General features: G+C 63.3%; 97 protein-coding genes and 2 pseudogenes (1 of these 99 only partly in view). 32 read left to right on the top strand and 67 right to left on the bottom strand.

Annotated features, from left to right (window positions below):
- Nucleotides 1-858: the 3' portion of a LacI family DNA-binding transcriptional regulator gene (locus AC3G7M_RS07155; RefSeq protein WP_489215154.1), read on the top strand. It extends 168 nt beyond the left edge of the window; only the last 858 of its 1,026 coding nucleotides appear in the window; the start codon falls outside the window, past its left edge; its stop codon occupies nucleotides 856-858.
- A gap of 133 nt (nucleotides 859-991) precedes the next feature.
- On the opposite strand, the gene AC3G7M_RS07150 is transcribed toward AC3G7M_RS07155, so the two are convergent.
- Complete coding sequence (locus AC3G7M_RS07150; RefSeq protein WP_489215152.1) at nucleotides 992-2,401, bottom strand: amidase; 1,410 nt, start codon at nucleotides 2,399-2,401, stop codon at nucleotides 992-994.
- Complete coding sequence (locus tag AC3G7M_RS07145; RefSeq protein WP_489215150.1) at nucleotides 2,398-2,664, bottom strand: hypothetical protein; 267 nt, start codon at nucleotides 2,662-2,664, stop codon at nucleotides 2,398-2,400. Before AC3G7M_RS07145 ends, AC3G7M_RS07150 begins: the two co-directional genes overlap by 4 nt.
- Nucleotides 2,665-3,055: 391 nt before the next feature.
- Here AC3G7M_RS07145 and AC3G7M_RS07140 point away from each other — a divergent pair, with 391 nt between their 5' ends.
- The 5 genes from AC3G7M_RS07140 (at nucleotide 3,056) to AC3G7M_RS07120 (ending at nucleotide 8,635) form a co-directional block, all read left to right on the top strand.
- Nucleotides 3,056-4,645: an ABC transporter substrate-binding protein gene (locus AC3G7M_RS07140; protein WP_489215148.1), complete on the top strand. Its 1,590-nt coding sequence runs from the start codon at nucleotides 3,056-3,058 to the stop codon at nucleotides 4,643-4,645.
- A 142-nt stretch (nucleotides 4,646-4,787) separates the two neighbouring features.
- Nucleotides 4,788-5,720, top strand: coding sequence for an ABC transporter permease (locus tag AC3G7M_RS07135; protein ID WP_489215146.1), 933 nt, complete (start codon nucleotides 4,788-4,790; stop codon nucleotides 5,718-5,720).
- A gap of 10 nt (nucleotides 5,721-5,730) precedes the next feature.
- Nucleotides 5,731-6,597 carry an ABC transporter permease gene (locus AC3G7M_RS07130; RefSeq protein WP_489215144.1) on the top strand — a complete coding sequence of 289 codons (867 nt, stop codon included), beginning with the start codon at nucleotides 5,731-5,733 and terminating at the stop codon, nucleotides 6,595-6,597.
- The gene (locus AC3G7M_RS07125; protein ID WP_489215142.1) at nucleotides 6,594-7,580 is read left to right on the top strand and encodes an ABC transporter ATP-binding protein; all 987 of its coding nucleotides are present in this window, start codon (nucleotides 6,594-6,596) and stop codon (nucleotides 7,578-7,580) included. The genes AC3G7M_RS07130 and AC3G7M_RS07125 overlap by 4 nt, the downstream gene beginning before the upstream one ends.
- Before the next feature lie 38 nt (nucleotides 7,581-7,618).
- A complete protein-coding gene (locus AC3G7M_RS07120; protein WP_489215140.1) occupies nucleotides 7,619-8,635 on the top strand; it encodes an ABC transporter ATP-binding protein in 1,017 nt (338 codons plus the stop codon).
- 25 nt (nucleotides 8,636-8,660) lie between these two features.
- Here the strand turns inward: AC3G7M_RS07120 and AC3G7M_RS07115 are convergent, their stop codons facing one another.
- The gene (locus AC3G7M_RS07115; RefSeq protein WP_489215138.1) at nucleotides 8,661-8,972 is read right to left on the bottom strand and encodes a substrate-binding domain-containing protein; all 312 of its coding nucleotides are present in this window, start codon (nucleotides 8,970-8,972) and stop codon (nucleotides 8,661-8,663) included.
- Between the two features lie 898 nt (nucleotides 8,973-9,870).
- Nucleotides 9,871-10,248: a helix-turn-helix domain-containing protein gene (locus AC3G7M_RS07110; RefSeq protein ID WP_489215137.1), complete on the bottom strand. Its 378-nt coding sequence runs from the start codon at nucleotides 10,246-10,248 to the stop codon at nucleotides 9,871-9,873.
- A 694-nt stretch (nucleotides 10,249-10,942) separates the two neighbouring features.
- Here AC3G7M_RS07110 and AC3G7M_RS07105 point away from each other — a divergent pair.
- Nucleotides 10,943-11,176 (top strand): DUF8778 family protein, encoded by a 234-nt coding sequence (locus tag AC3G7M_RS07105; RefSeq protein ID WP_489215135.1) that lies wholly within the window; start codon nucleotides 10,943-10,945, stop codon nucleotides 11,174-11,176.
- Nucleotides 11,177-11,204: 28 nt separating this feature from the next.
- Nucleotides 11,205-11,504 (top strand): type II toxin-antitoxin system PemK/MazF family toxin, encoded by a 300-nt coding sequence (locus AC3G7M_RS07100; protein ID WP_489215133.1) that lies wholly within the window; start codon nucleotides 11,205-11,207, stop codon nucleotides 11,502-11,504.
- A gap of 106 nt (nucleotides 11,505-11,610) precedes the next feature.
- On the opposite strand, the gene AC3G7M_RS07095 is transcribed toward AC3G7M_RS07100, so the two are convergent.
- The 4 genes from AC3G7M_RS07095 to AC3G7M_RS07080 are packed head-to-tail and all read right to left on the bottom strand — an operon-like array spanning nucleotide 11,611 to nucleotide 15,456.
- A complete protein-coding gene (locus AC3G7M_RS07095; RefSeq protein WP_489215131.1) occupies nucleotides 11,611-12,990 on the bottom strand; it encodes a dipeptidase in 1,380 nt (459 codons plus the stop codon).
- Entirely contained in the window at nucleotides 12,987-13,730 is a 744-nt protein-coding gene (locus AC3G7M_RS07090) for an SDR family NAD(P)-dependent oxidoreductase (protein WP_489215129.1), read from the bottom strand. Before AC3G7M_RS07090 ends, AC3G7M_RS07095 begins: the two co-directional genes overlap by 4 nt.
- The gene (locus tag AC3G7M_RS07085) at nucleotides 13,730-14,758 is read right to left on the bottom strand and encodes a ketopantoate reductase family protein (protein WP_489215128.1); all 1,029 of its coding nucleotides are present in this window, start codon (nucleotides 14,756-14,758) and stop codon (nucleotides 13,730-13,732) included. Before AC3G7M_RS07085 ends, AC3G7M_RS07090 begins: the two co-directional genes overlap by 1 nt.
- Nucleotides 14,755-15,456 (bottom strand): creatininase family protein, encoded by a 702-nt coding sequence (locus tag AC3G7M_RS07080; RefSeq protein WP_489215126.1) that lies wholly within the window; start codon nucleotides 15,454-15,456, stop codon nucleotides 14,755-14,757. Before AC3G7M_RS07080 ends, AC3G7M_RS07085 begins: the two co-directional genes overlap by 4 nt.
- A gap of 632 nt (nucleotides 15,457-16,088) precedes the next feature.
- Here AC3G7M_RS07080 and AC3G7M_RS07075 point away from each other — a divergent pair.
- Nucleotides 16,089-17,498 carry an amidase gene (locus tag AC3G7M_RS07075; RefSeq protein WP_489215124.1) on the top strand — a complete coding sequence of 470 codons (1,410 nt, stop codon included), beginning with the start codon at nucleotides 16,089-16,091 and terminating at the stop codon, nucleotides 17,496-17,498.
- Here AC3G7M_RS07075 and AC3G7M_RS07070 read toward each other — a convergent pair.
- The 5 genes and pseudogenes from AC3G7M_RS07070 to AC3G7M_RS07050 all read right to left on the bottom strand — a co-directional run bounded on the left by AC3G7M_RS07070 (nucleotide 17,495) and on the right by AC3G7M_RS07050 (nucleotide 20,562).
- The gene (locus tag AC3G7M_RS07070; protein WP_489215122.1) at nucleotides 17,495-17,788 is read right to left on the bottom strand and encodes a GNAT family N-acetyltransferase; all 294 of its coding nucleotides are present in this window, start codon (nucleotides 17,786-17,788) and stop codon (nucleotides 17,495-17,497) included. The two genes, AC3G7M_RS07075 and AC3G7M_RS07070, sit on opposite strands and share 4 nt — an antisense overlap.
- A 249-nt stretch (nucleotides 17,789-18,037) precedes the next feature.
- Nucleotides 18,038-18,289: pseudogene (locus AC3G7M_RS07065) on the bottom strand (hypothetical protein); the annotation flags it as partial.
- A gap of 195 nt (nucleotides 18,290-18,484) precedes the next feature.
- Nucleotides 18,485-18,624 (bottom strand): annotated as a pseudogene (locus tag AC3G7M_RS07060) (ISKra4 family transposase); the annotation flags it as partial.
- A gap of 763 nt (nucleotides 18,625-19,387) precedes the next feature.
- Nucleotides 19,388-19,954: a pyridoxamine 5'-phosphate oxidase family protein gene (locus tag AC3G7M_RS07055; protein WP_489215121.1), complete on the bottom strand. Its 567-nt coding sequence runs from the start codon at nucleotides 19,952-19,954 to the stop codon at nucleotides 19,388-19,390.
- Nucleotides 19,955-20,016: 62 nt separating this feature from the next.
- Entirely contained in the window at nucleotides 20,017-20,562 is a 546-nt protein-coding gene (locus tag AC3G7M_RS07050) for a carboxymuconolactone decarboxylase family protein (RefSeq protein ID WP_489215119.1), read from the bottom strand.
- 119 nt (nucleotides 20,563-20,681) lie between these two features.
- On the opposite strand from AC3G7M_RS07050, the gene AC3G7M_RS07045 reads away from it, so the two are divergent.
- Nucleotides 20,682-21,605, top strand: coding sequence for a LysR substrate-binding domain-containing protein (locus AC3G7M_RS07045; RefSeq protein WP_489215118.1), 924 nt, complete (start codon nucleotides 20,682-20,684; stop codon nucleotides 21,603-21,605).
- 107 nt (nucleotides 21,606-21,712) lie between these two features.
- Here AC3G7M_RS07045 and AC3G7M_RS07040 read toward each other — a convergent pair whose 3' ends face one another.
- From AC3G7M_RS07040 to bchF, 29 genes are all read right to left on the bottom strand, one after another.
- On the bottom strand, nucleotides 21,713-23,203 hold the full coding sequence (locus tag AC3G7M_RS07040; protein WP_489215116.1) for a BLUF domain-containing protein: 1,491 nt from the start codon (nucleotides 23,201-23,203) through the stop codon (nucleotides 21,713-21,715).
- Between the two features lie 247 nt (nucleotides 23,204-23,450).
- Nucleotides 23,451-25,607, bottom strand: coding sequence for a GAF domain-containing protein (locus tag AC3G7M_RS07035; RefSeq protein ID WP_489215115.1), 2,157 nt, complete (start codon nucleotides 25,605-25,607; stop codon nucleotides 23,451-23,453).
- 27 nt (nucleotides 25,608-25,634) lie between these two features.
- Nucleotides 25,635-26,951 carry a transcriptional regulator PpsR gene (ppsR, locus tag AC3G7M_RS07030; protein ID WP_489215981.1) on the bottom strand — a complete coding sequence of 439 codons (1,317 nt, stop codon included), beginning with the start codon at nucleotides 26,949-26,951 and terminating at the stop codon, nucleotides 25,635-25,637.
- A 222-nt stretch (nucleotides 26,952-27,173) separates the two neighbouring features.
- Nucleotides 27,174-27,809 carry a c-type cytochrome biogenesis protein CcmI gene (gene ccmI, locus AC3G7M_RS07025; RefSeq protein ID WP_489215113.1) on the bottom strand — a complete coding sequence of 212 codons (636 nt, stop codon included), beginning with the start codon at nucleotides 27,807-27,809 and terminating at the stop codon, nucleotides 27,174-27,176.
- Nucleotides 27,806-28,261: a cytochrome c-type biogenesis protein gene (locus AC3G7M_RS07020; protein WP_489215111.1), complete on the bottom strand. Its 456-nt coding sequence runs from the start codon at nucleotides 28,259-28,261 to the stop codon at nucleotides 27,806-27,808. The genes ccmI and AC3G7M_RS07020 overlap by 4 nt, the downstream gene beginning before the upstream one ends.
- 50 nt (nucleotides 28,262-28,311) lie before the next feature.
- Nucleotides 28,312-28,911 carry a DsbE family thiol:disulfide interchange protein gene (locus AC3G7M_RS07015; protein ID WP_489215110.1) on the bottom strand — a complete coding sequence of 200 codons (600 nt, stop codon included), beginning with the start codon at nucleotides 28,909-28,911 and terminating at the stop codon, nucleotides 28,312-28,314.
- Entirely contained in the window at nucleotides 28,908-30,893 is a 1,986-nt protein-coding gene (locus tag AC3G7M_RS07010; protein WP_489215108.1) for a heme lyase CcmF/NrfE family subunit, read from the bottom strand. Before AC3G7M_RS07010 ends, AC3G7M_RS07015 begins: the two co-directional genes overlap by 4 nt.
- A 21-nt stretch (nucleotides 30,894-30,914) precedes the next feature.
- A complete protein-coding gene (gene ccmE, locus AC3G7M_RS07005; protein ID WP_489215979.1) occupies nucleotides 30,915-31,433 on the bottom strand; it encodes a cytochrome c maturation protein CcmE in 519 nt (172 codons plus the stop codon).
- A gap of 2 nt (nucleotides 31,434-31,435) precedes the next feature.
- Complete coding sequence (locus AC3G7M_RS07000) at nucleotides 31,436-31,591, bottom strand: hypothetical protein (protein WP_489215106.1); 156 nt, start codon at nucleotides 31,589-31,591, stop codon at nucleotides 31,436-31,438.
- Entirely contained in the window at nucleotides 31,588-32,379 is a 792-nt protein-coding gene (locus AC3G7M_RS06995; protein WP_489215104.1) for a heme ABC transporter permease, read from the bottom strand. The genes AC3G7M_RS07000 and AC3G7M_RS06995 overlap by 4 nt, the downstream gene beginning before the upstream one ends.
- Nucleotides 32,333-33,376, bottom strand: a complete 1,044-nt coding sequence (locus AC3G7M_RS06990) for a phytoene/squalene synthase family protein (RefSeq protein ID WP_489215102.1) — start codon at nucleotides 33,374-33,376, stop codon at nucleotides 32,333-32,335. Before AC3G7M_RS06990 ends, AC3G7M_RS06995 begins: the two co-directional genes overlap by 47 nt.
- Nucleotides 33,373-33,639 carry a hypothetical protein gene (locus AC3G7M_RS06985; protein WP_489215100.1) on the bottom strand — a complete coding sequence of 89 codons (267 nt, stop codon included), beginning with the start codon at nucleotides 33,637-33,639 and terminating at the stop codon, nucleotides 33,373-33,375. The genes AC3G7M_RS06990 and AC3G7M_RS06985 overlap by 4 nt, the downstream gene beginning before the upstream one ends.
- Nucleotides 33,636-34,559 carry an alpha/beta fold hydrolase BchO gene (bchO, locus tag AC3G7M_RS06980; RefSeq protein ID WP_489215099.1) on the bottom strand — a complete coding sequence of 308 codons (924 nt, stop codon included), beginning with the start codon at nucleotides 34,557-34,559 and terminating at the stop codon, nucleotides 33,636-33,638. Before bchO ends, AC3G7M_RS06985 begins: the two co-directional genes overlap by 4 nt.
- Nucleotides 34,556-36,310 carry a magnesium chelatase subunit D gene (locus tag AC3G7M_RS06975; RefSeq protein ID WP_489215097.1) on the bottom strand — a complete coding sequence of 585 codons (1,755 nt, stop codon included), beginning with the start codon at nucleotides 36,308-36,310 and terminating at the stop codon, nucleotides 34,556-34,558. The genes bchO and AC3G7M_RS06975 overlap by 4 nt, the downstream gene beginning before the upstream one ends.
- Nucleotides 36,307-37,395 (bottom strand): magnesium chelatase ATPase subunit I, encoded by a 1,089-nt coding sequence (gene bchI, locus AC3G7M_RS06970; protein ID WP_489215095.1) that lies wholly within the window; start codon nucleotides 37,393-37,395, stop codon nucleotides 36,307-36,309. Before bchI ends, AC3G7M_RS06975 begins: the two co-directional genes overlap by 4 nt.
- Nucleotides 37,392-38,594 (bottom strand): 5-aminolevulinate synthase, encoded by a 1,203-nt coding sequence (gene hemA, locus AC3G7M_RS06965; protein ID WP_489215093.1) that lies wholly within the window; start codon nucleotides 38,592-38,594, stop codon nucleotides 37,392-37,394. The genes bchI and hemA overlap by 4 nt, the downstream gene beginning before the upstream one ends.
- Nucleotides 38,595-38,621: 27 nt before the next feature.
- Nucleotides 38,622-40,439: a putative photosynthetic complex assembly protein PuhE gene (puhE, locus tag AC3G7M_RS06960; protein ID WP_489215091.1), complete on the bottom strand. Its 1,818-nt coding sequence runs from the start codon at nucleotides 40,437-40,439 to the stop codon at nucleotides 38,622-38,624.
- 22 nt (nucleotides 40,440-40,461) lie between these two features.
- Nucleotides 40,462-41,532, bottom strand: a complete 1,071-nt coding sequence (gene acsF, locus AC3G7M_RS06955) for a magnesium-protoporphyrin IX monomethyl ester (oxidative) cyclase (protein WP_489215089.1) — start codon at nucleotides 41,530-41,532, stop codon at nucleotides 40,462-40,464.
- Nucleotides 41,529-41,807: a hypothetical protein gene (locus AC3G7M_RS06950; protein WP_489215087.1), complete on the bottom strand. Its 279-nt coding sequence runs from the start codon at nucleotides 41,805-41,807 to the stop codon at nucleotides 41,529-41,531. The genes acsF and AC3G7M_RS06950 overlap by 4 nt, the downstream gene beginning before the upstream one ends.
- Nucleotides 41,804-42,328: a photosynthetic complex assembly protein PuhC gene (gene puhC / locus AC3G7M_RS06945; protein ID WP_489215084.1), complete on the bottom strand. Its 525-nt coding sequence runs from the start codon at nucleotides 42,326-42,328 to the stop codon at nucleotides 41,804-41,806. Before puhC ends, AC3G7M_RS06950 begins: the two co-directional genes overlap by 4 nt.
- Nucleotides 42,329-42,334: 6 nt before the next feature.
- On the bottom strand, nucleotides 42,335-43,036 hold the full coding sequence (gene puhB / locus AC3G7M_RS06940; RefSeq protein ID WP_489215082.1) for a photosynthetic complex putative assembly protein PuhB: 702 nt from the start codon (nucleotides 43,034-43,036) through the stop codon (nucleotides 42,335-42,337).
- Entirely contained in the window at nucleotides 43,033-43,818 is a 786-nt protein-coding gene (puhA, locus tag AC3G7M_RS06935) for a photosynthetic reaction center subunit H (RefSeq protein WP_489215080.1), read from the bottom strand. Before puhA ends, puhB begins: the two co-directional genes overlap by 4 nt.
- Nucleotides 43,815-45,284: a BCD family MFS transporter gene (locus AC3G7M_RS06930; protein WP_489215078.1), complete on the bottom strand. Its 1,470-nt coding sequence runs from the start codon at nucleotides 45,282-45,284 to the stop codon at nucleotides 43,815-43,817. Before AC3G7M_RS06930 ends, puhA begins: the two co-directional genes overlap by 4 nt.
- Complete coding sequence (bchM, locus tag AC3G7M_RS06925) at nucleotides 45,281-45,979, bottom strand: magnesium protoporphyrin IX methyltransferase (protein WP_489215076.1); 699 nt, start codon at nucleotides 45,977-45,979, stop codon at nucleotides 45,281-45,283. Before bchM ends, AC3G7M_RS06930 begins: the two co-directional genes overlap by 4 nt.
- On the bottom strand, nucleotides 45,979-46,899 hold the full coding sequence (bchL, locus tag AC3G7M_RS06920) for a ferredoxin:protochlorophyllide reductase (ATP-dependent) iron-sulfur ATP-binding protein (protein ID WP_489215074.1): 921 nt from the start codon (nucleotides 46,897-46,899) through the stop codon (nucleotides 45,979-45,981). Before bchL ends, bchM begins: the two co-directional genes overlap by 1 nt.
- Nucleotides 46,896-50,486, bottom strand: a complete 3,591-nt coding sequence (locus AC3G7M_RS06915; RefSeq protein ID WP_489215072.1) for a magnesium chelatase subunit H — start codon at nucleotides 50,484-50,486, stop codon at nucleotides 46,896-46,898. Before AC3G7M_RS06915 ends, bchL begins: the two co-directional genes overlap by 4 nt.
- A complete protein-coding gene (bchB, locus tag AC3G7M_RS06910; protein ID WP_489215070.1) occupies nucleotides 50,476-52,014 on the bottom strand; it encodes a ferredoxin:protochlorophyllide reductase (ATP-dependent) subunit B in 1,539 nt (512 codons plus the stop codon). The genes AC3G7M_RS06915 and bchB overlap by 11 nt, the downstream gene beginning before the upstream one ends.
- Nucleotides 52,015-52,019: 5 nt before the next feature.
- Nucleotides 52,020-53,282, bottom strand: a complete 1,263-nt coding sequence (locus tag AC3G7M_RS06905; RefSeq protein ID WP_489215068.1) for a ferredoxin:protochlorophyllide reductase (ATP-dependent) subunit N — start codon at nucleotides 53,280-53,282, stop codon at nucleotides 52,020-52,022.
- An 8-nt stretch (nucleotides 53,283-53,290) separates the two neighbouring features.
- Entirely contained in the window at nucleotides 53,291-53,860 is a 570-nt protein-coding gene (gene bchF, locus AC3G7M_RS06900; protein WP_489215066.1) for a 2-vinyl bacteriochlorophyllide hydratase, read from the bottom strand.
- A gap of 211 nt (nucleotides 53,861-54,071) precedes the next feature.
- On the opposite strand from bchF, the gene AC3G7M_RS06895 reads away from it, so the two are divergent.
- The 6 genes from AC3G7M_RS06895 to hemC are packed head-to-tail and all read left to right on the top strand — an operon-like array spanning nucleotide 54,072 to nucleotide 60,289.
- Complete coding sequence (locus tag AC3G7M_RS06895; RefSeq protein ID WP_489215064.1) at nucleotides 54,072-55,025, top strand: cobalamin B12-binding domain-containing protein; 954 nt, start codon at nucleotides 54,072-54,074, stop codon at nucleotides 55,023-55,025.
- A gap of 52 nt (nucleotides 55,026-55,077) precedes the next feature.
- Complete coding sequence (gene ppsR / locus AC3G7M_RS06890) at nucleotides 55,078-56,592, top strand: transcriptional regulator PpsR (protein ID WP_489215062.1); 1,515 nt, start codon at nucleotides 55,078-55,080, stop codon at nucleotides 56,590-56,592.
- Nucleotides 56,589-57,518 (top strand): chlorophyll synthase ChlG, encoded by a 930-nt coding sequence (gene chlG, locus AC3G7M_RS06885; protein WP_489215060.1) that lies wholly within the window; start codon nucleotides 56,589-56,591, stop codon nucleotides 57,516-57,518. Before ppsR (AC3G7M_RS06890) ends, chlG begins: the two co-directional genes overlap by 4 nt.
- 34 nt (nucleotides 57,519-57,552) lie before the next feature.
- Nucleotides 57,553-58,743, top strand: a complete 1,191-nt coding sequence (locus tag AC3G7M_RS06880) for a geranylgeranyl diphosphate reductase (protein ID WP_489215059.1) — start codon at nucleotides 57,553-57,555, stop codon at nucleotides 58,741-58,743.
- Complete coding sequence (locus AC3G7M_RS06875; RefSeq protein ID WP_489215057.1) at nucleotides 58,740-59,246, top strand: TspO/MBR family protein; 507 nt, start codon at nucleotides 58,740-58,742, stop codon at nucleotides 59,244-59,246. The genes AC3G7M_RS06880 and AC3G7M_RS06875 overlap by 4 nt, the downstream gene beginning before the upstream one ends.
- Nucleotides 59,246-60,289, top strand: coding sequence for a hydroxymethylbilane synthase (gene hemC / locus AC3G7M_RS06870; RefSeq protein WP_489215056.1), 1,044 nt, complete (start codon nucleotides 59,246-59,248; stop codon nucleotides 60,287-60,289). The genes AC3G7M_RS06875 and hemC overlap by 1 nt, the downstream gene beginning before the upstream one ends.
- 25 nt (nucleotides 60,290-60,314) lie before the next feature.
- On the opposite strand, the gene AC3G7M_RS06865 is transcribed toward hemC, so the two are convergent.
- A complete protein-coding gene (locus tag AC3G7M_RS06865; RefSeq protein WP_489215054.1) occupies nucleotides 60,315-60,638 on the bottom strand; it encodes a hypothetical protein in 324 nt (107 codons plus the stop codon).
- A gap of 206 nt (nucleotides 60,639-60,844) precedes the next feature.
- Here AC3G7M_RS06865 and crtI point away from each other — a divergent pair, with 206 nt between their 5' ends.
- Nucleotides 60,845-62,284 (top strand): phytoene desaturase family protein, encoded by a 1,440-nt coding sequence (gene crtI, locus AC3G7M_RS06860; protein ID WP_489215053.1) that lies wholly within the window; start codon nucleotides 60,845-60,847, stop codon nucleotides 62,282-62,284.
- A 93-nt stretch (nucleotides 62,285-62,377) separates the two neighbouring features.
- On the opposite strand, the gene AC3G7M_RS06855 is transcribed toward crtI, so the two are convergent.
- The 13 genes from AC3G7M_RS06855 to AC3G7M_RS06795 form a co-directional block, all read right to left on the bottom strand.
- Nucleotides 62,378-62,581 (bottom strand): hypothetical protein, encoded by a 204-nt coding sequence (locus AC3G7M_RS06855; protein WP_489215052.1) that lies wholly within the window; start codon nucleotides 62,579-62,581, stop codon nucleotides 62,378-62,380.
- A gap of 2 nt (nucleotides 62,582-62,583) precedes the next feature.
- Complete coding sequence (locus AC3G7M_RS06850) at nucleotides 62,584-64,176, bottom strand: c-type cytochrome (RefSeq protein ID WP_489215050.1); 1,593 nt, start codon at nucleotides 64,174-64,176, stop codon at nucleotides 62,584-62,586.
- Nucleotides 64,173-65,426, bottom strand: coding sequence for a photosynthetic reaction center cytochrome PufC (gene pufC, locus AC3G7M_RS06845; RefSeq protein ID WP_489215049.1), 1,254 nt, complete (start codon nucleotides 65,424-65,426; stop codon nucleotides 64,173-64,175). The genes AC3G7M_RS06850 and pufC overlap by 4 nt, the downstream gene beginning before the upstream one ends.
- Nucleotides 65,423-66,430 carry a photosynthetic reaction center subunit M gene (gene pufM, locus AC3G7M_RS06840; RefSeq protein WP_489215047.1) on the bottom strand — a complete coding sequence of 336 codons (1,008 nt, stop codon included), beginning with the start codon at nucleotides 66,428-66,430 and terminating at the stop codon, nucleotides 65,423-65,425. The genes pufC and pufM overlap by 4 nt, the downstream gene beginning before the upstream one ends.
- A 4-nt stretch (nucleotides 66,431-66,434) precedes the next feature.
- Nucleotides 66,435-67,253: a photosynthetic reaction center subunit L gene (pufL, locus tag AC3G7M_RS06835; RefSeq protein WP_489215045.1), complete on the bottom strand. Its 819-nt coding sequence runs from the start codon at nucleotides 67,251-67,253 to the stop codon at nucleotides 66,435-66,437.
- 66 nt (nucleotides 67,254-67,319) lie between these two features.
- On the bottom strand, nucleotides 67,320-67,523 hold the full coding sequence (gene pufA, locus AC3G7M_RS06830) for a light-harvesting antenna LH1, alpha subunit (RefSeq protein ID WP_489215043.1): 204 nt from the start codon (nucleotides 67,521-67,523) through the stop codon (nucleotides 67,320-67,322).
- Between the two features lie 10 nt (nucleotides 67,524-67,533).
- Nucleotides 67,534-67,788 carry a light-harvesting antenna LH1, beta subunit gene (gene pufB / locus AC3G7M_RS06825; protein ID WP_489215041.1) on the bottom strand — a complete coding sequence of 85 codons (255 nt, stop codon included), beginning with the start codon at nucleotides 67,786-67,788 and terminating at the stop codon, nucleotides 67,534-67,536.
- A 37-nt stretch (nucleotides 67,789-67,825) separates the two neighbouring features.
- The gene (gene bchZ / locus AC3G7M_RS06820) at nucleotides 67,826-69,307 is read right to left on the bottom strand and encodes a chlorophyllide a reductase subunit Z (RefSeq protein ID WP_489215039.1); all 1,482 of its coding nucleotides are present in this window, start codon (nucleotides 69,305-69,307) and stop codon (nucleotides 67,826-67,828) included.
- Between the two features lie 4 nt (nucleotides 69,308-69,311).
- Nucleotides 69,312-70,778 (bottom strand): chlorophyllide a reductase subunit Y, encoded by a 1,467-nt coding sequence (gene bchY, locus AC3G7M_RS06815; RefSeq protein WP_489215037.1) that lies wholly within the window; start codon nucleotides 70,776-70,778, stop codon nucleotides 69,312-69,314.
- Between the two features lie 2 nt (nucleotides 70,779-70,780).
- Nucleotides 70,781-71,692, bottom strand: coding sequence for a chlorophyllide a reductase iron protein subunit X (locus AC3G7M_RS06810; RefSeq protein ID WP_489215035.1), 912 nt, complete (start codon nucleotides 71,690-71,692; stop codon nucleotides 70,781-70,783).
- Complete coding sequence (gene bchC / locus AC3G7M_RS06805; protein ID WP_489215033.1) at nucleotides 71,689-72,594, bottom strand: chlorophyll synthesis pathway protein BchC; 906 nt, start codon at nucleotides 72,592-72,594, stop codon at nucleotides 71,689-71,691. The genes AC3G7M_RS06810 and bchC overlap by 4 nt, the downstream gene beginning before the upstream one ends.
- 143 nt (nucleotides 72,595-72,737) lie before the next feature.
- On the bottom strand, nucleotides 72,738-73,856 hold the full coding sequence (locus AC3G7M_RS06800) for a methyltransferase (RefSeq protein WP_489215032.1): 1,119 nt from the start codon (nucleotides 73,854-73,856) through the stop codon (nucleotides 72,738-72,740).
- Nucleotides 73,857-73,873: 17 nt separating this feature from the next.
- Complete coding sequence (locus tag AC3G7M_RS06795; protein ID WP_489215030.1) at nucleotides 73,874-74,740, bottom strand: polyprenyl synthetase family protein; 867 nt, start codon at nucleotides 74,738-74,740, stop codon at nucleotides 73,874-73,876.
- A gap of 93 nt (nucleotides 74,741-74,833) precedes the next feature.
- On the opposite strand from AC3G7M_RS06795, the gene crtD reads away from it, so the two are divergent.
- The 5 genes from crtD (at nucleotide 74,834) to pgm (ending at nucleotide 82,609) form a co-directional block, all read left to right on the top strand.
- Nucleotides 74,834-76,324 (top strand): 1-hydroxycarotenoid 3,4-desaturase CrtD, encoded by a 1,491-nt coding sequence (gene crtD, locus AC3G7M_RS06790; protein ID WP_489215028.1) that lies wholly within the window; start codon nucleotides 74,834-74,836, stop codon nucleotides 76,322-76,324.
- Nucleotides 76,321-77,223, top strand: a complete 903-nt coding sequence (locus tag AC3G7M_RS06785; RefSeq protein ID WP_489215978.1) for a carotenoid 1,2-hydratase — start codon at nucleotides 76,321-76,323, stop codon at nucleotides 77,221-77,223. The genes crtD and AC3G7M_RS06785 overlap by 4 nt, the downstream gene beginning before the upstream one ends.
- Nucleotides 77,224-77,607: 384 nt before the next feature.
- The gene (locus AC3G7M_RS06780) at nucleotides 77,608-79,851 is read left to right on the top strand and encodes an HAD-IC family P-type ATPase (RefSeq protein WP_489215026.1); all 2,244 of its coding nucleotides are present in this window, start codon (nucleotides 77,608-77,610) and stop codon (nucleotides 79,849-79,851) included.
- A gap of 134 nt (nucleotides 79,852-79,985) precedes the next feature.
- Nucleotides 79,986-80,855 (top strand): ADP-polyphosphate phosphotransferase, encoded by an 870-nt coding sequence (locus AC3G7M_RS06775; RefSeq protein WP_489215024.1) that lies wholly within the window; start codon nucleotides 79,986-79,988, stop codon nucleotides 80,853-80,855.
- Nucleotides 80,856-80,956: 101 nt separating this feature from the next.
- A complete protein-coding gene (gene pgm / locus AC3G7M_RS06770) occupies nucleotides 80,957-82,609 on the top strand; it encodes a phosphoglucomutase (alpha-D-glucose-1,6-bisphosphate-dependent) (protein ID WP_489215022.1) in 1,653 nt (550 codons plus the stop codon).
- Between the two features lie 60 nt (nucleotides 82,610-82,669).
- Here pgm and AC3G7M_RS06765 read toward each other — a convergent pair whose 3' ends face one another.
- The 3 genes from AC3G7M_RS06765 to AC3G7M_RS06755 are packed head-to-tail and all read right to left on the bottom strand — an operon-like array spanning nucleotide 82,670 to nucleotide 86,211.
- Complete coding sequence (locus AC3G7M_RS06765; RefSeq protein WP_489215020.1) at nucleotides 82,670-83,989, bottom strand: tetratricopeptide repeat protein; 1,320 nt, start codon at nucleotides 83,987-83,989, stop codon at nucleotides 82,670-82,672.
- Between the two features lie 28 nt (nucleotides 83,990-84,017).
- Nucleotides 84,018-84,827, bottom strand: coding sequence for an alpha/beta fold hydrolase (locus tag AC3G7M_RS06760; protein WP_489215019.1), 810 nt, complete (start codon nucleotides 84,825-84,827; stop codon nucleotides 84,018-84,020).
- Complete coding sequence (locus AC3G7M_RS06755; RefSeq protein WP_489215016.1) at nucleotides 84,820-86,211, bottom strand: APC family permease; 1,392 nt, start codon at nucleotides 86,209-86,211, stop codon at nucleotides 84,820-84,822. Before AC3G7M_RS06755 ends, AC3G7M_RS06760 begins: the two co-directional genes overlap by 8 nt.
- Nucleotides 86,212-86,706: 495 nt before the next feature.
- Here AC3G7M_RS06755 and AC3G7M_RS06750 point away from each other — a divergent pair, with 495 nt between their 5' ends.
- The 6 genes from AC3G7M_RS06750 to AC3G7M_RS06725 are packed head-to-tail and all read left to right on the top strand — an operon-like array spanning nucleotide 86,707 to nucleotide 93,821.
- On the top strand, nucleotides 86,707-87,645 hold the full coding sequence (locus AC3G7M_RS06750) for an ABC transporter permease (protein ID WP_489215014.1): 939 nt from the start codon (nucleotides 86,707-86,709) through the stop codon (nucleotides 87,643-87,645).
- Nucleotides 87,646-87,670: 25 nt separating this feature from the next.
- A complete protein-coding gene (locus tag AC3G7M_RS06745; protein WP_489215012.1) occupies nucleotides 87,671-88,675 on the top strand; it encodes a sugar ABC transporter substrate-binding protein in 1,005 nt (334 codons plus the stop codon).
- 56 nt (nucleotides 88,676-88,731) lie between these two features.
- Entirely contained in the window at nucleotides 88,732-90,855 is a 2,124-nt protein-coding gene (locus AC3G7M_RS06740) for an ABC transporter permease (RefSeq protein WP_489215010.1), read from the top strand.
- Nucleotides 90,852-91,892 (top strand): SMP-30/gluconolactonase/LRE family protein, encoded by a 1,041-nt coding sequence (locus AC3G7M_RS06735; protein ID WP_489215009.1) that lies wholly within the window; start codon nucleotides 90,852-90,854, stop codon nucleotides 91,890-91,892. Before AC3G7M_RS06740 ends, AC3G7M_RS06735 begins: the two co-directional genes overlap by 4 nt.
- On the top strand, nucleotides 91,889-93,388 hold the full coding sequence (locus tag AC3G7M_RS06730) for a sugar ABC transporter ATP-binding protein (protein WP_489215007.1): 1,500 nt from the start codon (nucleotides 91,889-91,891) through the stop codon (nucleotides 93,386-93,388). Before AC3G7M_RS06735 ends, AC3G7M_RS06730 begins: the two co-directional genes overlap by 4 nt.
- A gap of 22 nt (nucleotides 93,389-93,410) precedes the next feature.
- A complete protein-coding gene (locus tag AC3G7M_RS06725) occupies nucleotides 93,411-93,821 on the top strand; it encodes a carboxymuconolactone decarboxylase family protein (RefSeq protein WP_489215005.1) in 411 nt (136 codons plus the stop codon).
- A 76-nt stretch (nucleotides 93,822-93,897) separates the two neighbouring features.
- Here AC3G7M_RS06725 and AC3G7M_RS06720 read toward each other — a convergent pair whose 3' ends face one another.
- Nucleotides 93,898-95,313 (bottom strand): LLM class flavin-dependent oxidoreductase, encoded by a 1,416-nt coding sequence (locus AC3G7M_RS06720; RefSeq protein WP_489215003.1) that lies wholly within the window; start codon nucleotides 95,311-95,313, stop codon nucleotides 93,898-93,900.
- A 442-nt stretch (nucleotides 95,314-95,755) separates the two neighbouring features.
- Between AC3G7M_RS06720 and AC3G7M_RS06715 the strand changes: the two genes are divergently transcribed.
- From AC3G7M_RS06715 to dnaK, 4 genes are all read left to right on the top strand, one after another.
- Nucleotides 95,756-96,568, top strand: a complete 813-nt coding sequence (locus tag AC3G7M_RS06715; RefSeq protein ID WP_489215002.1) for an SDR family NAD(P)-dependent oxidoreductase — start codon at nucleotides 95,756-95,758, stop codon at nucleotides 96,566-96,568.
- Nucleotides 96,569-96,744: 176 nt separating this feature from the next.
- Nucleotides 96,745-97,848 carry an alkene reductase gene (locus tag AC3G7M_RS06710; RefSeq protein ID WP_489215000.1) on the top strand — a complete coding sequence of 368 codons (1,104 nt, stop codon included), beginning with the start codon at nucleotides 96,745-96,747 and terminating at the stop codon, nucleotides 97,846-97,848.
- The gene (locus AC3G7M_RS06705) at nucleotides 97,845-98,351 is read left to right on the top strand and encodes a nucleotide exchange factor GrpE (RefSeq protein ID WP_489214998.1); all 507 of its coding nucleotides are present in this window, start codon (nucleotides 97,845-97,847) and stop codon (nucleotides 98,349-98,351) included. Before AC3G7M_RS06710 ends, AC3G7M_RS06705 begins: the two co-directional genes overlap by 4 nt.
- Nucleotides 98,352-98,401: 50 nt before the next feature.
- Nucleotides 98,402-100,318: a molecular chaperone DnaK gene (gene dnaK / locus AC3G7M_RS06700; protein ID WP_489214996.1), complete on the top strand. Its 1,917-nt coding sequence runs from the start codon at nucleotides 98,402-98,404 to the stop codon at nucleotides 100,316-100,318.
- A gap of 65 nt (nucleotides 100,319-100,383) precedes the next feature.
- On the opposite strand, the gene AC3G7M_RS06695 is transcribed toward dnaK, so the two are convergent.
- From AC3G7M_RS06695 to AC3G7M_RS06665, 7 genes are all read right to left on the bottom strand, one after another.
- The gene (locus AC3G7M_RS06695; RefSeq protein ID WP_489214994.1) at nucleotides 100,384-102,009 is read right to left on the bottom strand and encodes a bifunctional aspartate transaminase/aspartate 4-decarboxylase; all 1,626 of its coding nucleotides are present in this window, start codon (nucleotides 102,007-102,009) and stop codon (nucleotides 100,384-100,386) included.
- A 48-nt stretch (nucleotides 102,010-102,057) separates the two neighbouring features.
- The gene (aspT, locus tag AC3G7M_RS06690) at nucleotides 102,058-103,767 is read right to left on the bottom strand and encodes an aspartate-alanine antiporter (RefSeq protein ID WP_489214992.1); all 1,710 of its coding nucleotides are present in this window, start codon (nucleotides 103,765-103,767) and stop codon (nucleotides 102,058-102,060) included.
- Between the two features lie 216 nt (nucleotides 103,768-103,983).
- Nucleotides 103,984-112,467 (bottom strand): glycoside hydrolase family 94 protein, encoded by an 8,484-nt coding sequence (locus tag AC3G7M_RS06685; protein ID WP_489214990.1) that lies wholly within the window; start codon nucleotides 112,465-112,467, stop codon nucleotides 103,984-103,986.
- 282 nt (nucleotides 112,468-112,749) lie between these two features.
- Nucleotides 112,750-112,941, bottom strand: coding sequence for a hypothetical protein (locus AC3G7M_RS06680; RefSeq protein WP_489214989.1), 192 nt, complete (start codon nucleotides 112,939-112,941; stop codon nucleotides 112,750-112,752).
- A gap of 199 nt (nucleotides 112,942-113,140) precedes the next feature.
- On the bottom strand, nucleotides 113,141-113,647 hold the full coding sequence (locus AC3G7M_RS06675; protein WP_489214987.1) for a hypothetical protein: 507 nt from the start codon (nucleotides 113,645-113,647) through the stop codon (nucleotides 113,141-113,143).
- 73 nt (nucleotides 113,648-113,720) lie between these two features.
- Nucleotides 113,721-114,329 carry a histidine phosphatase family protein gene (locus AC3G7M_RS06670; RefSeq protein WP_489214985.1) on the bottom strand — a complete coding sequence of 203 codons (609 nt, stop codon included), beginning with the start codon at nucleotides 114,327-114,329 and terminating at the stop codon, nucleotides 113,721-113,723.
- A gap of 2 nt (nucleotides 114,330-114,331) precedes the next feature.
- Nucleotides 114,332-114,466: a hypothetical protein gene (locus tag AC3G7M_RS06665; RefSeq protein ID WP_489214983.1), complete on the bottom strand. Its 135-nt coding sequence runs from the start codon at nucleotides 114,464-114,466 to the stop codon at nucleotides 114,332-114,334.
- Nucleotides 114,467-115,343: the final 877 nt, after the last annotated feature.

The raw sequence follows: 115,343 nt of genomic DNA, 5'->3' as shown, positions 1-115,343 counted from the left end.
GGACGCACTCAGCTGATCGCGCTGGCCGTCTCCGACCTCGCCAATCCCTTCTTCAGCCGCATCGTCTGGGCGGCGGAGGCGGCCGTCGCCGCCTGGGGCTATTCCCTGGTCGTCTTCAACAGCGACGAAAAGCCGGAAAACGAACGCCGCATCCTGGAGCGCGTCCGCGCACTATCCTGCGATGGCGTGGTGCTTGTGCCGGTCAGCAGCAGCCTGCGCGGCGAACAGCGCGACTTCAAGGGTCATGCCACGCCGATGGTGATGTTCGGCCGGGTGGTGTCGGACGCGCCTTGCGATTCCGTGCGGCTCGACAATGTCGCGGCCGCCCAACAGGTCACGGATTATCTGCTGGACCTGGGTCATCGGCGCATCGGCTCCATCACCGGACCTTTGCATCTTTCAACCGGCCGTGGCCGGCTGGACGGCATGCTGCAGGCCATGCAGGCACGCGGCCTACGGCCCGCATCGGCGCATGTGCGATCGGGCGAATTCCGCGAGGACGTTGCCTATTCAATCGCGCGAGAACTTCTGGAATCACCGCAGCGGCCGACAGCCCTTTACGTCGCCAATGGCGTCATGGCGCTTGGCGTCATGCGTGCACTCGCGGATCTCGGCCTGCGCTGCCCAGAGGATATCTCCATCGCCTCCACGGATACGATCCCCGGGGTAGGCGGCTTGCGCCCACGCCTGACGCGAACCGAGCATCCCGCGGTGGAGATGACGAATGAAGCCCTGCGCCTGCTGGTGGACAGAATAGAGCGCGGCGGCCAGGCCAAGCCGCCCCGTCATGTCGTCTTTCAGCCGACCATGGTACTGGGCGACAGTTGCCGCCCGACCATGGTGATGGCGGTGGAGTAAATCCCGCCCGTGCGGAACAGGCGGTGGCTGGTCTGCCTGATTAGAGCCAGGATTTTCTGACCACGGTGCCCAAGACAGAAGATCCCCGTGCCAAGCACGGGGATGACGTCACTTTCCTGAAAACCTCACAAATTTAGGCGGCAAAATTGGGCGGCCGATGGGAGGCCCAATCCGTCATGCCCTCAAGCGCGGAGGCCGCATCGAGGATGACGTTCTCCGCCAAGGGCGCGCCGGCAAACTGGATGCCCGTGGGCAACCCTCCTTCGCCGAAGCCGTTGATGACGGAAATGGTCGGTGATCCGGTTAGGACGCCGGCCAGGTTCAACGGTCGCTTCCCAAGCGCGCGCGGCAGGCCAAGCTCGAAGTCGTCATGCAGACCGGTGGCGACGACGCCCAGGCTGGGCGCGAGCAGCGCGTCGTAGCTTGCGGCGAGATCAGTGAACCGGCTTGCCAGGATGTAGCGGATGCGTTGGGCGCGGATGTAGTCATGCGCGGGCAGAACCGAGGCGGCGAGGCGATGCCCGGCAGAGAGCGGCGAGGTGAGTTCCGCCAGGCCGCCCGTGGCGATGAACTCATCAAAGGCGGCATAAGCCTCGGCGGCGACGATCGTGCTGATGAGCGCGCCATAGGGGAAATCTGGCAGTTCGACGGTTTCGAGCGTGCCGACCTGCCGCAACAGGTCGAGAGAGGCGTTGAAATTTGCCTCCACCTCGGGTGAGATGCCGTCACACGCACCGTCGATCACGCCGAAGCGGAAGCCGCGCTTGCGCCGCGGGCGATCGCGATAGCGATAGGGGTCGTGGAGGCTCGCATGATCAGCAGGGTCGTGACCGGCGATGGCTTCCAGTACGAGGCCGCAATCCTCGGCCGTGCGGCACATGGGACCGAGCCGATCGAGCGTCCAGCACAGGGTCATCGCGCCATGACGGCTGACGCGGCCATAAGTCGCGCGCAGCCCGGCTATACCGGTGAAAGCAGCAGGGTAAAGGATGGAACCGCTGGTATCGCTGCCGATCGCGAAGGGCACGGCGCCGGCGGCGACCGCCGCCCCCGGACCGCTGGAGGAGCCGCTGGTCCAACGCCGCTCGTCCCAGGGGTTGGCAGTCGGGCCGGTGAAGGCGGCGTTGGGATTTTTGTAGCCCATGCCCCCGGCAATCTCGACCGTCGCCAGCTTGGCCACCAGCACCGCTCCGGCATCGCGCAGCTTCCGCGCCACCGTTGCTTCCTGCGTGAAGGTCTGGTCACGAAACGGCGCGGCCCCCCAGGTCGTGGGAGCGCCGACAACGGCCACGATGTCCTTCATGCCATAGGGAATGCCATGCAGCGGGCCGCGATCGAGGCCGCCGCGCAGCTCATCATCCGCGAGCGCCGCTTCGCGCAGCGCGATGTCAGGTGTGAGGGTTACGACTGCGTTGAGACGTCGACCGTCGCTGTCCAGCCTTGCCAGGCACGCCTGCGCCAGTTCCACGGCAGAGACCTGGCCCGCACGCAGCTTCGCACCGAGTTCGGGGATGGTGCGGAAGGCGATGCTGCTGGCAGTCATCGGGCGCCCCCCAGAGGCGCGCGGATAAAGGCAGGTTCATCCGCGTTGCTCAGCGGAAAGCGATGCAGGGTCTCGAGATGGCGGGTTTGCAGCTCCATGGCGGCCGTGAGGTCAGCCAGCTGGGCGGCCGTAAGCTTGCCAGAGTGGCGTAGCGCTGAAATCGCAACCAAGTGTTGGTTGGTAGACGCGATTTGAGCCGCATCCAGCTCAGGATAGGCGTCAGCTTGCACCGGGTGAGGCACGTCCACCTTTGCCTGCGTCATTCCTCGGGATCTCTATTGCCATTGTTATAAGCTGAAACGCTTTCACGCGCCTTCACGCACGTCAAGGGCCGCCGTGCGGCACGGTGCTTGCTTTGAAATGCCGCTGTAGCCCTATGTCGGGAGTTTGAGCGGTTAGGCCGAGGAGGAATGGCCGCGTCAATCCTGTAGCCTTCTCGCCCGGCGCCGGCAGCCGGTGTTGCCAAAGCAAAGGACTAAACAGTGGAATGACTGGTTTTTAGACATATACTTCGTTCTTGGGCAGTGACGGTACCCAAGCCGAAGGATCTTTAGAAAACAGCCGCGCTTATGGTTTGACCCGCTTTCACCGTCCTCCTACCGTTGCAGTTGAAATTCGGGCCGCGAGCCCGCCATGATCAAGCAGGAAACCTCTATGAAGTCGGTGCTTTTACGAACCGCTTTGGCGGTGGGAACGCTCTTTGCCGCCCATGCGGCTGCCTATGCAGACCCTGTCATGGGCGGCACGCTGCGCTTTGCGCGCAACACGGATTCCGAGATCCTTGACCCAGTGCTGAACAACGCGAATGCAGATATCTGGATTCTCACCAATCTCTATAGCACATTGATCCTGCCTTCGCCCGATGGCGAAGGGCTGCTTCCGGGCCTCGCCACGAAGTGGGAAAGTTCGGCCGATGGCAAAACCTATACGCTGACGCTGCGTCAGGGCGCCAAGTTCTCCGACGGCAGCCCCGTAACCACGGATGACGTGCTGTGGTCGCTCAATCGGGCGCGCGACCCCAAGGCCGGCATCTGGAATTTCCTTCTGATTTCGATTGCCAATGTCGCGGCCCCGGATGACCATACCATCGTCATCACCTTGAAGAATCCCGATCCGTCTATTCCGGCCGCACTCGCCACTTTCAATGCCGCCATCATGCCCCATAAGCTGTTTGAAGCGGAGAAAGGGGCCAACGACACCGAGAAGGCGAACAACTTCGCACTCCACCCCGTCACCAGCGGACCTTTCGTGCTGAGCTCCTGGCAGCGAGGCAGTAAGATGGTGTTGAAGCGCAACCCCTACTACTTCGGCACAGACGCTGCCGGGCGACATCTTCCCTATCTCGACGAGGTCGACCTGACCATCGTACCCGATGACGCAACGCGCATCCTGCAGCTCAGGGCAGGGCAGATCGACGCGACCGAATTCATCCCCTATGAGCGCGTCAAGGAATTGCAGAAGGATGCCAACCTGACGATGGAGCTGTTCCCATCGACGCAGGTGACCTACGCGCAGGTCAACGCATTCCCGAAACTCAATGACGGGACGCCGAACCCGCTGTCGAACCTGAAGGTGCGGCAGGCCCTTAACTACGCCATCAGCAAAGAGGCGATCATCAAAGTCGTCACGCACGACCTCGGCACGCCGATGCATTCGTACCTGTCCTCCGCCACGCCGGACTATTACGGCGGCGATGGTCCCGCCTATCCGTTCAATATGGCGAAGGCGAAGGCGCTGCTGAAAGAGGCCGGCTATGACAAGGGTATGACCCTCACGGCTTTTGTACAGGCAGGCAAGGCGAACGATACCGCCACATTGACGCTGATTCAGCAGATGTGGTCGGCCCTTGGCGTGACGCTGAAGATCCAGCAGATGGATGAGACGACGCTCGACAATCATCGCAACAATAGCGACTTCCAAATCCTGCTCGGATATTGGACGAATGACATTGCCGATCCGAACGAGCTGACCGACTACGCGGCCTATTATCCGAACATCAAAAGCCAGTATAGCGGATGGAAAAACGATACGGTCGATACGCTGTTCGAGCAGAGCCAGACTGAAACCGACCCTGTGAAACGCACAGCGCAATACAAGCAGATCCAGCAGATCTACGCATCCGAGGCGCCGATCCTGTTCCTGTACGAGACGCCGTTTGCCGCAGCCACGCGGAAAAATGTCATCGGGTTCCGCCAGAGCCCGCTCGGCAATGACCACTTCGAAAGCGCCTATATCGAGAAGTGATAGTGGTAACCAGAAACAATGTCGCCCTTCGGCCTGTCCCGAGGGCCTATCCGAGACGGCGTCCAGACATAGGTCTGGCCGCCGAGCGGATAGAGGCGCGGCCCAATGCTGCGCAGGATACATCCTTTGAGGGAGTGCCCTGATGCTTGCACGGCTACCAGGTCGCCTGCTTCAGATGATCCCGACCTTCATCCTGATCGGTGTCGTCGTCTTCGTGCTGATCCGCTTGCTGCCGGGTGACCCGGCAGCAGCACTTCTTGGGGTGCATGCGACCCCGGAAGCCCTCGCCCGTATCGATGCCCAGCTTGGGTTCAATCGGCCGGTCTGGATGCAGTTTCTGCTTTTCGTCAATCGTCTGCTGCATGGCGATCTTGGCATTTCGGTCAGTCAGCGTATCCCGGTCACCGAGGTCATTGCGCAGCGGCTGCCGGTGACGCTCGGCCTTGTCGTGATCGCCGCCATCATGGCTCTGGTATTGGCGCTGCCGCTCGCTTTCATCGCGGCACTGCGCCAGAACCGGCCGACCGACGTGGCGCTGCGCGGCCTTTTTCAGATCGGACTATCCACGCCGATCTTCTATCTGGGACTGCTCATGCTCGGCTTCCTCGGCGCGCAGCTGCATTGGTTTCCCGTGGGCGGCATCGGCTCCGGCTTCTGGGGCATCCTCTATCACCTGTTCTTGCCGGCACTCACCTTGGGTGTCGGACTTGCCGCCATTCTCATGCGCAGCCTGCGCAGCACGGTGATCGGCGTGCTCCGCGCCGAATACGTCGAATTTGCACGCGCCAAGGGCATCTCCCCCTGGCGCGTGATCACCGGGCATGTCTTGCGCAATTCGCTCATCACCACACTGGCGCTGTTCGGGCTCAATATCGGCACGCTGCTGGGCAATACCGTGATCGTGGAAAACGTCTTTGCCGTGCCAGGCATCGGAGGCTTGCTGGTGGATGCCATCTTCGGCCGCGACTACCCGGTGGTGCAGGGCGTGACGCTGGTGCTCGCTGTCCTGGTCTCGATCGTCTTCCTGCTCACCGATATCGCCGAAAGCTGGCTCGACCCTCGGCTTAACTCATGAGGCTAAACGGATGAGCGGCGCCGCCCCCACCCTGTCCGACCTGCCCGAGGAGACCACGCGCCGCCGCAGACGCTTCAGGGTCTCGATCCCGCTCGCGCTTGGCATTCTCATCACGCTGTTCTTCCTGGCCTGCGCCGTGGTGCCCGGCCTCGTCGCGCCCTACGACCCGCTGACCTTCGACTACAGCAACCTTCAGGTGGGGCCGAGCTGGACGCATCTGCTGGGCACCGACAATTTTGGCCGCGACATGCTGTCGCGCATCATCTGGGCGGCACAGATCGACATCCAGATCGCGCTGTTCTGCACCGTTCCGTCCTTGATCATCGGCAGTATTGTGGGCGCGTTGGTGGGCTATTACGGCGGTATCGCGGATACGCTGTTCGGGCGCATCGTGGATCTCGTCATCACCTTTCCCTTCATGGTGCTGGTGATCGCGATCGTCGCGGTACTCGGCCCCGGGCTTCACAATGTTTATATCGCGGTCACCGCCGTCAGCTGGGTCTTCTATGCGCGCCTCGTGCGCTCGGAGGTGATGGTGCTGCGTCAGGCGGATTTCGCGGCCGCCGGGCGGGTGATGGGCTATAGCGATCTACGCATCATCTTCCGCCATCTGCTGCCCAATGCGATGATCGCTGTCCTCGTCTATTGGATGACGGATATGGCACTCGACATCCTGCTGGGATCGAGCCTCGGCTATCTGGGCCTCGGCGCGCAGCCGCCGACTGCCGAATGGGGCGTGCTCGTCTCCGATGGCAAGAACTTCATGGACACCGCCTGGTGGATGTCAGTTTTCCCCGGCATCGCCATCGTGCTCTGCGGCACCGGTCTCAGCCTGCTCGGCGATGGCGTCGCCGACCTGCTGGCGGTGAAGCGATGAGCGCGCTGCTCTCCATCCGCGGGCTGCGGACGACGCTGGCGACCGACCGCGGCCGGATCACCGTCGTCGATGGCGTTGACCTCGACGTGCAACCCGGGGAGATCCTCGGGCTGGTGGGCGAATCCGGCTCCGGCAAAAGCATGACCTTGCGCTCCATCCTGCGCCTCATCCGTCCGCCGGGGCAGGTGACCGGACAGGTGCTGTGGCGCGGACGCGATCTGGTGCCGCTGCGGGAGGCCGAGATGCGGGCGGTCCGCGGCCGGGAGATTGGGATGATATTCCAGGAACCGATGACGGCGCTCAATCCGGTACTCAGCGTCGGCGCACAGATACTGGAAAATCTGGCGGCTCATACCGATCTGGGCCGCGCTGGCCGGCGAGCACGAGCAGTGGAGCTGCTCGACCTCGTCGGCATTCCGGCGCCTGCGCAGCGGGTTGCCGACTATCCGCACCAATTCTCCGGCGGCATGCGCCAGCGCGCGATGATCGCCATCGCGCTCGCCTCCAACCCTAGCCTGCTGCTGGCGGATGAGCCGACGACGGCGCTGGATGTTACCATCCAGGACCAGATCCTCAAGCTGCTGCAACGCCTGCGGGAGACACTGGGCATGGCGGTGATCCTGGTGACCCACGATCTGGGCGTAGTGGCCCAAAGCTGCGACCGCGTCGCCGTGCTCTATGCCGGGCGGGTAGCGGAATACGGCGCGGTCGGCCCGGTCTTCGCGGCACCGCGCCACGCTTATACGCTCGGCCTGCTGCGCTCGGTGCCGGATGCGCGGCATGCGCGCCAGCCGCTGCGTCCCATCAGCGGCGCGCCACCCCCGCCGGATACGGTGGGCGCGGCCTGCGCCTTCATGCCGCGCTGCGCGACCGCCACAACCGCCTGCGCGGAAGGGCGGCCGCCGCTCGCGGTGATGGAGGATGGGCGCCTCTCGGCCTGCATTCACTGGAACCGGCTGGAGCCTGTCGAATGGGCAGCGTGAGCATGGACACGCGCGTGATAGCCAGAGCCGCAGCGCCCATGACGCGCCCGGCCCCGGGCGAACCCATCCTGACCGTGCAGGCGCTGACCAAAACCTTCGGCCGCCGCCGCAGCCTGACCGAGATGCTGCATCGCGATCCGGTGCGCCGCGTCCACGCGCTCACGGACGTCGATCTTTCTGTGCTGCGCGGCGAGACGATGGGTATTGTCGGCGAAAGCGGCTGCGGCAAATCGACCCTCGCCCGCTGTCTGGTGCGCCTGCACAGGATGGATAGCGGCAGCATCACCTATGACGGGATGGATGTGGGGTCGCTGCGGGGCGCCGCACTGCGTCAGTTTAACCGCCGAGTGCAGATGGTCTTCCAGGACCCCTATGGCTCGCTCAACCCGCGCATGACCGTGCGAGCGACATTGGCCGAAGCGCTGTCCGTGCATCGCATTTGTTCGCGCCGCGAGATGCCGGCGCGGATCGCGGCCCTGATGGATCTCGTCAATCTGCCGCGCAGCGCGGCCGGGCGCAGGCCGCATGAGTTCAGCGGCGGGCAGCGCCAGCGGATCGGCATTGCCCGCGCTCTGGCGCTCGAGCCGGATTGCCTCATCGCCGACGAGCTGGTCTCGGCCCTGGATGTCTCGGTGCAAGCGCAGATGGTCAACCTGCTGCTGGAGCTGCAGGAGCGGCTGCATCTGACGGTGCTGTTCATCGCCCATGATCTGCGGCTGGTACGCCACCTCTCGCATCGCGTCGCGGTGATGTATCTCGGCCGCGTCGTCGAGCTGGCGGAGACCGAGGCGCTGTTTGCGCGCCCCCGCCACCCGTACACGCGCGCCTTGCTGGAGGCAGCACCGGAACTGGACCCGGCACGGCGTGGACGGGCGGAGGCTGCCCTGAAAGGCGAGCTGCCGAGCCCCGTCAATCCGCCGCCGGGATGCGCCTTCCATCCCCGCTGCCCAGCAGCCATCGCCCGCTGCCGCACGGAGCGGCCGATGCTGATGCCGCTGCGGGACGGCCGGCTGACCGCATGCCATGTGGCGGCTGCGGAAGATGGCTTAGTCTAGCGCGACCGGTAGACCCTGAACCGCTCTAGTCAGGCAGGTTTTCCCGAAAGATCGCATGCACGCGCATGGGCCGGGCCACGGGCCTTTCGGTCCCCTGCGCGGCCTGCACCAGCAGATCGATCGCCTCCCGCGCTTCGACCCGCGGGTTCTGGTCGATCAGGGCATCGATGGTGCCGGCGACCAGCAGGCGACGCGTGCCTTCGGTCAGTTCATGGCCGATGAGAACGACTTCCTGGCCGCGCCCGGCTTCCTCCAGCGCACGTGCGATACCTTCCACCCCGCCGCCGATGCTGTAGATGCCGGCGAGGTCCGGATATGGCAGGGCTCGCTTTGTCATCGAGGCAAGTTCAGATGCGATACTTAGATCCCATACGGAATAGCTAATTGCTATGTCTTCGTCTGCAATCTCTTCGCCTCGAATAGACTGTCTCGTGTTGACTTTGATGGCCTCGAACGCTTGCCGGAGACGATAAGATTTCTCTCTAAAAAAGTATCTCTTCTCGGAAATTGTATCGCCCGTGCAACTGCCATCAATGAATGGCAATCTTGTTATTCGTTGATTTGCCTACTGATGGCTAGAATTTCTAGCCACCTCCGACGAGTGTGAGAGATCTTTGGTTGAACCACGTGCTCAGACGCTGGTTGGGAGGCATTACGATCACCAATCTCGGAGCCGATGGGATTTGAACAGATACTCAAGCTCCCTTTGAGCTGCTCTGACACCATCGTTGAAGCTTAGCCGGGAGGCTTCCTCACGATACAAGCGCGACTCTGCGGAGAGTTGGCATTGGCCAATCTTTTCCATCGCCTCGGTCAGGATGGCATCCTGCTGCTCAATAAGATATTGAGCTATTGCGTCCCAAACACTGGCAGGATCGCGTCTCAGCTTCTCTCGCAACGTATGCGGACTAAGCCGGAGGGCGCCAGAAGTATGCTTGGGTGGAACCCGCAATGGCCTATAGACAGAGGACATGTTCACCGTCGCTGGAAGCCTGCTTCGTAGGGCTGTCTTCGCGTTGGAGGTCCATCGCTACCTAGCGCCTAGCTTGTTAGGTGAAACATTCCCACATTAATGTCAATTGCACAATGTGCATAAGGCTCACATTTCTAGCCTGTCTCTTGCTTCGGGCTCGGCGCGACTTCATTTACGTCGCGATACAAATGGCCAAAGACACGCTGAGTCTAAGGCTCAGCCGCTTCCCAGTAGCCGTTTCCAGTTGCGCCAACTGAACCAATTAGTTTGCGGGTGGCTTTACCCGACTCAGCAGCATCTGGAGTAGCGGTTTTGACTCACTCTCGGGCAGAGCCCTCCAAGCATATAACAGGAGCGCTTCATCTGGGGTTTGTGCAAGCGCGCCCGGACCTTTCGCATCCCCTTGACCCGTCGCTAGCCAGTCCAAGGAGACCTCGTAATACGCTGCCAACGCCATTAACACGTCTCTCCCCGGATTATCGTAGGCGGTCTCCAGCTTGGACAAGTAGCTCCGGTCAATGCCCACAGCGACGGCGACATCGATCTGGTTAAGCTTGCGCTGTTTGCGTAGCCGCCGCAAACGTTCAGCCAAAGTTAGCAATAAAATTGCCCCTCGATGCTTTAAGATCCGCGGCACCATGAGCGGATTCAAAAAAGGATGTGTGGATTTTTCTCACTATTTCCTTGACATGAAATGTGGCTTTAATTCACAATTTTGCCGTTTTTTCGGTGATCATGGCCGTAGCCAGATTGTAGTGAAGATTGGCTCACGCAGATTGGGGAACCGATCGACTGAAACGTTTCGTGCCGCGCGTCAACGCAGTTTTGACTATAGATTATACTACCTCTCCCCGTGATCGTATGCGTCAGCATTCAGCATATTGGGCGCTTGCGCAGCGAGCTGCAGAGCCCGCTTTGCTCTGGTGGCTCGGGTCCTATTCTGTTTGGACATAGCGGGGGCGCCGATCCGCATCGACTCGGGCCAGCGAGGGGAGGCGGGCGTCGATCTCCGGGTCGCCGGCAGGTGTTTGCCGGTGTCGATATTCCTTAAAAGGGGCCTGCCTCACATTGTGTGAGGCGAGCTGTTGGCGGTTCCCGGCTTGGCGCGGTGGCGGTAGGGTTCAGCATGAACAAAACCCTCGTTGTCGCGCCGATAGCGTGCCCTTCCCTGCGGTCAGGTCGCCATGTCGGGCTTCGCCCCAAGCCCCAGCGGGTCTCGGCCCTTCGGGCTTCCCGCGCTCACGCCTCCAGGCCTCGCGGCCTTGCGCGCTTTGGTCGCCTCACGTTGCAGCGAACGGCGCTAAGTCGTATAAGAATACGTATTGGAGCGGACGATGCTGAAAAAATTGACCATCACAGTCGATGCCGAGGTTTACGAAGGATTGCATAGTGTCATCGGGGCACGGCGCATTAGCCGCTTCCTGAATGAGCTGGCACGGCCTCATGTCGTCGGCCAAAATCTCGCTGCCGGATACGCTGCTATGGCGGCCGACATAGACCGCGAAGCGGAAGCTGACGATTGGATCGAGGGACTGTTGTCCGATAACACCCCTTCCCGTCATGGCTGAGAGTGCCCCTCACCGTGGTGAGGTCTGGATGGTCTCATTCGACCCGTCCCTTGGCGGTGAGACGCAAAAAACGCGCCCTGCCGTCATCATCAGCAATGATACCGCGAATAGCCTGCTGAACAGAGTGCAGCTTGTGCCAATCACAAGCCAGGTTGCCAAGCTCTATCCGGCAGAAGCCTATATCTCCCTCAATGGGGAGCGCCGCAAAGCGATGGCCGACCAGCTCACAACCGCTAGTAAACAGCGGCTGCTCCGCCATCTTGGAACACTGAACGTCGAGGATTTAGCCAGCGTTATCCGTGCTGTGTGTGTTCAGCTCGGAATCTGAACGCTGATCTTGCCGGATGGTCTACGTTTTTCATACCGTAAGGATTAGCCCATGAGCGCTGATCAACCTTAATGGGGGTGCGGCAGCGCCGCGTCTCGCTCGTGCGTTAGACTGCTTGGCCGAGCAAGAAAAAGTAACGAATCCAGGCACGCACGCCGTCGCGCAACCTTTCGAGCCGGAAGAATTCGTTTGGTGCGTGATAATCCTCATCGACAGTCGCGAAGGAGAAGAACACGGTGTCGAGGCCGAGGCGATGCTTGAAAATGCCGCCGATGGGTATCGTCGCTCCCATGCGCACCGGCAGCGCCGGACGGCCGTAGGTCTCTTCCAGCACCTGCATCGCCAGCCGCAAGCCAGGATGGTCAGCGGGAACCGCAACCGGCAAGGCGCCCCCCGGCTCCCGCACTACCGTCAGCGTCACGCCCGGCGGACAATAGCGATGCAAATGGCGCTCGATACAATCGAGAATGGGCCCAGGCTCCTGATCCGGCACCAGGCGACAGGTGATTTTGGCGTGGGCTTCCGCCGGGATCACGGTCTTTGAACCCGGCCCGCTATAGCCACCCCAAATGCCGTTGAGTTCCAACGTTGGGCGCAACCAGTTGCGCTCCAGCATCGTCCAGCCCGCCTCGCCGACACTCTTCCGCGCGCCCACCGACTCCAGATAGTCCCCCTCGTCGAAGGGGATTTCGGTCAGCGCCCGACGCTCATCGGCCGACGGGATCTGCACCGCGTCATAGAAGCCCGCGACCGCCACCGCCCCCGTATCATCATGCAGCCCCGCAAGCAGGCGGCTGATCGCGGCAAGCGGATTGACGACCGAGCCGCCATGGCGCCCGGAATGCAGATCCTTCGCCGCCCCGGCCACCGTGAGTTCCAGCGCGCAAAGCCCGCGGCTCGCGATCGCCACGGTGGGCAGATCAATCCGCCATGTCGCACCATCGGCGGAGAGCACGAAATCGGCGGTGAGTTCCGCGGCGTTCGCAATCACGAAAGCATCGAGATGCGCGCTGCCGATTTCTTCCTCACCCTCGATGAGCAGCTTGACGTTGACCGGCAATGCGCCGGCGCCGCGCAGGAAAGCGGCGATGGCGGACAGCGCCACGATCACCGGCCCCTTGTCATCGGACGCGCCGCGCCCGTAAAGGCGCTCATCCCGCACAACAGGCTCGAACGGCAAGCTGTGCCATTTCTCCACCGGGTCCGGCGGCTGCACATCGTAATGGCCGTAGATGAGGATGGTCGGCTGGCCCGGCGCATGCAGCCAATCACCCATCACCACGGGATGGCCGTCGGTTGGCCGTACCGCGACATTCTCCAACCCGCAGCGGATCATTTCCTCAGCCAAGAAGGCGGAGCCGCGCGCCATATCCGCGCCATAGGCGGGGTCGGTACTGACACTCGGGATCGAGACGAAGCATCGCAGCGTCTCCAGGATCTCGTCCTGCCGGTCATCGGCCCAGGCAAGGGCGCTGGTATCGCTCATTTGCCGCCGTCCACGCTGAGCGTCTGCCCGGTGATCCACCCTGCTTGCTCGCTCGCAAAGAACAGGGCCGCATGGGTGATATCGGCGACCGTACCCAGGCGGCGCGTCGCAATGCCCGCGATCAGGCGCTTCTGCCCCTCGACGCCATAAGCCTCCCATTGCCGCTCGGTTGTCGGGTTGGAACGAACGAAGCCCGGCGCCACGCTGTTTACCGTGATGCCGAAGGCGCCAAGCTCATGGGCCAATTGCCGTGTCAGCCCGATCTCGCCCGCCTTGGCGGCCGCATAGGCCTGGATGCCGGTAAGGCTGACCCCTATCCCGGCGCCGCTGGAGATGGTGACGATGCGGCCATAGCCGGACGCCTTCATGGCGGGGATGACCGCCTGCGCCACGAGAAAGGCGCCCGTGAGATTGACCGCCAGGATTGCCTGCCATTCTGGCAGCGTAACCTCTTCCACCGGCTTTCCTGCCTGGCCGCAGACACCGCCCGCGCTATGCACAAGGATATCGACCGGGCCGAGGGCCCCGACGAGGGACTGCACCGCCGCGCTGTCCGTCACGTCAAGCACCGCGGTCTCCAGACCCTCATGGCCTGCCGCCGTCTCCTCCAATCCAGCCGCATTAATATCGACGCCGAGCGTGGTGGCCCCGAGACTCGCGAAGGCCTGGGCAATGCCACGCCCGATACCATGACCCGCACCCGTCACCAGAACGCGGCGACCTTCGAAACCAATCCGCATCACACGGCCTCCGGCATAACGCGGGCAAGCTCCGCGAGGTTGCGGCGGTCGAGCCCCCGCGTCCCCTCTTCAATTTCGTGAATCATGGTGATCAGCCGGGTGATAACGGGTGTGGCGATCCCATGTGCCGCGGCTTCTGTCACGACCGGACCCAACTGGGCATCGACCTCGGTCTTGCGCTTGCGCACGGCCAGATCACGCCAGATGCCGCTATGCGATTTGGCGGAGCGCCGGTTGTGCGCCGCCATCACCGCCATGGAAGCATCGATCGCTTTCCCGCTCCCGCCCGGCGCGAAGGCCACCGGATCGAATCCGTTGAAGCCGCGTGGGCTGATACGCTTGGCCGCCGCCACCGCCATGGTCTCGCGCGCCGTCGCCGTCAAAATCGCGCGGTGGGCTTCATCCGCCAGAACGTCGGCGATCGAATCATCGGTCACCGCCGTCGCGAACAGGAGCGCGCCGTAGCCGAGCTTGCCCCAGAGATAGCCGAGGATGTCATCGGTCACGATCGCGCCGGCTTCGAAGCACAACAGCAGCTGGTGGAGCGCGATGACACGATCGCTCCGCCTCCCGTCCAGCTCGCCGACGACGCAGGCACCTTTGCCGCCATAGAGGATGCGACCTGGCGCCATGTAATCGGCACCGAAATTGATGAAAGCACCAATGACGTTTTCGATGCCGACAACATTTCCAATGACGAATTCATTGAGGCCGTTTTGAAAGGAGGCAACATAGCCGCCCTTCGCGAGATGGGGCACCAGCGCCCGCGAGGCCACCTCGGTATGATGCGCCTTGACGCAGAGCAGGATGCAGGAGAACTTGCCCTCAAGCGCCTCCGGCAGAACAGCGCGCGCCGACACCGTGAACTCCTCGATTGGCCCTTCGATAGTTAGCCCCGCGCTGTTGATGGCGTCTACATGATCGGCTGCATTGTCGACAAAAAGCACCTCATCGCCCGCACGGAGGAGATACGCGCCGATGGTGCCGCCAATGGCACCTGCGCCCCAGATCAGAATCCGGTCGCTCACACCCAGGGCCCCTCGATAAGCGCGCGGGTTTCTTCGACGGCCACTGCCCAGATGGCGAGCATTTCTTCGTCGCTGCGCTGGTATAGACCACCGTAATTGCCATCACCCAGCATTCGGCGCACGCCCGCGGGATCTTGCAACCGCAAACCATCGAGATCGACCATTGGCTTTGGCTCCTCGGGACCGCGCAGATTTGCGAGCCTCGTCCAGGGGAAATTCTCCATCCAGGAGGCATGGGAGGCGACGGTGTCAGTGCGCTGCACCATCGCCCAGGTTTTCGGCGCGTTCCACCAGCTATGAAACCGCACTTTTGCCCCCGGATGATCGGCCATCCATTCGACGGCGAAGTTGCCGGCCGGCGCGTTCCCGCCATGGCCGTTGCACAGCAGAATGCGCCTGAAGCCGCTGTGGTAGAGTCCGTCGAGAATGTCGCGCAGAATATGGATATAGGTTCCCATCCGCAGACTGACGCTGCCCGGATAATCCTGGAAGTAAGGGGTGAGCCCATAGGGCAGCACTGGAAAAACCGGCACATGCAGCGGTTCCGCCGCCTCTGCCGCCACGCGCTCGCTTAGGATGCTGTCAACAGACAGACTGAGCAGTCCGTGCTGCTCCGTGCTGCCAAGGGGTAAGACGCAGCGATCGTCGGAGCGCAGATAGCCCTCGACCTGTATCCAGTTCATATCACAGATTCGCATCTAGCCTCCCGTGGCGCAGCCTGCGCCCCATTTTCATAACGCCGAGCTTCGACCGCACCCGGAGCCACCGTTATCTCCGGCCGTCCCGGCGCGGGCAGAACAAGTCTGACTAAGGTTAGTACCGTCTGACCTTTGCCACGCGCGCAATACCGGTCGGCACCGACTATTGCGCAATCAACAAACAAGCGACCCGCCACGACGTGCGAGATAATGTTAGCACTCCGATAGAACAATGCCACCGCCCGAATTGCCGACAGAGGGCTACCGCAACCATCCAAGCAAGCACCATGCCGCGTCACTATCTTTTGACGTCCGCGGAGACCCGTGAAAGCGTGCTATCAAATTTAATGGCAACAGAGATCTCGGCGACTGGCCAACGAAACGGCAGACGAGCCTCCCCTGGTGCAAGCTGACTCCTATCCTGAGCTGGATGCGGCTCAAATCGCGTCTACCAACCAACACTTGGTTGCGATTTCAGCGCTACGCCACCCGGGCAAGCTTACGGCCGCCCAGCTGGCTGACCTAACGGCCGCCATGGAGCTGCAAACCCGCCATCTCGAGACCCTGCATCGCTTTCCGCTGAGCAACGCGGATGAACCTGCCTTTATCCGCGCGCCTCTGGGGGGCGCCCGATGACTGCCAGCAGCATCGCCTTCCGCACCATCCCCGAACTCGGTGCGAAGCTGCGTGCGGGCCAGGTCTCTGCGGTAGAACTGGCACAGGCGTGCCTGGCAAGGCTGGACAGCGACGGTCGACGTCTCAACGCAGTCGTAACCCTCACACCTGACATCGCGCTGCGCGAAGCGGCGCTCGCGGATGATGAGCTGCGCGGCGGCCTTGATCGCGGCCCGCTGCATGGCATTCCCTATGGCATGAAGGACATCGTGGCCGTTGTCGGCGCTCCCACGACCTGGGGGGCCGCGCCGTTTCGTGACCAGACCTTCACGCAGGAAGCAACGGTGGCGCGGAAGCTGCGCGATGCCGGAGCGGTGCTGGTGGCCAAGCTGGCGACGGTCGAGATTGCCGGGGGCATGGGCTACAAAAATCCCAACGCCGCCTTCACCGGCCCGACTGCCAACCCCTGGGACGAGCGGCGTTGGACCAGCGGCTCCTCCAGCGGTCCGGGGGCGGCGGTCGCCGCCGGCGCCGTGCCCTTCGCGATCGGCAGCGATACCAGCGGTTCCATCCTTTACCCTGCTGCTTTCACCGGTATAGCCGGGCTGCGCGCGACTTATGGCCGCGTCAGCCGTCATGGCGCGATGACCCTGTGCTGGACGCTCGATCGGCTCGGTCCCATGTGCCGTACGGCCGAGGATTGCGGCCTCGTACTGGAAGCCATCGCCGGTCACGACCCTGCTGATCATGCGAGCCTCCACGACCCCTATCGCTATCGCGATCGCCCGCGGCGCAAGCGCGGCTTCCGCTTCGGCGTGATCGACGGTGCGTGTGACGGCATCTCACCCGAGGTGGAGGCAAATTTCAACGCCTCTCTCGACCTGTTGCGGCAGGTCGGCACGCTCGAGACGGTCGAACTGCCAGATTTCCCCTATGGCGCGCTCATCAGCACGATCGTCGCCGCCGAGGCTTATGCCGCCTTTGATGAGTTCATCGCCACGGGCGGCCTGGCGGAACTCACCTCGCCGCTCTCTGCCGGGCATCGCCTCGCCGCCTCGGTTCTGCCCGCGCATGACTACATCCGCGCCCAACGCATCCGCCACATCCTGGCAAGCCGGTTCACTGATCTCGCCGCAAGCTACGACGCGCTGCTCGCGCCCAGCCTGGGCGTCGTTGCCACCGGTCTGCATGACGACTTCGAGCTTGGCCTGCCGCGCGCGCTTGGGAAGCGACCGTTGAACCTGGCCGGCGTCCTAACCGGATCACCGACCATTTCCGTCATCAACGGTTTCGGCGAAGGGGGGCTGCCCACCGGTATCCAGTTCGCCGGGTCACCCTTGGCGGAGAACGTCATCCTCGATGCGGCCTCCGCGCTTGAGGGCATGACGGATTGGGCCTCCCGTCGGCCGCTCAATTTTGCCGCCTAAAGTGCCTCGTTTCTGAGCAGCGCGAACATGGCCGTGTCCCAGCGCGCGGTACCCACGCGAACCGATGAGCGCCGCACGCCCTCTCGCACGAAGCCGAGGGCCTCGCAGGTGCGAATGGCAGCCTCGTTGAAGGTATAAACGTTCAACTCCAGCCGCTCGAATCCCGGCAGAGCAAAAACGCGTTGCACGATCATCTGGAGCAATTGGACCGCCATTCCTTGCCCACGAAAGGCCAGATGACGGCGACGCGCGCCAGCCGCCCCACGCCATGCCGCCAATCGAGCGCACATTGAGCATGAGCCACGACGACGTCCCGCTCTACGCCGTTGAACAGCCAGCGTGTCGGCGGATCGGCCTCCGCCTCGCGCAAAAACTCGCGGGCCGCGACAATATCACCGACAACCTCGAAAGGAGCGCTCCAATCTAACTAAAGGACAACAACCCCACCGTCAGCAAAACCGGCCAACATGGCTGTGGGTCGCCGGACAAGACGGTTGACGCTCTACATCGAATCCGCGAAGCGGAAAAATCCTGGTCTATCAGGCCGCTAGAACGCTGCTCGCTTCCGGTTTCAGTCGGCCATCCAACACCGCGGCGCGGACGACGGCGATGCGATGAGCGCCCTGAGGGGACCATCTCATCGGCTGCTTCTTGGCCATGCGAGCGTTGGCGATCTCGTCCACGCAGCCCTCTGCCCGAGAGGTTGAAATCGGCATTTTGGAACGGTATCGCTCGCCATAGTCGATGAGCGAGCCGGTATTATTGGCCAGGTAGCGACGGAGGTCGTCGCAGTTCCACAGTAGCCTGGCGACAGGGGGTCGAAACTTGCCGCCGTTCACATAGGCAACGTCCGATGCCATGTGGCGCATGCCGAATAACTCATCATGGGCCTCCTCGTGATAACCGTTCCAGATCAAATGGCGAAGGCGTCCAATCCTCCACTCGACCATGTCCAATGCTGCTCGGTGCCGAGGGTCGAGGGCATAGATGCCCCGGAGTGCTTGCTCGATGTGCTGCACGCGCATGGAGATGTGCCACCAATCCAGAATGCAGGTGGTGGGCTCACGACTGCGGCGCGGACAAGACCGGGAAGTGCTGCTTCACCATCGCTAAGGACCGTGACGGCGCGACCTGGTTGCCATCCCTGATCACGAAGGGCCTGGCGCAGTGTCGCCAGCGCAGATTCCGCGCCCCTGGGCGCGAGAGCAAACCGTCGTGGTGGCTTTCCTCTCACCTCGATCTTCCCCACGGTGACATCGAGGTGTCGCGATTGGTAGCCATGGGCTGCCCGTATGTGCGCCCCATCAATCAGCACCACGATCTCGGCTGCCGGATCGATGATCGGTTCGGGACCCAGCTGCGTTATCGGCTTCTGTTCAAGATAAGCCGCGACGCGATGCGTTCGGTTGCGCATGGTCGCGTGGCTCATGGGATCACAGGGCAAAAGCGTACTCAGCAGCCGGGCCGCCTCGCGGTACCAGTGCCTGGCGCTTAGTTCGGCCTGTAGCCGCCGAAGCTCGGGCGTGCACCGGTCCGGCAGAAGGTCCGCCAGGGGGGACAGGGAGACATCCACAAAACCCCAGTCGTTCTGGCACGGGCACACACTGATCCGAGGCGCGTCAACGGTGATGGTGCCGAACAGTGTCTGGATTTTACGGGTCCGATTATCCCGGCGGCGTCTGAGCTTCATACAGTCCCGGCACACACGGGCGCAGGTGGCAAACTCTTCCATCTGGGTCTGGAGGACCAGGCGGGCGAGTTCGCCCAGCAAACCCTTGCCCTCGGACAGCGTCAAGCCGACCTCCTCTGCCGTTAGCCCGACAACCCGTCGTTCAAGCCTGCCCACTTCGATCGTCTCTACTTCTCCCCAGCACACAAAAAATGCGCCGTTAGCAAACTTGCGTATCACGCACGTTGTTACATCTTCCGCAAATGGCGAATTCGGTGAAGAGCCGGCCGACTACCTCGGCGGGGCTGCGAGAGCGGCAAAAAATTGGAGACGTGATGCGTTGCGAATGCCGCGATGCGCCTCGCGCTGGAATGTGGCATGGACGGCCTGCGTGTTGAAGACATCGCTGCCGAGGCGCCAGAATCTTTAGGCGCTGCCGATTGGGATAGTCCATCAGGAACAGGGCGACGCGATCGTCCGAGGCTACGTTGCCAAGACTGATGTACTGGCGATTGCCGCGGAAATCGGCGAACCCCAGCGTCGTCTCGTCGAGGACTTTCAGGAACCCGACGGGTCCGCCGCGGTGCTGGATGTAGGGCCACCCTGATTCCGAAACCGTAGCCATATAGAAACTGTCGCGCGCCTGTATGAACGCAGCCTCGGCAGCGGCAAAGCGGTCAAATGCGCGGTGACCGCTGAAGCCCTCCCACATTTCCACGCTGCCGTTGGCGGCCTGGGCGGCTCTCAGCCCGGGCCTCCAGACAGCATCGAGAAATTCGTGAGGCATGGTTAAGACCTCACCCCAAGGGGCGGCTGTCGGCGGTCATCTTCCGCCGACAGCCGATTGCTTCAGGCCGCTTCGTTAGTGCGGACGACCGGGAAGTCGATGTCCGTGCCGGCGACGATATTGACCATGTTGGTGAAGACGTTTTCGGCCACCACGGCGATGATCTCGATAACCTGCGCGTCGGTATAGCCGGCCGCCCGCACCGCCTGGAGTTCGGCTTCGGCCGCACGTCCGTGGTTTTCGGTGATCTTGCGGGCGAACGCGACCGCCGCATTGGCCTTGGGGTCAGACGAAGCGCCACGGCGGTTCAGGGCGATCTCGGCGTTGTCGATCTTCGCCAGGTTCAGGCCGAGGTATGTGTGGGCGGACAGGCAATAGTCGCAGCCGTTCACCTGGGCGACGGCGATCGCGATCCGCTCCCGGGTCTTGACGTCCAGAGCCTTGCCCAGGGCTCCATTGAGCCCCAGAAAACCCTGCAGAGCAGCGGGGCTCAGGGCCAACAGACGGAAAAGGTTGGGAACGACGCCCAATTGCTTCTCCACTGCGTCCAGCAAGGGCTGGGACGCGGCGGGAGCGGCTTCACGGGCGGGAACGGCTATGCGGGACATGGCATCCTCCAAACGATTTTGAACCGGCGTCTCCGGTGTGCCGCTATCACTAGGACCCCGCGCGGGCCGCGATAATCGCAATAGTTGACAAGTCTTTATTGCGATGCGCGCAATAGTTCATGGACCGTCTTGAAACCATGCGCGCGTTTGTCGCCGTCGCCACCATGGGCAGCTTTGCTGAAGCGGCGCGGCAGCTGCGGCTCTCCCCGTCCGTGATCACTCGTTCGGTCGCGGATCTAGAGGACAGGCTGGGCCTTGTCCTCCTCAATCGGACCACGCGATCGGTCCGGCTGACCGAGCGGGGCGAGATCTTCCTCGAAAGTTGCCGTCAGGTCTTGGAGGACATCGAAGGGGCCGAGCGCAGGGTCCGCGGCGAGGATGCGGAGCCGCGCGGGTCGCTCAAGGTCGCGGCACCCATCCTGTTTGGTCGGCTCCACGTGTTGCCGATCATCACGCAGGTTCTGACGAAGCATCCGGGCCTGAGCATTCATTTGACGCTGTCGGATCGCAACGTCCACCTGGCAGAGGAATCTGTCGACGTCGCGATCCGCGTCGGCGACCTGGCCGACAGCAGTATGATGGCGATTCGCCTCGGGGCCGTCAGCCGGGTACTGGTGGCCAGCCCGGGATATCTGGAACGTCGGGGAACGCCGAAAGCGCCGAACGACCTTTCGACCCACGACATCATTGCATTCGAGAGTCTCGACACGACCAACGACTGGCGCTTTGGGCCGACCGGCAAGTTGGTTCGCGTGGAGCCCCGATTGACCGTGAACAGTGGTGATGCGGCGATCGCGGCGGCGGAGGCGGGCCTCGGCATTTCCAGGACTCTGTCCTACCAGGTGATGACCAGTGTGCTCGCTGGCCGCCTGGTCCCGCTCCTGGTCAGTTTCACCGCCGAAAAGCTTCCGGTCAGCGCGATCTATCCCGCGCGTCGCATCGCGTCGACGAACCTCAACGCCTTTATCAAAAACGCCCGGGAGTACTTCAAAGACCACCCGCTCGTTCCGATCGAGGCGTGGGAGATCCCGGTAAGCGGGTAGGGCGGTTCTGGGAGGGCAGCGGCTCTGCAGCCGTTACCCCAGATGTTCCCTCCCAACCGCGAAGCGGCCGTGGGCATCACGCAGAATCGACCAGTCAGATGCCGACACTAAACAACCAGAGTGTTTGAGGCAGTGGTTTGACGCTCCAAGTCGAACTGCAGGCGGCTGCTCTGAGATGGATGCGTCAACTTCTTCTCATTTGTCCGGGATTTTTTGGAAGGTCTTAGGCCCCGCCCCTGCACGCCCGCGCGATGGCCATTACTGCGATCAGCACCGGCGGCGGAAGCTCCATCCCGTCCCATGAACTGCATCTTCTCAAGAATGAGATGATCAAGATTGAAAGCAGTCTTGCTGGCCAGATCGGCACCAGACGTCGCCAGGGCGTCTTTTTCCTCGACAAAAACACGTCCGCCGACGAGCACAACGAGTGCCGGATTGAGTGATGCCCGACGGGCGCCACTAATCGTCTTTTTGATGCGCGGCAACCAATGCTCTCTGCGGAAGGCCGCGCTTAGCGAGAGGTCCAGGACATCGAACCATTGCGCCGAGATGAGGTCCTGCAACGCATTGTCGTCAGTTGGATACTCAAACTGCGGCTTCCATCCCGCCGTCGACAAAACATCCATATCCAGCGCAGCACCCAGACGATGCAGCTCACCGGGCTCTGGTACAATCAGCACGAATGGCTGAGACACATCTATGGGAATAATGTGCTCTTCCTTCGCCGTGATCAGCCTTACGGCGGTCTGCAAGCGAGACAGTCCGAGCGTCACATCCAACTCGGAGCATATGTCTTCGCTCCATAGATCGCCGAGACGACGCGCTGCCGGTTCAAACAGCGTCCCATACAGGGGGGAGAGCCAGCCGTATCCTTGGCGCAATTCCGTGATGAACTCGAAAGCAGCGCGCTGATCCGGCTGGATCAGGAGATCGGCCAGCTCCTCTGCCTCGGTCAGGAGCGGTGACGGAAGCCGCGTCGAATCCTGCCATGCATATTGCCTGACAAGCTCGGGGATCACCGTCGAAATGATGACGCTCTTCAGCAAGGATGCCGTTGTCTGCTTAAGCCGCACTGGGCTGACGGCGTCTTGCCCCGCGCCCTCGCCGGTGGCAGCGTCCAGCGATACAGGGACCATTTTCAACAAGATCTTGGCGGCACTATCGGGATAATCACGGAGGCCTTCCACGACATCGCGCGGTGGGGCGACTATGCCGCTATGGCACCAGCCGACGTCACGAGCGGGTGTGGCGAGTTTCATGCTCCAGTCAGCAAAAGATCGATGATCGATCGTTCTTCTGTCCAGAATGTCTATATCGATGTGGCGCGAATCGTTTTTTATGGAGTGCATAACGCGATCGACACTATCGACCGGTCCCTCAAGCCACTGAAAGAAGTGCTGGTCATCATAGACCATCACGCCTGTGATGGATTCACACCGGTTCCTGGACTGAGCGGCAAGTGCCAGTTGGTCGAGCTGGGTGGCTGACAAAGCCCGAACCGCCGTGCTGCGGTAAACCACAGCACATAATTCCGAGTGGGATTGTATGGTTAGATCATCACGAGACTTGGTGACGGTCCACGGCTCTCCCTGAACCATTGTTCGCTCCATAACGGTCTTGCTTCCGCTCGTTGCGATCCCGCAGAAGTCTTCAACCAAAACAACGCATTACGGCTCAACTTGGCTGCGGCCTTCGTCTTAATCTGACGATATGTTAATCACCACGTTATCCATGGAGTTTTCGACGGCTGACGCTGAGTGTCAAGAAAATTTTACAGTCACCGGCCAGAACGGTTAACGACCTGTACCGCGCGACGGCTCTGTTCCTGCTGTCTGCCCTCGGTCCCTACTCGTCCAGATCCTGGTTGTTGGTATGCCAAATCAGATAGCCAAGCATTTTAGCTGTCCGCGCCACGGATCGCCGGACGGCTTCCAGAACCAGGGGGATGCGCGGTAAATCCATGCTTTCGGTCGTCTCGAGAGCGGCGACCTGCGCGTTTTCCAACACCTTGTTGAGAATTTTTCGGAAGCGTAGATCAGCCTTGGATGTGAGAAGCTGGGGCAGTGGACGGCGCCTCTCAATGACCGCTTCCTGAAAGCTCTGGCGCGCCGCCTCAGCCGCATTGCGATCGGTCTGATCGGTAAAAAACAGGACGAAGCCCAGAACGCGCTGGCGCGGCGCCAGAACGGCATCCGCCCGCACCAGGATGGGCGTCGTCACGTCATGAGACCGGTCAATGGATACCTCGCCGGTCCAGCTTTGTCTTTCTTTGGCAAGCCTGGCGAGCGCACGGTCGACGCTGGCGGAATCGGTGAACACGCGAGCGAGGTCGGCGAAGGATTTGGGCCGCGCGCTCCCGGGGGGCAGAAGGCCAGCGAAAGCGGCATTGATTTGCAGGATTTGCCCATCTGCATCAGCAATCACGACGGCCTGGCCGGCCTCATGCACCTGACGGCGGATCGTTTCCAGCTGGTCTTCGGCGATCAGCATGCGGACCGATCGAAATTGCACGACAAGATCGGCCAGGGTCTCACCAAACAGCCGCGCCGCAGCGATATCGGCGGCGGTCCAGCCATCTGCCGTACCCTCGACCCGCTGGTGCCATTGCGCGAAGGAGCGGCGCGGCGACAGCGTGGACGGATCGTCCCCGATCAGATGGGGCTCAAACGGGTTTCCGCCCCAGGTGACAGTACGCTTGCGCTCAGGCCTGAGCCACAGGAGGTATTCGCCGGGCGAGGAGGATATCGGAACGGCCAAAAGACCGGCGGCGATCGGCGTCAAGCTCGCGAATTCCGGCACATCAAGGCCAAAGGAGGAGGTCGCGACCATGTCGCGGCTCGGCCGGTGGTCAAGCCAGCGGCCAATATCGCGCAGGGCGGAGGTCGCGGGAACTTCGCCGAGCGGATGCACATTGCCTTCAAAGATCAAGGCTGCGCCGGTGGCGGAAACCGGCTCCAGCAGCGCGGAGGAGCCGTCAAACAGCGCACGCTGCCAGTCACCCTCCGCAGAGATCGCAGCGATAAGCCGCTGCTCCAGCCGGCGGACGGCAAGCTCGGCATAGCTGCGCGCGAAACTTTCCAAGGCCGCGATGCGGGTGGCTACGGCCTCTGCCAGGATCTCGCAAAGCGCGCGCTGCTCGAAATGCAGGAAACGCGGCTGATAGTGGTGGCAGGCGAGCAGGCCCCATAGCTTGCCGCCGACCATCAGGGAGACGACCAGGGTCGCGCGCACGCCCATGTTCTTGAGATATTGAACATGGATCGGCGACGAACTGCGGAGCAGGCAAAGCGACATGTCCAGCGGTTCGCCGGTGACAGGCGAGACGGAAGGCACCAGCGGCGACGGCGCGTAATCGAGATCCTGCAAAACGCGAACCCGGTTGCGCTCGTAAAGGCGCCGGGCGATCTGCGGAATGTCGGACGCGGGATATCGGTTGCCGAGATAGGATTCGAGATCAGGCTCCCGCATCTCCGACATCACCTGGCCATGGCCATGTTCGTCGAAGCGATAGACCATCACCCGGTCGTACCCCGTCACGTCTTTGAATATCTGCGCCGTGCGGTCGCATAGCGTGCTGAGCGCGTTGGCTGAGATGATCTGCTGAAGGGCGTTTTCGGGGTATCTGGATGTATCGACGGGCGGTCCGGCCTCCTCCAGCTCAATGATGAGGCCTCCGCCCCTGGGACGGTGCATGAGACCATCGAACCTGCGCAGCGGCCGGCCAATATGGCACCGCACGCCCACCGCCATCTCATCCATCGGTTCGGCCAGATGGGGCGTTATCCGCTCCAGCAGGTCACCGGGCAGATCACCCAGCCGGCGGCCCAGCACGTCACGATCAAGGCCCAGGAAGCCCCTAGCGTTCGCACTGGCGAGTACGACCACATGGTCGGGCCCGTCCACCAGCAGAAGCGCACCATGGGGCTGAATAGAGCCAGCAAGATGGATCTGCTCAAGTTCACAATTTGAAAGGGTCGCTTCACCAAACGCAGGCATAGACATGGTTTTTTGCCTAAGGTCGTTGAAGGATCACCGACGAGGGCTGGCCTTTAAGCGAGGCTGCGCATCAATCGCATACTGCTCCATCTTCTTATAGAGACTTTGCCGGCTCAGGCCCAGAAGTTCGGCGGCAGCCGTACGGTTTCCGTCTGCCACCTCCAATGCGGCATTGATGTAATAGCGCTCGACCAGCCCTAAAGTATCCTTGATGAGGACACCAAAAGATGGTTTTCCGCCCCGCGCCATGAGGCCGGCCAGAACCGCGTGCAGACCGTCGGTATCGTCGCGGCGCGCAAGCCTTCGGCCGATATCCCGCAACACGAGCGCGATGTGATCCGGCGAGCCGGGACCGCCGTCGGCCGCTGATACCTCCACCTCAGTCTCGCTGCCCAATTCACCATGGATGACGGTAGAGAAGAGCCGCACCGAACCATGTCGGCGCAAAAGGGAGAGCAGCATCGGGATATCGGCCCCAGGGGCGGAGAACCATCGGGTGAGCCGCTGCCCGATCACCATGCCCTCCGAACCCAGCTGCACGAGGTCAAGAAAGGCACGATTGGCATGCCGCAGCGTGCCCATACGGTCGATCACGATGAAGGCATCGGGCAGACGCCCGAAAAGGTCGCCCAGCACAACCTCGGTCGCAGCAGCATCAGATGGTCCCGGATAACCGCCGACAGGCGCCAGCTGAATCAGAAATCGTTGCCCCGTGGCGCCGGCCAGAGATGAAGCGCGCAGCAGCCACTCATCCCGCTCGGGCCCCATATGCAGCAGGATGGCCGGCGCGCGCCCATTCCGCTGCGCTTCCCGCAACATCGCCTGGAAGGTCTCGCGCTCATCGGCGCCGATTGCCTGCAGGATATCATGCCCGGGGGACAGACCGCAGGAGCGGATAGCGCTCGGATTCGCTTCCAGAATCTCGAGCGTGTCGCCGCGAATGAGGAGTACCGCTTCGTTCGAGCTGTCGAACAAATGGCGGTAGCGGCTCTCGACATCCCGAAGTTTCCAATATTCCTGCTCGACCGCCTGCTGAGCGGCGACGAGCCGGGCTTGAAGCTCCGCCACCACACGCAAGTTACGGCCAATCGCCAGGAGCCCGCCTTCGCCGCCCAACCGGACGACGGTATATTCCATCGGCAGCGCATTGCCGCTGGGGAACTGCTGATTGATCTGTCGAAAGGCGGAAATGCCGGTGGCAGCGGCATCGCTCACCATGCGCAGGACTTTTTTACTGCTGATCTCGTCGACGGTCTCAAGCCAGGACCGGCCTAGCCATATCGCGCCTTCTTCGCTCGAGACAGCATTCGCCAGGGACACCTCCTGAATGATTCCCTGGAGATCGAGCATCAAGATCACGTCAGGCGCCAATACCTGGCTTCCGGCCGCCCCTGTCACTACCGACCTACCCTTCTTTGACTCGTCCCGTCGCTGACATGGTACGACGAGTATACGTCACTTCCAATGTCTATTCTTTGCCGCGTTTGAGCCGTGAGAGCCGCCTGCTTGAGCGGCCCTCGTCTGTCCATCGGAAATAGGAACCCTCACGCCCGGAGGGCGGCATGATCCCGACTATTGCCCAGCCGGCGGGGTCTTGGCCGCTGCGGCGGCAGCTGCGTCGGCCTGGGCTTTAAGCGCCGCCAGCTGTGGATCGGGCCGGATCGCCAAAGCCTTGGCCCAGGCGACCGAGGCCGCTGCCGGATCGCCCATGCTCGCTTCCAGATTGCCCAGCAGCACAAAACCCTGCCGCGCCGCGCCGCTGTGCGGATCAAGCGTCGCAATCTTCGCCTGCAGCATCGCGAGCATCGCCTGGTCTTGCTGCATCTGCTCCTGTGCCGCCGCTATGCGCGGGGCAAGCGGTGCGGCCGGCATCTCTGGCGTTGCGCCCGGCAGATAGAGCGCGAGACCGGCCAGCGGCAGCAGCAGAATCAGCGCCGGCAGCAGCCAGCCGAGGCGCCCGGGCCGGGGCAAAGCGTCTTCGGCCACGGAGGCCATGGCGAGCAAGCGCCGCTCGATCTCCAAACGCGCCTGGGCCAGTTCCACGGGGCCGATGCGCCCACGCTCCCCTTCCTGGGTCAGTTCGCCAAGTTGCGCGCGATAGAGGATGAGCGCCGCCTCCCGCCGTCCGCGCAGCCTGATTCGCGTTTGCGCGACCACGAAGGGCGTCATCACGATCAGCGACAGGACGACAAAACCGATCCAGATCATGGCCGCAACAGACTTTCCAGTCGCGCCCGCTCGGCTTCAGACAAGGGGGCCGGCCCCGGCGATGGGCGCCGCTTGCGCTGCCAGACGGCGAAGAAGGCAATGGCGAGGCCCAGCAGCAGGGAGATCACCGGCGTTGCCCAAAGCAGCGCAGTCATGGCGTCGAAGGGCGGCTTGAGCAGAATGAAGTTACCGTAGCGCTGGACCATATAGGCAATGATCTGCGGATTGGATTGCCCCGCCACCACTTGCTGCCGGATGATGGTGCGGATGTCGCGCGCAAGGTCCGCGTTGCTGTCCTCGATGCTCTCGTTCTGACAGACGAGGCAGCGCAGCTGATGGCCGATGGCCTCGGCCCGCGCTTCCTGTGCCGGGTTCGACAGCAGCTCGGTCGGATCGCTGACCGCCTGCGCCCCCCCGACCGAGAGACTGAGGCACAGCAGCAATGTGCTCACCCAAACAAAAGGTTCTTTTTTGAAAAAAAGACCCAAAAAACTTTCATTCCTCATGATGCGGATTTCTCCGCGCGTTGCAGCAGCGGCACGATATCCCTCTGCACCACGGCATCGGTCAGCGCGCCGGCGTAGCGCCAGCGCACAATACCCTCCCCATCGATGAAATAGGTTTCGGGCACGCCATAGACGCCCCAGTTGATGGCGACGCGTCCCGGCCGGTCAATCGCGACGCGCGCATAAGCATTGCCGTTCCGCTTCAGGAAAGCGCGGGTCGCATCCGGCGCGTCCTTGTAGGTGATGCCCCAGATGGGCAGACCCTGGCGCGCAATTTCCCCAAGCACGCCCGCCTCCTGCACGCAGGGCACGCACCAGGAGGCGAAGAAATTCACCAGCATCGGCTGGCGCGGGTTCTGCAAATCCGCGCCGTTAAATCCGGGGCCGTCCAGTCCGGGCAAAGCGAAATCGGGAACCCGTTTGCCGATCAGCTGACTCGGCAGGCTATGCGGATCGAACTCGCCCTTCTGCATGCGTGCCAGCATCATCGCCCAGCCTCCGCCCGCCGCCGCCAGCACGACCAGCGGCACGCCTAACATCAGGCGCCGCCCGATGATGGCTTTCTGAGGAATTGGCTGATGCGGAATATCGCTCATTCTGCCGCCATCACTGCGTCCGGGTTTGGCGCGCGGCGGCGCAAGCGCACAGGCGCGCCGATGCGCAAGCGACGATCAGACAGCGATAGCGCGCCGCCGAAAGCCATGATCAACGCCCCGAACCAGATCCAGGGCGCCAGCGGATTGACGTGAATGCGCAGCACCACGCCGCCATCGCGCTCGTCCCCCATCGCAACATACAGGTCGCGCATGCCGTTCGTTTTGATGGACACATCGGTCGTGGTCTGCTGCTGCAGCGGGAAGGCCCGGCGGCCGGGATGCATGATCGCGACCAGCGACCCGGTCTCGGCATTAGTCACCTGCAGCGTCGCGACCCGCGCAACATAATTCGGCCCCGGCTGATCGTGGAGCGAGACCAGCGTCCAGTCATAACCGCCGGTCTTCACCGTCTCGCCCGGATGCACAAGCTGAATCGTATGCACGGCGAGCGTCATGCCGACCATGCCGGCGACCGTCACGCCGAGCCCTGCATGGCCAATGGCAGCGCCATAGCTCGCGCGCGGCAGCAGGCGCAGGCGGGCCCAACTGGCGCCCAGCGGCACCCGGAACAGCCGGCTGCGTTCGATCAGCTCCGCCGCCGCCGACAGCACCATCCAGAGGGCGAAGCCGAAGCCGACCGCCGCCACACCGCCAAGCCCGTGGAAGGTAATGGCGGTGAGGACGAAGGCCGCCAAGGCCGCCCACCACAGTCGGATCAGCGCAGGAGCAAGGGCCGCACGTTTCCAGGACAGCACCGGCCCCAGACCCATCGCCGCCATCACCGGTGCCGCGAGCGGAATCGCCGTGCTGTTGAAGAAGGGCGCGCCGACGCTGATCTGCTGGCCGAAGATGAGTTGCACGAAGGGTGGATACATCGTCCCCACCAGCACCACCGCCATAATGGAGCAGAGCAGGATATTGTTGAGCACCAGCGCGCCCTCGCGCGAGATCGGCGCAAAGATCCCGGCCGGCACCAGAATGGGTGCGCGGATAGCAAACAGCAGCAGCGAACCGCCGATCACCAGTCCCAGCAGGGCAAGAATGAAAATGCCGCGCGTCGGGTCATTGGCAAAGGCATGAACGGAATTGAGAAGGCCCGAGCGCACCAGAAACGTGCCCGACAGGCTCAGCGAGAAGGTGGTGATCGCCAGCAGTACTGACCAGATCTTCAGCGCCTCCCGCTTCTCCACCACAATCGCAGAATGCAGCAGCGCCGTGCCCGTCAGCCAGGGAAGCAGCGACGCATTCTCCACCGGGTCCCAGAACCAATAGCCGCCCCAACCCAGCACGTAATAGCTCCACCAGGAGCCGAGCGCGATGCCGCAGGTGAGGAAGCACCAGGCGGCGAGCGTCCAGGGCCGCACCCACCGGCCCCAGGCGGCATCGACGCGGCCCTCAAGCAGAGACGCGACCGCAAAGGCGAAGGCGATCGAGAAGCCGACATAGCCGGCGTAGAGGATGGGCGGATGAAAGGCGAGACCAGGGTCCTGCAGCAGCGGGTTGACCCCCTGCCCGTCCGCCGGCGGCGGCCAGATGCGGTTGAACGGATTGGACGCCGTCAGCGTGAACAGAAGAAAACCGCAGGCGACGGCACCGAGCACGCCAATCACCCGCGCCCGCAGCGCCGAAGGGAGGCCGCGCCCAAACACGGCGATCGCCGCCCCGCAGAGCGACAGGATGAGGCACCAGAGCAGAATGGAGCCCTCGTGGTTTCCCCAGGTGCCGGTGATCTTGTAGATCAGCGGCGTCAAGGCGCTGGAATATTCTGCGACATTCATGACCGAGAAATCGGAGACGACCCCGCACCAGATCAGCGCCAGAAACGAAAACCCGACAGCGATGAACTGGCCAAGGGCGAGCGCGGGCGCGGCGGCGATCAGCCGGGCGTCGTTGCGATGCGCGCCCCAGATGGAGAGCACCGCCTGGGCGAAGGCGATCACACAGGCGAGGGCAATCGCGAAATGACCAAGTTCCGGTATCATGCGCCTATCTCTCCCCGGCTCTCAACCGCCCGCAAGCTTCGTCCCGGTCTTGCCCATACTGCCATTGAAGGCGGCATCCGGCGGCGGCGCGCCGCTGGCAGGGTTCCACATGCCGGCCTTCTTCAGGGCGGCCTCGACCTCGGGCGGCATATAGGCGGCACTATGCTTGGCCAGCACTTCCGTCGCCCGGAAATCGCCCGTCTGCGTCATCGCGCCCATCGCGACGATACCCTGCCCCTCGCGGAAAAGATCGGGCAGCACCCCGATATACGCGGCCGGCACGATATGGCCATGACCGTCCGTCACGCCGAATCGCGCACCGGGCTGGCCGTCGATATCGGTGTAATGCAGGCTCCCCTGCGCCACCATGCCGCCGAGACGGAAGACGCGGCCGGGGGAGGGATGCTGGCTCAACACGGTCCCAGGCAGCATGAAATAGACGATATCCCCGGTAAAGGCTGAGAGGGTCAGCGCCGTGGCACTGCCGAAGCCCACCAGACAGGCGCCCACCAGCCAAAGCCGGCGATGCTTGCGCTTCATCATCATGACGCGCGTCCCCGTCGGCGCGGGCTTTGCGCGTCCAAGGCCGCCAGCCGCCGTCGCGCCTCGGCGTGGCGCAACCAGGCATTCACGGACAGCGCCAAAGCGGCGACGATCATCACGCCGTAGGAGCCGGCAATGAACGGAAGATTGGTCATGCGTCCACTCCATCGGCGCGCTGCGCGCGGGCCATCAGCAGCGACCGGATGCGCCGCTCCATCACTGCCGCACGCAGCCGCCCTAGCACCAGGGCCGCAAAAAGCAGCGTAAAGCCAAGGGCCGAGACCAGCAGCGGGTCAAGCATCGAGCCCGGCATGGTCGTCTGGCTGAAAATATGGATCGTGTCAGGCTGGTGCAGGGTGTTCCACCAATCCACGCTGAACTTGATGATCGGCAGATTGACCGCGCCGACCAACGCCAGAATGGCGGCGGCCCGAAAGCCGCGCTCCTGATTGTCGAAGGCACGGATCAGCGCGATCTGTCCCAGATAGAGAAAGAACAGCACCAGGACGGAGGTCAGCCGCGCGTCCCACACCCACCAGGCGCCCCACATCGGCTTGCCCCAAAGGCTGCCGGTGATCAGGCAGACAGCGGTGAATACGGCGCCGACCGGCCCGATCTCCATCGCCGCCAGATCGGCCAGGGGATGCCGCCACACGATCGAAATCAACCCGCAGACCGCCAGCGCTCCATAGCCCATGGAGGCGAGCCACGCGGCCGGCACATGCACGTACATGATGCGCACGGCATCACCCTGCTGCCAGTCGACCGGCGAGAAGAACAACCCCCAGACGAGGCCTGCGACCGTAACGATGCCAGCGCTCACCGCGAGCCAAGGCAGAATACGGCCGGAAAGCCGCAGGAACCGGCCCGGATTGGCAAAGCGATGCAGGCTGCGGTTAGGCTTCGGCCGCGTGTTCGACAGCGCTGGGTTCAGAGCGTCCATTGGCCCGATCCAATTCGTTGAGGCGGGCGAAAAGCTCGACCACCCATCCAATCTTGTCATCCACCTGCTGCCAGGCAGCCGCCTCGCGCGGCGAGTCCTCGGCTGGCCAAACGGCCCCGACGAGGAAGTCGCTGGCCGCGGCAGGGGGCAGGAGTACACCCTTTCTGACAAAGACACAGCCTCCCAGCAGCGTCAGCTTGCGCGTCATCGGCACGACCGCGCGCTGCGAAACCGAATCATGCCCGGCCCGCGCCACCGCCTTGCCGATACCATCATAAAGCAGCCGCGCCGCCCGGATCGCAGGACGGCACCGCGCCGGCAGGCGGGCGATGCCGGGCTCAGCGCGGGCATAGAGCCCCCCGGCCTCCGCCAGGAGCTTTGCCACCACCCGGCCGAGCCCCGGCGTGAAGCGCGGTGCGGCGAGAAATGCCTCTGGATCGATTCCCTCGTCCCTCAGCCAGGCGAGTGGCAGATAAAGCCGGCCAGCGCGCGCATCTTCCCCGACATCGCGCGCGATATTGGTGAGCTGCATCGCGCAGCCGAGATCGCAGGCAGCTGACAGCATCGCCGCATCGCGCGTGCCCATCAGCAGCGCCATCATCACCCCCACCGTGCCGGCAACCCGCATCGCATAGCCGATGAGATCCGGCAGATCCTCATAGCGGCGCGCCTCGACGTCCCAGGCAAAGCCTTCGAGCAAAGCCTCCGGCAGGGCGCGCGGCAGGGCAAAATCCTGCACCACGGACGCAAAGGCGCGATCCACGGTATCCCCTGGCTGGTCCGCATAGATCGCATCGAGCCGGCCCCGCAGCATATCCAGCGCGGCAGCCTGATCTTCACTCAGATCGATCGCGTCATCGGCCGCACGGCAGAAGGCATAGAGGGCCGTTGCCGGCGCGCGCACCCGGCCCGGCAGAAACAGCGAGGCCAGCGCGAAGGAGCGCGACCCGGTCTGCAGCGTCGCCCTGCAGGCGGTGAGGTCAGCCGCGGCGATCACGCGAACCACCGGGCACGCAGATCGGCGAGATGGGCAACCAGCGCCAATGCCAGGCAAAGCCCGACCCAGGCATCGCCCGCGCCCGCCATCCCGAATCGCAAGGCCGCGAGGAGGAAGGCCCCTGCGGCGAGGTTGGACAGCAAGGCGGACGGCGCAATACCCCGGCCCGTGGCCCATCGCAGCAAAATCAGTCCCACGGCCTCAGCCAGGACGAGGATCAGGATCAGGTCGATGACGCGACCATTCATGAACAGGGCGGTCATGCGCAGTGTGCCAGCGTCATCGGCTGCCCCCGCTTCGCTTGATCGGTGGTCGCCGCTTCCTCGATCAGCCGGGCGACCATGGACGGCTCTTCCTCATGCGCAAGATGGCCAAGGCCGGGCAGCGTGACTACCCGCCCCTGCGGCAGCCGCGCCTTCACGCACGACGCATCGGCAGGCGGCACCATGCCATCCTTGTCTCCCACGATCAGCGTCACCGGCACATTGAGTTTAGTCAGGTCAAGGTCATCCAGGTTCCAGCGCGACATCATACGCAGTGCCCCGGCGACATGACCCGGACGGCTCATCAGCCGGCCGTAGAACTTGCGGCCCTGACCATCGATGCGCGAGCCGGTCGCGGCCAAAAGCCTGTCCACCGTTTTTTCCCGCCGGGCCTGCAGCGCGAAGATCCAGGACGTCGCCGGGCTGTTCGTCAAGAGGCGGGCCATGAGCGAATAGAGGGCGCCCTGATGCTGCGGCATCGGCGAAAGGGCACCGTTGAGGCTCACCATCGGCACAGGCGCAATCAGGTTGAGCAGCAGCATCCGCGCGGCGACGGCTGCCCCGGCCGAATGGCCGACAACCATCGCCGGCTGCACATCCATGACCTTCAGCATTGCCGCGACCGCCCGCGCCATGCCGACGGAGGTCATCAGCACCGGCGCTGGATGGCCCGTAAAGCCGTGGCCCGGCAGATCCGGCGCCACCACGGTGAAGCCCCTGGCCAGGATCGGCGCCAGGTCCCGCCAGGAATGGGTCGAGGCACCCATGCCGTGCAGAAGCAGAATCACCGGCCGCCGCGCGGCGATATCAGGACCCATGATCTGGACATGCCAGCGCAAGCCGCCAGCGTGGAGAAAGCGGCTGGTGGAGCGGTTCGGCCAGTCCCTGCCGTCATGCGTCCAATCGGGTGCGCCAATCATGCGGCCCTCCTGACGGCTTGGCTGAGAGCGGCCGCATCCGCCCGTGGCAAAGCCAGACAGCGGCCGCCAATTGCTGCCGCAATCCGCGCGGCCTCCGGCTGCGGCCGTGGGGAGATGTCGATCACCAGCGTCTGCAGCCCGCTCGCGCGGAGGTGATGCGCGACCCGCTCGGCATCGGCCATAGCGCGAGCGCGATCCATCACCCCGTCCAGCGCCACATTGGCGCGCCCGTCCGTCAAAATCACCAGTTTTGGCGTTTCGCCCTGGCGTCGCAGGGCCTCAGCCAACAGGCTTGCCGCCTGCATCCCCGCGGCGAGCGGCGTGCCACCCCCGCCCGGCAGAGCACCGAGGCAGCGTCGGGCCCGCGCAAGCGCGCCTGTGGGCGGCAGCAGCAATTCGGCCTTGGTGCCCCGAAAGGCGAACAGCGCTACCTGATCACGGCGGATGTAACATTCGCCGAGCATCAACTCGACCGCCCCTTTGGCTTCCGCCAGCCGATTAAGTGCGGCGGAGCCGGAGGCATCAACCAGAAAAACTGTTGTTGTCCGGGGCTGGGATTTGTACCGCCGCACGTGCAGGTCGCCGGCCCGGAAGGCGATCCGGCCGGCCGCCGCATGGTGCCGCAATCGCTGCCACGGGGCGGCGGCGCGCAGCGTTTCGACCACATCGAGGCGCAATCCGCTGCCGGGGCGACCGGGCCGGGCGGCAATCGGCCGGCCGCGCCGCAGGCGGGTTGGCTTGGCGGACACGCGCCCCGCCTGACGGCCGCCCGGACGATCGCCCCTGCCGCTCCCAGCAAGCTGGGCCAGAAGATCGGGCGGCAGCGAAGCGACCGCCGCTTCCAGCACCGCTTCGGCCAAAGTCCCGTCCATCTCCGGCGCCTCCGTCTCGCTATCATCCTCGCCCGGAGCCTGTTCCGTCTCAGGTGTCTCAGGGTCGTCCTGCTCCGCATCATCAGCGGGCTCAGATGCGTCCGGCGCATCAGCCTTTTGCGGCATCCGCGTCGCGCGATGGGCAAGCACAAGCTGGGCCGCGAGACTGGCGTCGGCTGCGGTCACCGTCCCGCGCCCATCCAGTGCCGCCGCCGCGCGGGCCACGCGCAGCGCCAAAGTTTCCGCCCGCGCCGAACCGATGCCCAAAGCTTCGGCTGTGGCGCAAAGTGCCTCAAGCACAGCTTCCTCAGCCGTCACCGAACCGCAATAGGCCTCGGCCTCCGGCGCGACCGCCGTCGTCTCGGACAGCCGAATGCCATCAAGATCGACCCGGAAGGCGAGCCTATCGCGCAAGCCAGCCGGGAGGTCCTCCTCGATGCCCTCGTCGAGCAGCACCAACCCAAGCCGCGCCGGATGGCGAATGGTGAAACCATCCCGCTCGGCGACCACGGCCCCCAGATCCAGCGTCGTGGCGAGACGCGCCGCCGTACCCGCCGTCAGGCGCTCCGCCGAGCCAATGATGACGATCCCGCCATCCGCCTCGGCCAGAAGGCCGCGGGCGACCGCGGCCTGGCCGGTCGCGAGGGTCACGGTGAGATCGAGACCACCCAGCAGCCGATCATCCGCAATGCTTGCCGGGCAGCGGCGCCAGGGCGCCTCGACCGGCATCATCGCCCGCAGCATCCCAAGGAAGCGGTCCCGCACCGGACCGGCCGCCGCCTTCACATGGATGCCCGTGCCGAAAGGATCGCGGACAAAAAGCCGCGCTGACAAACAGGCGTTGGACCAGGCTGACGCAGCGGTCGGGTCCGCACTCATGCCGCGCCAAACAGGTCAATAAGGGCCCGTTCGACCCGGGGGCCGGCGCCCGCCTCATCCAACGGATTGCGCCGCAGCCGATGCCGCAGCGCCGGCAGCGCCACGCGCTGCAGATGATCGGGCGCGGTCATCTCTACCCCTTCCAGGGCGGCGAGTGCGCGGGCGGCCCTCAACAAGGTAAGTTCGCCGCGCAGCCCGTCGGTGCCGAGCGCGATACACAGCTTGGCCGCCAGTTCCAGCACCGCATCCGGGGTGCCCAGGCTGCCGAGGCGCACGCGGGCGGCCAGGATACGGCTGCCCAGCTCTCGCTCGGCTTCCGCCCACTGGCCAAGGAAACCGGCAGGGTCGGTGTCAAAAGCATCCCGCCGGCGCAGCACTTCGACGCGCTCGGCGAGCAGGCCGGGCGTCGACACCTCAACCGCCAGCCCGAAACGGTCGAGCAGTTGCGGGCGGAGATCGCCCTCCTCGGGGTTGCCGCTGCCGACCAGTACGAAGCGGGCCGGGTGGCGCAGGCTCAGCCCCTCGCGCTCGACCACATTCTCCCCCGACGCCGCCACATCCAGCAGCAGATCGACAAGATGGTCTTCGAGCAGATTGACCTCATCGATATACAGAAATCCGCGATGCGCGCGGGCGAGCAGGCCGGGCTGGAACTGCTTTACGCCATCCACCAAAGCGCGTTCCAGATCGAGCGCACCGACCAGCCGGTCCTCGGTCGTGCCAAGCGGCAGATCCACCGTCGGCACCGGGGCCAGACGCTCCCGCCGCTGATCCGGGCCAAGCTCGGCGCAGAACGGGCAGGCGCCGGCGTCGGCCGCCGGGTCGCAGTGATAGGGGCAATCGGCCACCACCCGCATCGCCGGCAAAAGCCCCGCCAGCGCCCGAACGGCAGTGGACTTGCCGGTGCCGCGATCGCCCATCACCAGCACGCCGCCAATGCCGGGGTCCACCGCGGCCAGCAGCAGGCAAAGCTTCATCTCCGCCTGGCCGACGATGGCGCTGAAGGGGTAGACGCGCCCAGCCCGCGTGGCGGCCGCCATGGGCGTCCCCAGCCGGTCGCCCGGAGCGGAGAGAACCGCGCTCATGCGGCCCGACGCAGCTGGAAGGCAGACCAGACCTGGCCCAGCGAGGCCGCCAGATGTGCGATATCGGCGTCGGTATGAAGCGGAGACGGAGTGATGCGCAGCCGCTCGGTCCCCTTCGGCACGGTCGGGTAATTGATCGGCTGCACATAGATGCCGAATTCATCGAGCAGCATATCCGTCATCGCCCGGCATTTGACCGGATCGCCGACAATGACGGGCACGATATGGCTCGGATTGGCGTAATGCGGCACGCCTTCCGCGTCCAGCGCCGCCCGCACCCGCGCCACCCGGTCGGCATGGCGGGCGCGCAGATCGTCCCGGCCGGCCAGTTCATGGATCGCGGCGAGTGCGCCCGCTGCAACCAATGGCGGCAGAGCGGTCGTGAAGATGAAGCCCGAGGCAAAGGAGCGCACGAAATCACAGACCGCGGCCGACCCCGCAATATAGCCCCCGATAACGCCAAAGCCTTTGGCCAGCGTCCCTTCGATGATGGTCAGCCGATGCGCCTGCCCCTCCCGCGCCGCGATGCCCGCGCCCTGAGGTCCATACATGCCGACAGCATGAACTTCGTCCAAATACGTCATCGCGCCATGGCGTTCGGCGGCGTCGCAGATGGCAGCGATCGGCGCGATATCGCCATCCATGGAATAGACCGACTCAAAGACGACGAGCTTGGGCACCTCCGGCGGCAGCGCCGCCATGCGGCGGTCGAGATCTTCCGCGTCGTTATGGGCGAATATCTCACACCGCGCGCGGCTGTGGCGAATGCCCTCGATCATCGAGGCATGGTTGGAGGCGTCCGAGAAGACGACACAACCTGGAATTTGCGAGGCGAGCGTGCTGAGGCTCGCCCAGTTCGACATATAGCCGGAGTTGAACAGAAGCGCGGATTCCTTCCCGTGCAGCCCCGCCAGCGCACACTCCAACGCCACATGGGCGGTGCCCGTGCCCGAAATATTGCGGGTGCCGCCGGCACCCGCCCCGTTCTGGTCCAGCGCCGCATGCATCGCGGCAATCACCTGCTCGTTCTGCCCCATGCCGAGATAGTCGTTGGAGCACCAGACCGTCACATCATGACCGCCGGCGAGCGAAACATGCGGGAATTTCCCGGGTGATCTTTCCAGCTCCGCGAAGCGGCGATAATTGCCGTTCCGTTTGAGGCCTTCGATCCGCTGCTGGAAGAACTCCTGGTAATCCATCGCCTCGTCTCCCCTTCTGGGATGTTTTTAGGCAACCGCGGGAAGCGGCAGGGTCACGTCGTCGGTCAGGCTGCGCGCGCCGAACTGGTCGGCAAGCAGGGAGTCTTTCAAATGCCGCCCGATCGCGATGACGCGCGGGGTCTCCTCGCCTTTCGGCGCGAAGGCGGCGATCGACGGCCGCCCGCCTGCGATATCGAAGCGCACCCAGCCATCGCCCATGCGGGCAATGCCTTTCAGCCGCTCGATATCGCCTGACGCACCATCGGCCAGCCGGTTGAGCAGCATGAGGAGCGATTCCGGCTCGACAGGTGCCAGGATCAATCCGCTCCAGGAGTCGAAACTCAGCGCGGCGCCATGGTCATGGTGGTCGTGATCGTGATCGTGATCGTGGTGGTGATGCGCATGCTCATCATGCGCGTGATCATGGGCATGCCCGTGGTCATGGTGGGCGTGGTCAGGCGCCGCATCTGGTGCGGGCTCAGGCATGGCTGCCGGCAGCGCCAGCGGCAGGATCGGCCCCGCAGCGGCGATACCGAAACTCGCCCGCATGATCGGCGCCGTGGGGTTGAGGCCGCGCAGCGTGGTTTCCACCATGATCAGCTCGGCAGGCCCCACAAGATCGACCTTGTTGAGCACCAGCAGGGAGGAAAGCCGCGCCTGCGCATCCAGCTGCGCCGGCAGGCGGCCGTAATCCCGCAGGAAAGCCCCGCCATCGATGACAGTCGTGACCGACAGGCTGCGCACCAGCGGCGCCAGATCGGGGGCGCGCATCACGCCGAGCAGGGAGGCCAGATCGGCGACACCGCTGGGCTCGATCAGCACCCGTTCCGGCGACCATTGCGCCACGACCGATTTGAGCTGCTCGGCCAGGTCCTTGCGCAAGCTGCAGCAGATGCAGCCATTGGGCAGTTCCACCACATCGGCGCCACGCTCCCGCAAGAGTGATCCGTCAACGCCGACGCTCGCGAAGTCGTTCACCAGCACCACAGTGCGCGGACCGGCGGTTTGCAGACGAGCGCGCATGAAGGTGGTTTTGCCGGCGCCGAGAAAGCCCGAAACCACCTCTGCGTCGAAGGGCTTCGTGGCCTTGCGGGATTTCAGGCTCCAGCCCCAAAGCGCGGCCGCCGGCAGCGGCAGCATCAGCAGCCAATGCTCGACGATCGCGAGGCCCATGAGCATGGCGAGGAAGCAGAAGCCCGCGGCATCGAAGCGGCTGCCATGGACCTGATGCGCCGCCTGCACCAGCTTCACCAGGATCACCGTCGAGATGGTGATCGACAGCGGAAAAAGCAGGTTCATCGGCTTTTTGGTCAGGAAGGACTTCAGGAACTGCAGATGCTCGGGCAGAAATTCCTCATTGAGGTTCCGCACGCCGAGAAAGACGTTGAGTTTGGCGCTCTGGTGCATCCACCACAGGACCATGAAGGTCCACATGCCGATCTGGTTTTTTGCACCCCAGGTCAGCGCGACAATGACAACGCCCATGGCGATGATCGCCAGCTCATGCCAGAGGCTGGTCTGGATCGCGTGGCCGAAATGCTTCCAGCCACTGCAGCCTTCCGGGCAGGGCTGTTTCCGCGTCCCTGTGACATAACCCATATAGAAGCTGATTTCCTGCCAGCCCCAGGCCAGCAGGCCGCAGGAGAACGCACAATAGGCCCCGGCGACGCTCGCGTCGTTCCGGCTCGCATAGACACCCCAGAGCGAACACACCATCAGAACCGTGGCGCCCAGAATGCTCCATTTGAAGGTCGCCCTCGGCAGACCATCGAGATACATGATCACGCCGGTGCTGAACCACCAGATGAAGAGCGCGTAGAGAGCCGGAAGTGCGTAGAGGACCATGGGTGTTTTCCTACCGATCCAATTACCAGGCCGGCGCCATACGAACATCAACCGGCATCGCATTACGCTTCGTCGGCAGAAGGAAAAGCCGCAGGAAGGTCGCCGCCACCTGCGCCAGCAGCGCCAGGCGACGGGCGCGGCCAAACAGGAAGCCTTGCCGCTTCGCTGCCTGCATCTTGAGGCCAAGGATGCGCAGCCGCTCCAGACCTGCACGAAACCGCGGGTCGTCGATATTCAACTCAACCGGAAAGACCTGACGCGCAATCGCCTGGGTGACGCGGAAGACCTGATAATCATATTCGGTCGGGTCCAGCCCGAGCGCCTTGTGGAAGACCGGACGGGCATGATCCCGCACATACATCGTGGCGAAAACCGCAAGCAGGAAGAAGCGAATCCACAGCTTGTTGAAGCCTTGCAGCAGCTTCGGATCGGCCCGCATCAGCAGCGCGAAGGCCTCCCCATGGCGGAACTCATCGCCGCACCAATTCTCAAACCACTGGAAGATGGGGTGAATGCGGTTCTCGGGATGCCGCTCCAGCTGGCGATAGATCGTGATGTAGCGGGCATAGCCGATCTTCTCTGACAGGTAGGTCGCGTAGAAGATGAACTTCGGCTTGAAGTAATGGTATTTCTTGGTCTTGGTCAGAAAGCTGAGATCGACGCCGACGCCGAAATCCTTGAGGCTGTCATTGATGAAGCCGGCATGCCGGGCCTCATCCCGCGCCATCACACTGAACAGCTCGCGCACGTCTGGGTTGGTGATGCGCTTCTTGATCTCAGCATAGAGCACGCAGCCAGAAAATTCTGCCGTCACCGAACTTACCAGGAAGTCCAGGAACTCGCGCTTCAGTTCTGGCTCCATCGTCGTGATGTCGCCGTCGAAGCGCTCGTCACGAATGAAGTGGTTGCGGTTCGGGTCGCTTCTCAGCTCCTCGATCAGCCCATCCCATTCGCGCCGGACAAGATCGACGTTCAGCTTGTCCATGTAGTCGAAATCAGTGGTGTAGAAGCGTGGGCTCAGCACCGTGTTCTCAATGGCAGACTTCGTCGTCTCATTGATCCGAGCGGCCCGTTGTTCCAGCGTCGTGCTCATTGTGCGCCCTCCGCGTCAAAACCGACTTCATACAGATCCGTCAGGGAGAAGATCTCCATCGCGCGCGTCCAGGCGCGTCGCAACGGCCCCGCGCGCCGCACCGTAATGCGGCATTCCCGCACGAGCTGCTCGTTAAAGCCGATGCCGCTCGGCGCATCATGCAGTAACACCTCGTCACCCGGCTGTATTTCGATGTCCAGCGGGATGGCATAGGCGTGGAAGCTATAGGGCGTCTGCTCAAGGTCAAGCAGGCACCGGGCCTGGACGGTCTTCATCGCACGGCCTCCTGAAGCGGGTGCGGCAGCAACTTGGCGAAAGCGGCCTCATTGGCGGACCCGAAGGCTTCCAGATCGATCATGGTATCGGTCGGCGGATCGGAGAGGATCAGCCGGCCGTCAGCCGTCGCCATCAGCGTGAGCGGCGTCGCCTGATTCATTTTCGCCTTTTCACGGCGAAGCGCGATGCTGTGCAGCACACCGCGCATGAATCCGTCACCGTCCTTCTGCAGCGCGCCGATCGTGGCGCCGGTGCGGGCATCCCGCATCGCGATCACGCCGTTCATCTGTTGATCAATCCGAAAGGATCGCTCGGAGACGGTGGCGCCGGTGGGCACCGACTTGCCGGGCAGCATGATGACGATGCCGACCACCGCCACCATGGCGGCAGCCAGCACCGGTGGCAGAGCGATGCGGCGGTAGCCCGGCGATCCTTTAGGGGACACGAAGGATTTGCTCCACGGGAGCTTATAGTAGGGAACGGACGGTTCCCGCTGATCGAGCTTCGATGTTGCACTCATGATGCATCAATCTCCCGTCATCGCAGCAGAAGCGGGGATGCGGCCGCCCGCACCTTGTTTCGCGTTCAGGGCGGGTGCCGTGTCAAAGCTGGGCACCGGCTGCCCGGCGCTCGCCGCCAGGGCGCGCGCCAGAATATGCGCGACACGCACCGCATCCGGTACCGAGCGCAGCATCGGCTGCACGCGCCGTGTGCGCCAGGGGCGTGCATGCGGCCAGAGGGTAATGTAGCCGACCCGCGTCTCACCGGCGAGGAGCAGCGGAATATCGCCGCTGCCATCAGAGAATAGCCGCAGGTCAGCCGATTCCATCATGGCGAAGGGCAGGTTCAGGCTCATGCTGAGGGCGACCCCCACCCGCAGGACCACACGCTTTTCGGTGATGGTATAGACGGTGGTTTTCGCCACGAAATAGGCGAAGGTGGTGAGCATGGCGATCGCGACTGAACCCAGGAATAGCAGCGCGAAGAGCGACCACCACATCTGCTGCGTCTCGACCATAATCGCGCGGATGAGGCAGATCACGGCGAGGATGGCGAAATAGATCATCAGCTTGCGCACATGCAGCACGCGGAAGGCGACGTTCTTCCAGGAGGGCGCACCCTGCCAGAGCATGGACTCGCCTTCCGGCAAGGGGGCCGGCAAACCATAGGGCACGCGGCCGAGGGCGCTGGTATTGCCGGCGCGGATGACGCGAAGGGGCGCGCTCATAGCACCGGCCTCGACCGCTCGCGGGTTGCAAGCAACTGACCGCCGCCGAAATAGCCGACCAGCCTGTCTTCCTCGAGACGCGTGACATAAGCGTCGCTGAAGGTTCTGGGCACATCGGCAAATTGATGGGCGAGGATGGCGTTCACAAAAACCTCCCTCGATTGCTTGCGAAACCGGAAGAAGCTGTGCGGGATAAGGACGCGCTGGCCTTCGAAACCCGGCAGCGTCAAGCTCACCTCAAGATACCGCACCGCCTCCTCGATCTCGTCCAGCCAGAGATCTGAAATGATGCCAGGGCTCAGGCGATCAGCCGCCACCACCGTCCAGCCACGCGGATCGGGAGAGGACGGGTGCAGATAGTATTCGACGCCGTCACGCAGCGGCACGATCTTGTATTTGCCATCGATGGTCAGATCGGGTTCGTCCAGGCGGTTGGCCCAGGCGGCTGGTCCAAGACCATCGACCAGCGGATTGCCGGTCGCTTCCAGCGGCGCGCCGGGAAACAGGGCTGCTGACCGCGCACCGTTCGGCACGGTGGGCGTCTCCGGGCGCGGCGCATAGGAGACGCCACCGTGATAAAGCCGAAAGATCTTCGGCTCTGGCACATCGGGAAAACCCTCCGTGACCTCGACATCGCTTTGTCCGATCAATTCGGACACCAGCGGATAGCCCTCGCGCTTGTCCTCGCGCCGCAGGTACAGGATCAGACCTGCGAAGAACGCCCAAAAGCCATAGAGGGTGACCTGGGCTACATCGATGTAATGGCCGAGACCGCCGGTCATGCGAGGTGCTCCTTCCTTGAAGGACGTTCAAAATGGGTAAGTGGCGCCGAAGGGTATGAGAAACGAACCAAGGGCCCAAGGACGATGAGCGTGGCGAAGAGAATGATCATCTCCAGACCATAGACGGCTTCGTAGCCTGTCGCGGCGCTGACGACGGTGGTTCCCAGCGTACCGCTGAGGGCGAGATGCGCCACCCAATCATGCAGCAGGCCGCCCGCGGCGATAGCGGTGCCGGCAGCGAAGGCCTGTACCGCGCCCCAGGAGCCGAGCTTGAGCCCGACCCGTGTTTTGCCGGAGGCGTCGACCGCGCTTGCCAGCGTGCCGACGAGGAACAAGGCCGCACCGCAGCCGATCAGCGCCGTGCCCATCGCGAAAAGCCCGGGCGCGCCCACGGGTGCGGCGAAGATCACGCAGCTGAAGGCCAACAGTCCGACGAGCACGCCAATAGCAGCGACGCGGTGCTGATCGCTGCGGCGATACAAAAGCCAGCCGCCGCCCGCGAAACCGCAAAGACCGCCGACCGCGAGGAGCGCCGTCAGTGCGGTCGTCGCGGCCACCGGCAGGCCCAGCACCTGACCGCCATAGGGCTCCAGCAAAACGTCCTGCAGGCTGAAGGCAATGGTGCCGAGGGCGACGGCTGCCAAACGGCGGCGCGCCTGCGGCTCGGCCATCAGCGCGGCCATCGACTCCCGGAAGGAGGACGTCGTCTCGGCAATGCCGATAAGGGCCCGGCGGGGTTCCTGCTTCCACAGCGCGACACCGTTGAGGATCATCGTCATCAGGGCCGCACCCTGGATCACCTGGATCAGCTTCTGAACGGTGAAATGCGACAGTAGGATACCAAACAGCACCGCGCTGATCAGCACGCCCAGCAGCAGCATGGCGCACAGCACAGCCACCACCTGCGGACGGGAGCGTTCGGGCGCGATGTCGGTGGCGAGCGCGAGCCCGACCGTCTGCGTGGTGTGCAGCCCGGCACCGATGAGAAGGAAAGCGACCGATACGGCAAAGGACCCGGCCCACGGCGCGCTATGCCCACCACCCGCGCCCGACAGCACCAGCAGGGCGAAGGGCATCATCGCCAGTCCGCCGAATTGCAGCATGGTGCCGAACCAGAGATAGGGCGTCCGCCGCCAGCCGAGCAGCGAGCGGTGATTGTCCGACCGGAAGCCGATCAGCGCGCGCGCCGGGGCGAAGACCAGCGGCAACGCTACCATGATCGCGACCAGCCGGGCGGAAACGCCCAGTTCCACAATCATCACCCGGTTGAGCGTGCCGACCACAAGCGCGACCGCCATGCCGACCGAGACCTGAAACAAGGCCAGCCTGAGCAGACGCTTCAGCGGCAATTCTTCGGATACGACATCCGCGATCGGCAGCCAGCCCAGGCCGAGCTTGTTCCAGAAGCGGAACGCGCGCGATCCGGCATCGGCCGCAGGGGTGTGATCGCGGGAAGTCGCGCTCATCGCCGCACCATTTCCAGCGCTTGGGATTTGTAGAAGCCGCTTTCGATCCGCTGCGTCCGCAACCGCATCCAGCCCTGGTTTCCCAGCGCAGCCTCAAGGCGGCGATGCAGCGCCCCCTCGGCAACCGGCTCAATGGCCGGCGCGCGGTCGCCGCGCGGAAACAGCTTGCCCACCGCGTGCATCACCGACAGCGCCGGCGTACGGGGCGCAAAGGTGACGACCATGCTGGTGGACGTCCGCGCGGCAAGCGCCGAAATGGCCGCGACCATCTCTCGCGCCGGATAATGGATCAGGGAGTCCATGGCCACGACATGGTCGAAACGGCCAAAAGATGGGTCGAGCATATCGCCCGGGATGAAGGAGACGCGACGGGCCAGATCCGCCGGAATGCGGGTCCGCGCGAGGTCCAGCAGCGTGCCGGCCAGGTCGACCGCGACGACCTCGGCGCCACGGCGCGCCGCTTCCACCGCGACAGCCCCCGTGCCGCATCCGGCGTCAAGCAGCCGGCAGCCGGTGAGATCGCCTGGCAGCCAGTCGAGCAGAGTCGCGCGCATGCGGTCCCGGCCGTCGCGCACCGTCGCACGGATGCGGCTGACCGGCGCGTCGGAGGTCAGACGCGCCCAGGCCTGCGACGCCGTGCGGTCGAAATAGGTCTCCAGCTCGCCGCGACGGCGCTCATAGGTGAGGTTGATCATTACTCAAACCCCAGCAGATCGAAGATGTCGCGATCACGCAGCGGCTTGGCGTCCTGATTCGGCGCACCAGCCCAAAGGCTCGCAGCCAGGCGGGTATATTCGGCCTGCACGGCCAGCACCTCCGGCGTCTCCTCCATCTCGAACAGCGTCGCCTTTTTCAGCCGGCTGCGGCGGATGGCGTCGAGATCGGGGAAATGCGCAAGCGTGGTGAGCCCAGCGGCGGCGTTGTATTTATCGACCTGATCGGTACCGGCGCTGCGATTGACGATGACCCCGCCCAGCCGCACGTCGTAATTGCGGGCTTTGGCGGCGATGGCCGCTACGATGCGGTTCATGGCGAAGATGCTGTCGAAATCATTGGCGGCGACGATCAGCGCCTGATCCGCATGCTGCAGGGGGGCGGCGAAACCGCCGCAGACGACATCACCCAGAACGTCGAAGATGACGACATCGGTATCTTCCAGCAGATGATGATCGCGCAGCAGCTTCACCGTCTGCCCCACCACATAGCCGCCGCAGCCGGTGCCGGCCGGCGGGCCGCCGGCCTCGACGCACATCACGCCGCCTGTACCCTGAACGAGAAAATCCTCTGGCCGCAGTTCCTCGGGGTGAAAATCCACCCCCTCCAGTACGTCGATCACGGTCGGGATCAACCGCTTGGTGAGCGTGAAGGTGCTGTCATGCTTGGGGTCGCACCCGATCTGCAAAACCCGATGGCCGAGCCGCGCGAAAGCAAGCGAGAGATTGGACGAGGTCGTGCTTTTGCCGATGCCGCCCTTGCCATAGACGGCAAAGACCTTTGCGGTGCCGATCTTGCGCGGCGCGTCCATGCGCACCTGCACGCTGCCCTCCCCATCTTCTTGGCAGGTTCCACATCCCGCCGCCTTGCGAAGAAGATCAGGCTTGGTGACAACGGTCATGCGGCGACTCCCACAGTCATGCCTTCCAAACGGTCCTCGATCGCCTCACCAGCCTGGCGCAGCTTCTCAAGAACCGACGGATCGGGGTTCCAGTATTTGCGATCATTCGCCTCCAGCAGGCGACTGGCGATCTTGGCCGAGGCTACGGGGTTGAGCGCGCAAAGCCGCTCGCGCATGCCCGGTTCGAGAACAAAAGTCTCGCTCAGCTTCTCATAGACCCAGGGCGCCACCTCGCCGGTGGTCGCCGACCAGCCGAGCGTATTGGTGACCTGCGCCTCGATCTGGCGGACGCCCTCATAGCCATGCGCCAGCAGCGCCTCATACCATTTCGGGTTGAGCGCCCGCGTGCGGGTTTCCAGCGACACCTGTTCCGACAGGGTTCGCACCAAACCGTCGCCGCGGGTCTGGTCGCCGATATAGACGGCCGCCGTCTTACCCCCGCGCTCCCGCCGCACCGCGCGGGCAATCCCGCCCAGCGTATCGAAATAGGTGTCGACGGTGGTCACGCCGAGTTCGACCGATTCCAGGTTCTGATAAGCGACATCGACGCCCTTCAGAATGTGACCGAGGACCTTGTCCTGCCGCGCGGCGTGGCCCGCCATGCCATAGGCAAAGCCTTTGCGGCGGACAAAAGCCTCGGCCAGCTCATCCTCGTCATTCCAGGCGCCGCTATCGACGAGCTTGTTGACGTTGGAGCCATAGGCATCCTCGGCATTGCCGAAGACGCGCAGCGCCGCCGTCTCCAGATCGCCGCCATGCTCGGCCATGAAGGCCAGCGCATGGGCCCGGATATGGTTGAGTTCCACCGGCTCATCGGCGCTTGCGGCCAGCAGCGCGGCTTCGGCCAGCAGCTTGACCTGCAGGGGCAGAAGATCGCGGAAAATACCCGACAGCGTCAGCACCACATCGACACGCGGGCGGCCCAGCCGCTCCAGCGGAACGAGTTGGGCGCCCGTCAGCCGTCCGTAGCTGTCATGCCGCGGTTCGGCGCCGAACAGCCACAGGGCCTGGGCAATCGGGCCGCCCTCGGTCTTCAGATTGTCGGTGCCCCACAGTACCATCGCGACCGTCTCTGGCAGGCCATTCCCATCTGCCGCATGGCGGGCGAGAAGACGATCGGCCTGACGGGCACCATCCTGCACCGCCGCCGCGCTTGGGATGCGGAAAGGGTCCAGCCCATGCAGATTGCGCCCCGTGGGCAGTACCTCCGGCGTGCGCAGCAGATCGCCGCCGGGCGCGGGGCGGATATAGCCGCCATCCAGCGCATGCAGGATCGCGGGAAGCTCCGTCTCATTGGCCAGCGCGACATCCATCGCAGCAGCCTGCACCGGGTCCGTAATGCCGGCCGATTCGATGATATCGGCCCGCGCCTCGGCAGAGGGTGGTCGGCCCACGACATGCAGGCCGTGCGGGATAAGGGTGAGTTCAAGCTCCATCAGCGCGGTGCGAAGCTCGGCGATGGCAACAACCGCATCGGTCCAGGCCGGCTCGGCAGGTGCCAGATCGACCATCGCGGCCTGTGCCTGGATCAGCTGTTCCAGGTCCCCGCGCTGTGTCGTGTCAACATCGGGTTCCAGCCCGCGCCAGCGGTCGATGGAGGTCTTGAGATCGAGCAGGCCGCGATAGAGCCCGGCGCGGCCCACGGGCGGCGTCAGATAGCTGATCAGCGCGGCGCCGGAGCGACGCTTGGCGAGCGCCCCCTCGGACGGATTGTTGCAGGCATAGAGATAGAAATTCGGCAGATTGCTGATCAGCCGGTCCGGCCAGCAGGCTTCGGAAAGGCCTGCATGCTTGCCGGGCATGAATTCCAGCGCGCCATGGGTGCCGAAATGGAGCACCGCATGCGCCGCGAAATCCTCGCGCAGCCAACGGTAGAAAGCCGAGAAGGCATGGGTTGGCGCGAAGCCGTGCTCGAAGAGCAGGCGCATCGGGTCGCCCTCATAGCCAAAGGCAGGCTGGATGCCGACAAAGACATTCCCGAACCGCTCGCCCAGCACCTGAATGCTGCTGCCGTCGCTGTTCTGGCGGCCGGGGGCAGGACCCCAGGTCTTCTCGATCTCGGGGAGCCAGGTCTCGCGCCGCACATGGTCGGCCACCGGAATGCGCGCGGCCACATTGGCATCGGTGCCGAAACGGGCCGCATTGCCCTTAAGGATGCGATCCCGCAGCGCATCCACGGTCGGCGGCACCTCGACCTGATAGCCGCCGGCCGCCAGGGCCTGCAGCGTATTATGCAGCGATTCGAAGACCGCGAGATAGGCAGCGGTGCCGGTCGCGCCGGCATTGGGCGGGAAATTGAACAGAACCACAGCGACCCGGCGCTCGGCCCGCTCAGACCGGCGAAGGCGCACCAGCCGGGCGACGCGGGAGGCGAGCATCGCCGCCCGTTCCTCATGCACCACCATCTGACGGCGATGGCTGTCACCGGCCGAGGACCGGCCGCCGAAGGTCATCGGCCAGATGCCGCCATCGAGTTCCGGGATCGCCACCATCATCGCAGCCTCAACCGGCATCAGGCCGCGGGCATCGCTCTGCCATTGCTCCAGCGTCTGGAACTCAACCGGATGGGCGGTGATATAGGGCACATCGAAGCGGGCCAGGATCTCATCGGCCGCCGTTGCATCATTATAGGCGGGGCCTCCGACGAGCGAGAAACCGGTCAGCGAAACGATGGTATCAACGATGGGAGAGCCGTCGGCCATGAAATACTGTTCCATCGCCGGGCGGCCATCGAGGCCCGCGGCGAAGGCTGGGATCACGCGCAGCCCTTGGGCTTCCAGCGCCGCAATGACGCCCGCGTAATGGGCCGCATTGCCGGCGAGGACGTAGGACCGCAGCAGCAGCACGCCGACCGTGCCACGCAGCCCACCGCGGCGCGGCAGCTTGGCCAGATCGGTAGTGACGCCACCCGCGATGGATGGGTGGTAGAGCCCGACATCGGGATATTGGATGGGTGCCGCCGCGCGTACCGTGCCCGCGATCGTCTTCCGGGCGCCCGCCGCGTAGCGGTCCACCAGCAGCCGCACCATATTCACCAGATTGGTCTCGGAACTGCCAAGCCAATACTGCATCGACAGGAAATAGCAGCGCGCGTCCTGGGCCGTGCCAGGAATGAATTTGAGCAGCGTCGGCAGGCGGCGGAGCATTTTCATCTGCGCCTGGCCACTCGCGGGCCGGCCCTCCTTGCTGCTGCTGCCGCGCAACCGCTTCAGCAGGGCAAGGCCGCCGCCGGCCTTGGCGTCCATGGTGAACTTGCCGAGCCGCGTGAGGCGGACCACCTCACCCGCCGACATCAGCCCCACCATCGCATCGCAATGATCGCGCCGCGCGGTCAGCGCCGGCATCACCGCACGGATATGGTCTTCCAGAAACAGCATGGCGGCGATGACAATATCGCCCCGTTCGATATCGGCGAGGCAGGCATCAAGCCGCGCAGCATCCTGACCCCATTCATCCGCCGTATGCACCCGCAACACCAGGCCGGGGATATCACGCCGCAAGACCGCTTCCGCTGCCTCCGCCGCATGGGCGAGATAGCTGTCCATGGTAACGATGACGATACGGAATGGTGGGGTGTCAGCGCGCATAATGCGCCCTCGCATCATAAAGTGTTTGCAGGGACACAGAGGCGATACCGCGCTCCCTGGCAAAGGCCTCGGTGTTGCGGCGCGCCTTGCCGCGAACGAAGATCGGAATCTTTTTCAGCGCCTGTTCTGCTTCGGCCAGCCAGACCACCTCGGCCATGACCGCGACATCGGCCATCTCGGCGGCTGCCACGGGTGACGCTTCGGCCGCGGCCGAAGCGGTGACACCAAGATGCGAGGGCGCGGCACCCTCGCCGAATTCGCTATCCTCACGGAACATCGCCAGGAGATGTTCCTCCAGCCCCATCATCAGCGGATGGACCCAGCTGTCGAAGAGGACATTGGCCCCCTCAAACCCCATCTGCGGCGAATAGCGCGCCGGAAAATCCTGCACATGCACGGGCGCTGAGATGACCGCGCAAGGAATTCCCAGCCGTTTGCAGATATGCCGTTCCATCTGCGTGCCCAGCACCAGCTCCGGCTCGGTCGCTGCAATCCGCGCTTCGACCTCCAGATAGTCGTCGGTGATCAGCGCCTCGATGCCGTAGGACGCGGCCGCCTCGCGCACATCGCGGGCCTGTTCGCGGGAATAGGTGCCAAGACCGACCAGCGCGAAGCCGAGTTCCTTCACCGCAACACGGGCCGCGGCGATCGCATGGGTCGCATCGCCGAAGATGAAAACCCTCTTGCCCGTCAGATAATTGGCATCCACGGAACGCGAATACCAGGGCAGGTTGCTGTTGCGCTCGCAATCGGCTGCCGGCAGCCCGGCCAGAGCCGCGACCTCGGCGACAAAATCGCGCGTGGCGCCGACGCCGATCGGCACCGTCTTCACCCGCTTCTGGCCGAACTGCCGCTCCAGCCAGGACGCGGCCGTATCGGCGATTTCGGGATAAAGCACGATATTGAAATCGGCCTCACCCAGCCGCGCAAGATCGGCGGGGCTGGCGCTTAAGGGTGCCACCACATTGACGGCCACGCCAAGGCGGCCGAGCAGCGACTCAATTTCGCGCACATCGTCCCGATGGCGGAAGCCCAGCGCAGTCGGGCCCAGCAGATTGCAGCAGGCCTGGCGGCCTTCGCGCGGCAAAGGCTTGCCGGCGGCAAAGCGCCGCACGAGTTGATAGAAGGTCTCGGATGCGCCCCAGTTTTCCTTGCGCTGATAGGACGGCAGATCGAGCGCGATCACCGGCACATCCAGGCCCCGGGTGAGGCCCTCAGGATTGTCCTGGATCAGCTCGCCGGTGCAGGAGGCGCCGACCAGCAGCACTTCCGGGCGGAACCGCTCGACCGCCTCGCGCGCGGCAGTCTTGAACAGCTCCGCGGTGTCGCCGCCAAGGTCGCGGGCCTGGAAGGTGGTATAGGTCACGGGCGGACGGCGATCCCGCCGCTCGATCATCGTGAACAGCAGATCGGCATAGGTATCGCCCTGCGGGGCATGGAGCACGTAATGCACGCCGGTCATCGCCGAAGCGATGCGCATGGCCCCCACATGCGGCGGCCCTTCATAGGTCCAGAGGGTCAGCTGCATGGCGCTCAGACCTCCAAAGCCGCGCGGCGGCGGAGCGGGCGGGTAAACAGGCCCGCCAGATCGCCCGCCTGCTCAAAGCCGTGGATCGGACTGAACAGCAGCTCGATCGACCATTTCGTGGGCGTGCCCTCCGCCTCCAGCGGATTGGCGAGCCCCAGGCCACAGACAACGAGATCGGGTGCGGCAGCCCGGCAGCGGTCGAGCTGCCGATCCACATCCTGGCCTTCGCTGAGCTGCGTCGATTCGGGTAGCAGCGCCAATTCGCCGGCGAGGTGCCGACGGTTGAGATAGGGCGTGCCGACCTCGACCAGTTCCATGCCGAGTTCCCTCGACAGGAACCGCGCCAGCGGCACTTCCAGCTGAGAATCGGGAAAGAAGAAAATCCGTCGGCCTTCCAACATGACGCGATGGCGGGCGATGCCGAGCGCGGCGCGCGCCATGCCCGGCGCCATGGCAGCGCTGAGCCGGGCGAGATCAGCCCCCATCGCCTGAGCCGCCGCTTGCAGCCAAAGCCGCGTCCCCTCGGCGCCGATCGGGAAAGGGGCGACCACAAGGCGCGCGCCGCGCGCCTCCAGCAGCCGGGCGGTCTCGCTCAGGAAGGGTTGCGCCAGCATCAGGACGGTGCCCGGCCCGACGGAGGGAAGCGCGGTTGCGCGCCGCGGCGGCAGGAACTGCACCGGGCCGATCCCCGCCTGCGCAAAGATATCGGCGAATTCGGCCTCCACCGCATCGGGCAGTGCGCCCGCAACCATCAGCTGTGGCGCGTCGCTGGGCGGCAATTCAGGCACCAGAGCGGCAAGGCAGGCATCCTCGCCCTGGGTGAAGGTCGTCTCGATGCCGCTGCCGGAATAGCTCAGCACGCGCGTATGCGGCAGAAATTGCCGCGTCAGCCGTGCCGCGGCGCGTGACAGGTCAAGTTTGATGACCTCGGAGGGGCAGGAGCCGACCAGGAACAGCATGCGGATGTCGGGCCGGCGCTCCAGCAGGCGCGCGACCACGCGGTCCAGCTCGTCATCCATATCGGCGCGGCCGGCGAGGTCACGTTCCTCGATAATGGCGGTGGCGAAGCGGGGCTCGGCAAAGATCATCACGCCCGCCGCCGATTGCAGCAGATGCGCGCAGGTGCGGGAGCCGACGACAAGAAAGAAAGCGTCCTGGATACGGCGATGCAGCCAGACGATGCCGGTCAGGCCACAGAAGACCTCGCGCTGGCCGCGTTCGCGCAGCACCGGCGGCGTGGCACAGCTGGAAGAAGTCTCGGCGTGCATCGCGGCGATCACTTGGCTACCGCGATGACAGCCGCGGGCGCTTCACGCCGGACCGCGCGCAGCTTGAAGACGAACTGAGCGGCGTTGACCACGTAGGCGGCGAAAGCGGTCAGTGCCAGCAGCATCATCTGCTGCGCGGTCAGCACCGCGGTCGCCAGAGCCACGATATAAGCGGTGTGCAACCCGATCACCAGGAAGCTGAACATATCCTCCCAGAAGAAGGCCGGGGCCAGCAGATAGCGGCCAAACACCGCCTTTTCCCACAGCGAGCCGGTAATCATGATCGTGTAGAGAAAGACCGTCTTGACCACGACCGAGATGGTCGCCGCCTCATAGCCATGGCCGGAGACGAGATAACGCAGCACGAGGCCGGTACTGACGATGAAGGCCAGGAACTGGAGCGGCGCCAAAATACCTTGCACCATCGTCCAGGGGCTGCTGTTGCGGCGGCGACGCTGCTCGGGAGTGTAAACCAGGCTTGTCACGCGCGGCTGCACGCTGCGGCAGCACCGTCCAGTCGTGGACGGCCAGGGAGAGCTATCGAAAGTATCAAGCAGATCGCTGAAACTCGTGATCATAGCTACTCCTTACTTCTTCGCGCACAGCGCGAGAACTCGAAGACATCAGCACTCGGAAGGGGTTATCTATCGCGACCCGCAGCGAACGCGTCGTCTTCGAGGGGAACGCTAGGACTCCGCCCACCCGACTGTCAAGCATTCTAGACGTAAATTCCGATTGACAGTTGTTGTGCCCGGCGGCACTGATAATAGCGTCTAGAGGGGGCTAGGGATGTCCGGTCTGAGTCACCAGGAAACATCAAGCGCGACCCAAGGCGACCAGGCGGCCTATCCCTTGGAGGAGGCCCCAGTCTGCCGTACCGTGGTCAGCATTCTGCACGACGAGCGGTCACCGCAGCGTCGGCAGGCGGCGATCGAGCGGGTGGTCGAGGCCGATATCATTCCGCGGCTGCTGGCGACCTACCGCGCGCGCGCGGCCGCAGCCGGGATGCCGATTCCCCAGGCACCCACGCCGCCCCCCACCACACCCCGTCACCGCGCGACCGACGCGGCATCCCTGGCATTGGGGGTGATCGGCGCGAAGCCGGATGAAGCGGTTGCCTCTGTCATCGCCCGGCTCGTCACCGAGGGCGAGGCTGCAGAGGCACGATGCCTTGAACTGATCGCTGATGCCGCCCGCTACCTCGGCATCCTGTGGGCCGAGGACCGCGCCGGGTTTGAAGAGGTGACCTTGGGCATGTTCCATCTGCAGCGGATGGCGCATGACATCGCACCGATGACGCGGCGCGTGATATTACCCCAGGGTGCGGTCAAGAAAACCCTGCTCTTGTTGACTTTAGAGGGGGAGCAACATAGCCTCGGCCAGTCGTTACTTGCCAATTGTTTTGATAGCGCGGGATGGCAGGTATCAAACCTCCAGGTTTCCAATACGGACGACGTCGCCAGTCTGGTATCGACCGTCGATTACGATGTGGTCGGTTTTTCGATGGCTACGAATGTGCGGCTCAGCCGTGCGGATCATTGCATCAAGGCCGTCCGGGCCGCATCTCACAACAAAAACGTCATCATCATGGTCGGCGGGGCATTGATCCTGGCGACACCTTCGCTTGTCGAAACCCTGGGGGCGGACGGCACTGGCGCGAGCGCGGCAGAGGCGACCGCGCGGGCAGAGGAGCTGCTGGATCAGCTCCGGCGGGCAAAGGGGTCTCAGTCCAGTGCCCTATGATAACCTTTCAGATCAAACCGCGCCCAGACCGGGCCAAAGCAAGAATACCGCGATGAGGGCTAGCAAATGGTTTTCTCGGGATAACGGTTCGATCGGCGCCCTGACGGCCGAGGACGCCTCGCGCGTGATCGCCGCCGCCGCGGACGTAGCCCTGATCGTCAGCCCCGATGGAATCGTGCAAGATTGTGCCTTCCGCACCAGCGAGCTGGAAAATGCGGTTGAGGATGCCGGCTCCTGGGCCGGGCGGCGCTGGGCCGATACGGTCACGATAGACAGCCGGCAGAAGGCAGAAGCCCTGCTTGAAAGCGCGCTGAAGGATTCCGAACCGCATCCGCGCCACCTCAACCACCCCGCCGCCCTCGAGGGGGCGGATATCGCGATCGAATATTCTACCGTTCGGGCCAAAAGCGATGGCTCGGTCATTGCCTTCGGACGCGATTTGCGCCGCCTCGCCACGCTCCAGCAGCGTCTGGTCGATGCGCAGCAGGCAGTGGAGCGCGACTATGCCAGTCTGCGCCAGGCGCAGGCCCGGTATCGGGGCCTGTTTCAAACAGCACCGGAGCCGCTGATGGTGGTTGATGCGCAAAGCCTGCGCATCACCGAGGCCAACCCGGCCGCGCTCGCGCTGCTCGAGCAGGGGCGCCGCAGCCTGGGCGTGCCTGTGGTCGATCTGCTGCACCCGGATGATCGCGCTGGTGCCCAGCGTTTGCTGGTCGGCATGCGTCAGGCCGGCGGCCCACAATCCATGGCCGTGCGCCTGCACCCCATCACCGTTGACAAGGCGGGTGGTGACAAGTCAGCTCTGCCGGGAGTCCCCGCTTCTGGGCCGGTCACGCTCGATGTCACCATGCTTATGGAGGACAAGACCGCGGTCCTGGTCGTGCGCCTCTCCGCGGCCCCCGCGACCGATACCACGACCGCCAGTACCAAGACCGTCTCCGATGTGAATCAGCGTCTGCTGGCAGCCTTCGAGCAGGCCCCGGACGGATTCGTCCTGACGACGCCAGAGGGCGAGCTTATCAACGCCAACGCAACCTTCGTCGGCATGGCCCAGCTCGGCTCCTTGGCCCGGGCACAGGGGCGGTCGATCGAAAACTGGATTGGCCAATCGGGTGTCGATACCGACGTGCTGCTCGCCAATCTCAAGCAGCGTGGCGTCGTGCGCCTCTTTGCGACCAGCATCCGCGGCGAGATGGGGAATAGCCAGGATGTCGAGATCTCGGCCAATGCCGTGACGCTCGACGGGCAACAATGCTTCAGCTTCGTGATCCGCGACATCGGACGCCGACTGACAACGGCGCGGTCGCAGCCGCCCCGCGCCATGCCCCGCTCGATCGAACAGCTGACCGAGCTGATCGGTCGCGTGTCGATGAAAGAGCTGGTGCGCGATGCGATCGACGTCATCGAGCGTCTCTGCATCGAATCGGCGTTGGAATTGACCGGCAACAACCGGGCTTCCGCCGCCGAGATGCTCGGCCTGAGCCGGCAAAGCCTCTATGTGAAGCTGCGCCGATACGGTTTGAGCGACCCGGGCGACGGCGAGCCGGACGGAGACTCCGGCGCATGAGCGACCAGGGCGGCACGCTCGGCCTGATTCCGCCTCATGCGGGGCGCCCGGCGCCGGGGCGCGACTGGCCGAGTCCGCCGGCTCTTCTGGAACTATTGAAACCGATTACCTGGTTCGCACCGATATGGGCCTTCGGCTGCGGTGTGGTCTGCGCCGGTGGCCCCGGCACGCGGGGTTGGGCCGTTGTCGCCATCGGCGCGGTGCTGGCAGGCCCCCTCGCCTGCGGCACCAGCCAAGCGGTCAATGACTGGTACGACCGCCATGTCGACGCCATCAACGAGCCGAACCGCCCGATTCCGTCCGGCCGCGTGCCGGGTCACTGGGGCCTCGGCATTGCCATCGGCTGGACCATCCTCACCGCCGCTGTCGCCTTCCTGCTCGGCACCCCTGTCGTCATCGCGACCGGGATCGGCCTTCTCCTCGCCTGGATCTACAGCGCCCCGCCGGTTCGTCTGAAGCGCAACGGCTGGTGGAGCAACCTCGCCGTCGGCTTCTCCTATGAAGGCCTGCCCTGGTTCGCGGGGGCCGCGGTGTGCCTGCGGGCGATGCCCTCGGCCTCCGTCATCCTGGTCGCAGCGATCTACAGCCTTGGCGCCCATGGCATTATGACGCTCAATGATTTCAAGTCGATCGAGGGTGACCGGCAGATGGGGCTTGGCTCCTTGCCGGCCAAGCTCGGCCCCGATCGCGCCTGCCGCCTGGCCTGCTTCACGATGGCCGCCGCCCAGGCCGCCATCGTGCTGCTCCTGCTGTATTGGCGGATGCCCATTCACGCCTGCATCGTCGTTGCCCTGCTGATGGCGCAACTCGTGCTCATGCTGCGGCTGCTCGATGATCCGCGCGGCCGTGCCCCTTGGTACAATGCCACCGGCACCACGCTCTATGTGCTCGGCATGCTCGCCACCGCCTTCGCCTTGGCGCCGTGATGATCGCGGCGCTCTTCCAGATGGGAGGTGCGTCATGAGTAGCGAACCGATTTACGATACCGTGGTCGTCGGCGGCGGTCCTGCCGGGGCTACCGCCGCATCCAGCCTCGCCAAAGCCGGGCGCTCGGTGCTGCTGCTCGAACGCGGCGGCCGCGTCAAACCCTGCGGCGGCGCGATCCCGCCAAGGCTGATCCAGGATTTCGCCATACCTGACGCCTTGCTGGCGGCCCGCGTGACCTCGGCTCGGATGTTCGCGCCCTCCGACCGTATCGCCGATATGCCCATCGAGAATGGTTTCGTCGGCATGGTCGACCGCCAGGAATTCGACATCTGGCTGCGCGAGCGCGCCGGTGCCGATGGCGCCGCGTTGCGCACCGGTCTGTTCGAGGGGCTGAGCCGCGATGCCGATGGCATCGTCATCCTGCAATGCCGTGAGAGTGGCATCGACGGCGCCCCCTTCACCCTCCGCGCCCGGTCGGTCATCGGCGCCGACGGCGCCCGGTCCGGCGTCGCCCGCGCCGCCGGCGTCCCCGGCGCCGACCGCATGCGCTATGTCTTCGCCTATCACGAGATTGTCCGCTCCCCCACGCAGGCGTCCTTCGATCCGGCGCGCTGCGAGGTGCATTACAACGGACGCGTGTCACCAGATTTCTACGGCTGGGTCTTCCCGCATGGCGCGACCACGAGCGTCGGTCTCGGCAGTGCCCATAAGGGTTTTGCGCTCCGCCAGGCCACGACCGAATTGCGGGAAGCAACCGGCCTCGCCGGCGCAGAAACCCTCCGCCGCGAAGGCGCGCCCATCCCGCTCAAGCCGCTGCGGCGCTGGGACGACGGGCAAAGCGTGCTGCTGGCAGGCGACGCTGCCGGCGTTGTGGCACCTGCCTCCGGCGAGGGCATCTATTACGCCATGCTCGGCGGTCAGCTGGCTGGTGAGGCGGTGGAAACTTTCCTCGCGACTGGCCAGGCCCGCGCGCTGCACGCAGCCAGGCGCCGTTTCATGCGCAGCCATGGCCAGGTCTTCGCCGTACTCGGCATCATGCAGCGCTACTGGTACATCAGCGACCGGCGGCGAGAGCGGTTCGTGACGATCTGCCGTGACAAGGATGTGCAGCGGCTGACCTGGGCCGCCTACATGACCAAGGAATTGGTCCGGGCCAAGCCGCTCACCCATCTGCGGATCTTCTGCAAAAGCATGGGGCATCTCACGGGGATACTCTCGGCGTGACCGTCACGATCGTCATTGCGGTGGTAGCAACGATCTGCGTGCTGGGTGCCGGTGGCGCTTTGACCGAGATCGGGCCTTGGTACTACAGCCTGCGCAATCCGCCCTGGCGGCCGCCGAACTGGGCCTTCGGGCCGATCTGGAGTGTGATCGGCATCGTCACCTGCGCCGCTGCCGTGGTCCTGTGGCGCATGCCGCAGACAGATTGGGACAGGGCTATCACCCTCGTGCTGTTTGCCGTGAACGCCGCCCTCAACATTGCCTGGAGCCTCTTCTTCTTCAAGCTGCGGCGCCCGGACTGGGCTTTGATCGAGGTTGTCTTTCTCTGGCTGTCGGTCCTGGCCCTGATCCTGGTCGCCTACCCGCGCTCGCCCTTAGCCGCGGCGCTTCTGCTGCCTTATCTCATCTGGGTTAGCATTGCCTCTGTTCTGAACCGCGCCATCGTCCGCCTCAACGGACCGTTTGATGGGGTGGATCGCGGCGGCATCGTCAAAGGACAAAGCTGATGGATGCCGCAACGCTTCAGACGGATCTCCGCGCTGCCCTGGTGCCGCCGCGGGTGGCCGGCATGGCTACGCCGCAAGCTGTCCCGCGCCATCATCCCCGGCTGCCGCTGCGCGTCGGCACGCGCGCCTCGCCCCTGGCGCTGCAGCAGACGCGCAGCTTCCTCACCATCCTTGCCAGGGTCTGTCCGGTTTTGCACCAGATGGATGTGTTTCAGGAGCATGTCATCCGCACCACGGGCGATGCGGTGCAGGACCGGCGGCTCGCCGAAATCGGCGGCAAGGGCCTCTTCGCCAAAGAGATTCATGAGGCGCTGATGGACGGTCGGATCGATCTGGCGGTCCATAGCCTGAAGGATCTGGAAACAACTTTGCCGCCCGGTATCGTGCTCGCCTGCACACTCCAGCGCGAGGATGTGCGTGATGCGCTGATCCTCAGCGACAGTTGCGACGCGCTCGACGATGAGAACCCCTACGCCTGTTTGCCGAAGGGTGCCGTCATCGGCACCTGTTCGGTCCGCCGCCAGGCTCAGCTGCTCCATGCCCGGCCGGATCTCCAGATCACCATGATGCGCGGCAATGTCCATTCCCGGCTTGACAAGATCCGTCATGGAGACTGCGCCGCCAGCCTGCTCGCCATGGCCGGGCTGCGGCGGTTGGGGCTCGAGGCCGAGGCCTCCGTCGCGCTCGCCCCCACGACCATGCTGCCGGCCGCCTGTCAGGGCATCGTCGGCATCACGACCCGCGAAGATGCGACCGAACTGCGTGATCTGCTCAAGATCGTTGAGGATCGCGCGTCGCGCGTCGCAGCGACGGCCGAGCGTGCGATGCTCGGGACCCTGGACGGTTCCTGCTCCACACCCATTGGGGCTTTCGGGCAGCTTCTACCCGGCAATCAGCTGCGGCTGAGCGGCCTGCTTGCCTCGATCGACGGCAGTTTCCTGCGCCGCGGCGAGATTGAAGGCAGTGCGGCCGATGCAGCACGGATGGGTGTGGAACTTGGGTCCAGCCTGAAGGCCGGAGCCCCAGCCTCGGTCTTCGCGTAATGCCGGGCGCCCGGCGCCCAAACGCTCAGTTCAATGTGCCGCGCAAACAGGCCAAGGCCTCGCTCAGCCGTGAAATGACCGAAGCACGCAATTTGGCGTCGCTTTGCGGGCCGTCATGATTTTGCTGCAACTCGCAGACAAGATTCACAACTCGCCCGGTCGTGGGGAGTGCCGTCTCCCGATCCGTCGTCGCCACGATCAGCAGCAAAAGCAAGGCCGTCAGCGTTGTGCTTTCCATGGCTTGCGGTCGCTGAAGGCTGCTTGTGAGCATTGGCCACCAGCGATCGCCGTCACTCGCGTGATCGCGCGATGACGCTTCGGACAGATCGTCCTCTAGACTGTTCGTCATCCCATTTGCCCACCATGTTCGCTATCTCACCTTTTCTTCCAGAACAACGACATCTGGAGGCCGGCAAGAGAGACGCCATCAGGTCTTTAAGTTTTTTGACTATCCAATTAGTCGTTACCAGGAACGTTAAACAATAAATGCCTAGATCTCAAGAAGCCCCTCCCATCAGGCGGCGCGTTATCGTTATCGGCGGTGGGTTCGGCGGCATGGCAGCCAGCCTGCGCGCGCGCGCCCTGGGCTATGACGTAACCCTCCTCGAACGTCTCGATCAACTCGGTGGTCGCGGCCGTGTTGTCCGTCAGGATGGATTTCACTTTGATGCCGGACCAACCGTGATCACGGCACCATTTCTTCTGGACGAACTTTTTGCGCTCTTTGGCGAAGATCGTTCGGACCATCTGCCTTTTCTGCCCGTCGCTCCCTTCTATCGGATTCGTTTTGTCAACGGAAGATCTTTCGACCTGACCGGTGATGCCAAGGCCATGCGCAACGAAGTCATGCGGTTTTCGCCTAGCGATCTTCCCGGCTATGAAAAGATGCAGGGTCACGCAGCCGAACTTTATCGAGTCGGGTATGAACGTTATAGCGCCAGGCCATTTCACAAAATCGTGACCATGATGGCTGCCTTTCCGCACATCGTGAAGCTTGGCGGGCACCGCAGCGTATACGGCATCGTCCGGCGGTATCTGCAGGATGAGAGCTTGCGTCGCGTCTTTTCCCTGCAACCTTTGCTCGTTGGAGGACATCCTTTCCATACCAGTGGAATTTACGCCCTCATCCAGCATCTTGAACGGCAGCACGGGGTCTGGTTCCCGAAAGGGGGAACGGGCGCCCTCGTCGCCGCCCTCGGCGCGCTGATGCAGCGTCATGGCATCACCATCCGCCTGCAGACGGATGTCGCCCGGCTCCTGCACGAAAATAATCAGATTAAAGGCGTTGCGCTGACCACGGGCGAGACCCTGACCGCCGAGACCGTGATCGCCAATGCCGATGCGCCCGCGATCTATGCCGACCTCCTGCCTGGCGTGAAGCGCCGCCGCTGGACCGACCGCAAGCTGGACCGGCTGGATTATTCAATGGGGCTCTTCGTCTTCTACTTCGGCACTAATCGCCGCTATGAGGCGACGGCGCATCACACCATTCTACTAGGCCAAAAGTACCGGGAACTCCTCGACGAGATCTTCGGCCGTGGCACGCAGGTGCCAGAGGATCTGAGCCTTTACCTCCACCGGCCGACGGCGACAGACCCGGACATGGCGCCCGCCGGCCACGACGCCTTCTATGTTCTGGCGCCGGTGCCCAACCTCCGCGCAGGGATCGACTGGACCAAGGCAGCCCCGCAGTTGCGTGACCGTCTGGTCGCGATGATGGAGGCGCGGGAATTGCCTGGCCTCTCGGCTGCGATCGTGACGGAGAGCTGGATGACGCCCGAAACATTTCGGCAGGATTATCGCAGCCGGCATGGGGCCGGTTTCTCAATCTCGCCGCGCCTCACGCAATCCGCCTGGTTCAGATTTCACAACAAATCCGAAGAGATGCGCGGGCTCTATCTGGTCGGTGCCGGCACCCATCCCGGTGCCGGACTGCCGGGCGTGCTCACGTCTGCCAAAGTTGTCGAGACACTGCTCAAAGACGACATGCGCTAACGGGAAGTAAAATGGATCTTTCTTAAGCGAACCAACAAATTGTCGGCAATGATCCGATCCAGTGCAGCCGCCGATCGGATCATATGCATTCACTCAACCGGGCTGCAGCAGAACGAGGTAGACAATCTGCCAATAGGGCAGGACGAAGAGAACGACCAGGCCGGCAATGCCGGTCCAGACCAAGACCGAGCCGAAGGTCAGCCAGCCGCCGAGCTTACGCTCCCGCCAGCCATAGAGAGAGCCGCCGGTCAGCCAGGCCCAGATCACGAAAATTAGGACGAACCACCAGAAATACATTCTCAGTCACTCCCATTATTGGAGAGCTGCGTGTAAAGCCGGTCGGCGAAATGGGTCAGCTGCCAGACCCGCTGGTCGGGCGGAATGCTGCCATCGCCGTAGACGATCGGGCAATAGGCGGTGGTCAGGCCATTGACCGCGTCAGATTGCGACAGGCCAGGCGCGAGACTGTGCAGCTTCTGCACGATTGCGTTCACGTTGGTCAGCAGATTCGGCATGGTCGTCGATTTCAGCAGATCTTCAAGCCCGTTGCTGTTGTCAGCCAGAACCGATTTGAGCTGACCCTGCTGCAGCGCCGGGCAACCGTCCGGCTGCAGACCATTGGTAAAGGTATGCGTATCGTCGCGGATGACCTGCACCAGCTTCGGCGTCGCGTTCATCGGCGCGACATTGCTCCAGGCCTGGCGAACATAGTTGGTGACAGCGACGATCTGGTCATTGGTCATGGTCGCCCCCACGCCCGGCATCAGCGCATAGGGTCCCCGCGCTTCAAGCCCGCCGATGACGACGCGGATCACGCTCTGCGGCCCCGTCGCCGTCACCATGCCGTTGCCGTCCAGCGCCGGAATCTTGCCGGGGATGCCGGCACCATCCGGCTGATGGCAGGAGGCGCAGTGGCTGAGATAGACCTGCTGGCCATCGACCAGTGCCGCATTGGTCGGATTACGTTTCCAGCCGTAATAGCTCGGCGTCGCGGGCAAGGTATGCAGGTAGGCCACGATCGCCTGCAGATCCGAATCGGTCAGATAGCGTGTGCTGTCGCGGACCACCTCCGCCATGGGGCCGGCGACGGTGCCCATGGAAGGGGAATGACCGTCTCGCAGAAACTGCACGATGTCCTTGTCGCTATACCGCCCCAGCCCGGTCATCGGGTCGAAGCGCAGGCTTGGCGCATACCATTGCGTAATCGGCCCACCGAGAACCGATAGCGCGACCGCGGAATTGCCGAGGAAGTTGCGGTGATTGTGGCACTCGCCGCAATGCTCGAGCCCATTGACGATATAGGCGCCCCGATTCTGCTCCGCAGTCAAATGCGGATCGGGCTGGAAGCGGTCACCCAGGAACAGAAGATTATAGCCAATGATCGCGGGCCGGAGATTGAAGGGGAACCAGACCGTATAATCCAGGCGCGGCGCATGGACCGGCGGCAGCGAGAAGAGATAGGCCTTGATGGCCAGTATATCGTCATCCGGCAGGGTCGCGTACCAGGGATAGGGCATCGCCGGATAGATATGCTGGCCGCTTGGCGTCACGCCGCCGCGCATCAGGCGAATGAAGTCGGCATCGGTGTATTTGCCGATGCCGGTATCGACATCCGCCGTTATGTTCGGGGTCGAGAGCTGGCCGAAGGGCATGGCCATATATTGCCCGCCGGCGAAAGGCTTGCCGCCTTCGGCCGTGTGGCAACCGGTGCAATCGCCCAGCGTGGTCAGGTATTTGCCGCGGGCGAGAAGGGCGGCGTCAGTCGATGGCGCCTGGGATGGTCCCTGCCCCGGGGTTTGCACCGGCACCTGCGTGGCACCCCAGCTGTGGGCGGCGAGGAGACCGGCCGTTAGCACGACGCTGAGGGCCCCTCCGACGAGTGTTTTGTTCATGGCGTCGCACCTCCCGACTGAGCGACAGAACCTGACGAGACTGGTGCATTGAAACTCGCCTCCTTCGCGCCGGTCAGGGGCTGGATCGATGAGGACTTGCTCTGAGACGGCAGCGCGAAGGGCGGAGGCGGAACTGCTTGAGCGGTGCCGCCCCCGCCATTGGTGGCATGGGTCAGCGCCGGATAGGTGTCGACGACATGCGCGCCATAATAGGGGGCATAGGCACCCTGGTGGCAGGTTTCGCAATTGATCTTGGCGACGTCGCCCATCGGACCCCGCCGGCCGGCGGGGAAGAGATTGGTGATCGGAACCATGAAATTGTTGTTCAGGTCACGCACCATCTGAATGCCATACCATGCCGTCACGCGGTTCGGCGTGCCCTGATCCCAGACCGAGAAAGCCCGGCTGTTGTGGCAATAGTTGCAGCCGACGCCGAGTGAATGCGCGAAATGCATCATCAGGGCATAGGTCCAGTTGGTTTGCTCGATGGATGTACGGTTGCCACTGGGCAGCGCCGTCACGCCCTGCACCGGGATCGGATTGGCATTCAGCAGGAAGGGCGTATAGGGGTCGGAGGGCAAAGACGACATATCCGCGGCAGGGGAGGGTAAATTCTCTCCGGTCGTCGTCGCCGCATAGCCGTGCAGGCCGCCCGGCGGCAGCTGAAAGTTCCAAGTATATTGCGGCGCGCCCTGACCACGATGACAGGTGCCGCAGGTAACCCCGGCGGCGCCGACATGGCTCTTCCAGTTCTCGTTGATATACTGCGTCATCAGCAGCATATGGCGGGCGATCGCCTTGGTGTAGACGGCGTCCGACGCCATGTTGGCGACAGAATGGCAATAGGCGCAGCCAACCTGCGGCGCCACCCATTGCGCCATCCCTGCCATAACCCGCAGGAAGTCATTCGCATCGACCGTCTTCAGGACCTGAACGTTCTTATAGACGGCGCTCGCCGGCTTGCCCGCCGGCGAAACCGGCGGATATTCGCCCGTCGGCGTGTTCAGCGGCAGGGACGCGCGGCTCGCCGCGATATTGTATTGCTCGGTCATGCCGGTGCCGCGATAGCCGAGCTGCACGCTCGCCATGGGCAGGGTCTGCAGCGTGCTCGCGAGGCCCCAGACGATCAGCGCCGCGATGACGCCGGTACACCAGCCCAAAGCCTGGTAGGGATGCCGGCGGGACCCGTTCACCACCCCGGTGATCAGGGCGGCGGTGACGCGGAATGGCACTAAAAGGATGTTCGTCATTTGAGAACACCCTGCAAATGCATGAGGGGTGCCGCGATATACGGATAGACGGCGGGGTAGACCGGCGCCAGGCCGTGCTTGACGCCCCACAGATACCAGTTATCGACGACCGTGCCAGTGAGCAGGATACCGATGCCACCGGTCAGCGGGCAAAGCACCGCGAACCACCAGGCCCAGCGATGGATGGATTCGAAAGTGGCGTTGAACCCCATGATCCAGCGCCAGAACAGGGCGCCACGTTCGGCCGCCGTGCCACGATCCGTCACCTGCTCCAACTCGCGCTCGCCCCAGTAGCGGCTGGTGGCCAGGATGGTGCCGCCATGCATCGCAAACAGCAGGGTTGAGCCGTACAGGAAGACGATCGAGAGCATGTGGAACGGGTTGTAATAAAGGTTACCCGATCGGATGGAGATCGATGCCGTCCAGTCCAGATGCGGGAAGATGCCGAACGGCACGCCCTCGCCCCAGGAGCCCATGAACAGCGGCCGGAGAAAGCCGCAGACGAAATAGAGCCACAGGGCGGCGGCGAAGGCCCAGGCGACATGCGTGCCAAGGCCAAGCGCCTTGGCGCGGAGATAGACGCGGAACCACCAGAACACCAGCGAGGCGGTCAGGAAGGCACCAGCCATCAGCCACCAGCCACCCTGGTTCAGCGGCGGTATGCGCAGGCCCCAGGACGGCGCCGGCGGCTCCAGCCCGAGCCAGGGCAGAAGCCGGATGAACTGCACCGGGTCCCAGTTCACCGAAGCCAGCATATTGAGCCCGATGATCTCGAAGGCGATGAAGCCGCAGACGATGGACAAGAGGCCGCATGTGCCAAGGTAGAATGGCCCCACCTGAGCGGCCCCGATGAGGCCAAGCAGATAGGAATGAAACGGCTTGCCCCGCCGGTTGTGCTCGAGATTGTCCTTCAGCGGCGCGCCCGGATCAAACGGACCACGCACCTGAATGCGATTGAAAATGTTTTGATATTGCAAGCCGAATGCTGTGCGATAGTCGAACATCGCCTTAGCCCCAAATCGGGAGGTTAAGCCACCAGTTCCACCACTGCGGCCAACCATGCGTCCACAAGGGTCCGCTGATGACGATGCAGATGGCACTCCAGACGCCCGCGTTCATGGCACAGAACCAGCCAAGACGATGGATGCCGAGCGGGCCGATGGAATAGACGATCAAGTCGCGGAAGAAACTATCCTCATACCCCGAAGGCTTGACCGTATCGTCGCCGCCTGGGTTGAGAGCAGAGAGAATCACGCCACCATGCATCGAGAGGATGAAGGTTGTCGTGAAGAAGAATGTCACGGCGATCATGTGCGCCGGATTGTAGTGAAACTCGAGATGCTGGTAGCCGACATTGCTGACCCAATCAAGATGCGACATGATTCCATAGGGAAATCCGTTTCCCCAGGCGCCGAGCATCACCGGGCGGATCACCTCCAGCGTGAAATAGGCCAGGATGGCGCAGGCGAAGGCGATCGGCACATGCAGCCCCATACCGAGCTTGCGGGCGATCTCGATCATGCGCAGGTCCCAGGATATGAAGGCCCCGAGCGCACAGAAGGTGATCCATTGCCACAAGCCGCCGCTGGCGAGCGGTGCGAAGCCCAGCCCGTATCTCAAATCCGGTGGCGGAATATTGATCTGCCAAACATTCCAGGTGGGTCCGATGGCGGCACCATAGACGATCAGGGCGGTGCCGATGATCGTGAAGAAAATCGTGGTGACGCCAAAAAAACCGACATAGAAGGGTCCGACCCAGAAATCGAACAGATCCCCGCCTATCAGAGTACCGCCGCGTATGCGGTACTTGTATTCGAAATTCATCATGGCCATAGCGGCATCTCTCCGCTCGGTTGGAGACCGGCTCTCACCGGTCCCCAACAGAACCCATGTTCAGGGCGTTTTGGTGGATGGCAGAGGCGTCATTTGCTGCACCTGCGATGGTCCGCCGTAATGATCCGCATTCGGACCATCAAGCCAATTGAAGCGGCTCGTGCTCAGCAGAATGAAGTGGATCACCAGAGCCAGGATCAGCAGGAAGACGAACAGCGTCGTCAATGCGCGACGCGGGTCGAATAGTATCCAAACGCGATACATAGCACCCCCCTCAGGTCAGCAGCACAGTGGCGGCATGGGTCCCGATGACCGCCAAACCGTGCAGTGCCGGATGATCCAGCAACATGGAGGTCTGGTAGCCATGCACGCCGGGCAGCCAGGGCCGCCAGGACCAGGCCAGGATATGGGCAACGATGGCTATGCCCACGAATATGAGAAAGCTAATGACGAAGATTCTGTTGAACTCCTTCGCCTCGCCTTCGGTCAGACCCGAGAGGGTCGACCGCCTTTCAGGATCGATCGCCATGGATGTGTCTCCTCATGAAGTCGGTTGAAATCGCTGGTCACGACATGGCTGACGCCGCCAACGAGGTCGCAACGCGGGCAGCGGTAACGCACGGCTCTGCCTCCCGCCGCGCATCTCTCTCGATCCGCTCACGCAACTTTTTGGCGGCAGAAATGCGGATAAGGAACGGCTCGGTCTCAACATGATCGTCGAACAAGGCCCGCGCCTCCGGTTCCCAGACCGGGGGAGCAGCCTCGCCGCGTGCCAGCGTCGGCTCGACCTGATCCAGGTCGCGGCCGAGCGGCAGCATGTTGAAGAGCATGTCGAACAGGGCGTTGCAGAACTCCTGAACGATATAGGTGGCTCCGGCATAGCCCATGAAGGGCGTGCCCGTGGCGCGACGGATGATCGCACCGGGAAAAGATGCCGGAATGTAGATGGACCGCAGGCCAAGTTCGGCCGCGTAGATGCGCTCGTTATTGGACCCGAAAAGTACGACCGGCGGGCTCTTTTTCAGCGCCGCGCGCACCCCCTGGTTATCCGGTTTGATGCCGGGCCGGCGGGCATGCGCGAAAGTACAGGGAATGCCCAGCTCCTCGGTCAGGAACTGGCGCAACCCATGCTCATAGGTCGCGGTCGCGACCACGGCGAAGCTCGCGGTCGCGAAGAAATCCTGCGTCACGCTGCGCCACAGATCCCAGATCGGCTTGATCGTCGCCTGCTTCTCAGCCTCGATGAAGGGCTCGGGGTCCAGGCCCGTGATCTCGCCCAGGGCCCGCAGAAAATTCGTTGTGGCAAACAGGCCGATCGGCGCCTGCAGATAGGGTTTCCCCAATTCCTCGCACAGCATTCGCCCGAATTCGCGGTAAAGGCAGACATTGGCGACCGCGTCGGCAAGCTTCGGCGTGTCGTCCAGATGGGCGGCCATCGGATAGACGAGGTTGACCTCGCAGCCGATCCCCTCGACCAGGCGGCGGATCTCGGCGAGATCCGACGGCATGTTGAAGGTGCCGTGGATGGCGCCGATGATGTTCACCAGCGGCTTCTTTGCAGCCTCTGGCCCGGCCGCCGCAGGGTCCTTGGAATTCTTAGTGACGCGCACACCCTTTGCCGCCTTCTTGCCGCCGAACTGGCTGTAGAGCCAGAACAGCGCGCGATCGGCGCATTGCCATTGATCCTCGTCGATGGTGCGCGGGATGAAGCGCAGAAGGCCCGAGCCTTCGGGCGTGACGCCGCCACCGATCATCTCGGCGATGCTGCCGGTGACAACCACGCCCGGCATCCGCTGATCACCGACGCGGTTTGCCTGTTTCATCGATTCCTCGGTGCCGTCGCGGGACAGCTGATCCTCGGAAAGCCCCGTCACCGATATCGGCAATTCATGCGGCGGCAGCGCATCGGTATAATGCAGCACGGCAGTCACGGGCAGGTTCTCGCAGCCCACCGGCCCGTCGATGATGACGCGCAAACCGCGGAGGGCGCTGAAGACATAGACGGCGCCCCAGTAGCCACCGGCGCGATCATGATCGATGACCAGCATGCGCTCAGCTCCCCATCGACGCGGCGAGACTATTGATCTTGACCGGCGCAGCAGGGGCGGCGGCGGGGGTAACCTCAGGCGTGGTGCCGAAGAAACTCACCATGCGGGCGAAACGCTCCCGCCCGCGGGACTGGGCGGCGATCGAACTCGCCAAAGCAGCCGCACCCGGAACGCCGAACAAGGGCCGGGACGACATGATATTGGTGAAATAGACGGCTGGAATGCCGTTCTCCTTGGCCTTCTGCACCACGGGCGTGGTGCCGATGGCGAGGTCGGGCTTCACCTCCTTCATCGCCGCCAGATCCTGCTCCAGCGACGCGCGGAACTGCACATGCGCCCCGTGCGCGATCAGCCAGGCGCGGTCCTCCTCGTTCCAGGCCGTGCGCGGGCAGGCGGTGCCGACATAGGGCACCTCTGCCCCGGCCTCGACCAGCAGGCGCGCGACCAGAAGTTCGGACCCCTCATAGCCTGAGACGGTGATGCGCGCGTCGATGCGATTGGCGGCCAGCACGCCACGCAAAGCCGGGAGAGCCGCCTGGCGCGCCGCTTCGATGCGGCTGCCGGGCAGGCCCGCAGCTCGGCCGATGGCGGTGAGCCAGGCATCGGTGCCTTCGACCCCGACGGGACCCGAGCCCACAACAGGGCGGCCGGCGGCCTCAAACTCGCGGATGGAGGCAGTGTAGAAGGGATGGACGGCTGCCGCCACGTCACAGTCCAGCGCACCATAGAGGTCGCGCCATTCGCGGGCGGGGATGCTCGGCGCAACGCCCAAGCCCATCGGCGCCAGCAGGCCGCCGATGCTCATCGGATCGGCCGGGAACAACTCGCCGATCAGGGCGACAGTCGGCAATTCGGCCGCCGGGCCGCGCGGGCGCTGCACAGGGCCGGCCTCGATTTCGGATCGGGCGGCGCGCAGCATCGCACCCGCCAGCACATCCTTGGCTTCTGCATGGGTGGGCACGCCGAAACCCGGCACGTCGATGCCGATGATGCGCACGCCGTCGATCTGCTTCGGCAGCAGATCCAGGGGCACGCCGGAGGCCGTCGGCACGCAGAGGTTGATGATGACGACAGCGTCGTAGTCAGCCGGCTTGGCGGTCTCGAAAACCGCGTCACGAATATCCTCATACAGCTGGCCGCGCACCAGCGTCTCGGAATTGAACGGCACATAGCCCACGCTGCGGCGCGCGCCATAGAAGCGCGAAGTGAAAGTCAGGCCATAGACGCAGCAGGCGGAGCCCGAGAGGATGGTCGCCACACGCCGCATGCGCAGACCCACGCGCAAGCTTCCGAAGGCCGGGCACATCGATTGCGGCTGGTCATGCGGCCCGCGCGGATAATCCGCGATCAGCTTCGCCAGCACTTCGCCTTTGCCGGCGGCGGTAGCTGCGGCGAGCATCGTCTCCCGCCCGCCATGGCAGCCGCTTCCCGTATCGGGCGGGATCGGCGGAGGGGCCTGCATGCCGTCCATGGTCACACGCCCTCGTAGACGACTTCGAGGGATGGGCGCGCCGCCGCGGCCGCCACGCCGCCCATATCCTCCATCGTCGCTGGCAGCAGCGTCACGCCGCGGCCGACCGCCTCACCCTTGAACAAGGCGAGCAGCCCATCCTGCGTCAGCGGATTGGGCCTGCGGGGGGGCGCCAGGGCCACCTCCTGCGCGAGGGCCGAGAACATCGGCTCCCACTGGGAGCCCTTGCTGCCAACGATTTCGTAATTGGCACTCTTGCGTCGGATATCGTCATGCGCGGGGATCGCGGCCAGCACGGGAATGCCGACCGCATCCGCGAAAGCCTGCGCCTCCCCGGTGCCGTCATCCTTGTTGATGACAAGACCCGCGACGCCGACATTGCCGCCGAGCTTGGCGAAGTAGTCGACCGCCGAGCAGACATTGTTGGCGACGTAGAGGGACTGCAGATCGTTGGAGCCGACGACGATCACTTTCTGGCACATGTCGCGGGCAATCGGCAGGCCGAAGCCGCCGCAGACCACGTCGCCCAGGAAGTCGAGCAGCACGTAGTCGAAACCCCATTCATGGAAGCCGAGTTTCTCCAGCAGTTCAAAACCGTGGATGATGCCGCGTCCGCCGCAGCCGCGCCCGACTTCGGGGCCGCCCAGTTCCATGGCGAAGACGCCATCCCGCTTAAAGCAGACATCGCCGATCGAGACTTTCTCGCCGGCCGCCTTCTTGCGCGACGACGTCTCAATGATCGTGGGGCAGGATCGGCCGCCAAACAGCAGCGAGGTTGTATCGCTTTTCGGATCACAGCCGATAAGCAGCACCTTCTTGCCCTGCTCGGACATCGTGTAGGAGAGATTGGCGAGCGTGAAGCTCTTGCCGATGCCGCCCTTGCCGTAGATGGCGATAATCTGCGTCTCGGTCATGAGAGGCTCCTCCAATCCATGATCATTTTCAGGCAGTTCGGGTCGCCGAACGCTGTCGTATAGGCATCTTCGGCCTCACTGGCCGGACGGCGATGCGTGATCAATCCGTCAAGCGAGAGTGCGCCGGAGACGATCATCGCCTGCGCGGCTGCGAGATCGGCCGGCTTGAACTCGGCCGCGATGCGAAACCGCGCCTCGCGCATGAAGGCCGGCGGAAAGGTGAAGCTCAGCGGCGCATGATAAAAGCCCGCGAGCACAATCTCCCCGCCCCGCGCCAGCCGCGTCACCAAGGTGTCCATAATTGTGGCGTCGCCACTCGCGTCATAGATTGTGCCGTAGTCGCGCCGGCTGTCCGCCTCCTGCGTGGTCACAGTGGCGCCGGCCCGGCGGCATTCCTGGCTTTCCCAGATCGTGGGCGCCGGATGGCCGAGTGCGACAGTGATGCGTGACAGCAACCGGCCGAGCACGCCGTTGCCGATAATGAGTTCGGGCGGCTTTGCGTCCGCCAGCGCGTGATAGGCGGTGGCCGCGAGAGACAGCAGGGCGCCACGCTCGCCGAGATCGGCATCGATGGCCGAGACGCGTGCGCCGGGCACGACCAGCCGGGCGGCAGCCCCCCCGAACAGGCCCCGCACCTCTGTGAAGCAGCGGGCGCCGGGCACGAAGACGAATTCGCCACCCTGAAGCCCGGAATTGGCACCGGCATTGATGACGCGACCAACCGATTCGTAGCCCGGCACCAGCGGATAGCCCATGCCGGGGAAAGGTGGCATCCGGCCGGACCAGAGCAGCCGCTCGGTCCCCGCGCTGATGCTGCTCCATTGGATATCGACCACGACATCCTCGGGTCCCGGTTCTGTGAGAGCGACGCTGCGAAGCGCTGCCTGTCCCGGACCATCCATTACTACCGCAACCGTCTGCATGGTCGCTGTCACCCCCAAGTGCGGCCCGCGACTCTGTCGCTTCAGCCCACCGTTAGGTGTCACGTTAGCATTACACTTTAGAGAGTCAACTGAAATAGACACTCTCTGGTCAATACGGGGTGTCATCGCGCCACCATAACGCGCGCGACCATCGGCATCCGGCTGAGCCGCAAGCGCGTGCGGGTGAAACCAGCCTCCGACAGCAGCTGTCTGATCTGGTCCGGTGTTCGCGCGCGGCCACCGCCCATGGCGAGGAAGTAGAAGCCGAAATAGGCGTCACCCACCGGCTCCGCGCCGCGTGTCCCCGCCATCGGCTCGGCAATCAGCAGGGTGCCGCCGGGCGGCAGCGCCTGGCGGATGGCGCGCAACAGCCGGAGTGCCGTGTCATCCTCATGATCGTGCAGCACCCGCACCAGGCTCACGACATCCGCGCCGGCCGGCAGCGGATCGATGGTGAAATCGCCGCCGACCGCCTCGCACCGCGCCGCAACCGGGGAGGCCGCCAGCCGCTCCCGCGCAATCGCGGCAACCTTCGGCAGATCGAACAGTGTCAGCCGCAGGTTCGGCGCGGCGGCGCCGGCGGCGATCAGAAAGGCGCCGCTGCCCCCACCCACATCCAGAAGGTGCCGATGACGGCGCAACGAATAGGCCGCCAGCACCTCGGCGGCGACAAAACGCTGACTGACCGCCATCAGCGCGGAATAGCCGTCAGGCGTCGCCGCCCCCGCGCCCGCCCCCTTGGCATAGGGCCAGTAATTGGCGAGCGCCGTCTGCGCGGCCTCGCCGCGGAGCAGGGCGACCGGATCGCGCAGATCCGCGTAGAGCATACTATGATGCGCGATCATCGCGGTAACGCCGGGATTGTCGATCAGCGCCGCGCCCAGCGCGCCCAATCCGTAGCGAGCGCGGCCCCCGGCATCCGCGCCCCGCCGCGCCAGCAGCCGGAGCGAGACCGCGGCCACAAGCAGCCGCTCCATTGCTTGCTCCGTCATCTCCAACTCGAGCGCGAGGGAAGCAGCCGAGCGCGGCCCTGCCATCAGCCGCTCTGGCAGCCGCAATTGGACGGTCGCTGCCAAAACCTGCGAATAAACGAAGCCCGCGCAGAGATCGAACAGTGCCCGCGCCTGCCGCCTGGCGACGGGACGCGTGAGCGGAAAGGCCGCAGCGGCGCGGCGAAACCCCTCCGTCGCCTGCCACCGCGCGATACGGTCCCGCACCCAGGCGGTGACGCTGGTCGCCATCGGTGCCGCGCGCGCCCTCATGCGGCGGCGAGCAGCACCAGCTCTTTTGGCAATAGCCGGCTGAGTTCGGCCAGAATGAGCGTTTTGAGAAGCGACGGCTCGCGGCAGGGCGGCACGGCGGCAATGGCGCCACGCACCAGACCTTCAACCTTATCGATCGCACCGACCATGCCGTGCTGGGCGGCGGCACTCGGGCGGCCAAGGGCGGCATCCTGCCCTGCCGGCTTGCCGAGTTCTTCAGCGCTCATGGTGATGTCACGCAGGTCGTCGGCAATCTGATAGGCCTCCCCAAGCCTTTCACCCAAAAGGCGCCAGGGCTCGGCCGGCATATCGGCGGCGAGCGCACCTGACATGGTCGCAAGGGTAAACAGTGAGGCGGTCTTCGCCCTCTGATAGGCGACGAGCGGGACTTTCGGCTCAGACTCCCAGGCCTGACCGGCAATCAGCCCGCCAGGCATCCCTGCAGCTTCGGTCAGCAGAAGAATGAGTTGGCCTAGATGCGGCGAATGGGCGGCGGCACGCACGACCGTCTCAACGGCCAGAACGATCAGCCCGTCGCCCGCGAGGACGGCCAGCGGCTGGCCGAACTGCTGATGCACCGAAGGCAGGCCACGGCGAATCGGGGCATTGTCGAAACAGGGAAGATCGTCATGCACCAGCGATCCGCAATGCAGCAGCTCGATGGCTGCGGCAGCACCTTCGGCGACGCCGCTGTCACCGCCGCCGCAAGCCTGCGCGACCGCCAGGCAAAGCCGCGGCCGCACCCGCATGCCACCGGGAAACACGGCGTGGCGCAAGGCCGCCGACAGGCCCGGCGGACAGCCTGCATTCACGGTCGCGAGAGCCGCCTGAAGCGCCCCTTCGATCTGAGGTAGGGATTGCATCGCCACGCCCCTCCTAACTGTCAATTCAACTTGTCATATGCGACTGTCAACCATAATGGACATCTACGTCAACTAAGATCTGAGGTCGCTTGCATGGCGGAACGCGTCGTTATCATCGGGGCGGGGATTGGCGGTCTGGTGGCCGCGCTTCTCCTGGCCGCGCGCGGTCTCGATGTGCTGGTGGTGGAAAAGGAAGCCGCACCCGGCGGCAAGCTGCGGGAAGTGGCGGTGGGGGGCGCCCGGATCGATGCCGGCCCCACGGTCTTCACCATGCGCTGGGTCTTCGAGGAGATTTTTGCCGCCGTCGGAGCGAGGCTCGATGCCCATCTCACTCTCACCCGCAGTCAGGTGCTGGCCCGTCATGCCTGGGCGGATGGCAGCCGACTCGACCTTTTTGCCGATCGGGCGGAATCCACCGACGCCATCGCAGCCTTTGCGGGTCCCGCCGAGGCGCGCGGCTTCGAGGCCTTTGCCGCCCGCGCGGCGCGCATCTGGCGCACGCTGGAGAGCAGCTTCATCCGCGAGGACCGGCCGAGCGTGCTCGACCTGGTGGCGAAAGCGGGCCCGCGCGACCTCATGGGCATCAGCCCCTTCACCACGCTCGACCGCGCCCTGGGCGAGCATTTCCGTGACCCGCGGCTGCGCCAGCTCTTTGGCCGCTACGCGACCTATTGCGGCTCTTCGCCCTATGACGCGCCGGCGACACTCATGCTGGTGGCGCATGTGGAAAGCGAAGGCGTCTGGCTGGTCGAGGGCGGGATGCACCGCGTGGCCGTAGCGCTCGCCGCCCTCGCCCAAGGATTGGGCGCGCGCTTTCGCTACGGCGCCGGCGTGCAGGCCATCACACAAGGCGGCGGGCGTAGCAGCGGCGTGATGCTGACCGGTGGCGAGCGAATCATGGCGGATGCTGTCATCTGCAACGGCGACACCAACGCGGTCGCGACCGGACTCCTCGGCGATCTCGGCGCCGGGGTGCGGCCAACGACACCCGCCGAGCGGTCACTCTCGGCGCTGACCTGGGCGATGGAGGCGCAGCCGGAGGGGTTTCCTCTCCTGCGTCACACGATCTTCTTTTCCGAAGACTATCGCGCCGAATTCGATGCTCTCAGGCGTGGCCGGCTGCCGTCCGTGCCGACCGTCTATCTTTGCGCTCAGGATCGGGCCGATTCGGATATCGCAGCCTCAAGCGCCCCTGAGCGGCTGTTCTGCCTGGTGAATGCTCCCGCCACCGGCGACGGGGGAAAGCCCAATCAAGAGGAGATCGCCCAATGCAACGAGCGGATGCTGACTCACCTGCGCCGCTGCGGCCTGACGCTCCGCAGCGATCCCCAGACAACCGTGGTGACGGGACCGGCACAGTTCGGGACCTTGTTTCCGGCGACGGCGGGGGCACTCTACGGGGCGAACGCTCATGGCTGGGCGGCATCCTTCCGCCGTCCGGGGACGCGGACGAAGCTGCCGGGCCTCTATCTGGCGGGGGGCAGCACCCATCCCGGTCCCGGGGTGCCGATGGCCGCGCTTTCCGGGCGCATGGCGGCGTCGGCGCTGATCGCGGACCTCGCTTCGACGGCGCGGTCCCGCTGAACGGCTATGTCTGGTGGTATGTCGATGCTCTGAGCGACGACGGCCAGCACGGCATCACGCTGATCGCCTTTCTGGGTAGCGTCTTCTCACCCTACTACGCCTTCAGTCGGCGCGGCGGCCGGATGGCCGATCCGCTGGCCCATGCGGCGCTCAATGTCGCGCTCTACGGGCCGCAGGGCCGCTGGGCGATGACCGAACGCGGCCGCACCGCGGTTCGGCGTGATGCCGGCGCGCTCACCATTGGGCCGAGCAGCCTGCGCTGGGATGGCACGACGCTGGTCATCGCCATGCGTGAAATCGGCGCGCCGTGGCCATGGCCCATCCGCGGCGAAGTGCGCGTGACACCCGAGGCACTCACAGGGTTTTCGGCCGATCTCGATCATGCCGGCCGGCATCGCTGGCGGCCGATGGCACCACGCGCGCGGGTCGAGGTCAGGTTGGACCGGCCGTCTTTGCGCTGGTCCGGCCCCGGCTACATGGACAGCAATGATGGCGATGAGCCGCTGGAAGCGGGTTTTCAGCGCTGGGACTGGTCGCGCGCCGTGCTGGCAGGTGGCGCTACCGCAATCCTCTATGACACCTTCCCGCGCGCGGGTGCCGAGCGCGGTATTGCCATCCATGTTGGGCGCGACGGCGCGGTGACGCCTTTGGCACCGCCGCCGCTGGTCGCTCTTCCGCGCACCGGCTGGCGGCTGCCGCGCTTCACCCGGGCAGAGAACGGTGCGGCAAAGGTCACGCGGACGCTGACCGATGCGCCCTTCTACGCCCGCTCGGTGCTGCAGACGCGGCTGCACGGCGGTCCCGCTGAGGCAATCCATGAGAGCGTCGATCTCGGACGCTTCGCCGCGCCCTGGACACAGTTCATGCTGCCTTTTCGGATGCCCAGGGCCTTGCGGTGAGTCTGCGACGATCCCGAACCCGCACGATCGCCCTTTGAGTAGTTTCCGAGCCTAGGCTGCGCATCGAGCAAATGGCCCTATGGGCTTTTGGGTCGTGCAGACCATGCCTGTCTTCCTGCGTGCGGGTGATGTCTCCGACGCGCGTTCGCGTTGCCCTGGCTTCTCAACTGGCGAAGTGCGAAAGCCCCCCGCGCGATGGGGAAAGCATTGAAGGATGCGGAATCCGACACGGCGTCGGCAGGCGCGTTGCGACCTATGCCGCCATGTGAGGGACCATCCGCTGTGAAGCCCGCTGCCTCAACCAGGACATCCGACGCAGCCTCAAGACCTGGCCTCACGGGCGATGAAGCACACGCCCGGCTCGCCAGGGACGGTCCCAACGCGATGCCCGACACCCGCGTGCATCCATGGCGAATGGCACTGGGGAAGTTCTGGGCACCCATACCCTGGATGCTTGAAGCTGCCATCGTGCTGGAACTGGTCCTCGGCAAATATGTCGAAGCCGCGATCATTGCTGTTCTCCTGGTCTTCAATGCGGGGCTTGGCCTGTTCCAGGAGAGCCGTGCCCAGGCGACGCTGGCGGCGCTGAAATCGCGACTTGCCCTGACCGCTTCCGTCCGGCGCGATGGTGCTTGGAAAAGCCTGCCAGCGGCGGACCTGGTGGTGGGCGATATCGTCATGCTGTCGCTGGGCGGCGTGGTCGCGGCGGATGTGACGCTCACGTCGGGCGATGTTCTGCTCGATCAGTCCATGCTGACCGGCGAATCTGTGCCGATCGACGCCGGCGCCGGTGTTCAGACCTTCGCCGGCGCCTTGGTTCGGCGCGGCGAGGCCGAGGCGGAAGTCACCGCGACCGGCACTCGCACCAAATTCGGCCGCACGGCCGAGCTTGTTCGTACCGCCCATGGCGAAAGTTCGCAGCAACAGGCGGTTCTGCGCGTGGTGCGCAATCTCGCCTGCTTCAACGGCGTCATTATCGTCCTGCTGGTCGGCTACGCATGGCATCTCCAGATGCCCGTCGTAGAGATCATACCGCTCGTGCTGACAGCGGTCCTCGCATCCATCCCGGTGGCGCTGCCCGCGACCTTCACCCTCGCCGCCGCGCTGGGCGCACGGGCTCTGGCAAAACGCGGCGTCCTGCCGACACGCCTCTCGGCCGTCGATGACGCCGCATCGATCATTGTACTGTGCGTCGATAAAACCGGCACGCTCACCCAGAACGCGCTGACGGTGACGACCGTTCTGCCCATGCCAGGATTCGATGAGGCGCGAGTTCTGGCGCTCGCTACCCTCGCCAGTTCAGGCGGCGGGCAAGATCCGGTGGATGACGCGATAGCCGCGGCCTCCGCACGCATACCCGTGCCAGACGGTCTGACGCTCATCGCATTCGCGCCCTTCGACCCGGCCAAGAAGATGTCGGAAGCGACAGCGGCGGATGCGGCCGGACAGCAGCAGCGTATTGTCAAGGGCGCCTTCTCCGTCATCAGCGGCATTGCCCAGCCGTCGCCGGCCACGGAGGCTGCCGCACGCGCGCTTGAAGCCAAAGGCTTCAGGGTACTGGCGGTCGCCGCTGGGCCGTTGGCGCAGATGAAACTTGCCGGAGTTGTGGCGCTCAGTGACCCGCCTCGCGAAGAATCGGCCGCCCTGATCCGCGAATTGCAGGGTCTCGGCGTCCGTGTTGTGATGGTGACGGGCGACGCGCCAGCGACGGCCGCAATCGTCGCGAAGGCCGTCGGGCTGGATGGCGCCGTCTGCCCGCCGGGGCCCATACCGGACACTGTCAAACCCGGACAATTCGCCGTCTTTGCCGGCGTCTTGCCGGAAGACAAATACAAGTTGGTGAAAGCATTTCAGAAGGGCGGCCAAACGGTCGGCATGTGCGGCGATGGTGCCAATGATGCACCCGCCTTGCGCCAGGCGCAGATGGGCATCGCGGTTTCAACAGCGACCGAGGTCGCAAAATCGGCAGCCGGCATGGTGCTGACCGAACCAGGTCTCTCAGGCATTGTGGCCGCCGTGAAGGAAGGACGCATTACCTTCCAGCGCATCCTCAGCTACACGCTGAATTCCATCACCAAGAAAATTGTCCAGGTCCTGTTTTTAGCCCTCGGCCTCCTCATGACCGGGCACGCCATCCTGACACCTTTGCTCATGGTGATCATCATGATGAGCGGTGACTTTCTGGGCATGTCGTTGACGACCGATCATGTCCGGCCGTCGCCCACGCCCAACGCCTGGCGGATCAGCACTCTGACCATCGCCGGGGTTATCATGGGCATCGGCGAGCTACTGTTCTGCACTGCCATCCTCGTCTTTGGAGCGTTCAGGCTGGGGCTCGGCGTCACCGGCCTCCAGACACTGGCCTTCGTTTCCATCGCCTTCGGCAACCAGGCCACGACCTATACCAATCGCGAGCGCCGTCATCTCTGGTGTTCTCGCCCAAGCCGGTGGGTCCTGTTTTCGTCACTCGCCGATATCCTGATCGCGTCCACTCTGGCGATCGGCGGGATCGCGATGACGCCTTTGCCGATATGGGTGGTAGCAGGCACGCTCGGGGGCGCCGCCGCATTCGCTTTCCTGATCGATTTCGTCAAAGTGCCGGTCTTGCGACGTCTCGGCATCAGCTAAAGAGCGATGTTCAGTCCTTCACTTCTGGACCATGATCCACCTGACTGCTCGTACAGCAAAAATCTTTTGAACGGCCATTCTTGGCACGCAGGGCATCGCGACATGCATTGCGATTGATTGATGGAACAAAGCGCATGAAGATAGACATCAAGGACTTCCGCCTCAGTGAAGAGCGCAAGCTCGATCTCCGGCAATGGCCGACCAGCATCGATCCGGTTTACGATACAAAGCACCATTATGAGAAAATTCTGAGGGACCACGTCGAGAAGCTGAGCGAGCAGCAACAGCTTCACTATGCGTCAAACCGTCGTGCGATCCTGCTGATTTTTCAGGCCATGGATGCCGGCGGCAAAGATGGCGTAATTCGGCACGTGATGTCCGGTGTCAACCCGCAGGGTTGCCAGGTCTTCAGCTTCAAGCATCCCAGCGGCGTGGAGCTGGAACACGATTTCCTGTGGCGGACGACGCGCGATCTGCCCGAACGGGGGCGGATCGGCATCTTCAACCGCTCCTACTACGAGGAAGTGCTGATTCTGCGTGTGCATCCCGAACTGCTGCAGGGCGAGGCCCTGGTGGACCCACCGAACCATGCGCATGAATTCTGGCATCAGCGCTACAGATCCATCACGGACCTGGAAAGGCATCTCCACGCCAATGGCACCACGGTGGTCAAATTCTTCCTTCATCTATCCAAGGATGAGCAGCGCAGGCGCTTCCTGGCGCGTATCGACGAGCCCGAGAAGAATTGGAAGTTCAGTACTGCAGACATCAAGGAACGGGCGTTCTGGGACGACTACCAGAAGGCGTATGAGTCCTGCCTCGGCGCCACGAGCACAAGCGATTCACCCTGGTATATCGTGCCTGCGGACGACAAGAAGAACGCAAGGCTGATCGTCTCTCAGATCATCATCGACACATTCGAGGGTTTCGGCATGACGTACCCCAAAGTCAGCGCCGAGCGTGCGCGGGAGTTGCTGGACATTCGCAAGCAACTCACAACATAAATGCCTGGGTGCAAAGCCCGTGCATAGCAACAGGTTATCCGGCCGGCCCGAAACGGGCACGGCCAAAATTCTACTGGTTCCTATCTCCGAATGAGGTCGCCATGTCGGAACACATAAACCCGCTTGCCGGCAAGCCGGTCCCAGCATCGCTGCTGGTCAATATCCCCCGGCTGATCACAGCCTATTTCACGCTGGTGCCCGATGCGGGAATTGCCGCTCAGCGGGTAGCCTTCGGCACATCCGGGCACCGCGGCTCTGCCTTGGCCGCCGGGTTCAACGAAGCGCATATCCTGGCGATCACCCAGGCCGTCTGCCTGTATCGCCGCCACGCGGGCATCGATGGACCGCTGTTCCTGGGCATGGATACGCATGCGCTGTCGGAAGCGGCCTTCGCTTCCGCCATCGAAGTGCTGGCGGCGAATGGCGTCGATACGATGGTCGATGCTCAAGCCGGCTATACGCCGACGCCGGTCATCTCACACGCGATCCTCACCTATAATCGGGGCCGCAAGACAGGCATGGCCGATGGGATCGTGATCAGCCCGTCGCATAATCCGCCTGACGACGGCGGCTTCAAATACAACCCCGCCAATGGCGGCCCGGCTGATGTCGACGTGACACGCTGGATACAGACAGCCGCGAACGAATTCCTGGCGAACAAGCTCGAGGGCGTGCGGCGCCTGCCCTATGACCGCGCCCGCAAGGCCGCCTGCATTCATGCCCATGATTTCATTTCGTCCTATGTCGCAGACCTGGGCCAAGTCATTGATATGGACGCCATCCGCGGCTCTGGCATCCGCATCGGCATCGATCCTCTGGGGGGCGCCGCCATGCAATACTGGCAGCCGGTCATCGAGCGCTACAAGATCGCCGCCACCGTGGTGAATGATGCGATCGACCCCACCTTCCGGTTCATGACGGTCGATTGGGACGGACAAATCCGCATGGATTGTTCCTCCCCCTATGCCATGGAATCGTTGATTGCACTACGCGACAAGTTCGACATCGCCTTCGCCAATGATACGGATGCAGACCGGCACGGCATTGTCTGTCCCACGGGCGGGCTGATGAACCCGAATTATTTTCTCGCGGCCGCTATTGCCTATCTCTCCGCGAACCGCCCCCAATGGCAGCCGGACAGTGCCATCGGCAAAACCATCGTCTCCAGCGGCATGATCGACCGCGTTGTGGCCAAAGTCGGACGCAAGCTGGTGGAAGTGCCGGTCGGGTTCAAATGGTTCAGCAGCGGCCTGATCGACGGATCGCTGGCCTTCGGCGGCGAGGAAAGTGCCGGCGCCTCCTTCCTCCGCCGCGACGGGACGGTATGGACGACCGACAAGGACGGACTGATCATGGGCCTGCTGGCGGCGGAGATCACCGCCCGCACCGGCCATGATCCCAACCTGTTTTACAAATCCGTCACCCAGGACCTTGGTCAATCTTTCTACGCAAGACTGGATGCGCCAGCCACGCCGGAGCAGAAGGCGGCCCTGGGCAAGCTTGACCCCGCCGAACTTGACGTGACGGATTTGGCCGGCGAGCCGATTGAAACCAAGCTCACCAAAGCCCCGGGCAATAACGAACCCATCGGTGGAATCAAGCTAATTGCGAAAAATGGCTGGTTCGCCGCCCGGCCGTCCGGCACCGAAAATATCTACAAAATTTACGCGGAAAGCTTCCGCAGCGAAGCGCATCTCCGGCAAATCCAGAATGATGCACAGGCCATTATCGACAATCATTCCAGGAAGAGTTGAGGGTCCGGCTGCGCCCGGTTTCATTGATGCCTGCTAAGGAAAGGGCTCGCCGCCGCTTGGCTACACGGTCCCCGCAAGCTGATAGGCGTGCCGCACGCGTGCTGTCGGGCGCAGGCTGACGCGCTCGGCCAAAAGCGCGCGCAACAGCCGCCGATCCCCAGCCCGCTCGGCCGCCGCAATCAGCGTCTGCGTCAGCAGATCGCGCTGCGCGTGGCTGCCGCCGATACGCCTGGCCTCATAGCGGATCGGCAAAAGCTTCGCGATCGCCACCCCATAATCGCCTTCGGCGAAAGCCAGAACACCGTCTATGACCTGTCGCCCGACCGCGACGGTGATCTCACGGTTATCGCCCTGGGCCGATTGGACATAGGCGTCGAGCGATTGGCGCAGCCGGGCCACGCCCTGGCTGTCACCGGCGCGGGCGAGAGCCAACGCGATATGCAGATCGTTAAAGACCAAAACATGGTCATCGACATGGGTCAGCCATTGCTGTGCCAGCGGCGCCCAGCGGTCTCCCACATCGGCGCCGGCCAGTTCCAGCCGCCACAGCAGTGCGGCGCCATCAACCAGATCGAGCAGCGAATCATCCCCGATCTTGGGCGCCACATAGCGGTCGTAATCGGCCAGCGCCTCTGCCAGCCGCCCCTCCTCGATCAGATACAGCGCCAGATGCCAGCCATTATGCACCGCGAGCGCGTGGCCCTGGCTCCAGTCCCGCCGCGTGGATTTCAGAAAGTCGATGCCTTCGGCCTGGCGGCTCTCCGTCTCCAGCACATGCGCCACCGCATGCACAGCCCAGCCATCCTCAGGATTGAGGGTGAGCGCACGGCGCCCCGCCTCCTCCGCCTGGCGCAGATGGCCGGCCTCTTCCAGACCGAAGGCATATTGACCGAGGACATGCCCGTAGTGCGGGTTGGCACTATCCCAATGAGGCAGAACGCGCGCCACGGAGTCCCGGATGGCGAGCGAATGGCCGAGGTAGAAATAGGTGTCATGGGCAAAGCGCAGGGCCAGGGCATCGGTCGGATGATCCAGCAGGATATCCTCCCAAAGATCCGCCGCCCCGATGATTTCCCCGCGCGCCCAGCGTTTAGCCGCTTCCAGATGACGCTGCTCGCGCGAAGAGGCATAGGGTGCCGCCGCATCCCCCTGCGCCAGCGCCTGGGTGATGCGCGGGTCGTCGCCCCGAAAACCGCTGAGCGAATAGAGCGAGGCGATGGCGGCGGGCCCCAGTGCGAAGCCCGGGTCACTGTCGACGGCCGCCTGAAGTTCGGCGACCGGGTCGCCCTTCCAGGCATAGTAATCAGCCACCGCCCGGTCCAACGCTGCAACGGACGCGGCACTGCCGCTGACACTCAATCCCTGCTGGTCTTTCGCCATATCCTCGCTCCTCACTCTCTCGCCATCGTCAGGCCGCTTGAAGAAAGGCCAGAATGTCTTGTGCCACGGTCTCCGGTATTTCCCAGTTCGGCGCATGGCCGACACCCGGATAATGCCGCGTCGTGAGATTGGGGATAATCCGTGCCAGAGCCGTCTGCGCGTCGAGGTCGAAAATGCCGTCCTCCTTGCCCCAGATGCTCAGGCTCGGTGCCGGCACCACGCGGCTTCCATCCTCAGGTGGCTCCTCCAGCAGGCCGGCGGCCGTGCCCAGCCAGGCGCCACGACCGAGCTTCGCACTCTCCGCCAGGATCTGCTCCAGCCGCTCCGGCGCCAGGGGCTGAATGGCCGTGCTGGTCTGGAAGGCTTCGATCAGCTCGGCGGGTACCGGGTCTCCCGCCGTCTCCAGCTCCGCCAGCAATTCAGCCAGGCCCGCATGCCCGGCCGCGGTCGGCGCGGCGCCAATCAGGACCAGGCGGCGCACCAGCGCAGGGTGCTCCACCGCCAGTCTTTGCGCGACGATCGAGCCAAGCGAATGACCGACAACATCGACAGGACCCAGGTCAAGTTGCTTTATCACCTCTGCTGCATCCGCTGTGAAATCGGCAATGGCATAGCCATCGGCCGGATCGCTATCGCCATGCCCGCGCTGGTCGAGCGCGAAAAGCCGAAAATGCCGGCTCAGCAGGGGAAAGAGGGGTTCAAAGCTGCGCCAGGAATCGGCATAGCCGTGCAGGAACAGAACAGGCTGACCTGCCTCGCCCGCCTGGACGAGGTGGGCGCTCCGCCCACCCTCCAGGACAAGCTGTGACTCGGCGACCACGGGAAGCGTTTCAGACATTGGCATTCCCCGAATGTGTGACGCCACCGCCGAGCAGGTCGGCCTCGATCTGCTCCAGGCGCTGGGGGGCCAAGACCCGCAGCCCGAGGAAATAGACCACACCGATGGCGAGGAGCGCCAGGAAGAGATAGGGCAGAATATTATAGGGCCAGCCGGGAATGGGATAGACGGTGCCGGCCAGGGCCACGAGCAGAAGCACGAGCGCGACCACGGTCGAGATGATATGCCCGGCGTGCAGCTCGCCGCGGCGCTTCAGGAAAACCGGCGCGCCGATCGTCACCAACCCATAGGAGACGAGAAAGCCGTAGGTCGCGAGCGAGCCGAGAATGCCGTAAGCGTCAAGCAGGGCGTAGCCTGCAAAGGACAGCGCGAGCACCAGAACCAGCGCCACAAGGCTGAGGATACTGACCGCCGTATGCGGAGAGGCATGGGTGCTGTGGGTCCGGCGCGCTGCGGCATGAAACAGCCCATGCTGGGACAGGCTGAACAGCACGCGCGCGCCGGCATTGATGCTGCCGAGGATGCAGGCAAAAAAGCTCAGCGACACACCGGCCAGAATAAAGATGCCAATCCAACCGGCACCGAAGGACGCCGCCAGCACGGTCAGCGGCGCATCGGACTTGTCGAGCGTCACCGCCGCGCCATGGAAGGCCGCCGTCAGGCCATAGGCACTGATGATGAAGATCAGCCCGACGCCGAGCACGCTGGCGATGACAGCGCGCGGAATGAAGCGCCGCGGCTCACGCGATTCGGTGCCCAGCACCGTCGCACTTTCAAAGCCCACGAAGCTGAAGAAGGCGAGTACCAGGCCCAGACGCAGCTGGTCCGGCTTGACGCCAACAAGACCGCTCTGCGCGGTATCAACCACTGTGCCTTGATGGATGAAGAAGCCGACCACGACAAGCAGAATGAGCACGAGCGTGGTGAATTCAATCGCGAGAGTGACGCGTGTCGAGAGCTTGATGTCGCGATAGGCCAAAGCCCAGGCGAGAAGCAGCGAGACGACCGACAGCGCAATGATAATCGCACTGGCCGCAGCGGTGAGCCCGATCGCACCGAGGAACGCCGTAAAGACGCTCACCGTGCCGTCAATGACGGCTGCGGCGGTAAACAGATAACCGATCAGCAGCGCCCATCCGGCGATGACGCCGGACAGCGGCCCCAGGCCATGCGCCACATAGACATAGAGCGAGCCGGGGCTCGCGATACGGCTGGAAAACACGTTGATCTGCAGCCCGACCACGACGAGCGCGATGGTCGCAAAAAGATACGCGAGCCAGGTACCGTTGCCGGCGGTCGCGAAGACCACGGGAATAACCAGGCCGGGCGTGCCTGATGGCGCGATGGTGCCAATCGACTGCGCCAAAACCTCAATGAAACTCAAATGATTCCGTCGCAGCCCTGGTGAACTGGGCGGAGCTGCGGTCTGCACGACAGGTGGCGAGGTGATGCTCATTGTGACTGCCCTTATGGCTTTTTTTGAGTGTGACCTTGCCCATTTCATAAACACACATTCTTTATCGCGCAATATTTTGTTTAGCGTTATTCAATAGGTATTATCCCGAGCGCTCAAGCATCCCGGCCCAGGGCCGCAATAGCCTCACGGGGATGAGAAAAAGGGCCTGGCTGACCGGCCGATGAACAAGCGGGCGAATGGCGAAAAACGCGCCGATGTCATGGCCGGCTATCCCGCCGGACTGGCTATATCCCGGTTCTCCCATGCCCGGAACAAGCCCCTTGCGAAGACGTAGATTATCGAGTAACTACCAAAAAATATAGCGTTATATAAAAATATACGCTTTTTTACGTTCTTATGTGGGAATGCTGGGTCTTCGTAATGCCGTTTGGATTCCTGAAGCGCCGACGGCAAGAAGACATCGTGCTTGGCCTGACGGTTCTGACCTTCCTGGTCTTTTCCCTGTCGCTGCATAATTTCATCAGCGCGGCGAACCTGGTCGCTTTGCTGCGCAGCGTCGCCCTCCTCGGCCTGCTCGCCATCGGCATGGCGGTGGTTGTGATCGGCCGCGGCATAGACCTGTCGATGGTCGCGATTCTTGCCATCTCAGTCGCGGTCTTTCTCAACCTTCTCGGACAATCCTACCCTTTCGCCCTTGCACTGCTGATCACACTTGCCGGCGTGATCGCCGTCGGCATCCTCAATGGCGTGCTGATTGCCTATGCGGAAATGCCGGCGATCTTCGCGACTCTTGCCACCGGCACCTTCATCTACGGCCTCGGGCGGTCGCAGTTCCTCACACAGGACGTCATCTACGTCCCCGATAATCAGACGGGCTTCATGGCCTTCGGCAATCTGCGCATCGGCACGCTGCCGATCGAAGTCCTGATTTTTGCAGCCCTTCTGGTCGTGGGCTTTTTCTGCCTGCGCTTCACCAAATATGGTCGCTATATCTATCTGATCGGCGATAATCTCACCGCCGCGCGCAATAGCGGCCTGCCGACGCGGCCCATCATTGTCCTGCAATATGTCGTCTCGGCGCTGACCGCCTTTCTGGCCGGCTTGATCATGGCGGCCGGCATCCGATCGATGAATACCCGCATCGTCAATTCTTCCCTGCTCTACGACGTCATTCTCGTCGTCGTCATCGGCGGAATCGGCCTGTCGGGCGGGCGCGGCGGAGTGCGCAATATCATTCTTGGCACGCTTCTGATCGGGATTCTGCTCAACGGCATGACGATCCTCGATATCAGCGATCTCTACCAGAATCTGATCAAAGCCACGGTACTTCTGGCGGCGCTCATCGTGGATGGTGTGATGAATCCCCGCGATGAGCAGACCGATCAGCAGGGCGATATTTAAAACAAGAAATCACAGGAACCCGGTCATGAGTGCGTTAAAACACCTTCTTGGGCTAACCGCTGCGGTCTGCCTCGCATCGACGGCGCCGGCCTTCGCTCGAAACGATCCAGGCCCGGCCGCCTATGAGGCCGCGCTGAAGGACAAGACCGTCGTCCTCGTGCCGATGTCCATGGGCGAGGATCTGGCGCAGGGCTGGGCCCATTACATCGGTGACGCGGTGAAAGCCGCGGGCGGCAAGTTTGAAGTCCGTGATCCGAACTGGAATGTTGAAGCCGGCGCCCAGGCCATCACCGAGGCCATCGGCGCCAAGGCCTCCGTCATCATCGTGCAGACGCCTGATCTGCAGAGCTATTCCAAGCTCTATCGCCGCGCGCAGGAAGCCGGCACCTATGTGATCCAGGTCGACAACCCGAGCAACTACGCGACCGAAGCCTTCGTCGGCAGCGATTGGACCAAGCTTGGCGCGCTGGAAGCCCAGGCCGTCATCAATGGCTGCGGCCCGAACTCCTCGAAGGAAATCGGCCTGATTCAGGGTGATCAGGTCAATGCGTCCAGCCTCGATCAATATGCCGGCATTCAGGACGTTCTGAAGCAGCATCCCGATTTCAAGATCGTCGCCCAGCCGGATTCCAACTGGGATGCGAGCACGGCGCGCTCGGTCGCCACCACGCTGATCCAGCAGCATCCCAATGTCTGCGGCATCGTCGATTTCTGGGATGCGACGGCACAGGGCACGGCGGCGGCCATTCGCGCCGCCGGTAAAACCGGCAAGATCACGCTGGCGACCACGGGCGGCGGTGAGCAGGCGGATTGCAACCTGCTGCAGAACGGCGTCATCGATGCGCTGGTCGCAACCGACGTGCCCAACCAGTCGCGCGATGTCACGACCGTCATCAAGGTCCTGCTGCAGAGCGGCATCAAGCCGGGCAGCGTGAAGACTTGGCTCTATACGCCGGAGCACATCACCACCCGGGCCGACCTCAAGCCCGGCACCTGCTGGAACCTGAAAGACTTCGCGAAAGGCAAATAGGTCTGCCGGTGCCACCATCACGCTGATGGTGGCACCCGGATCTGACTTTTATCCGCATGAAAGTTTCCGAAAATCTGGCGCGGCTGCGCTACGCCCTCATCCCCGATCACGTCATCGGCGAGGTGCTGTCCAAGCGTTGGGCCGACAATGCCATCCCCTTCCTGTTCCTGGTCGCGACGGTGGCAGGCGTGGGCTCCGTCATCCCGGGGTTCTTCACCCTGACCAGCCTCGCGGACGCCTCCCGCCAGTTGGGCGAATTCGCGATCGTCGTCACCGGTCTCACCATCGTCATGCTGGGCGGCGGTATCGATCTCAGCGTCGGCGCCAGCTTCGCGCTCGCGGCTCTCGGCGCTGTATCCGTCACCTATATTCTAAACGGCCCGATCTGGCTCGCGCTGCTCGCCGCACTCGCCATCGGTGGGCTCTGCGGCGTGCTCAATGGATTGCTCATCGGCTATCTGCGGCTGCGCGCCTTCCTCACCACACTTGTCACCTTCATCATCCTGCGCGCAGCCTACGATATTCTCATCGTCAATTTTGCCGCACAGATTCAGCTGTCGGATGTCGAGACACCGGCCTGGGACTTTATCGGCGATGGCAGCCTCGCGGGCCTGCCCATCAGCCTGCTGGTCGCTATTGCTGTCGCTGTCATCGCGCATGTCTTCATCAGCCGCTCGCGTCCCGGCTGGCATGTTCTGGCGGTCGGCGGCTCGCGCCGCTCCGCCTTCAATGCCGGCATTTCCGTCCGCCATACGGTCTTCATGACCTATGTGCTGTCAGGTCTCTGCTGCGGCCTCGCCGGCTTCCTGATCGGCGCGCGTCTCAGCGGCGTCGGGCCCGGCACTGGCGCAGGTCTTGAGATCCTGGCGCTGACGGCAGGCGTTGTCGGCGGCAACAGCCTGGGCGGCGGCCGCGGCTCCATCGCCAAGGGGGTTATGGGCGCCGTCATCGTACTCATCCTCACCAATGGCCTCATCCGCATGGGTCTGCCGAGCGGGGCGACCCAAATGGTGCTTGGCGTTGTCCTCGCCGGTGCCGTGCTGCTCGATGTGCGCTGGCTCAAGAACCGCTCCAAGGTTCTGGCCAAGGTCTATGTCGCGCCGGTCTATACCGCGCTGCCTGCAACCCCCTCTGCCGAGCCCGGTACGGACTCACCCCTTGCCCTGAATGACAAGCTGGCGGGCACGGACTTCATCGGCCTGGGCGAGATCGAGGGGCCGGAAGACGTCATCCTCGATGAGGACGACAATCTTTATTGCGGCACCCGCAATGGTGAGGTGGTGCGCTTCTTCGGCCCCGATCACACCCGCTCAGAAGTCTATGCCCATACCGGCGGCTTCCCGCTTGGCCTCGCTTTCGACCGTGACGGCGTGCTCACAATCTGCGTTGGCGCCATGGGTCTCTACTCGGTCTCGCGGGACAGAGAAGTGACGCGGCTCTCGGCGGAAACCAACCGCTCCCCCTTCTCTATTATCGATGATTCGCGCCTGCGTGACCCCAATGATTGCGACATTGCCCCCGATGGCCGCATCTTCTTCACCGATTCCACGACGCGCTATGACGCGCATGACTGGGCGCTCGACAGTGTCGAAAGCCGGCCCACAGGTCGACTGCTGGTCTACGATCCGCGCACCGGCCGCACCCGCACTGTGCTGCGTGGCATGAGCTACCTCAACGGCGTCTGCATGGCCCACGATGGGCAATCGCTCTTCCTGGCAGAATCCTGGGTCTGCCGCGTGCATCGCTACTGGTTCGACGGACCCAAGGCCGGCAGGCTGGAATGCGTCATCCCCGCCATGCCGGGTTACCCGGATAATATCAACCGCGCCTCCGATGGCGGCTATTGGATGGCCTGGCTCGGCATGCGCACGCCCTCCTACGATCTCGCCTTACGCAAGCCCGGCATGCGCCGCCGCATGACGCGCCGCCTGCCGCAGGATGATTGGCTGTTTCCCAATATCAATACCGGCGGCGTCGTGAAGTTCGACGAATCCGGCCGCATCACCGATGTCTTGGGCAATCTCGGCGGCCATAGCCACCCGATGGTGACGTCGATGCGCGAGCATAAGGGCTCGCTCTATGTCGGCGGCATTCTCAATAACCGCATCGGCCGCTACCGGCTGGACGGTGCCGATCCGCATTGGACGGGCATGCGCTCCTATTGGGGGGATGCCGGATGAGCTGGATCGATATCATCCGCGGCCGGGCCATCACCATCCCGCCGCTGGATGGCGCCTTCCACCCCAATAGCGATCTGGATGAGGCCGCGGTGCTGTGTGGCCTGCCGGCGCCCGATGACCTCGCCGTCACACAGGGAGAGCTGCTCTGCAGCAGCGGGGAGCGTGTTGTCGCGATCACCCATGGACAGAAAACAGACGTCGCGCAGTTCGAGAGCCGCGTCGCCTGCCTTGCCACGCGACCGCAGGGCGGCTTCGCGGTGGGGCTGGAAGACGGAAAGCTGTTTCTCTGGTCGGAGGGCGAGGCAACCGAAATCGCCCGCCCGGCCGGCCTCGCCTGCCCGACCGCCCTTGCCTTTATCGACGATGACCGTCTCGCGGTCAGCGATGGCGGCCAAGGGCTGCGCCCCTCCGATTGGACGCGGGCCATAATGGCGCATAACCGCCACGGCTCGGTCTGGCTGCTCACTCTTTCCGGCGCGCCAGCACGGCGCCTGGCGCAGGGTCTGGCCTTCCCCTGGGGACTTATGCCCTTGCCGGGTGGCGATGCGCTGCTCGTCTCCGAAACCGGGCGTCACCGGCTGCTGCGCCTGCCGCTGGACGGAGGCGCCCTCAAACCCGTGCTGTCAGGCCTGCCCGGCTACCCGGCCCGCATCGCGCCCGCCGCCGATGGGGGCGCCTGGCTTGCCATTGCCGCCCCCCGCAACCGGCTGGTCGAATTCGTGTTGCGCGAGGATGATTATCGCCAGGCCATGATGGATGAGATCGATCCGCGCTTCTGGATCGCGCCCAGCCTCACCGCCCGCCAAAGCTTCATGGAGCCGCTGCAATGCGGTGGGGTGCGGGTGATGGGCATTCACAAGCCCTGGGCGCCGACGCGCTCCTACGGGCTGGTGGCGCGGCTCGATCCGCGCTGGCAGCCGATCGGCAGCGCCCATAGCCGCGCGAATGGCAATCGCCACGGTGTCACGGGGGTGGCTGAGCATAACGGTCGTCTCATCGCCGCCGTACAGGGCAGCAATCTTGTGGTGACGCTATGACCGCTCTTGTCACCATGCAGGCCGTGACCAAAAGCTATCGCGGTGCGGCAGCCCTCAAGCAGGTAGACTTCACCCTGCAGGCTGGGGAGATCCATGCCCTGGTGGGCGAGAATGGCGCCGGCAAATCGACGCTGATGAAAATCATGGCCGGCGCCGTGCCGGCTGATAGCGGCAGCATCACCTATGACGGCCGCGCGGTCGCGTTCCGCTCCCCCTCCGAGGCGTTGAAGGCCGGCATCGCCATGGTCTTTCAGGAGACCAGCCTGGTGCCGTCCATGACGGTGGCGCAGAATCTCTACCTCGGCGACGAGCCCTTCCTCAGCCGGTTGCGCGGTATTCAGGTGAGCGCCCAGCAATTCCTGCAATCGCTCAATTTTACGGTCGATCCCGGCGCGCTCGTCTCCTCGCTGGGTGCTGCTAAACGCCAGATGGTGGAGATTGCGCGCGCGGTGCGGCTGCGTGCCCGCGTCATCATCTTCGATGAACCGACCGCGACGCTGACGCCCGAGGAGAAGCGCTATTTCTTCGCCCTCCTCCGCCGGCTCAAGGCGCGCGACGTGGCGATTGTCTTCATCAGCCACGCGCTGGAGGAAGCGCTGCAGATTTCCGATCGCATTACCATCCTGCGCGACGGTGAATTGGTGGTGACCGACACAACCGGCACTTTCACGCGCGAGCGTATCATCGCGGCCATGGTCGGCCGCACCCTGTCCGGCACGCTCTACCGGCGCCAGGGCGGGGAGGTCGCGCTGCGGCCCGCCGGGGACAAGGCGCTGAGCATCCAGGACCTGTCGATGGGCAATATCGTCCGCAACAATGCCTTCTCGGTCTTCTATGGCCAGGTGACGGGTATTTTTGGTCTGATAGGGTCGGGCCGCACCGAAACCGCGAAAATCATTGCCGGCATCTCTAAGCGCGATTTCGTGCGCGGCGGCGTGGTCGAATATGACGGGCGTCCCATCCGCTATCGCGTGCCGCGCCAGGCGGTACTCGACGGCATCGTCTATGTCACCGAAGACCGCAAGATCGAAGGCTTCTTTGAAACCAAGTCGGTGGCCGAAAATCTCTATGCCGGCTATCTCGCCCGCGGCCTCAGACACGGTCCTTTCGTCAGCATGAAGGAGATGCGGGTACTGGCCGACACTTGGCGTCAGCAGCTCAATATCCGCGCGCTGAAAAGCAATGAGCGTGTCGTTGAACTATCGGGCGGCAATCAGCAGAAGGTCGTCATCGGCAAGGGGCTGGTGCAGCAACCGCGCGTGATCATTTTCGATGAGCCGACGCGGGGTGTGGATGTCGGGGCCATCGCCGAAATTCATCAGTTGATCCATGACCTCGCCGATCAGGGCCTGGCGGTGATCGTGATTTCCTCCTACCTGCCGGAAATCATGAACCTCTCGGACCGCATTCTGGTCTTCCGCCAAGGCCGCTGCGTCGAGGAATTCTCGCCCGCCGCGGTTGATGAAGAGCGTATCATGTATGCCGCCGTTCACTAACATCACCGGATAGGATCAGATCATGCCGCTCGGCCAATTCATCGAAGAAGCAGATGCTTCGCCCGAAGTCCGCGCCGTCTATGAAGATATCAAACAGACGCGCAGCACAGACTACATCAACAATTTCTGGAAGATCCTTGCCAACGATCCGAAGGCGCTGCAACGCACCTGGACTGATCTGAAGGAGATCATGGCGCCGGGCGCGCTTGATCCGCTGACGAAGGAACTCATCTACCTCGCCGTCTCTATCACCAATGGCTGCGAATATTGTACCGTCTCGCATACCGCCGCCGCCCGCAAAGCGGGGCTGACGAAGGAAATGCGGGAGGAGCTGATTGCCGTCATCGGCATGGCCAATAATACCAACCGCATCGTCAACGCCTATCGTGTCGAGCCTGACGCCCGCTTTGTCGAAGCCGCCTCGACGCTATAGCGCTGCGCGATGCCCCTAGCGCCCCGCACGTTGGGAGAGAGAGATCGCCGCCAGGCGATCCCTCCCTGTTCGGCTCTCAATCCGCGGCACTGGCTTGCTGTGCCGCCGCTTCCCGCGCATGCACCGCCTTCAGGTCACGGTAGGAGGCACCGGGATGTATGTCCGGCAGAAGATCGCCGTCGCCGAACAGCTTTTCGCGCAGCGTCCCTTCCTTATAAGCGGTGGGATAGACGCCGCGGCGCTGCAGCTCCGGCACCAGCAGGTTGACCACGTCCTCGAAACTGTCCGGCGTCACCGCATAGGCGAGATTGAAACCATCGACATCGGTTTCCGCGACCCATTCCTGCAGAATATCGGCAACCCGGGAGGGTGAGCCGACAATTACCGGACCCAGTCCGCCGATGCCGCCCCAGGCGGCCAGTTCATCGATGGTCCAGCGCTTGTCAGGGTCGCCTTCCGCCAGAGCATCGACGGCGGAAATAATGGCATTGGTCTCGACCTTGCGGACCAGATCGGTCGGCGCATATTGGCCGAAATCAATGCCCGTCCAGCCTGACATGAAGACCAGCGAGCCGTCGTAACTGATATAGCTTGTGTAGTCTTTGAACTTGGCCTCCGCGGCCTCGTCCGTCTCACCCAGGATGATGGTCAGCAGATTGTAGATATAGACCTTGCGCGGATCGCGGCCATTCTGGGCGGCGCGCTGGCGCACATCGGCCACGTAATTGCGCAGCACCGTTTTCGTCGGCGCGCCCACGAAAACGCATTCGGCATGGCGGGCAGCGAAATCGCGGCCGCGGCCGGAGGCCCCCGCCTGATACAGAACCGGGGTGCGCTGCGGCGAAGGTTCTGACAGGTGGTAGCCCGGCACCGTGAAATATTTGCCCTGGTGCTTGATCTCATGCACCTTGGCGGGGTCGGTGAAGACGCGGCGCTCGCGATCCCGCACCACTGCCCCCTCCTCCCAGCTGCCTTCCAAAAGCTTGTAGATCACTTCAAGATATTCATCGGCCACGTCATAGCGGTTATTGTGCTGGGGCAGCCCGTCTGTGCCGGTGTTGCGCGCCCCACTTTCCAGATAGGAGGTGACGATATTCCAGCCCAGGCGACCCTTGGAATGATGGTCGGCGGTCGCCAGCCGGCGTGCAAAGGGGTATGGGTGCTCGAAACCGGTGGAGGCCGTGATGCCGAAGCCCAGATGCTTGGTCACCAGAGACATCGCTGAGACAAGCTGAATGGGGTCGTTGACTGGGATCTGCGCCGCCTGATGGATGGCATGCCAGGCGCTGCCCTGATAGACGTCATAATAGCCAATGACATCCGCAACAAAGATCCCATCGAATATACCGCGCTCCAGTATCTGCGCGACATCGGTCCAGTATTCCAGATCCTTATACTGCCAGGACCGGTCACGCGGATGCGCCCATAGGCCGGGGGATTGATGTCCCACGCAGTTCATATCGAAGGCGTTGAATCGAATGGGGCGCGTCATGATTGGGACTCAATCGTTTCAATGAAAAACCGGAGACCCATGCCGAACGGGTTACATCCACAGGGAGCCACGTCAATCGGACGCGCAACACCCCTCAGCCTGATTAGCTGTCGGCAACGGACCAAACGTCGTCATAGCCAAGCCTTCGGACAATAGACGGAGCAGATTGTACGTAATTTTTTCGTTGGTCAACTATTTGCGCGATTGTTTCTGTTAATATACTACTATGCATCGTTTTATACGGTGATAATGGTATCGGGCCGTCAACCGGTCATCATGGATTGGGGCATCGAAGCAGGAGAAGTTACGTCCAGAACCCGTCAGAGAGCTTCGTCCGTGCAGCGGAGGCAGAGGTCACGAAGACGTCAGCCTGACGTCTTTGTCCTGAAGCCTGGAAAAGCGCATTGATCGCCTGAGGCGTCCACAATCGGAGATGCATGACATGAATATCGACCTGACCGGCCGCAAGGCGATCGTTACCGGCTCCACGGCCGGTATCGGCCGGGCCACGGCAGAGGGGCTCGCCCGTGCCGGCGCTTCAGTTGTTATCAACGGCCGCGGCGATATCCGGGTCAGTGAGGCGGTGCAGCAGATGCGGCAGGCCTTTCCGCAGGTCGATATCTCGGGCATCGCCGCCGACCTTTCGACGGCGTCCGGCGCAGACGCCTTGATCGCCCAGGCACCCGACGCCGATATCCTTGTGAACAATGTTGGCACGGCTTACCTCCGCGACTACACCGGCATTGCCGACATCGCGAAGATCCCGGACGAGGACTGGCTTAGCCTGTTCCAGCTGAACGTCATGAGCGGCGTGCGCGCAAGCCGCTATTACCTGCCGCGCATGGTGGCGCAGGGTTGGGGACGCGTCGTGTTCGTCAGCAGCGAGTCCGCGGTCAATACCCCAAAGGAGATGATCGACTACGGTATGACGAAGACCGCGCAACTCGCGGTCTCGCGCGGACTTGCCGAGGCTGTGGCCGGTACAGGCGTCACGGTAAACGCCGTCCTGCCGGGGCCCACCCGGTCGGAGATCCTGGGCGACTTCATGGCGAAGCAGGCTGAAGCACAGGCAATCACGCAGGAAGAAGCCGAACTGGGCTTCCTGAAGGCGCTGCGTCCCACCTCCCTCATCCAACGCTTCGCAACGACCGACGAAGTCGCCAATATGATCGTCTATGTCTGCTCGGAGCAGGCATCGGCCACAACCGGCGCTGCTTTGCGCGTGGACGGCGGCGTGGTCCGTTTCATCGCTTAATCGTTTGGGCATCTGACAAACAGGCGCCGATCGTTTCCGGTGCCGCCTCAGCACTCTTGGCGATGACAGCATAGGTAGTTTCCGATGCTGTCATCCCCAGGGCGCGGCCAGTAATCATAGATCACAGGTGAGATGGGGGACGACTCCAACTTGGCCGGACCTATGGAGAGATGCCCATGATCACCCAAAGCACTTTGTTTTCCCCCATTGATCTGGGCGATCTCATCTTGCGAAATCGTATCGCGATGGCGCCATTGACCCGCAGTCGCGCCGGCAAGCATGGCATTCCCGGGCCGTTGAATGCCGAGTATTACGCACAGCGTGCCAGTGCGGGTCTTATCATCAGCGAAGCCACGAATATCACGCGGCAGGGCAAGGGTTACGCTTTCACCCCTGGCATCTATACGCAGGCGCAAATCTATGGGTGGCGGTCCGTGACAGATGCCGTGCATCACGCAGGCGGTCGCATCTTCTGCCAGCTTTGGCATGTCGGCCGTATCAGTCATCCCTCTCTCCAGCCAGGCGGCGGATTGCCGGTGGCGCCATCTGCCGTCAAGCCGATCGGCCAGGCCTATACCGAAACCGGCTTCGCCGATTTGGTGACACCGCGCGCCCTGGAAACAAGTGAAATACCAGGACTGATTGCGGACTATGTCCACGCCGCCGAAAGCGCCAAGACCGCTGGCTTCGACGGCGTCGAAGTGCATGCCGCCAACGGCTATCTCCTTGAGCAATTCATGCGCAGCAAGACCAATCTGCGCACGGATAGTTACGGTGGCAGCATCGAGAACCGGGCGCGGCTGACGCTGGAGGTGACCAGGGCGGTGACCCAGGTTTGGGGTGCGGACCGCGTCGGTATTCGCCTCTCCCCCGTCAGCCCGGCCAACGATATGGCGGGCGCGGCCGATGATGCCCAGGCGCTGTATGAACATGTCGTCGCCGGCATCGCTCATCTGAAGCTCGGCTATATGCACATCATCGAAGGCGCGACGCAGGGTCCGCGTGACAATATCGCCTTCGATTATGCGGCGCTGAAATCCATGTTCCACGGACTTTACATGGCCAATAACGGCTATGATCTGAAGCTTGCCGTGGCAGCACTCGCCTCCGGCAGGGCCGATCTGATCGCCTTCGGGCGGGCCTTCATCACCAATCCCGATCTGGTGGAACGGCTGCAGTCAGGAAGCCCGCTCACGCCCTTTACCGACCAGTCTCTTTGGTATGGCGGCGGTGCCCATGGCTACACGGATTATCCGGCACGAATCGCGACAGCGGCATGAGTGACATCATTCCCGACACGACCGACGAAGTCGCTGATCTGCGTGATCGCTGGATGCGGGCTGAAGCTGAGATCGCGAATGTGCGCAACCGTGCCCGGCGGGACGTCGAGGATGCCCGCCAATATGCGGTGCAGAAATTCGCAGCCGACGTCGTCGAAGGAGTCGAGAACCTCCGGCGTGGTCTGGATAGTCTGCCGCCCGCGCGTGCGGGCGAACCCTCAATCGACGGTAGTCTGCGCGACGGCTTCGCCGAAAGCGAACGCAACTTCCTCACCTTGCTCAAGCGCCATGGTGTGACGCGTGAGGAAGCCCTCGGGACCGTCTTCGACCCGCATCTCCATCAGGCGATGATTGAGCAGGAAAGCAGTGCCGTATCGCCGGGAACCATCATCAAGGTTCTCTCTTCGGGCTGGATGCTGAACGGGCGGCTTTTACGGCCCGCGATGGTCGTCGTGGCCAAGGCCCCGGCCTCACCCAAGGCATCACCCGGACGGTCTCCCTAGGCTCCGCGCGGACGCCGATTGCGTCCACAGCATTTCAGAAAGTAGCCCTCATGAGCAAAATCATCGGCATCGACCTCGGCACCACCAATTCCTGCGTCGCGATCCTGGAAGGGCAGGACCCCAAGGTCATCGAGAATAGCGAGGGTGCACGCACCACGCCCAGCATGGTGGCCTTCGCGGATAATGGGGAGCGTCTGGTCGGTCAGGCTGCCAAGCGCCAGGGCATCACCAACCCGACCAACACGCTCTATGCCATCAAGCGTCTGATTGGCCGCCGCTATGATGACCCGCTGGTCGGCAAGGACAAAACCCTGGTCCCTTACGCCATCGTCCGCGGCGACAATGGCGATGCCTGGGTCGAGGCGCGCGGCGAGAAATACTCGCCCAGCCAGATCAGCGCCTTCATCCTCACCAAGATGAAAGAAACCGCCGAAGCCTATCTGGGTGAGAAGGTAACGCAGGCGGTGATCACCGTTCCCGCCTATTTCAACGATAGCCAGCGCCAGGCGACCAAGGACGCGGGCCGTATTGCGGGGCTCGAGGTTCTGCGCATCATCAATGAACCGACAGCGGCCGCGCTCGCCTATGGCATGGACAAAAAGCACGCCGGAAAGATTGCGGTCTACGACCTTGGCGGCGGCACTTTCGACATCTCGGTCCTCGAAATCGGCGACGGCGTTTTTGAAGTCAAAAGCACCAATGGAGACACCTTCCTGGGCGGTGAAGACTTCGATGCCCGCGTCATTGATTATCTGGCGGACGAGTTCAAGCGCGCCCAAGGCATCGACCTGCGCACGGACAAGCTTGCTTTGCAGCGTCTCAAGGAAGCGGCCGAGAAGGCCAAGATCGAACTCTCCTCCGCCAAGGAGACCGAGATCAATCTGCCCTTCATCACCGCCGACGCTTCGGGCCCGAAGCATCTCGTGGTCAAGCTGACACGCGCCAAGCTGGAAAGCCTGGTCGACGATCTTGTCGCACGGACCATGGAACCCTGCCGCGCCGCGCTGAAGGATGCCGGCATTACCGCCAGTGAGATCAACGAGGTCATCCTGGTGGGGGGCATGACGCGCATGCCCAAGGTGATCGAAGCCGTGAAACAATTCTTCAGCCGCGAGCCTGCGCGCAATGTCAATCCTGATGAAGTCGTGGCCATTGGTGCGGCCGTTCAGGGCGGCGTGCTCCGCGGCGATGTCAAGGACGTGCTGCTGCTGGACGTGACGCCGCTATCGCTGGGCATTGAGACGCTGGGCGGCGTCTTCACCCGGCTGATCGAGCGCAACACGACGATCCCGACCAAGAAGAGCCAGATCTTTTCCACGGCAGACAACAACCAGGGTGCCGTAACCATCAAGGTCTTCCAGGGCGAGCGCGAAATGGCCGCTGACAACAAGGTGCTTGGCCAATTCGACCTCATGGGCATCCCTCCGGCCCCGCGCGGCGTGCCGCAGATCGAGGTCACCTTCGATATCGATGCCAATGGTATCGTCGCGGTCCAGGCCAAGGATAAGGCCACCGGCAAGGAGCAGCAGATCAAGATCCAATCCACCGGCGGATTGTCGGATGCCGAGATCCAGAAAATGGTCAAGGAAGGCGAGATCAACGCGGTCGCCGACAAAAAGCGCCGGGCCTTTGTCGAGGCAAAGAACCATGGCGAGGCGCTGGCCCATAAGGTCGAACAGACCGTGACCGAGCATGGTGCGACGCTCGGCGCCCAGGACAAATCAGAAGCCGAGGCCGCCATCACCGCCTTGCGGGCCGCCATAGGCGCGGATGATGAAGCGGGTGTAACGCAGTCAACTGAGCATCTGACGCAAGTGGCGATGAAGGTCGATGCGGCCGTACAGGCTGCCGCCCAGTCCGGCGCATCAGCCGGCCCAGTGCCCGACGGACCGGGTGGCCAAAAGCCGAGCGAGAACGTGATGGACGCGGAATTCGAGGAAATCGGCGATCACAAGCGATCCGTCTGACAGCAGATAGACGTCAGGCGGCGAATGACGTGGCTCGCCGCCTGACCATTATGACCCCTGCGGGCCTAGGGCTTGATAGCGCCGGGCGCGATACCCGTCTCACCCTTGCCACGATAGTCATCAAAATACTCATCAAGTATCTGCCGCGAGAACCGTCCGATCGACGCGTATTCACTCTCCGTCAGATTGGCGAGCGAGACGCGCGCAGACGTATCGACCACTTCAAAGCCATTGCCGGGCAGAAGAACGACACCCGTCTCCTGCGCAAGGCGGAACAGAAAGCTGGTCCCTAGATCGCTTTTCATAAACCAAGCCTTGAACTCGGGTCCGTGCAGCACACCGGCGAGATCCTGAAGATCGATCAAAGTGTAGTAATTGACGTCGTTCTCCCCATGCGGCACGACAACGCCCATGTTGCGATACAGCGTCTGGTGCCGCTGGCGGATAAGGCGCTTTGCCGCATCCTTATAGCGGTGATCGCGATCCATCAGCCCATTCAGCGCAAAGAGCGCCATCTGCAGCTGCTGCGGGGTCGATAGGCCGGCTGTATGGTTCAGTGCAACGGCACGGCTATCGGCGACCAGACGGTCGATGAAGCGGATCTCGCGCGGCTTCATGCTCAGCGAGATATAGCGCGCATCCAGACGTTGCTTTTGATCTTCTGGCTGAGCTGCCAGAGCCGCGTCAAAGATATTGTCTTCGTGCAGGGCAATGGCGCCCAGTCGCCATCCGGTCGCCCCAAAGAACTTCGAGAACGAATAGACGCAAAGCGTATTGCGAGGGCATGTTGCGAAGACCGAGATGAAGTCATCTGCAAACGTGCCATAGACATCGTCCGTGACGATAAAGAGGTCGGGCCGCTCGATCTTCACGAACTGGGCCAGCTGCGCGAGCGCCACGTCCGACATCTTGGTGGAAGGCGGATTGCTTGGATTGACCAGGCAGAAGATCTTCACCTTGGGATCACGTAGCTTCTCGATTTCTGACGCTGGAAACTGCCATTGGTCGCTCTGGTCCATACGGATATCGACGACGTCAAGGCCGAACTCGGCAAGGACGGGTATTTCGAGATACGGTGAAAAGATCGGCGTCGCGATACCGATCTTGTCGCCCTGTTTCACAAGGCCGTTGGCCTTGAGCGTTTGGAAGATATAGGCCATGGCCGCCGTCCCGCCCTCTGTGGCAAACACGGAAAAATCGCCGGCCGGCGGCGCGGTGCCGAACATTTCCTGGGCCAGATAGGCCTTCACGATCTCCTCGGCATGCATGAGCATACGTGGCGGAGTCGGATAGGTGCAGCCCAGGAAAGCGCTCGTCATTTCAAACAGAAAGGCGTCCTGATCCAGGCCAAGCTGATCCTTCACATAGGACGTCGCGGACCGAATGAACTTAATGCCGGGCGCGTCCGTATGCCCAGCCGCACAGGATTCGAATCTCTGGACGATGCCGTCATGTTCCGGCAGGCCGCCGAAGCCGCTTTCGAGATAGGCATAAGACCGCTCCGCCTCCAGCATCGCAAACTCGCCCAGGCTGAGAAAGGCCAGGCGGGGGAGCATCGCAAGAAAATTTGGATTGCCTCTGCCGGCATTCAGCATCAGGCGCTGTGCATCCGAAGACGCAATTTCGATGAGCTTATCTTTCAGTTCAAAGGGACTGAGATTGGCGTATTGACCATAGGTCTTCTCGAGCATGGCACGACTCCATTATATCCAGGTCGGATTCCGCTAGGACGTCTCGTCTTAAGGACTGGCGTTTTTGGTAATAATGCCGACGATGACCGGTCCCCATAGCGTGAGGAACACATTTGCCACGGCGTAGGTGACGGTGAAGGACACAACAGGCGTGCCGTTTCCGGCCTTGCTGAGCAATGCGGCGAAGGCCGGATTGGCGCTCCGGCCGCCGGCGACACAGGCCAGTGCTTCGATCGGATTCTTGATCCGCAACACGTAATACGAAAAGAAGAAGGTTATGATCTGTGGCAGGATGGTGACGGCGACACCCAGGAACAGGAGCGTCAAACCATAGTGTTCGATCGCCATCAGTGCCTGCGGACCAGCGCCGATCCCGACGACGCCCACAAATACGGCCAGACCAAAGTCACGCAGGAAGGTCGATGCGCCGATCGGCAGGGCCGCAAAGCGCGGGTGCACGCTGCGCAGCCAGCCGAACAGCAGGCCAGATAGAAGACAGCCGCCACCACTGCCGATAGAAATGGGCACACCCCATATCTTGAAGGCCAGCATGCCGATCAATGTGCCGACAATCATGCCGATGCCGAAGAAGATGAAATCCGTGGCAGCCGCTGCACGGATCTTGTAGCCAATCTTCGCTTGAACCCGGTCCAGATCAGCCGGCCTGCCTGCAAAATGTAGCTCATCGCCCGTCTTAAGCTTGAGCTTGCGCAACAGCGGCAGATCGCGTCCCATGCGCTTGGCGGCGGTCAGGAACACGCCGTGGCGCATATCGACATTGGCATGGTCGTGAATGTCACCAATCTCGCGATCGCTCAAGGCACGGTTGGTGAGAATGACCTCCCGGCTTTCCTCGACAAGCGAGAAGCCCACAGGCGACGCGATTTCATGGCCGAACACCTTGTCAGACAGACTGAACGAATCAAGCCGTCCGGTCATGGCAACCGCATCGCCAAGCTCTATCGTTGTCGTATCACTCATCTCGACCATCTTGCCCGCGCGAAAGACCCCCTCGACCGAGGCGTCTGGAAACTGCCTATCAATGTCGATGGCCGTCCTGCCGATGGCGGTCCGGTTATCGGTCACTTGATAGATACGCGTGATGATGTCGTTGACGGCGTTGAACTGCCCAGGTTCAAGTTCCGCCTTGCCACCGGACAGCTGCGTGGCGAGTTTCACGGCTTCTGCGCGGATATTCCATTTCATGATCATGGGAAAAAACCAGGTGACCATGATAATCGGACCAAGTGATCCAAAAATGTAGCAGACGGCATAACCCACCGCGACATTGGTCTGCATGGTTTTGGTAACCGCCGGAGACAGACCAAGCTTGGCTATGGCATCCCCCGCCGTTCCGAGGATTGCCGACTGCGTCAGGCCGCCAGCCGCGAGACCGGCAGCCATGCCCCGATCCAATCCAAAAAGCCAAGCGCCCACCAGCACGCATAGCAAGCCGGTGAAGCACATGACGAAAGCTGATACGAGCTGATTGAGCGATCTGAGGTTCAGAGCGTGGAAGAATTGTGGACCACCCTGGAAACCCACCGCATAGATGAACAAGGCGAAGAAGATCGTCTTGATGCCAGGATCGATCGCGACACCAAGCTGGCCAATGACAACGCCGACCAGCAAAGTACCGGCGATTCCACCAAGAACAAAGCTGCCAATCTTGATCTTTCCGACAAGATAACCAATGGAGATCGTGGCAAAGAGCGCGATCAGCGGCTGATCGGCGAAGAGGTGCCGCAAAAATTCCATTCTCTCGTCCTCGATGCAAGGCGCCAAAGCCTATCGGACGCCCTGTTTTAAGGGACGCGACGAGGCGACGGGCGGGTTATGAGGCGAGAAGTGTCATGCGCTGGCGGGCGTGTGTAGCATCGGAAACTACCTACCCGCCGCGAGCCGGTGCGACGGAACATACACCGTCCGCACCATCATCGTTTCACTGACAAGAACAGACGAAGGCCCATCGGATCATGCCGCGGCGGGCGTTTCTGTGACATCAGGTTTTGTTGCTGCAAGCTCAACTGACAAACGATGAGTGCCGCCATCGTCCATCAGTGCCAGACGCAGCGGCCGCTCCAGGACGGTCTTCCCATCCATCACAGCCGTCTCGATCCCCTGACCCGATTGATGCGGATTACGAACATTGATCTCATAGCGGCTGGTGCCATGACGGAGCACGATCTCGAATCCAGGCCAGGCTTTAGGAATACGAGGGTCCAGACATAGAACGTCGCCCTCAAGGCGCAGGCCGAGGATGGCCTCGATTGCGGCGCGCTGCATCCATCCGGCCGAGCCCGTGTACCAGGTCCAGCCGCCCCGCCCGACATGAGGTGCGACGGCATAGATATCCGCCGCCACGACATAGGGTTCCACCTTGTAGCGATGCACATCCGCACGCGTCCGGGCATGATTGATGGGATTGAGAAGCGCGAACAGAGACGCCGCCGCATCGCCATTGCCCAGGGCCGCGAACGCCATCACCGACCAGAGCGCGGCATGCGTATATTGGCCGCCATTTTCCCGGACGCCCGGCGGATAGCCTTTGATATAACCTGGATCGAGCGCTGTCTTGTCGAAGGGCGGCGCAAAGAGAAGTGCCAGGCCCTGGTCAGGCCGAATCAGCTGATCGGCTAGGGCATCCATCGCGAGATTAGCCTTTTCCGGTGCAGATGCGCCTGACAGTACAGCCCAGGACTGCGCGATGGAATCAATCCGGCACTCATCATTGCTCGCAGAGCCAAGCGGCGTTCCGTCATCAAAATATGCCCGCCGGTACCAGGCGCCATCCCAGGCCTCTCCGCCAAGTGCAGCCTTCAAATTCGCCATCTGCGTCGACCAAAGCGCAACGCGCCCGGTGTCGCCCCGCGCCTTGGCGAAGGGAAGGAAGCCGTCCAGCGCTGTATAGAGGAACCATCCGAGCCATACGCTCTCGCCCTTCCCCTTTTCGCCGACACGGTTCATGCCGTCGTTCCAATCGCCGGTGCCCATCAGAGGCAGGCCGTGCAGACCTATGGCCAGACTGTGATCCAGCGCGCGCGCGCAATGTTCGTACAGGCTGGCATGCTGGTCCGAAACGGTCGGCAGGAAGAAGCTATCATGCTCATTCGGTGCCAATGACTGGCCTTCCAGAAAGGCGATTGATTCGTCCAGCACTGCGGAATCCGCGGTGGCCAGCACATATCGGCTAACGGCATAGGCAAGCCAGGCGCGATCATCCGAGATGAGGGTTCGCACACCCTGGCCGGAATGCGGCAGCCACCAATGCTGCACGTCCCCTTCGATAAACTGACGCGAGGCGGATTCCACCAGATGCGCCCGCGTCAGAGCAGGACGTGTCATTGTCAGCGCCATGCCATCCTGAAGTTGATCGCGAAACCCATAGGCTCCGCTCGCCTGATAGAAGGCCGACCGCGCCCAGACGCGGCAGGCAAGCGCCTGATAGAGCAGCCAGCCATTGACCATAATGTCCATAGACCGGTCAGGTGTCTTGATCTGAATCTGGCCAAGGGCATCGTCCCAATAATCCGTGACGGTCGCCAAAACCTTGTCGAGATCGGCCGTGCGATAGTCGGTGATCAGTCGCCGCGCTTCATCAGCGGTCGGCGCGTCCCCCAGAAAGAAGACAATCTCTACCGTGCCGTTTGCCGGGACCGCGATCTTTCGTCGCATGCAGCAGCACGGGTCGAGGGCGGCACCGGTCCTGTTGGACAAGGACGGCCCGTCGCGGAGCGCCTGCGGGTCCGCGAGCGTGCCGTGGCGGCCGATGAACTCTCGTCTGTCGCCTGTCCATTCCGTCTGGGCGCCGCGCATATCGGCAAAGGCCACCCGACCGGGAAAGGCCATATTCCAGGAATTGCTGGCAAACATGGCCCCCGTCACAGGATCAATTTCGCTCGCGACAAAGGGCACCGCGGCCGACCGGTGCGTGCCAAGCACCCATTCCACATAGGCGGTGACACTCAGATGCCGAACGTGACCGGAGCGATTGCGCAGCATGAGCCTGGATATCTTGATCGGCCCATCCATCGGCACGTATTGAAGAAGCTCCGTGCCAATACCGTGTGCTGTATGCTCGAAACGCGAATAGCCGCGACCGTGACGGGTTACGTAAGTTGCACCCTCATCCCGTTTGGGAAAGGCCGTCGGGCACCATACGGCGCCGCTGTCCTCGTCGCGCAGGTAGAAGGCCTCTCCCGCCCGATCCGTGACGGGGTCGTTAGACCAGGGTGTCAGCTGATATTCCCGGCTATTGACCGACCAGCTGTAACCGCTGCCTTCAGTCGCCACATGAAAGCCGAAGGCCGGATTTGCAATAACGTTGATCCACGGCGCCGGCGTGGATTGGCCGGGGCCGATCAAGGTGACGTATTCCTCGCCACCGCGCGCGAAACCACCGAGTCCGTTGAAGAATTCAAGATCTGGCGCGGGCCGTGATGGCTCTCGTTCCGTCGGCCCGCCATGCGCTTTCATGGCCCGCGGAGCGGCCGTGCCACGCTCTGAAATGCGCTCTAGCTGATCGAAAAGACTGCCGTGCTGAGCCACGAGCACAACGCGCGCCACGGAGACCAGCAAGGCGCTGGTCTCCGCCGGAATGAGATCGGCCCGCAGCACGAAAACCCGCCCCGAGGACGGGTCTTCACCAGTCCGCCAACGGGACTGGCTGGTGCGATGCTGAGTCTCGATCGCGATCTGAAGGTCCTGCACGTAAGATGACTGACGCTCATTCAGAATGACCAGATCAACCGCAAGCCGCTTCATCCGCCAGTATTCATGCGCCTGAAGCAGCTGCCGGGCGATGTCGAGGCTCCCGATGTCGCTGATACGGAGCAGAATAATGGGCAAATCGCCCGAAATCCCGAGGCCCCAGAGGCCTGATTGTGCGCCTGCCCCGCGCAAGATCGCGACCGAAGCCGGACGCAATTCAGGCGTTGCATAGATCGCGAAGCCCGCCAGACGCTGAAACAGGCCGGCCTCGCCCGCCGTGATGCTGAAATGATGAAGTTGTACCTGCGCCTGAGTCCAGGTCAGCGTCGTCGCGCGGGTGAAGGCCGCCGTGTCACGATGCTTGTCGACGCTATCAAGAAGCTCACGCCGCGTCGATGCGACCACGGTCCAGAAGTCGATATGCACAAGGCCGGATGGCGGAATGATGACACGGCGACGCAGGGCGAAAATTGGGTCAAGCACGGTGCCGACTGAATTGGACAGGGACCGCCCGTCGGTCATCGCGATAGGTGCACGGGCGCCGTGTCCACGTCCCAGAAAGCGCGCCCTGTCAGTCTCGATCTCGATCGTGCCAACCGCGTCACCGTCGATAACTGCCAGATGCGCCGCCCAAACTTCGGGCTCTTCTGGCGTCCGCCGGCGCCGCGTTGCCAGAATTGCGCCGAATTCCTCCAGAAATTCGGTTTCCACAAAGAGCTTCGCAAAAGCTGGATGAGCGACATCCGTCGCCTGTGGCGCCAGGACCAGCTCTGCATAGGACGTCACTTCGATCTCGCGCGCGTGCAGGCTCGTATTGGAAATGGATACGCGGCGCACCTCCGCATCGTCTTCCGCGGAGACAAGCACCTGCACGATCGTCGTCAGCCGTCCATCGCGCCGCGCGAACTCAGCTCGATCCTCGTTGAAGATGACCTGATAATCGTCGGGCTCGTTACCGGTTGGCTGATAGGTCGCAGACCATATCGCTCCACTCCGCACATCCCTGAGATAGATATACGAACCGTAATCGTCGCAGGTGGCGTCTTCGCGCCACCGCGTGATCGCAAAATCGCCCCAACGGCTATAGCCGGAGCCTGCAACCGTAAGCATCGTTGTATATTGGCCATTCGACAGAAGATGCGTGGCGGGTGTTGCCTGATGGGCCGAGATGAAGCGGCGTCCGCCCGGTGCCTCCACCTCTCCCGCTCGCGCTCGCGCTTGCATTTCGGCCTCACGCGGGAGGGCGACCGAGATTTCTCTTGGTGGGCGCTCCTGCAGCAGCAGTTCCGTCGCCTGGATGATCGGCTCGGCATGGAAGCGCGTCCGCATGGCGCCATCCAGCAGCGCATCCGCGATCGCGACGATCGTCATGCCCTGATGGTGCGCCATGAAGGCCCGGACAATTGCCACGGTGTCGCCATCCGGCACGCGGATCGGCGTGTAATCCAAAGCCTCGTAAAAGCCGTAGCGACCCAGCGCGCCCACCCCCGTCAGACGATCGAGGTTTGCGGATGCGGCTTTAGGGTCGACCATCGCTGCTAAGGCACTGGCATAGGGAGCGATGACGCGGTTCTGTCCGAGTCCCCGCTTCAAGCCCAGGCCGGGAACACCGAAATTGGAATACTGGTAGGTGAACTCTCGATCCCGCGCATTATAAGCCGACTCGGATATACCCCAGGGCAGATTAAGATCGGTCGCATAGGCAATCTGCCGCGCGACGATCATTTCATTGGTCTGTTCAATCAGGCTTCCCACAGGCGCGCGCATCACCAAGGACGGCATCAAATATTCAAACATCGAGCCCGACCAGGAGATCAGCGCGGCCCGGCGCCCGATCGGTGTCACCGAGCGGCCAAGCCGGAACCAGTGGCGCGCTGGGATATCGCCTTTGGCAATCGCAAAGAAACTTGCCAGACGCGCCTCCGAGGCGAGAAGGTCGTAGCAATTTGAGTCGAGCGAGGCGTCGGCGGGCACGTAGCCTATCGATAGCAGCTTGCGCTTGGCATCGAACAGAAACGAGAAATCCATGGCAAGTGCGAAGGCTCTCGCCTGGCTTCCGATGACCGCGAGGCGCCCGGCCATAGATCCATCCGCTGGCGCCAAAACGGCCAAATCCCGCCGGTGACTTTCGATCGCCAGCGCGCTTGCCTGGGCCCAGTATAGCAGGTCAGCCCCGGTGCCATGGCCGCGCTCATCCGCGAGTGCGTGAGCAATGTCGATCATGGTGGCGCAGTGGACGCTAAGCGCCGTTAAACGTGCGCCAAGATCGGTCGCCTGCGCGGCGCCGGGCTGCACGGCTTCGACAAGACGACGAAGTGCCTCATCAAGTTGCCCCCAGGTGACCGTCTGGGTCACCGGGCCGTCTCGCAAGCGCTCGACTTCGGCTTGCGCCAGGGAGAGCGCGTCGGCAATGCCCGCCAGGCGGGCCGCTTCGGCCACAGGCACTGCTCGCCACTCGTCACATGAATTTGCAAGTGCGATGAGGTGACCTGCCAAATTACCGCTATCAACTGATGAGATGTATTCTGGATCGAGCGGACGCATGTCACTCGTATCGTACCAATTGTAAAAGTGGCCCCGAAAGCGGGCGAGAGTCGCCATGGTCGCGAGCGTCGCTTCCAGACGGGCGGCGGCATCCATGGTGCCCACCCAACCGAAATCCCGGGCCGTCGCGACCGAGAGAAGATAAAGACCGATATTGGTCGGCGAGGTCCGGTGCGCAATCTCCGGTGTTGGATCGTCCTGGAAGTTGTCAGGCGGCAGGCTGTTCTCCGCTCCCGTCACGAAGGTCTCAAAAAAGCGCCAGGTCCGCCGGGCGGTCAGGCGCAAGCGGCGCCGATCAACCGGGAGATCCGACAACAGATCGCGGCGTCGGGGCGATAGGCTCACCCACAGTGCCACGGCAGGCGCCGCAAACCACAGCAGCAAAAACGGTGCGGCGACCACCCAGGTCCGGTTTCCTGAGCCGTATATCGCTGCGCCCGCCACGACGGCAATGACAACCCCGCCCGCCATCCTGCGGTAGAAGCCGGCAAGGTCAAGCCGCGGTTCCGTGGTGGAAGCGGCAGCGGGCGTCCATTCCAGCAGATGCCGGCGGCTGATGAAAAGGCGCCATAGGGTGCGGGTTATGGCGTCCCCCATCAGCCAGGCCTGATGCCCCAGGAAGATAATGCTCAAACCGGACAGCGCCATAGCCGAGCGCAGATCTGCGCCCAGTCCCCGGACGTGACTGGACAGAGTTATGCCGGCGCGCCGTGGACCGATGGCAGCCACCACAGGAATGGCTGCCGGCACGATCAAGGTGGCGAGGACAAGACTTGTCCAGATCAGCGCCTCATGAAGCGGCAACATCCAGCCCGCCAGCAATGCGAGAACCGCCGCCGGGGCCGACAAACTTCGCCGCAGATTGTCCAGCATTTTGCAGCGGCCGATAGCCGGAACACGCCCAATCCGCGCGGTCGTCGGTCCAGCGGCCCGTCCGCAGCCGAAGATCCACGGCAGCAGCTGCCAATCTCCCCGGGTCCAGCGATGATGCCGACGCGCGGCGACATCGTAGCGGGTGGGAAATGCCTCCACCACCTCGACATCGGAGGCAAGGCCCGCGCGCGCGAAGACGCCTTCAAAAAGATCATGACTGAGAATGGTTGAGTCGGGAATGCGTCCGGCCAGAGACGCCTCAAATGCATCGACATCATAGATGCCCTTGCCTGCATAGGACCCCTCGCCAAACAGATCCTGGTAGACATCGGATACGGCTGCCGAATAGGGATCAATGCCGCTGAGGCTCGAAAAGATGCGTTGAAAGCGTGAGCCGTCATGGCTGACCGGCAATGACGGCGTCACCCTGGGCTGCAGGATGGCATAGCCTTCCACAACCCGCCCCTCAGCCGCATCGAAACGAGGCCGATTGAGCGGATGCGCCATCTTGCCGATCAGTCGACGCACCGTATCGCGCGGTAGCCGGGTATCCGTATCCAGGGTCAGGACATAGCGAATGCCCGGTGGGGTGCTCGGGATCTCACCACCGACTGGGATGAAGCTGGTATCCGTGGCACCACGCAGCAGCCGGTTCAGCTCGTGGAGTTTCCCGCGCTTGCGTTCCCAACCGATCCATCGTGCCTCCCCCTGGTTCCACTGGCGCCGTCGATGCAGCAACAGAAACCTGGGGCCGGCAGGAGCCGGTCCATATTGCCGATTGAGGCGGGCGATCCCCTCCGCTGCTGCGGCAAGAAGCGCATCGTCATCCGCCTCATGCTCGTCGCGGGCGTCCTCCCAATCCGAGAGCATCGCGTAATGGAGATCACCCTGGCCGCTGGCGAGATGGTGGACCTCAAGCCTTTCGACCTGCTGCTCCACGCTGGCGACTGTCGTGAGCAGCGTTGGCACTGCCACCAAGGTCCGTAGCGACGGCGGAATTCCGTCGCCGAGTTCCAGAGCCGCCAGCCTGCCAGCGCCAAAACCAATGCTGACTGCACGATTGAGCAAGGCGACGGCCAGATCGATCGCCGGCACCAGACCCAGCATCGCCAGCACAACCAGCCACCCGGCCACGAGCCCGTCATCTGCCAGGGCTATTAAAGGAATGGCGAGCAGGATTGCCGTGGCAATGGCGACGCCCACCGCATATCCGCCAATCCCTACCTTGCGGTTAAGGCGCGCAGCCCATTTCCGGGCGGGAAGACGGTAGCCGATCTCAGACTCGAAGTCAGGCCGACCACCCGCGATGAGATAGTATCCCGGGTCCAAATGGCGCGTATCGGTCTTTGCGCTGGGTAAAGGCTCGGCTTCGGCCGCCCTATCCACCGCCATCCGCGCGATATCGATTTCGCTGTAATCGGAGCCGCGGGCGAGCTGCTCGACGCAGGTCCGATAAAGGTCCCGGGTTTCAAAATCCATCTCTTTGAAATCGCCGCTCGCCGACAGCACATCGTTGACAAGGCTCATGCCCTCGAAACCCTCGTTCCAGTCCGCATCCGCGATCAGGTGAAGGCTGGTGATCACATTGCGCACAGACACGTTGGTCGCACCCTGCTCGCGGTGGACATCGCGGATCACAGCCTCCGCCGTCTTCCCCCGGGCCGCGAGACGGTCATCCAGCCAGGCGAGCGCTGGCGTCACCTTCGGATCTTGATCGCGTAGCCTATACATCAGCTGGACCGCAAAGGCGTCGGGCAGCGTGTCGAGCATCCTATGGTTCAGGAGAGCAGAGACGGGTTCGATCGGACGACCTGCGGCCCCCACCAGACGATCGACAAGCTCATCCGCCTCCCGGCGTTCCACCCGATTTTGCACGATCAGCACGGAAAGCCGCCGCAGATTCTCGATCAGTACAATGCGCAGCGTCACCGGAAGCGCCCATAATTCACCGATCGTCAGAGGCTGCACGTCCTGATAAGCGCGTACATAATGGCGCAGCACCACCGCATCGAAACAGCTATCGGTATGCGCGACGAAGGCCCATGCCAGGCCCAGCACGCGCGGATACCCGGCGAAGGGACCGTCCGCCAGCTTGGGAAGCTTTCGATAGAAGCTCGGCGGCAGATCCTTGCGAATTTCGCGGAATTGCTGCTCCACCAGATGACAGTTGTCGATCAGCCATTCAGCCGCGGGCGTAATGGCGTGACCCTGATTGAGCGACTGCACCATGCTGCGATAGGCCGCGAAGAGAACCGGCCCGTTCTCGGCCAATCGACGGTCGAGAGGATGCCCCCTCACCGCACGCGTCGTCACCGGCTGCGCAGCCGCCAAGCTTCGGCCATGCTCTTCAAGGCGCTCAAGGCTAAACAGCTCCTCGCGGATCGGAGTGGTCGTATCCCAAAATGAGGGCGCACGGCGCCACCCGAGGCTCCGAAGAAAGAGAGCTGTCAATTGAACCTCGCTATTAGGGCTGCGTCCTTACCGTGGCCATGACGCCACAGCTACTCATGCCGGCAGCGGCAGATATATTTGACGCGTCTCTGCGCGCTGTCTCAATTTGAGTGGCGCCCGCAACGCACCGCAACGCAAGCGCATGTGCCTCGGCCTGCCAACTCAATTTCGGAAAAGCGGCCTGCGCCCTGCCGGATGATGCGGACGGAGACGCTCGCCTGACTCCAGGTTCCTGGCTTGCAGCGGATCTTCCGTCGCTTCTTCAAACGGGACTTGGTCTTTCTTCTCCATGCCTTCCGCACCGCAATCGTAGGGAAGGCTTTCCGCTTTTGGGCGATCTTGACTGTCAGTCATATGATCTCCTGTAAAAGACATGCTTAGAGAGACAGAACGGGCGATGCAAGGCGCAAAGAACGCGCACAGCATGCATCACAGTTCCAACAAGACTTTTCCTAAAGCACGACATCCTTTTATGGTAGATTCGGAAACTACTTAAGATCGTCGATAGTCTTATGCGACAAGTCTTCATGTCGCCGCCAAGCTCATCTTCCGCTCACTGCGCTTGAGATGCGGGCGCCTTGGATTGCGTGATCGCGGAGGATGTTGTGGCCGCGCTTGGCGTATGTCTAAGATTGTATGCAAGGCCGAGGAGCATGACCAAAGCCAGCAAGGCCATCGGCAGCCATCGCGGCATTCCCGCCACCCCGAGCGACGTACCCATGCTGCGGAAGGTGGTCTTGTTAGGCAAGGCCACGGTTTTCAGTCCGGGCAAGCCCTGCGACGCCGGCAGCAGCATCACGAGACGGGCCGCCACCGTCTTTGCTTCAGCTGCACTCAGGGAAAACAGCGGCAGATCGGTGATCGCAGTGACCACACGATCAATCGCGAGCGACTTAGGCAGCTTTGCCCAACGCGCGGCTTCAACCCAAGGGTCCTGGCCGAGCCGGGCCAGCACCGAGAGCATCGTCAATGTCGAGCCATTCAGCTCTGTGCCAACATTGGCGAAAAGAAACGGATTAAGGTCTGAGTTTTGCAGGGCTGCGTGATCAGCATAAGACACAGTCAACTCCTGTTGTTTGAGATAGCACTGCTTCGGTCACGCCCGTGATAGCCACGCGTCTGCTTGTGCCTGTTCAACCGCTATCTCTGAGCACTGAGGGAATGCCATTCCACAAGGCGATCACGCGGGTATCCAGATGGCTTGCACTATAGGCGAGAATGCTGAGGGACGCTGTGCCCAGCATGAAATGCTGGGCAGTGATCACGGGAAGCGCAATCCACCGCATCGCGAGTGCGGTCCCAAACTGGCCGTGGGTGAAAACCGCGACACTGCCCTTGAGGGTGCCAAGATGCTGGATGAGGCGATCGGCGCGGATAGAGACGGCATCGGGACTTTCTCCGCCCGGCGTGCCGTCCCGATAGACCAACCAGTTTGGGCGGCCCTCGTGGATCTGGGCGGATGTCAAGCCCTCATAGTCGCCATAGTTCCATTCTGACAGGTCATCGTTGATCTCAACCGCACGGCTTAGTCCTGCCAACTCTGCGGTGCGCCGCGCCCGGCGCATCGGGCTTGACATGACATGCGTGAATTCGATTCCGCGCAACCATGGTCTCAAGGCTTTGGCCTCGGCCTCGCCGCGTTCCGTGAGCGCGAGATCGGTGCGCCCGGTATGTTGACCGGAGAGCGACCAAGCGGTCTCGCCATGGCGCACGAGATAAACACGAAGATCCTGAAGCTGCATGATCAGACGCCCTCCATCACGGCGCCATAGTCGCCCGTCTGGGCAGTACGATTGCAATAAGCACCGCGGAACAACGCCTGCTGCTGCAGCCATTCAGCCGCGAAGCGCTTGTCACAGATGCCGTTAAGCGCATCCATCACTGGCAGCCCCTAGCCGCTTGCCACCACAGCCTAGCCAGTCTCAGCCAGGGGCTGGGCGCCTCATGGCCGAGCGTTGGCTCTGGCATGTGACACGCCGGCGCGGGATGGTCCATGCGGTTGGTCCCTTACTTCATTGGCGCGTCTCGGGGCATTTCGGCCCGGTGGACATAACGAGGGCTGACGCGCGCGCGGAGACGACCACAAGCCCAGAGCATGCGCCGCGGGCTCCATATCCGGCAGGATCGGAATATACCTAGACAGCGCTGACCTGATCGCTCTGTCGCCCCCTTGCTGGGCTCGTAGGGGCTAAAGCACAGCTAATGATGTGCGCTAATGCGGCCAAAATGGCAAATCGATGCCCATCCTGAGCCATTCTGGGCCGCGGCATGCGTAGTTTCCGACCCTACCGGCCCGTCGCGGCACCGTATACTCTCGCGTCTCACTGAACCGTATCCGCCGCAAGGAAGCTACGATTGGGCCCTGAACATGAGATGAGCGGTGACATCACGGCGCTCAGACACACAGGCTGGATTGTCCGGTCGCCTGCTTTGGCGGCTCCGGCCTGCTTCGCGTTGCTCAGTCTCCGAGACGATCCGTAACCGTGAGAATCGTCTGACCAAAAATCGGGCGCTCTAGCATGGGCCCAAAGGCAAAGGATGATCGCCGTCCCGTATCCAACAGGGCTCTTGACGCTTTTCTTTGCTCGTATCGCGCGTCGCGCGCAGGGCTCGCGTCAATGTGACCCGTCTCCACGCTGGCTGCCTGCCCGCTCCCGGTCGCGATGTCGGAATTGAGATTGAGATGAAGCGTCATAATGCCTCCCTGGAGGGTCCAAAATTTAGGTCAAATGGCAGGCATCGCAGGATGCGTGATC

Source organism: Acidisoma sibiricum (genome assembly GCF_057837225.1).
This window is presented reverse-complemented; position numbering and strand designations above follow the sequence as displayed.

Coding starts and splice junctions, on each gene's coding strand:
- acsF (WP_489215089.1), bottom strand. CDS start 41,532: ATGAGCACGACGCTGGAACAACGGGCCGCTCGGATCAATGAGACGACG.
- AC3G7M_RS07105 (WP_489215135.1), top strand. CDS start 10,943: ATGCTGAAAAAATTGACCATCACAGTCGATGCCGAGGTTTACGAAGGA.
- bchI (WP_489215095.1), bottom strand. CDS start 37,395: ATGAGCGCGGTTCTCTCCGCTCCGGGCGACCGGCTGGGGACGCCCATG.
- puhC (WP_489215084.1), bottom strand. CDS start 42,328: ATGAGTGCAACATCGAAGCTCGATCAGCGGGAACCGTCCGTTCCCTAC.
- ccmE (WP_489215979.1), bottom strand. CDS start 31,433: ATGAAGCGCAAGCATCGCCGGCTTTGGCTGGTGGGCGCCTGTCTGGTG.
- AC3G7M_RS06810 (WP_489215035.1), bottom strand. CDS start 71,692: ATGACCGAGACGCAGATTATCGCCATCTACGGCAAGGGCGGCATCGGC.
- pufL (WP_489215045.1), bottom strand. CDS start 67,253: ATGATGAATTTCGAATACAAGTACCGCATACGCGGCGGTACTCTGATA.
- AC3G7M_RS06985 (WP_489215100.1), bottom strand. CDS start 33,639: ATGACCGCCCTGTTCATGAATGGTCGCGTCATCGACCTGATCCTGATC.
- AC3G7M_RS06720 (WP_489215003.1), bottom strand. CDS start 95,313: ATGACGCGCCCCATTCGATTCAACGCCTTCGATATGAACTGCGTGGGA.
- AC3G7M_RS06760 (WP_489215019.1), bottom strand. CDS start 84,827: ATGTCTGAAACGCTTCCCGTGGTCGCCGAGTCACAGCTTGTCCTGGAG.
- hemC (WP_489215056.1), top strand. CDS start 59,246: ATGGATGCCGCAACGCTTCAGACGGATCTCCGCGCTGCCCTGGTGCCG.
- AC3G7M_RS07080 (WP_489215126.1), bottom strand. CDS start 15,456: ATGCGAATCTGTGATATGAACTGGATACAGGTCGAGGGCTATCTGCGC.
- AC3G7M_RS06670 (WP_489214985.1), bottom strand. CDS start 114,329: ATGCAGCTTCAGGATCTTCGTGTTTATCTCGTGCGCCATGGCGAGACC.
- AC3G7M_RS06705 (WP_489214998.1), top strand. CDS start 97,845: ATGAGTGACATCATTCCCGACACGACCGACGAAGTCGCTGATCTGCGT.
- pgm (WP_489215022.1), top strand. CDS start 80,957: ATGTCGGAACACATAAACCCGCTTGCCGGCAAGCCGGTCCCAGCATCG.
- AC3G7M_RS06950 (WP_489215087.1), bottom strand. CDS start 41,807: ATGAAGACCGTCCAGGCCCGGTGCCTGCTTGACCTTGAGCAGACGCCC.
- AC3G7M_RS06715 (WP_489215002.1), top strand. CDS start 95,756: ATGAATATCGACCTGACCGGCCGCAAGGCGATCGTTACCGGCTCCACG.
- AC3G7M_RS06855 (WP_489215052.1), bottom strand. CDS start 62,581: ATGTATTTCTGGTGGTTCGTCCTAATTTTCGTGATCTGGGCCTGGCTG.
- AC3G7M_RS06730 (WP_489215007.1), top strand. CDS start 91,889: ATGACCGCTCTTGTCACCATGCAGGCCGTGACCAAAAGCTATCGCGGT.
- AC3G7M_RS07140 (WP_489215148.1), top strand. CDS start 3,056: ATGAAGTCGGTGCTTTTACGAACCGCTTTGGCGGTGGGAACGCTCTTT.
- AC3G7M_RS06740 (WP_489215010.1), top strand. CDS start 88,732: ATGAAAGTTTCCGAAAATCTGGCGCGGCTGCGCTACGCCCTCATCCCC.
- hemA (WP_489215093.1), bottom strand. CDS start 38,594: ATGGATTACCAGGAGTTCTTCCAGCAGCGGATCGAAGGCCTCAAACGG.
- bchO (WP_489215099.1), bottom strand. CDS start 34,559: ATGATTGGCGCACCCGATTGGACGCATGACGGCAGGGACTGGCCGAAC.
- AC3G7M_RS06850 (WP_489215050.1), bottom strand. CDS start 64,176: ATGAACAAAACACTCGTCGGAGGGGCCCTCAGCGTCGTGCTAACGGCC.
- chlG (WP_489215060.1), top strand. CDS start 56,589: ATGAGCGACCAGGGCGGCACGCTCGGCCTGATTCCGCCTCATGCGGGG.
- ppsR (WP_489215981.1), bottom strand. CDS start 26,951: ATGCTCGATCTCCAGGGAATCATTCAGGAGGTGTCCCTGGCGAATGCT.
- puhB (WP_489215082.1), bottom strand. CDS start 43,036: ATGAGCGCGCCCCTTCGCGTCATCCGCGCCGGCAATACCAGCGCCCTC.
- AC3G7M_RS06975 (WP_489215097.1), bottom strand. CDS start 36,310: ATGAGTGCGGACCCGACCGCTGCGTCAGCCTGGTCCAACGCCTGTTTG.
- AC3G7M_RS06775 (WP_489215024.1), top strand. CDS start 79,986: ATGAAGATAGACATCAAGGACTTCCGCCTCAGTGAAGAGCGCAAGCTC.
- AC3G7M_RS07115 (WP_489215138.1), bottom strand. CDS start 8,972: ATGACAAAGCGAGCCCTGCCATATCCGGACCTCGCCGGCATCTACAGC.
- AC3G7M_RS07120 (WP_489215140.1), top strand. CDS start 7,619: ATGACGCGCCCGGCCCCGGGCGAACCCATCCTGACCGTGCAGGCGCTG.
- AC3G7M_RS06665 (WP_489214983.1), bottom strand. CDS start 114,466: ATGGATGCGCTTAACGGCATCTGTGACAAGCGCTTCGCGGCTGAATGG.
- AC3G7M_RS06995 (WP_489215104.1), bottom strand. CDS start 32,379: ATGGACGCTCTGAACCCAGCGCTGTCGAACACGCGGCCGAAGCCTAAC.
- puhA (WP_489215080.1), bottom strand. CDS start 43,818: ATGACCGGCGGTCTCGGCCATTACATCGATGTAGCCCAGGTCACCCTC.
- AC3G7M_RS07145 (WP_489215150.1), bottom strand. CDS start 2,664: ATGACGCAGGCAAAGGTGGACGTGCCTCACCCGGTGCAAGCTGACGCC.
- AC3G7M_RS07075 (WP_489215124.1), top strand. CDS start 16,089: ATGACTGCCAGCAGCATCGCCTTCCGCACCATCCCCGAACTCGGTGCG.
- AC3G7M_RS06880 (WP_489215059.1), top strand. CDS start 57,553: ATGAGTAGCGAACCGATTTACGATACCGTGGTCGTCGGCGGCGGTCCT.
- AC3G7M_RS06800 (WP_489215032.1), bottom strand. CDS start 73,856: ATGGCGACCAGCGTCACCGCCTGGGTGCGGGACCGTATCGCGCGGTGG.
- crtD (WP_489215028.1), top strand. CDS start 74,834: ATGGCGGAACGCGTCGTTATCATCGGGGCGGGGATTGGCGGTCTGGTG.
- aspT (WP_489214992.1), bottom strand. CDS start 103,767: ATGGAATTTTTGCGGCACCTCTTCGCCGATCAGCCGCTGATCGCGCTC.
- bchC (WP_489215033.1), bottom strand. CDS start 72,594: ATGGATGGTCCGGGACAGGCAGCGCTTCGCAGCGTCGCTCTCACAGAA.
- AC3G7M_RS07045 (WP_489215118.1), top strand. CDS start 20,682: ATGGACCGTCTTGAAACCATGCGCGCGTTTGTCGCCGTCGCCACCATG.
- AC3G7M_RS06865 (WP_489215054.1), bottom strand. CDS start 60,638: ATGACGAACAGTCTAGAGGACGATCTGTCCGAAGCGTCATCGCGCGAT.
- bchL (WP_489215074.1), bottom strand. CDS start 46,899: ATGACCGTTGTCACCAAGCCTGATCTTCTTCGCAAGGCGGCGGGATGT.
- AC3G7M_RS07150 (WP_489215152.1), bottom strand. CDS start 2,401: ATGACTGCCAGCAGCATCGCCTTCCGCACCATCCCCGAACTCGGTGCG.
- AC3G7M_RS06765 (WP_489215020.1), bottom strand. CDS start 83,989: ATGGCGAAAGACCAGCAGGGATTGAGTGTCAGCGGCAGTGCCGCGTCC.
- AC3G7M_RS06795 (WP_489215030.1), bottom strand. CDS start 74,740: ATGCAATCCCTACCTCAGATCGAAGGGGCGCTTCAGGCGGCTCTCGCG.
- AC3G7M_RS06905 (WP_489215068.1), bottom strand. CDS start 53,282: ATGCACGCCGAGACTTCTTCCAGCTGTGCCACGCCGCCGGTGCTGCGC.
- pufC (WP_489215049.1), bottom strand. CDS start 65,426: ATGACGAACATCCTTTTAGTGCCATTCCGCGTCACCGCCGCCCTGATC.
- AC3G7M_RS07000 (WP_489215106.1), bottom strand. CDS start 31,591: ATGACCAATCTTCCGTTCATTGCCGGCTCCTACGGCGTGATGATCGTC.
- puhE (WP_489215091.1), bottom strand. CDS start 40,439: ATGGTCCTCTACGCACTTCCGGCTCTCTACGCGCTCTTCATCTGGTGG.
- pufA (WP_489215043.1), bottom strand. CDS start 67,523: ATGTATCGCGTTTGGATACTATTCGACCCGCGTCGCGCATTGACGACG.
- ppsR (WP_489215062.1), top strand. CDS start 55,078: ATGAGGGCTAGCAAATGGTTTTCTCGGGATAACGGTTCGATCGGCGCC.
- AC3G7M_RS06780 (WP_489215026.1), top strand. CDS start 77,608: ATGCCCGACACCCGCGTGCATCCATGGCGAATGGCACTGGGGAAGTTC.
- AC3G7M_RS06710 (WP_489215000.1), top strand. CDS start 96,745: ATGATCACCCAAAGCACTTTGTTTTCCCCCATTGATCTGGGCGATCTC.
- AC3G7M_RS06745 (WP_489215012.1), top strand. CDS start 87,671: ATGAGTGCGTTAAAACACCTTCTTGGGCTAACCGCTGCGGTCTGCCTC.
- AC3G7M_RS06915 (WP_489215072.1), bottom strand. CDS start 50,486: ATGCGCGCTGACACCCCACCATTCCGTATCGTCATCGTTACCATGGAC.
- AC3G7M_RS07125 (WP_489215142.1), top strand. CDS start 6,594: ATGAGCGCGCTGCTCTCCATCCGCGGGCTGCGGACGACGCTGGCGACC.
- bchY (WP_489215037.1), bottom strand. CDS start 70,778: ATGGACGGCATGCAGGCCCCTCCGCCGATCCCGCCCGATACGGGAAGC.
- AC3G7M_RS07050 (WP_489215119.1), bottom strand. CDS start 20,562: ATGTCCCGCATAGCCGTTCCCGCCCGTGAAGCCGCTCCCGCCGCGTCC.
- ccmI (WP_489215113.1), bottom strand. CDS start 27,809: ATGATCTGGATCGGTTTTGTCGTCCTGTCGCTGATCGTGATGACGCCC.
- AC3G7M_RS06735 (WP_489215009.1), top strand. CDS start 90,852: ATGAGCTGGATCGATATCATCCGCGGCCGGGCCATCACCATCCCGCCG.
- bchZ (WP_489215039.1), bottom strand. CDS start 69,307: ATGCTGGTCATCGATCATGATCGCGCCGGTGGCTACTGGGGCGCCGTC.
- AC3G7M_RS06695 (WP_489214994.1), bottom strand. CDS start 102,009: ATGCTCGAGAAGACCTATGGTCAATACGCCAATCTCAGTCCCTTTGAA.
- dnaK (WP_489214996.1), top strand. CDS start 98,402: ATGAGCAAAATCATCGGCATCGACCTCGGCACCACCAATTCCTGCGTC.
- AC3G7M_RS06930 (WP_489215078.1), bottom strand. CDS start 45,284: ATGAGCGCGACTTCCCGCGATCACACCCCTGCGGCCGATGCCGGATCG.
- AC3G7M_RS06725 (WP_489215005.1), top strand. CDS start 93,411: ATGCCGCTCGGCCAATTCATCGAAGAAGCAGATGCTTCGCCCGAAGTC.
- AC3G7M_RS07015 (WP_489215110.1), bottom strand. CDS start 28,911: ATGAGCGATATTCCGCATCAGCCAATTCCTCAGAAAGCCATCATCGGG.
- AC3G7M_RS07095 (WP_489215131.1), bottom strand. CDS start 12,990: ATGAGCGATACCAGCGCCCTTGCCTGGGCCGATGACCGGCAGGACGAG.
- pufB (WP_489215041.1), bottom strand. CDS start 67,788: ATGGCGATCGATCCTGAAAGGCGGTCGACCCTCTCGGGTCTGACCGAA.
- AC3G7M_RS06680 (WP_489214989.1), bottom strand. CDS start 112,941: ATGACTGACAGTCAAGATCGCCCAAAAGCGGAAAGCCTTCCCTACGAT.
- AC3G7M_RS07070 (WP_489215122.1), bottom strand. CDS start 17,788: ATGTGCGCTCGATTGGCGGCATGGCGTGGGGCGGCTGGCGCGCGTCGC.
- AC3G7M_RS07100 (WP_489215133.1), top strand. CDS start 11,205: ATGGTCTCATTCGACCCGTCCCTTGGCGGTGAGACGCAAAAAACGCGC.
- bchF (WP_489215066.1), bottom strand. CDS start 53,860: ATGATCACGAGTTTCAGCGATCTGCTTGATACTTTCGATAGCTCTCCC.
- AC3G7M_RS07035 (WP_489215115.1), bottom strand. CDS start 25,607: ATGTCTATGCCTGCGTTTGGTGAAGCGACCCTTTCAAATTGTGAACTT.
- bchB (WP_489215070.1), bottom strand. CDS start 52,014: ATGCAGCTGACCCTCTGGACCTATGAAGGGCCGCCGCATGTGGGGGCC.
- AC3G7M_RS07010 (WP_489215108.1), bottom strand. CDS start 30,893: ATGATACCGGAACTTGGTCATTTCGCGATTGCCCTCGCCTGTGTGATC.
- AC3G7M_RS07040 (WP_489215116.1), bottom strand. CDS start 23,203: ATGGTTCAGGGAGAGCCGTGGACCGTCACCAAGTCTCGTGATGATCTA.
- AC3G7M_RS07110 (WP_489215137.1), bottom strand. CDS start 10,248: ATGGTGCCGCGGATCTTAAAGCATCGAGGGGCAATTTTATTGCTAACT.
- AC3G7M_RS06895 (WP_489215064.1), top strand. CDS start 54,072: ATGTCCGGTCTGAGTCACCAGGAAACATCAAGCGCGACCCAAGGCGAC.
- bchM (WP_489215076.1), bottom strand. CDS start 45,979: ATGATCAACCTCACCTATGAGCGCCGTCGCGGCGAGCTGGAGACCTAT.
- crtI (WP_489215053.1), top strand. CDS start 60,845: ATGGCAGCCAGCCTGCGCGCGCGCGCCCTGGGCTATGACGTAACCCTC.
- pufM (WP_489215047.1), bottom strand. CDS start 66,430: ATGTTCGACTATCGCACAGCATTCGGCTTGCAATATCAAAACATTTTC.
- AC3G7M_RS07055 (WP_489215121.1), bottom strand. CDS start 19,954: ATGCCTCACGAATTTCTCGATGCTGTCTGGAGGCCCGGGCTGAGAGCC.
- AC3G7M_RS07135 (WP_489215146.1), top strand. CDS start 4,788: ATGCTTGCACGGCTACCAGGTCGCCTGCTTCAGATGATCCCGACCTTC.
- AC3G7M_RS07090 (WP_489215129.1), bottom strand. CDS start 13,730: ATGCGGATTGGTTTCGAAGGTCGCCGCGTTCTGGTGACGGGTGCGGGT.
- AC3G7M_RS07130 (WP_489215144.1), top strand. CDS start 5,731: ATGAGCGGCGCCGCCCCCACCCTGTCCGACCTGCCCGAGGAGACCACG.